The following is a 99203-nucleotide window of genomic DNA, read 5'->3' as shown; positions in this document are numbered from 1 at the left end:
GAGACGCTTCCGAAGTTCTACAAAACCTTCCTGCACGGCTGCGAGATGCTTCCGAAGTTCCACGAAACCTTCCTGCACGGCTGCAAGGACGTTTCAGGAATGTTTTATAATTCCCTATGATTCCACCTTTAGACCTTTGTTTCAATAAATAAACTATGGAAATGATGAAAACAATTAATCTTAAACATGCATTTTTACAGGTCTTTTAGTCTTTGTTATAGGTATTACTTTCTTTATTGGTTCTTACTATATACCACTACTTGAAAATCAAGCACTTCAATCCAGCCTTGTTTTAACAGTTGTGATAATTCCAGCAGCAATTTTAGGAGCTATATTTTACTATCGTAAAAGTAACCCTACTTATTGTTTGCTGCTCGGGTTGATACTCTTTCTAATAGCAGGTATTTTAGATACTTTAATTACAGTCCCCGTATTTATCATTCAAGAAAGCGGAAATCATTTTGATTTCTTTATAAACCTTTGGTTTTGGAGTATTGGTTTGAAATATGTGCTTTCGGTTTGGATATATAGCATATTGCGACCTAAACAAACTATAAGTATGTAATTGATTGCTTGCTTTTGTACTAAGTAAAGTTTCTGTATTACGAAAAACCTTATTGTGTATGTATGGTATTTGTTTTACATTTATGGAGAATAAGAGGAAATTGCTAAAATAAGTGTTCCTGTTATTTATTTAATTTAGTATTATAACGGGAATTCCTGTTATACATATGTTGTCTATAATGCTGAAAAACATCGTTCATTGAAAAAATATTCTCGAAAGAGATAAAAATCTTGATGCTCAAAGTTACTAAGTCTATTGACTTTACTATGCTCGTAATTAGAGTTAGTCTGTCGATAAATCCACAAAATTTATTAACATACACAAAAACGAAGATTATGAAAAAAATAGAACAGATTAACGGAATTCTGAAAAGAACAAAAATTATGAATTTTATAAAAAGTATAGTTTTAGGAGTCGCATTCGTGGAGAAGATGGTCTAACTTCTGATTATAAAGTATAGAAATAAATAGGTGCTTAGTGGCTATTCAAGACTGAATGCGTAGGCAGGTTCGATTCCTGCCTTCTCTACCATTCAAATATAAATTTTATGGAAATAGGACATTTCAAAATATCAGGACATTCAACAAAACGGAATTGGGCGGTTTACATTTTCGTGGCTACACCAAAAAATAAGTCTAAGAAAAACATTCTTTATGTAGGTAAAGTTGGCGATAATCGAGCTGGTAGCAATCCTGTAATTTCAAGAGTCGGAAATCATTTTTCTCATAATAAAATTCATTCTCAAATCCGAAACGCAATTCCCGATACAGAAAATTATGATTACGAATATTTTTACTGCCATTTTGACGAATACAATACAAAAAAAGACTTGTGGAAAAATGGTCGTGAAAAAACAAATGAACTTGAACGAGAATTAAACAGAGTTGTTCAAAAGAATATGAATAAAGCAACGTACGAATTATTAAATCCTTTTGGTGGAAAATCAGTTTCCAAAGCGGACAAAAAATATCGTGCGAAACTGCTATCGAAAGAAGAAAAGGAAATGTTGGAAAAACTATGTGCGAAAGCACTATAGACAACATTGTATATAAAAATAGCGCAAGTCATTGCTAACACTATGGTTTGGGCATTTTTGGAAAGTCGCCAAATTTTTAAATTTGACGATTTCCAATAGAAAAGATAAATAGTAAAATTTAAAAATTCGGCTTGTGTTTAACCCGAAAAGTAACAGCTTATTTTCAGCGCTACTTTTCATATACGGAGCCGTTATATACCATTATAAAACCAAACGAAATCAAAATAAAAAGAGGACAAGTACTTCAAAGAGCTGGAGAAATTAACACTAAGATTTACTTAGTCAAATCTGGCTTACTTCGGAGTTACATAATTGATTCAAAGGGGAAAGAACACATTTTTCTATTTGCCTCGGAAAATTGGATTATGACTGACAGTACGTCAAGAAATCTACCTTGCAAATTATTTATTGATGCTCTCGAAGATTCAGAGATAAAAATTTTTGAAAAAGGAAATGAGGAAAAAATAGAACTACAAAAAATTCTTAACCGATTAGAAGCCCTTCAGAACAGAGTTATAATGCTAATGAGTTCAACTGCTCTTGAACGTTATGAGCATTTTTTAAAAACCTATCCAGAAATTGTGCAGAGAGTGTCACAGCGAATGATTGCCTCTTATCTGGGTATTACACCAGAAGCACTTAGTAAAGTAAAAGGCAGGAAAGCTTAAAACCTTAATCTAGGTTAATGTTTTGATAGTTCAAATCCAATAAATTTGTGTCTTTAAACCTTAAGAAGATATAACACAAAATGAAAAAATGTATTTGGGCAACTAAACATAAACTTGAAGAAGAATATCACGACACAGAATGGGGAGTTCCTGTTTATGATGACAGGTTATTATTTGAATTTCTAATACTTGAAGGAGCTCAAGCAGGGTTGAGTTGGTTAACTATTTTAGTCAAAAGAGAGCATTATCGTAAAGTGTTTGACAATTTTGAAGCAGATAAAATTATAAAATACGACCAAAAAAAAATAGAAGGATTACTTAACGATAAGGGGATTATTAGAAATAAGTTAAAAGTTAATTCTGTAGTAACCAATGCTAAAGCCTTTCTAGAAATCCAAAAGGAATTTGGTAGTTTCTCTAAATTTATATGGGGATTTGTGAATGGAAAGCCTATTCAAAACAAATGGAGGAAATTTGAAGATATCCCTACTAAAACGGAAATATCTGACTTAATGAGCAAAACATTAAAGAAAAAAGGATTTAAGTTTATAGGAACCACTATTTGCTATGCTTTTATGCAAGCTGTAGGAATGGTAAATGACCACACAATTGACTGTTTCAGACATAACGAAATTAAAAATATAAAATGAATGTATTAGAAATTGTAAAATGGAAAGCGAAACCTAATGTTTCAGATAAACAAATGATTGATGCGATTAATGAAATGGTTCCTGATTTAAAAAATTTGGAAGGGTTTATCAATCAAACATTATATAAGGACGAAAATGACTATTGGATTGATATTTATTACTGGGATAACGCTGAAAATGCTCATTTATCAAATGAACGAATGTCAAAGAAAGAATCATTAAAAAACCTATTAGAATTAATTCAGACAGAATCTGTATCAATGAAAATATTAAAACCTTTACAAAGGGCTAATTTACCTACTTAAAGATGTTGATAAAACGCCATGCAACAGTGTGTAAAAAACATAGGGCGGTTTAGGCTTACTAATAGGGCTGTGCTTATTTGTTAAGTCATCAAATATAAAATTTGGCATTTTTCAACAAAGAAGATAAAAGCAAAATATTATATTTGGCTTAGTATCAATCCGAAACGTATCGCTTATCACCTGCCCTACGTTTCTTATACTGAACGTTGTATACAATAAGAGCGAAATGACAAAAAAAATAATAATTGGAATCAGCACGATAATTATTCTTCTTTTTTCAGGAACAATTATCTATCAAAATTATTTGATAGCACCTATTTCTGCATATCAATCTGAAAGTGTATGGAAAGAACACGAAAAGAAAATAAATTCCAAAAAAAGAATTGATTCAATAGCAAAATTTCCGAAACCAATAGGATATGTAAATGACTTTGAAAATATATTCACAACTGAACAACGAATAAAATTAGATAAAACAATTGGAAGTTTTGAAATAGAAACTACAAATGAAATTTCTATAGTTACAATTCAATCAATTGAGCCTTATAATAATATAAAAAAATACGCAACTGAATTGTCAAACGAATGGGGAATTGGGAAAGCGGAGAAAAATAATGGTCTTTTAATTCTTTTTAGTAAATCATTAGGAGAAATTCAAATTTCAACAGGAACAGGAACTGAAAAAATTTTGACTGACAAAATATGTAAAAAAGTAATTGACCAAATCATAATTCCTGAATTTAAAAAAGGAGAATTTCACAACGGAATTAAAAAAGGATTAGAAAAATTAATTACAGAATGGAAATAAAATTACTGTGTACAATAACGTGGCGGTAATTTCAGAAAAAAACAAACTGAGTGATGAAAAAACAGATTTTATGGATAGTAACAGGCTATAAAATTTGCTCTACAGATGGCTTTGGTGGATTAAAAATTGAACAGATTGCTAAGACTGTTGGAATCAGCAAATCATCCTTTTACCACTATTTTGCTAACATTGAATGTTTTATTGAAGACCTTTTAGACTATCATTTTGAGCAATGTGCTATACTAGCCAGTAAGGAGAACAACTGTAAACAAATACACCCAGATTTAATTAACATATTGGTGGAACATAAGACTGATTTATTATTCCATCGTCAACTTAGAGTTAACCGCATAAATGACCGAATCGGAAAAGCACTTGAGAAATCAAATCGCATACTGGGGAATTATGCAATGATGCTTTGGGCAAAAGATATAAACCATAACCTATCACAAAACCAGTTGGATGGATTATTTAAAATTGCCACAGATGATTTTTATATGCGGATTAATGAAAAGAACCTAAGTCATGAATATTTAAGTAATTACTTCAAAAATTTAGGGCAAACCACGAAACAACTTGTTGGGTAATTGTACGCTACCGACTAAACTTTCCAATTTCTCATTGCTAGCTTTGTTCAAAACAAAATATCAATGTTATGACAAAACAAATTCACAAGACATGGCTTAAGACTTCCGCTATTGCCGTATCAGCTTATGCATTACTTTTCTTTATTGGCTCAATTAAATCATTAAGAAAACCGATTGAAGTGGTTTTAGACCTTTCTGAATGGCCATTTGACGGGCTTCAGAATTATGATGCTCAAACTACTGTTCTTCTTTCGGCAATTTTAGGTGGGGTAATGTTTGGGTGGGCGATATTAATTTGGTTATTATCTAACATCTATGAAAGAGAATCCGAATCGATTAGAAAAGCTGTTGTCATTAGTTTAATGACTTGGTTCATAATCGATAGTTTAGGTTGTATTCTTTCAGGAAATGTTAGCAATTCAATAACCAATATCGCTCTCATACTTGTTTTGGTTGGGCCACTGTGGAAAAAAGCTAAATAAAGACTACCGCCAACAACGTTTATAAAACGTTAGCAAACATTGCTCATTCGGTTCAAAAAAAAGTGTAAATTTTTAAAAATCAAACTTGTGATTTTAATTTTTATTAAAAAAAATCCTACGTAAAATTTGCCTTCTAAAAGTCTTTTAATATAAAATACAACTCATTGAATCGATCAATTGGTTCAAATTAGTGTAATTCTAAACTACTGTAAAAAATTGACTTTCTAAACGAAATCTAAACACTAAAAGTTCAGAATATGGTAAGGTAAAACTCTTTAGATGCATTGACTTTTTGTACGATAAATTTAAACTTTGCGAATAAAAACAATAAAAACTATTTGGTATTTTGAGTTTGTTCAGACAATTTAAAAATCACCAAATGTAAGTATATCTGTACATATTTTACTATATTTACGTACGTTATTTTTAATATAAATTTCATGAAAAAACAGTTACTTTTTACTTTAATTTTTTTAAAAACAATCTTTATTGTTTCAGCGCAGTCAAATACATTAACTTTTACTGGTAATAATAGTACTGCAGTGACAGAAACTTTTCAATTTGGAACCAATGCAAATATTTATGCACTTTCAGGCACCGATTTTAGTAATCGTCCTTCGTTTATCAGATACAATACAGCGGTAGCTAGTGGAGCTCCAGTTAGTGAAACTATGGGATTTAATACTACTGGTAGTAATGTTAATGGAACTATAACATATAGGTATAGAAAAAGAGCTGCTAATACTGCAACAGTAACTATTATTATTCCAGGACAAACAGATGTGTCTTATGTTTTACCTGACACTTCTGTGGACGATGGTGATATTAATATTCTAACAGATAAAAATCTAGAATACACTACAATTATTCCTTTATCTTCTACTGTAACTAATGTAACATTTAGAATTGATGAAATGGCACAGAATGGATCTTCTGATATTCGTTTTAGACTTTACGATGTTAAAGTTAATGGACAAGCTACATTATCCATATAAGATGTTGATACTCAAGAAATAAAAATCATTGCTTATCCTAATCCTGTAACAAATAGCTTTCAAATAAGTTCTAATAACAGTATTGAAAATGTAAAATTATATAATATTACTGGCCGTTTATTAAAAACATTTAACGAAAGAGTTCATTATAACATTAGTGATTTAGTTGCAGGAATATACTTTGTTAATATTAAAACAGATTTAGGTTCTAAAGTATTTAGGCTTATAAAAAAGTAAAGCTAGTGGTTAAATAGATACTTCTAGTTAAATATATAAACGTTAGTTAACACCAAATATAATTTATTGTTAGTTCTAACCCACATCTGAAGTAACTAAAAAACAAAGTAACTACTCATAACCGAGACCGTTAATAAGCATTTGAGAAAAACATAAAATGGAGAAAGTTGAATTGTATAATCGGACTCTAAAAATTGACGGAAATGAATTTGAACTAGAATACAATATTAAACAAGTTCGAATAATAAATAATTTAGCAGTTGTGATTTATAAGTTTGACGAAAACGGACCAAAGCACGGACAATTTAAAAACTGTAAAGCTTTTGATGAAAATGGAAAATTGATTTGGATAGCTGAACATCCTACGAATACGTCAGCTGACTTTTATATTGAATTCAAGGAAGGAACTGAAAATCAGATTTGGAATTTTTGTGGTTTTCTTTGTACGCTCGACTTTGAAAATGGTAAATTGAAAAAATCTGAATTCACTAAGTAATCTAAAGTTTAGCCAATAGTAGAATAAGAATAGATATAGTGTCTTAGTAGATACTAATTTTATACATTTATACTATCAGTTTTACAGACATGTCATTCTACACATTAAAAATACAAGAGTTAAAGCATCGTTGTTTTTCCAATGAAAAGCAGATATCCACTGTGATTAGCATTAAAAACTATATGGATACGAATTATGAAACCAATGTAAATTTAGATGCTTTGTCTCAAACTAAATTTGTTTCTAAATACCATTTGTTGCGCTTGTTTAAAAAATATTATGGACAAACACCCAAACAATATTTGATTGATAAACGCCTTGAAAAATCGAAAGTGCAACTAAAAAATGGCGTTTCAGTTACAGAAACTTGCTTTGCCGTTGGTTTTGAAAGTGTCAGTTCTTTTAGTACCTTATTCAAAACTAGAACAGGAAAGTCGCCAAGTGTATATCAAAAAGAGCAACTTTCGAGAAGTGAATTCCATGAAGAATTCTGAACTTTGACCTCATCCTAAAGTATAGCACATATGAAAGTTACTCTCATTAGTATTCCAGTCTTAGATCAAGAAAAAGCCTTAAAATTCTACACAGAAAAACTGGGTTTTATCAAAAAGAAAGACATGCCATTAGATGGTGGCAACCGATGGATTACACTTGTTTCCAAAGAAGCACAAGATGGTCCTGAAATTTTATTAGAACCTGCTCCACTCCACTTTGAACCTTCTAAAGTATTTCAAGATGCATTGATGGAAGCTGGAATTCCATATACACAATTTGATGTGGAAAGTGTAGACGCTGAATATGAGCGTTTGACAAAACTTGGTGTAACATTTAGCGTACAACCAACTGTTATGGGCACCTTTAAATTTGCCGTTTTCAACGATACCGTTGGAAATAATATGCAGATCGTGGAAATGCAATAATCACAATAAATACTTCAATAGATGCAAAGAATCATTCCTATCCTCATTTTAGCGTTGCTTGCTATTAGTTGTCAAAATTCAAAAAACAATCTCAGTAACGATGAACTGGATACTTTACAGATACAACTTGATAGTTTACAACAGATATTTAACGAACAAGTGAATAGCCTACCGAAAGGACAAATTAAAACGTTTTTGACATTTCAAGATAATAATGCCGAAGAAGCCATGAACTTCTACATTGAATTGTTTGAAAACTCAAAAGTAACAAGTGTCCAAAAACATGGCAAAGAAGGAACGATTATGTTTGCTACATTTGAGCTAAATGGAAGTTTATTTGCTTGTAGTGATAGTTATATAAAACACGAATGGGATTTTACGCCTGGTGTTTCTATTTTCGTGGAATGTAAAACAGATGAAGAAATTGAAAAGTTAGCGACAAAACTAGCCGAAAACGGTAAAGTATTGATGCCTATAGCCAACTATGGATTCAGTACAAAGTTTACTTTCATTGAAGATCAATTTGGCGTAAGTTGGCAATTGAACTTAAATTGACACTTGCAGTTTCCACTCACTTTATGAAATAAAAAATCCTGCCATTACAGCAGGATTTTCGTTTGTTTGTATCAATGATGTATTTTATTCTTCAACTTTAAACGTTACTTTTTGATTTTCCGTATGTTTCGTTTTTTTGAATGCTGCTATTTTTTTTGCGAACTGTTTGTCATGAATAAAAGCGAGTTCAATTTCTTTAAAGTAGGTATTGATTTCTACAAATTCAGGTTGTAAGCAATTGAAAAACTGTTCATATGATTTTTGATCAATTCCTTTTTCTTTACATATCATCTTGATAGCATATATCATATTATTTTTTATGATAAAATACGTATCTATTCCTTCTATGAAGAAGACAAAATGTTTCTTTTCTAATTGTTCTTTGTACGCATATATGTCTGTAACCTCAGCAGGAAGTCCTGTTATTACTTGATTTGTATGAAGTAATAGCGTATTTTCAAAAAAACTAAATTCATCAAACTGTTCGTTCAAATTTATAGGCGTTTTATACACAGAATTCACTGTATGATTACTTAGCAATATATCTCCTGTATAGATGTTGATTACTTGATTTTCGTACTGATTTGTAAAATCTATAGCATCAATAATATTTGTAAGTGTTGCATAATCTATATTTTCTTTTTTTAAGCTAAATATAGGGCAAGAGTACATCGCTAATTGTGCTTTCTTATAATTGTAAGCAACAAGCGATTTTCCATACTTTTTTAAAACGCTGTCCGAAATTTTTGCTACTTCATCATATTTTTCATCAATATAATTTGAAGCATACTTTTGATAGTTTTTGAGTTGTATGGTAATCACTGTATTCGTTTTTTGTGCTGTACAGTTTGTAAAAAACAGTACAGCACAAATTACAATTATTTTATTTTTCATCATTTTCCAATACTAAACATTTGATAAACTTTGCTTACGCTTAATCTTTGAGGGCTAAAATAGTTAGGATCCATTATATACACACGGAATTTAGAGAAATCTGCCAAATATTTTATTTTGGTTACTAAACTTGCGTGTCCTCCAACACCATTATTAAATCCTACTTGTACTATTTTATTTGCTTTCATTTGGTTGTAAATCCAGTTTAAACTTGTTGGTTTGTTAGAGAAAGCCCCTGTAAAGCTAGTTGTTTTATACCCAGCTGACTTATAGAAACCTTCTAAGTTTCCTGATAGCATTTTTAATTTTTTCGTTCCCGAATTGGTCATACTTAACCATTTTGCATTAATTTTTTCTTGTCCTGTTGTACTAAAATATTTGTCTACAGACAATTTACAAGAATAAGTACATCCAAATTCTCCTGCTTGTTTTGTGTATGGAATTTTCATATCAAATTCATAATCCCATTTGACACCTGCATCAAATTCAGAGAACGAAGAGGTTTCTAAAGTAAATCCTGAACCTGTAGTGATTTCATGCCATTTTTGACCACTCCAAAATTCTCTACCATTTTTAACAGCTCTAATTCCGCCAGTGACGCCTCCAATAGCTCCGCCAAGCAAGCCACCAATAGCTCCTGCTTTTAAACCAGACATAATACCGGCACCAAAGCTAGCGCCATTCATCCAAGCATTACCAACTCCACCAACAAAACCACCAGCAAAGCCAGCTGCGGCACCAACTGCGGCTCCGCCCCAGAAACCAACAATACTAGATGCTGCATTTCCGAAAAAGCCTGTTGTGACGGTGGAACTTAAGGCGGAGTTGAGAAAGGAGCCCGCGACCAGATTTCCTACACCTGCTCCAATACCACCAGCAATACCTCCTATGAGAGCTCCTAAAAGTATATCGCCTAAATCACCACCTTGTATGGCTGCAGAAACACCTCCAATGATGGCTCCTATAGCTACGGCAAACCAAAAGAACTCTCCACTAGGATCTACAATAACTAATGGATTGTTCCATGCGTATCCATAACGATTGAAACTTTGTGTATTATATGGGTCCTGAATGAAGTTATCTGGCGATAGAAAACGTCCCAACTGCGCATCATACATTCGCCCATTCATATGGATGAGCGTTACTTCAAAAAAGTGTTCGTGTCCAGTAAAACCTCTACCTATTAATGATTCATGATCAAATTCAGTTGTAGCGTTTCCTTTTTTAAAAGCATCCGTGAGTCCCCAAGCACCAAATTGACGCTGTTCTCGTATACTAGTAGATGAATCAGAAATTGCAAGAATACTTCCCAGATAATCTCTATGTAGATACATATACTCATTAACATTACCACTTGGATCTCCATCTATTTTAATGTGAGTGATAGGAGCTGTATACGCATCACCACCTATATATGTAACAATTTTTGTACTTCCATTTACATTGTCAGACACCATTTCTACAGGGATGATACTTGAATATTGTTTGTGATATCTTCTATCCGTTTTATTTTCATCTAAACCACCATAAAACGAATGTGTACGATTCATCATAGGACCATATTCAAAACTTACGCGTCCTTTTTCTTCTTCAAAAATCTCAACAGGACTCTTGAAGGCATTGTAAGTGATTTGTTGTAAACTATGTTGTTGATAGTATAAGTCTCCTTGATTATTTAAATCGATATTTGCAAGTTGATACATATTAGCACTCGCATAGTTGTAATCTCCAACAAATGAATTGTTCGTAATTCTACCTCGGTTGTCATATGCTTTGGTATGCGCAGCTGGACCACTTATTTCCGTTAATCGATCTAAGTTATCATGTGTAAAGCTTTCATTCCAATTTGTAAAAGCATAATTTTTTCGACTGTTTAAAATACCACGTTGTGTATCAAAACTGTAATCCATTTTTAAAGCTTGAACGCCACCAGTTGTGTTTACTTTATCTGTGATATTAGTTAAGAAACCATATTGATCGTATTGCTTGGTTTTTGTAATGCCATTTCCTAATGTTATGTTTAAAATTTGACTTCTAGCATTTTCATCATTTACCTTCCAAAGTTGACTATTGGTATTGTAATCCCTTATTTCTGTTAGAATACCAGCAGCATCATAGAGACTTTTTGTTTTTACATTACTATTAGTTCCCGAACCTAAATGATTGGTAATATAGTTTTCACTTGCGACTCTTCCATAGGTATCAAATGTCATTCGTTTTTCATAACTTCCTGTCTCTGTAGTTTCTTTGATTTTATTTAAACGTTTATAACTATCATAGTAATAATTGTATGTGTAGTTAGCGTATGTACCACTTCTACTATTTGTACCATTAATAATATTTAATAGCTTAGTACTACCATCATATAAATAATTTAATGATAAGTTTGTCTGATCACCGTTTATTGTTTTTGTGTCTAAACGACCAAATGCATCATAGGCATATGTAGTAATCCCTTTTGGAGTTGTTTCTTCTATAATATCTCCTAAAATATTGTATTCGTATGTATAAGTTCCTGCGGAAGGGTCAGTTAATGATGCTTTTCGTCCCCATCCATCTATTGTTACAGAAACAGCATGACTACCGTAGTTTGCTGATTTCATCTCTCCATTCCCATGGTATTGATACGAAATAGTTCCTCCAGAATCCTGTACAGAAACTATATTACCCGAAGCATCTTTTGTTGTTGTGATTGTTTTAGTTCCATCATCAACGGTAACTGAGAGTCCATTATACGTTGTACTTATTTGTCTTCCAGTAAACGAGGTATTTGTTATTTGTCGCCCATATTGATCATAATAAACACGACTCCATTGTGTTGGATTACTTGTACTAAAATACGGTTCACTTTCTCTAGTTTTCCTTCCCGCTACATCGTATTCAAAACGCTTTTGTATCCATTTGTTGTTGAGACCTAATTTCTTTCTTTGTACCATCCAACTCAAGGCATTATAATATATTTTTTCATCTTGCCCTTGTGGATAATCTATTAATTTTGTTTGACACCAGCCTATTCCAGAAACATACTCTTTGTTATAAGTATACGTAGTCTCTTTATTTAAGTAATCTGTTTCTTTTGTTAAGCGTTGCCAACCATCAAATTCATAAGAAGTTGTCAGCCCGTAAGGTGATGACATAGACGTCATGTTACCTGTAGTATTATTATAGGTAAATGTAGTTTCTAAGCCCAGTGCATCTTTACTTATAGTCATAAAACGACCGCTTGCATCATATTCATATTCTTCTACTCTATTGGCTATGCCCGAACCACTTATGGTCTTTTTTGTCGTATTTCCAAATACATCATATAGGAAACTTTCCGTAAGCCAAGGTGTTCCATTCCCTTTCTTTTTATTTTGCGTAACAAGGTTATTACTATAGGTAAAATTAGCTTCGGCACTAAATGAATTTCCATTTAATACATTGACTTCAGTCTTTTTAGTAGGACGTCCAATATGGTAATACTGACTTGTGGAGCTAGGATTGTTAGAATAGAGGTAACTTATTGTTTTTGAACCTCCTGAAAATGTAGTATTAATAGACAGCGGATTTTTATACGTATCATATGTATAGGTTTCCGTAGAACTTATTCCTTGCAAGCCATCCTCATTTATTATTTGAGTTGGTACATTAATAAATACTTTATTTGAAAGTAGTTGTGTTGAATAAGTATAGGTTGTTTTACTTGCAAAACTAGACGGTACATAGCCTGAAGACGACGTAGAAACCCATCGTTGGGTTATTGCTGCTCTATTTTGCATATCGTGTTTGGTTACATTCCAAAGCTGTCCTACATCATCTCCAAACCAGTTGGTTTTTTTGAAATCTTGGAACCCTAAGAATCCGAGTCCTTCTGCATGAGAAACAGCTCCTTTATATTGAAACATTTGTCTTTTTGTATGTCCTGACCCTGTTTGCTTCGCTTCTTTAACCACTTTTAAAGATGGCGCCACATTGATATTGACAAAAGGGTAGTTTTCATTATAATCTGGATAATAGATATTTGTTGAATATGGTGATGAGGTACTTTCAACTCCAATACGTTCGTAGAAAATCTCTGTTGAAATGCCATTGTTATTAATTCTTTTAAGAGACGTATCTTTTTTACTATCTCTTCTAAACTCATATGTGTGTACATTATTCCCATCAATGTACGCATACTCTAAGTTACTATTTGTTGCCTTAGCTTCTAAAAATAATGGAATACCAAATTTGGTGACACCATTGTTTACTGCTAATGAATTTGTGGTTAGTTGAAAAGATGGTGTACTATCACTACTATTCTGTTTGTTTGTATATAATTGTAATCGATCACTAACTACACTATACGAAGAGTATGGTGATACTACTTCATGTTTTAAAATGTCCGATTTTCCATCGCCATTATAATCCTGTGCTATGTAATGATATTCATATAAAGGATTGCTCATTGAAACACCATTTACATTTTTTGATCCATTATGTACATAGTTTTCTTTGTATAAAATTCCAATACTTTTTGAATAGTAATAAATATTAGTCCCTCTGGATAAGTAAAAACGCCATGTAGAACTATTGTTTGCTGATGGCTGTGTGAAATCAGTTTTTCCATCTCCATTATAATCTCCAAGTAAGATAGGTTTGTCTTTATCTAGATAACTAGATGATAAGTATGCTATTTGAACCAATTGATTGGAAGAATTCATTGAATATACTCTAACCAATCCATCTCTAAAATGCATTAAATCAGTTTTCCCGTCTCCGTCAAAATCCATCCCAAATAGTTTGTCTGAACTGTCTTGAATACGATACGCTAACGAACCAATATTAACAGCACTGGAACTTGCCGTACGTTTTAAATCAACAAAATACACTTCAGAGTTTCCTTGAGAAACAGATTGATTTTCACATTCGCATTCATCATAGCCATAATCATCGTATGGATCATACACTTCGTAGCAAACTGTTCTGTAATACTTCTTAGGAATGGCTAAGACATCCGTTAATCCGTCTCCGTTAAAGTCTCCATTAATATATGCTTTTGGAATTTTTCGATCTTCATTCCCTACATTTCCTCCATAATCACAATAATCTATCGGACTAGGTCCTATTGGAAAGTTTACAAATTTATCATACTGTAAAACAGGTCCATATGCAGCCATCGCAAAGGTTCTAAAACGTACTGTAGCATTAGAACTATTGATTGTTTCTCGTGCTGTAGTTACTCCTTGTTGCGATAAAACTTTACCATTCCATGATAAGATCGTACTTGCAAAAACATCATCAAACTTTTCTGTATTTACAGCATATCCAAGTGAAATACCTGAACCATAATCATCAAAGATATCCATGAATACATTGAGTTTATTTCTGGAATTTTTATGGTACGTAATGAAGTCCATTTTTCCATCACCATTAAACTCTCCAACGGCAATTCTATCTGTATTGTAATTGATTCCTGGATAGATATCTAAATTATTTCCATCTCTTGTAACACCACTTGAAGAGTATTCATACGAAAATGTGATTGGTGCAAATGATTGATTTGAACCATTATATTCTCGAATAGAAGATATACGTTGGTATCCCAATGAAGTTGTATTGTGTGTAATTTGGTACTTTCTATATAACTGTCCAGCACTTTTTACTTCAATACGATCTAGAATATTTGATCGTTTAAATGTAATTCCTTGGATATAAGAAATCTCTGGGCGTGTTCTGGTTTTATAATAAAAATAAATATCATTTGGAGGTGTTGTTCCTGCTCTCGATCCATATCGTATTCTATTAATACGCAACAAGTTATTACTTTGAGAGTAGTTATATTCAATATAATTCCCTTGCGGGTCTTGACGTTTATATAACGCCCATTCCAGTCTTCCTCTAGAAGAACCTGCGTTTCCGTACCAAGCGCGTGTTCCATCAGGATAAAAAACTATAAAATAGGATGGTCCATATGAAGATCCGTACGAAGAAGTTCCGTAAGCTTTAATCTTCATATTTGAATACATTTCTGTTTGATATTCTGAACCACTTGCTCCGTAACTTCCCGACTTTAACATAAGTCGTTGCCCGTCTAAAGCAAATCTATCTTTATTATCAAAATCTACTCCATCAATAAATCCGTCATGGTATTTTGTAGATGGAATTCTTGTGATAGTTGACAAACCAGCAATGTTCCACCCCCAACCTGCAAGTCCGTTAGAAGCTTGACTACTAAATGAAATGGCTACATTGGGAGCAATATCTTTAATCCCAGGTGGTAAACTTAATGGCACACTATACGCAGCACCTCCTGTTAACGAAACCGCAAATTCGTCAGAAGTAGTTCCTGCTGATACAGTTGGTACTACAGGTGGATCTATTGGATCTATTGGATCTATTGGATCTATTGGATCGATAGGGTCTATTGGGTCTATGATATCTATACAATCTCCTGTAATTAGATCTATTATACACGGTTCATCATAAAGTCTATTCTGTAATGCATTGGTATTTTTCACCTTGTCATTTTTGGTCACTTTAATCTTTTCAAAATCCATTTTTACTGAATTGGATGGATCTTCCAGAAGTTTATCAGGAGTTTGTGCCAAACCAACAAATCCTATAAAAAGTAATACGAAGCTTATATAATATATTTTTAGTTTCATTGTTCTCGCTGTTTAGTTTTTGATAATTTGTTCGTTTGCTACTGCCCCATTGGTAAAGTGCATGTGAATAAAATAAATTCCTGACGGCATAGTGCTCAAATCTATTTGCATTTGATTGATCGGACTGCTAATGTTTATTTTCTTAACAAGAGCTCCATTTGCACTGTATATATTTATAGAATTGGTTAAGTTGAAGTCTTTCCCTGAAAGTTGAATGATTACCTTACCATCTGTAGGGTTTGGGAATATTGTATGTTTCACATCGCGTATATCGGCTTCAGCTTCCGTTTCTTCTCCTGGTAATTCAATACCAGTTTGCTCAGCAACCACTATTCCTTGCTCCTCTTCCATTTTAACACCTTTTTCTTCAATTGATCTATTAGAAGGTGCAACAGGAGAACAAAATCCATCTTCTTCACAATAAAAACGTTGTTTTTGATTCCCCGCAACATCATAACTAAAGATAAGCGTCGAATTTTCATTAAGATGCAATAATTCTTGAATTGAAGGTTCATTTCCTGTGATTGGGTCAATACGTGGTTCCCAGAAATATTGGCGATCAGTAGTATTGGTATCATAATAAAGATATGATCGATGCCTAAAAGAAGTAACTGTATTTTTTTGCTTGTAATCCGTTATAGTTGACACTTCTTCGCCAGTAACACCATCATAAATACGTCCCAAATTCACCGTTGAAGAATAACTACTCTTATGTAAATAACCTACAACTAAATACCATCTATTTAATTTCGGCAAATCTCCATACCAGAAATACGGATTTGAGTTATACGTACCATTGAGTTTTAACGAACCACTATTATTAGCATTAAAACCTAAATAAGAAGTACCGTTTGTAGAGTTTGTTTTTTTTAACCAAACACTAAATCGATAAGTTGTATTATGATTGGTACCACTGATCCAATCTGTATTCCAACCACCATCAGCATTGCTTGAACTATCATTTCCTCCTTTCCATAGTACGACTTCTTCTCCTATATGATTCCTTCCTAGCTCTCTACAATTTTCATCAGTTGTACCATTAGGCGCAAATCCTGATACAGCGCCACATCCAACTGCCCAAGATGATGTGTTTAAAAGATTTGTATCTGCTCCATCTAAACCAAGTAGACTTGTAATTGAAGGTTCTTCACCATCAACCATTTCCATACGTGGAGCATAAAAAAATTGCCTATCTGAAGTATTTGTATCATAGTATAAATATGCTCTATGTCTTAGTTTTGTTGTAGAAGCGGCAAACTTAAAGTCCGAGATATTTACAACTTTAGATCCTGTAACAGGATCGTATATTCCTCCATAACTTAAGTTTGAATTATAATTACGTCCATGTACATACGCAACAAGCATGTACCATTTATTAAGCTGTGGCAAATCGCCAACCCAGAAATAAGGATTAGCCCTAAGATTTCCGCTCAAATTCAAAATAGAATAATCATACATTGTTGTGTCAGAGCCACTTTGCCATTGTTGACAACCAAAGTAAGTACTTCCATCATTTGAGTTTGTTTTTTTTATCCAAACAACAAGTCGATAGGTTTCTGTATTATCTATTGGTACATAGCTAGCGTTCCATCCGCCGTCGGCATCGCTTGCACTATCATTCCCGCCTTTCCACAAAATTGAGGAACCACCGAAAGGATTGGTGCCAAATTCTCGGCTATTTTCGCTAGTAGCCCCATTCTGACTAAAACCTGAAACAGAACCGCTACCAACAGTCCAGGTTGAAGTATTTAATAAGTTTTGTGCTTTAGTTAAAGAGGTGCAAAACACAAAAACAAGTAGCATAATTAGTAGTCTTAGCTTCATATTTTTTTATTTAAACGTGGTATAGTTTTCATATCAAGTTAAATAAAATATATATACAATCTTTCGCTTTACTCCTCAAAAACAGAGAGTTTACAATAATTTAAAGATATTTATGGTTTTACCGTAACAGCAGTATAGGAAACATATTGTTGTGAAAATAGTATTGTTTCAAAATTTAAGATTCCTCCCACATTTTGTTAAATATTTATTCACTTACTAATTACAATTGATCCTATTTAATTCAAGTTTTATTTCTTTTTTAAATTATCTATATAGTTATCTTTCCTGTTAACACATATAGAATTTAAGCTATTGTTCAAATTGTATTAAGATTTCATAACAAACTACTTATAAGAGAAAAACAAACTAACATTTTATTATATGTACAGTGTATATAGCAATCAAAAATTTTATGTTGATTGCTACAGTATAAAAATTTCATATTTCAATATTCCGTAATGATTGCATTTTTGTTTCGACAGAACACTTGTGTAAAAAATCGTATTTTTAGAGAACAAAAATTGACTTAAGAAGAACATATGAAAAAGATATTTTTAGTTGCTGTAATTGGATTATTATTTAGTTGTAATTCATCTGCTCAAAAGAAAGAAGCCACTTCCAAAAAACAAGAAACATTTAAGGTTACAAAAACAGAAGCTGAATGGAAAAAAATACTAAGCCCTGAAGCTTTTTATGTACTGAGACAAGCTGGAACCGAACGCTCTTTTAGTAGTGAACTAAATAAAAACTACAAAAAAGGAACGTATCATTGTGCAGGTTGTAATACACCATTATTTAAAAGTAAAGACAAGTTTGATTCTGGAACAGGTTGGCCAAGTTTTGATCGTGAAATTGAAGGAAATGTATCTTTTTCTACAGATTATGACATCGGATATGCACGTACCGAAGAACATTGTGCTACTTGTGGTGGACATTTAGGTCATGTATTTAATGATGGACCAAGAAAAACAACAGGAAAAAGGCATTGTATTAATGGTGTTTCCTTAAAATTTGTTCCTGAGGAATAGATTATTAAACTGCTACGGCGTTTTCGCTTTTCGCAGTGATGTTAACGAAACATTTTTCAAACAAAAAAATATATGGAAAATTTATTAGATGAGATATTGGGTTGTACTATTTGTAAAGATCATTTGCCACTTGGTGTTAATCCTATTTTGTCTGCGCATGAATCGTCTAAAATTATTTTAATTGGACAAGCGCCTGGTTTGAAAGTACATCAGAATGGTATTCCATGGAATGACATGAGCGGGAAACGACTTAGAAAATGGTTAAATGTTTCTGACGATGTTTTTTATGATGCAAAGAATATTGCCTTAATTCCTATGGGATTTTGTTATCCTGGAAAGGGAAAATCGGGCGATTTGCCTCCTAGAAAAGAATGTGCTGAAGCTTGGCACAAACAATTACTAGCAAAGATGGAAAAAGCCAAATTGGTGTTACTAGTTGGGCAATATGCACAAAAATATTATCTACAAGAAAAAGCTAAGAAAACACTAACGGAAACCGTTTCAAATTACGAAAGTTATCTTCCAACATATTTTCCATTACCACATCCATCACCTAGGAATCGTTTTTGGTTGAGCAAAAATCCTTGGTTTGAAGAACAAGTGATTCCAAAGTTACAGACAGAAATTGCTAGATTATTAGGTAACTAGACTTTATGGATTGTTAACATATTAGTTTTCATTTAAAATTTAGAATTCAACATTTATAATTAAATACAAAATATATCTTTTCTGTATATTTACTACATGGAGAAACGCTATTTTGTTTTAAGAAAAGGCTATTTGAATATTAATGAAGAATTTTTCTATTTCAGTGATCATGGAAATTGGGAAACTTGTGAAATATTGGAAGAAACTGAAAATCCTAAGTTGACTTTTTCCTATATTTTTGATCACATTCTATATGTGACTGTTGCATTGGCTATATTAACCATAATCATGTATTTCTTAACGGGAAAATTGGAAATAATTTACAGTGGTTTATTGATCGGATCGGTAATTCACCTTTTTCAAAGACGTTATAAAATTTCACAATTTAAAATTCCTGTACACAAAATAGAGCGTATTCATGTTGTTTCTGACACAGTGGATATTACGTTTTCTAATAGTAAAAATGAGCAAGTTGTTCATACTCTTCAATTAGATGATACTGTAGAAACTGAAGATCTAAAAAGCTATTTGAAAGCCTATTTTAATCAAAAAATCTACGTCTCATGAGTTCTGTTTCTGAAAATTATTTAGAAAGTACACGCAAACAATTTGCCTATTATAAAAGTGTTGGTGATAAAACTTTTGCCCAATTACGGGAAGAAGATATTCATTGGCAACAAAATGAAGATAGCAACAGTATTGCTATAATTGTAAAACATATTGTTGGCAATATGTTGAGTCGTTGGACAAATTTCCTTACGGAAGATGGTGAAAAGGAATGGAGACATCGTGATACAGAGTTTGAAGCTACCTACAAAACGAAAGCCGAAATGATTACCGCTTGGGAAAAAGGTTGGAATTGTTTGTTTGATGCAATTAATCCATTACAACCTAAAGATGTTTCTCGTATTATTTATATTCGAAATCAAGGACATACTGTTTTGGAAGCTATCACACGTCAATTATGTCATTATCCGTATCATATTGGACAATTAGTCTATGTTGCTAAATTAATTCGTGGTGAACAATGGACATCGTTGTCTATTCCAAAAGGACAATCTTCAACCTATAATAAAGACAAGTTTAGTAAAGAAAAAGGTAAACGACATTTTACGGAAGATCTTTAAACTTTTATAATTGAGATTATAGAGAAAAGCGAACTTAAGCTCGCTTTTCCATAAAATTTATACTTGGAAACTAAATCCTCCTAATAACATCCTAAACAAGTTACTTGATCTGTTCGACTAAGTGGTTCTTGACATGAATTTGTTCTTTCCGGAGCAGGACAGCCACAGCGTGTCAATCCGCTAAGTCCTCCTCTAATTTCTATACTTTTAAAGTTTGAAATAAATTTCTTGTTTAGTTTAAGTGATTTTAAATTTCTTTTTTTCATCTTTTTATGTTTTGAATTAATACTTATTGAAAGTGTCTAAATTTGAATTCTCCTTGTAAGATTTTCACAAGTTCATTTAGTTTTTGCGCAAATACACTTTCTATTTCTGCTAACGAAGTACATACATTTTCATACACAATTCAACAAAAGAAATGTTCATTTCCGTGAATTGAACTAAAAGTTCTCCTTTGTTCAATTTATTATTTTACACGATATGGATATATTAGCATTACCAAAAAATCATATATGTTTTCGTATCGATATTTCTTGATCATTCTATGTTTTAGTTGCACTCTTTACGGACAACAAGCAACAGATTCACTCACACGTGCATCATTTAAAGAATTAGAAACACAAATTGCAGCAAATACGAAGAATCCTGAAATATATCAAACCTATACCAATGCTTTTTTTAATCGCGCGAAAGCGAAAAATGATAGTTTACGTATTGGAAAAGGGTTTTACTTTCTACGAAAAACGACTTCCGATTTCACAAAAAAAATTCAATATTTGGATAGTGCAATTTTGTATACCAAAAACTTAAAACATGAAGAATTTCCTGCACACTTCTATTTAGCAAAAGGAACACTATTTTATTATGAAAATGACTATGCTAAGGCTTTAGATAATTATTTACTTGCTGAAAAAACGCTAAAGAACAGACATAATGTTTTTTATTACGATGCCAAATACAATATTGGTTTTATGCAACGTACTATTGGTGATTATGAAAGCGCCGAGCAAACGTTTTTGGATTGTTTAGAATTTGAATCAACCAAAAATGTACGACATGATATTTTGTTTCAATTATCAAGCATATATTATGAAAGTGGTCAGCATGCAAAAGCAACAGCAATGAATACAGAAGGCATTGCATTAACGCTAAAAAACGAACAATTGCCTTTGTATTATCATTTTGTAGTGAATGAAGGTATTAATTTATCAATTAGTGGAAATCATCTTGCAGCTATAGATAGTATTGAAAAGGCATTGCCAAATTTGCACAAATTAGATCAACTTATTGGTGAATTTTATGTTGGAAAAAGTTATGATGCCATTGGTAAATCTGAAAAAGCTTTGTATTATTTTAGAAAGATTGATACTGCTTTTTCAAATGAATCGGATATTTTATTACCACTACGTGAATCGTATGAGTTTTTGATTAAAAATGCCAAGCAAAAAGATGATAAAACCCTGCAATTATATTATACAAATAGATTATTAAAACTTGACAGCATTCATCATTTACAATACAAAGAATTATCGCAAACTATTGTAAAAGAATATGATATTCCGCGATTGTTAGATGAGAAAGAAACCTTAATTGTAAACTTAACGGAAGATTCTAAACAAACCAATCAGAAACTTCGATGGAGCATTGGAATTGGTGCTTTTATTAGCATTTTAGGACTTTTAATTCTGTTTTATTATTATCGATTGCGAATACAATACCAAAAGCGTTTTGATGCAATTATTTCTCAGCAAGAACGCTACAAAATAGAACAAAAAGAAAATATTCCTGACACAAAAGATACTCTTGAAAATTCTGTTGAATTAGATGCTAGTACGACAGAAACCATTTTGGAACGATTGCGCATGTTTGAAGTTAAAAAACTGTATTTAACCAATCAAATTTCATTACATGAAGTTGCCAAAATTGCACAAACAAATTCTAAATATCTTTCCAAAATTATCAATTCACATAAGAATAAAACTTTTACCAATTACATCAACGATTTACGTGTAGATTATACTATTGATCGCATTCAGAATGACGAAATGTATAAAAAGTATACTATTAAAGCCATTGCTCAAGAAGCTGGTTTTACCAATTCTGGCGCTTTTTTGAGAGCATTTCAAAAGAAAACGGGTTTGAAACCTTCTTACTTTATTAAAAAAGTACGTGCTACTGAGGAAAAATAATGTTCAATTCACGGAATTGAACATTATTTTTCATTTATATTTTTAGTGAGTTAGCGAACAATCTGTAGTTTTAGTTATTGAATTTTTTAATTATACGTACTCATGAAAAAGCAACAACGAAAGTTACACTTGACCAAATCAAAAATTATACATTTTAAAACACTTCATCTCTTTGGAGGAACAGATATTACAACAAATCCATATAATAATGTTACTATTATTGAAACCGACTGTCCTAATACCTTACATATGAGTTGCTATGAAGCTACTTGCTCCACACATGGAAGACCGCGTACAAGAGAGGATTCTCCTTGCGGAAATACAACAGGTTATAGTTTACAATCTAATAATGATTGTGTTGTAGGCTCTGTTAATTCTAATTGTTAATCTTATTTAAAAGATGTAAAATACTAGAAAGTTTACATCTTTTAACCTTTTCATGTTTATCTAAGTATGATTTTGTCAATTTTACAGCTTTAGCACCACTTGGAATATAAGTTCCAAATATTAGTGGTGTTTCAAATCAGTTTGTAGTCAACAGAGCATTTACGATACTACTTCATGATATTCAAAGCAAGTATATTGAAGGACGTTTTGAGATTTCTACAGAACCGTTTTCAACTCTAGGAACTGGAAGTTATGACATAACAGCTAGTCCATATATAAATGCTTTTTTCGGATGCTTTTGACCTGTGATTTTTTGCATAGTTTAATTTAGAAATTCTTTTATTTAATTAGATCTTATACGCTTTATCCAAGTATAATCATATACACTTGCATCAATGAATTGCTTTTCACCAGTTTGTTTATGAATGATTTCATTGTAATCGTGATCTTTAAAGAATGGACTTTTAAATAGTTGATGTGTATCAAATCCTAAAAATTCTATCTTTCCAACAACATGTGTAAATTTGTATGTATTTGCTAGTTGTTTCTTTTCCAAAATGTAGTTTCCAATACTATTACATAAAGCTGCATAACCTACACAATGTGCTTTTTGCGTTTCAAAATTGATATTCGGATTGTTTGAAGTTTCTTCTAATTTAAACTTTAAATGTTTTGCCGTAAGCTTCAAACTACAATTAATAATAGCATCAATAGTTAGTTCTTTTCCTGCTATTTCTTTTTCAATGGTTTTGATAAGTTTTTGATTGGTAATTGCATAGTCTTTTCTTGTATCAGTTTTAGCATAATTCACTAGTTTTTGATATAAAAACCCCTTAAATACGAATAACAAAACAAAGGCGATTAAGATATTTTTACTGTATTTTTTGAATTTATCCATTCGTCTTTGAGATTTTTTTCCCAAAGAAAAAGCCTAAAAACAACATGACTGTAATTGCTATAGAAATGCTTAATCCAACATACGTACTTAATGAAGGATCATTATTAAACAAAAATGAAGTTATAGGATTTACAAGATACACTATAGCTCCTATAAGACTAGCAAGCAAAGCCATTATCGTTGTTAGATATTTAGGATTTGTGTACCGTGTAATTATAGAAAAAGTTATCACTACTATGTATATTTCTGCTAAACTGTAAAAGAATATTCCGCTGAATAAGTAAACTATATTTTCTTGAAAATTACCTATAGATATTTGAGAAAACTGAAATAGTGCCAGCGATCCAAAAAGAAATCCTAATGCAATTTTCAAAAATTGAGATCGATGAAATTTTAACCAAATACCGCCAAATATAATTAGTAGGGGAATTAAAAAAACAGCATCAATATAATCTAGTATTTCTTTTGAAAAATATGCGCTTAACTGACTCATAAAGCTTTCATCAGCTCCCAACATATACCTAGATGTTCCAGACATCTCATACAATGCCCAAAAAGCTACAGAAGTCACCATAGCAATTACAATATAGAGTATAGCATAACTTGAAGCACTTTGTTGATTGTATTGAAGTTTTTCATCTGTTTCAGATATTGCAAATGATACTAAAGCTGTTAGTAAATATAATACTCCTGCAAATCCAAATCCAACAAGGAATCCAAAGGAATCACTTATGTATGCAAATAGTAAAACACCAATGAAAGCACCTATATTTACAACTAAGTGATAAAGCGAAAAAGCTGTGTCTAAATATTGTTTATCATTGTAATATGTCTTTCCATACGCAGCTAACATATTAGGTTTTAAAAATCCAGAGCCCAATGTCAAAAATAGTATTCCTAAATACATCATATTGATGTTTGGGATACAAAAAAGTACACACCCTAAAACTGCTACTATTCCTCCAATTAGGATTGATTTTTTATTCTTTAATACAAAATCTCCAAAAATTCCTCCTAATAATTGTGAAAAGAGTAAGAAGATTAACATGTATTGGTAAATAGTGATTGCTTCATAATGTGCTATTTGAAGCGTTTCACCAATCATATATAATATCAACATTGAACGAACTCCATAATAACTAATGCGTTCTAATAAAACTGAAACTATGATCACAAATGTATTGTTAACTCTTTTTTGTTCTAAACAGTTTTTCATAAAATACCTTATTCGTACAATTCTCAAGATATAGTTTTTCTAAGTGTTGTGAAAATGAAATTTATATCCTTTTTTAAAATACTGTTTATGTACTAAAATATTGGTAGTATTTTTTTGTATTTCGTTTCAAAACAACTTCTTTTTCTTGAAAATGTTCTATAAAAAAGAAGCTGACTAAAAAGTTGAATTTTCGTCAAACCGAATTTGATCCAGAATGACGTTTTATATTACTTTTTAGAAAGCCTCCTTGTATTTTTTATGTTTACTTATTATTTCCGAACAAAACGAACATTCTGAATTCTTCCAGATGTCACACGTATTTCATTAATAGTGCCATTAGCATCTTTTTCAAATGAAAGGTTGTAATCGTCTACTAACATTTCGTTTGCATATACTAACAATCCGCTTTTCTTTTTCTTACCAAATTTCACCTCATATGCTTGATCTTTTACATACTTTATAGAAAAAGAAACATCTGTTTCTTCATTGTAAAATGTTCCACTTAAGGTTTTAAAATCAAACCTACTTAAATCACTTTCAATACGTGTTAGCGTAAAAGGTGCTACACTTGGGTAATACACTGTTACTTGCAACACTCCATTTTCGTTTTTTGTAAATTCTTGTTTAAAAGGTGCATCATTCCATTGATGAAATACATTGTCAGCTTCGCGTAGTAATTTCATATCATTTCTCCCTGAACGTAACATGTATAAATCCCCATCTCGCTCTTCAAACTTCATAATGTATCCACCTTTTGTTCTATAAATACCCAAAACATCTTCAATAGTAACCTTTGCTCCTATTTTCTCTGGTGTAATTCTGAACGTTTCTTTTTCGTTGGTTTTATTTAATAGAACTGTTGCCATTTCTAAAGTTTGTCCAGTTGGGTCAATTTTCCCACTATTTATAATTGTGATGATAGAAATTTTTTTAGAAGGAAAACGAGTTACATATGCCTTCCAAGCGCCTGTTGATCCAGCATGAAATGTGTATGGTACATTTCTAAATTCGCCAAATTCCAATCCATATCCATAATTTTCAATGTTTGTATTTTCAATTAGTCCCTGACTTTTCTCTAAGATAGCTTTCGAAAAAACAGTACTTTTTTTAGTTTGAATAATTTTCTCCCACTGTAATTGATCTTCCAATGTAGTAAACAAATTTCCATCTCCATGAATACTACAGGTCCAATTGTAAGTTGTCCATGTATTAAAATTAAAATATGGTTTTGCAATTGGTTCTTTAATGTTTGTATAATCTGAAACAAACGAAGTATTTGGCATTCCTAAAGATTTAAAAAGTGCATCTGTATAGCTAACAAAACTTTGTCCGGTCACTTTTTCTATGACTTGTGTTAGGATGATATAATTAGAATTACTGTATGAATGTTTGCTGCCTGGTTCAAAGTTTAAATCGTTTTGCTTTTCTAATAATTGCATCGCGTCAGCATTGTCAAACTTTTGTTTCCACCAAGTAACCCCTTGTAAACTCCATAAATCATATATATCACGAATTCCGCTAGAATGGTTTATTAAGTGTTCAATTTTAATTGGTTTTTTAATATTTTTATACAGATTCGGAAGGTATTTTCTAATATCATCTTTTAAGTTTAGTTTGCTTTTTTCTGCTAAGACTAAAACAGCAAACGCTGTAAATTGTTTTCCATTAGATGCAATGTTGAAACGTGTGCTTTTCCCAATACGAATACTGTCTTTCAAATTGGCAAAGCCTGCGTAGTTTTCATATGCAACATGACCATTTTGAATAATTCCAACGGCAATTCCTGGACCGCCTTTTGGAACATCTTTGATGGTAATTTCATCTAACTTGATCTGTTGTTCTTTGGTTATTCTCTGTCCAAAAGCAACTCCGAATATTAGCAAAAATGCTAAGCATAATACATTTGACTTCATGAAATACTGTTTTGCGTTTTTTGATGCTACAAATGTGTCAGTATTTATTATTAAAAGCGCGCCAAATCGTGATTTGACACGTCTTTTTTATACTTTTTTGCTAAAATATTCTTTAGGAGTTTGCTGTGTATGTTTTTTAAAAGCCCTGTTAAACGTTGATTTTGAGTTAAATCCAGAGTCCAATGCAATTCCTAATAAGGTTTTCAAATCATTTTCATCAGAAGTAACTTTTTTGATGACTTCTTCTGTTCTGTACGAATTCACAAAGTCGTTAAAGTTTACTTTAAAACCTTTATTAATGATATTTGATACTTTTTTCGGGTGCGTTTCAAGTAATTTGGCGACATCAAACAAGGTTAAATTTGGATTCTTAAAAATCATCTTTTCAATCATCAAATCTTCCAATTGGTTTTTCAGGTTTTCATCAACTCCCGTAATTTCAGCTTCCATCGTTTCCGTATTTGACGGTGTTATTTTTTCTTTTTCCGCTTCCGCTAGAAAATCCTCAGAAAAAGTTGTGGACAATCTTGGTTGAAAAGAAGCATGCATTTTTATAATATGAATATATCCACTAAGCGCGATGTAATAAAATAGAACTGAAAAACAGAGATAATACCAGTACTTTCTTCCAAAGTTTGCCCATTCAGGATTGAGAATAAAGAATAAAACTCGAATTAATAATAATCCTAAAAAAGCAATTAAAAATCGTTGAATCCATGCGTACAAAATAGTATCTGCATAACTTACCGTTTCGTAAGTTTCCTTTTTATAAGCTGTATACAGTTTTAGGCATTGAAATAGATAGAACACTAGCATGAAGAAACCTGAAATTTGATACCAAAGTGATAAATCTTTATCGCGTCCATCTGCATAAAAGTAAAATTCATCTAACACTAATACGTCTGTTATCCACACAATCAAACTATATAGTGCGTATAGTATAGCAGGAATAAAATGTACCCAATCTTTCTTCTGAAATCGAAACGAAATTGTAAGCGAACTTTTTACATAAAAATATAGTAAAGGTGGTATGAGAAATAACTGCTGAAATGGTATAAAAAATAATATTTCCCGATATGTATCTTTACCATACCAACCTGCATAACCCAACATAAAAGGCGCAATATATAGCGAACATAAAAAGATAAACGATGCTAGCCAAAAACTAGATTTGTTTTCGTTCCGAATACCTTTATACAGTAATAATAATGTAAATATCAGTCCATGAATAAAGAAAATTAATAAGGTTGAACTTTTGAAGTTAAAACTGAAATACATTGTATGAATTGTTTATGGTAATAGTATTTATTTTAGTTTTCTGAAATTATGATTTTCACACCATTGATATTATTGCCAGTTGTTAACTTTTTAATATATCCTACTTGTATATTTTTTGATTGGTTTTTGGTCAATAACAATTCATTTTCTTGCGTTCAACCTTTTATTTTATATGCCGACGGAATACGTCCTTCTGTCAAATTTTCATTTGCTTGATTATTTTTTACAACAGCCCAATATTCGTTTGTTTGTATATTTACAACAGCATCTAATTCGTTTTTTATTGCTTTGTCTTTATAATGAATATAGACATATGCATCATTTGGAGAAACAGAATCTGAAATAATCTTAAAACGCTGTTGATCTTCATTCAAAATATCATCTAATATATGCACTTCACTTTCTGTACTGTATACTTTTCCTCCTTTAAAATTTTCTTCACAACTCTGACAAAAAATAATGAAAATTAAAAGTATTGCATATCGTATTTTTTGATCGCTCACCGTTATTATGTTACAGGTATTCCTAAAGGTTTTCCATTTCATAATTGTTATCATAAATAGAAACTATTTTAAATGTTTACGAACATCTTTTATCCAGTAAAATATTAAAAATAAAATTGAAGGCGCTACAAAGAAAACAAAGATAACTGACGCTAAATTTTCTTTTGAATTGTGCGCTATAGCTGCAAATGTAGCTGCGATAATGTATATTATTTGACAGACAGTATACAGATACAAACCATTCATTTTTTTAAGCAACATCATAATTGCGCCAGCTATTGTTCCTATAGAAGCAAATACATAAATTCCAGCTCTTATCATGATGCCATCGTCATTAGCCATAGAACCTACCAATTCGTATAATACGGCACGTCCAATGGTAAATATTGAACCACAAATTGTTAAAATGGCAAGCACAATAATGATAACGACTGGTTTGTTTTCTGTTTCTTGATGCGTTGCGCGAACTTCTTCTTGTGTGTGTAATTGTGACTGTTTTGCTCCACAGTGTGGACAGAAGTTAACATCATCTGTTATTTGTTGGTAGCATGAAATACAGTTTCTCATAGGTAACTACAATTTATATCTAGCTAATATACATTAAAATATTTCAGGTAGATTGCGTTCAAAACGTGTAAAATAGTCTTTTCTATTTAAATTTAAAATTTCGATAAGTTCGTCTGGAGTTATTTTGACATACAATAAATCAAACGAATGTACGTCTCCATAAATGGTTCCAATTATGAGATTAAAAAAGCCTCTTTTCCCTCTTCTTTCCAAAATACGATAATCAACAATGTCATGCCAAAAAAATCGTTTTTCTTTATATGTAAAACCAAGTTCATCGGTAGTGATTCTATTTTTAGCTGGCGTATAATAATCGATTACTCCTCTTGCAATTGTAAAACATACTGCCACAAAAGCTAAAAACCCAAATAAGAATTTCAAACCACTTTCTGTTTGTAGAGCAAGCGTTGAAAACACAAATAATGCCAACATACCAATTCCAAATAAAACACTTGGTTGTAGAATTTCTTTAAATGTAAGATTGTGGGTGTTTTTCTTGTGATTGTATTTTTTTTGAATCGGATGATTGGGTTGTAAGTAGTCTTTTTTTCGAAGTCCATATAACCTAAAGTTGGTCTTTATATAATTCATGATTGTATTATGCACTTCAACTTGTTTGTCATCCAATACTTCAAAATCAATTTGTATAGAAGAGCATTCATTTTCAAAATCAGCAACTTTTTTGGTCAATGCACAGGTTATTCCAACTTCGGGTTCAAAATCTCTTAATTGACATATTTTACAGGAAGCAAGTTGATGTTTTCGTTTGTCTGAAATTGGCATAAATGGAATTAGATATAATTTAAATTCTTGTAATTAAGATATGGAATTCAATCCTATTAGTAATGAGGTTTGAAGAATTGTAACACATGACTCATATTTTTTTCTAAAGCTACCTCACTATCAATTTCAACGATTTCACACGAAAGTGAGTTTAACCAATCACGATGAATCTTGATAGAACGTCCTGTAAATTTGAAATCGTCATAACGTGTTGCCCACGCCAAAAATGCTTGTGAACGTTCTTGTATAATTGCATCCGTTTGTAGTTTGTCTCCGTAACGTTCAACTTCACGTTGTTTGAGTCGTTGCAATCGGATTTCTTTGTCTAAAGTGACAAACACTACTAAATCGAAAGCTGTTTGCCAATACGTTCCCCAACTTACCAACGAACCACTGACGATAACATTTTCATGTTTTTCAAACTCAACTTGTAGGTTTTTGGTACGAACTGCCATTTCTTCTTTCAATTGAAATGGTGGGTTTGTTACTTTCCAATAATAATCATCTACATCTAAGTGTGTAAAGTCTGTGGCTTTAGAAAGTGCTTTTCCAAGTGTTGTAGTTCCTGAGCCTGATGCGCCGATGATGAGGAGTTTCATATTTTGAAGGTATTAGGGATTAGTATTGGTTGTCTATTTGGGCTTTTGGGTTTGCATCTCGATAACTTCGTTAAGTATTTTTAATCAAAAAGTATTTTGATCTCAAATAATGCTCGATGTGACAGATTTTAAATTTAGCGTTTTACATTTTAAATTCGTTATTCGTTATTTAAATTTTCGTTTGATTCGCCTTAATAATTCTGGTAGGTCAAACGTGAAGTTTTTTATTTTTAACTCACCAACTCTCACTAAGCCACCTGCAAATTTTTCTTCGTTTTCTTTTTTAGTTTGATCTTTTTCTATAAGTAAACTTTGTTGATAGATTGTCATATTTAAACTCTTGATTGTTGCATCTTTTAATTGAATAGCTGAGTTTGCCATCATAAGTTGCGACTTTAAAAATAAAACCTGCGAAGCTAATTGTTGTGCGCCAACATCTAGAAACCCAGTAACTATACTCTCAAACTCTGGACTTTCAGGAAGTGACAAATACATTTGTAACGCTTCTTTAATGTTGTCTAATGCTTCTTCTCCATTTTCGGGAATTACTGTAAATAAAGTTTCATGTGCTTTAGATTCGATATTTGTTTCTGCATTGATGCCAATGTCTTTTAAAAACGTTGCAAAGTAAATTAAGTATTGTTCGCAGGAAGATTGGATTTCTGGTGGGAATGTGAAAGTGTTTGTTAGATTATTGCTTTTAATACTTTGTTCTTGGGTCAATCTTGATATTATTGATTCAATTTCTAATTTGAGTAAATTTATGACTTCATAATAAAGAATATTAATATCTTTTTGTTTATCTATAGATTTATATAGCAAAATTCCTTTAATAATTTTATTTTCATCAATTTGACCGTCATAAGCATATAAAAATCTTTGATTTTTTAGTAGAGACTGAAAAAAAGTATCAGTAAAAAGTTTTAAACTAAAATTAAAATTCCATTTTTTGGAGTCAGCCGAAAAAAATAATTCCAATCCATTCTCATAACCACGTTTTTTTAACATGACATAAGAATTCATGAATATATTATTAAAATAATTTTCTAATTCTTTTCTAGATGAAATAATAATAAATTGTATATGTTGGTCAAAAATGTTTGAAGTCTTTACACCTACAAAATTATCAATTTCATCTATTACAATAATATTATCGCTTCTGCGAGTGGAAATTTTTTGAAATCTCCAGTTATCTCTACCACTTAAATAAACCTCGCCTACAACCTCTCCGTTTAACAATAATTTGTTGTGTACTCTATCTATTACCAAATTCGGTTTTCCCATATCTTAACTCGTGTTTACAAAAAGTTAGTAGTCACAAGGTAGACAAATGTTACATTTCCTACAAAAAAGGTAAATTCAAAATGTAAAACACTAAATTTTAAATGTAAAAGTGTTTGCTAACTTCATTGAAAAACTCCAAATGTCACTTCTAGTGAATTTGTGAAACAAATTAGTATTGAGAAGTATTTTGAAGTTCTAAGCTGTTCTCGATACACCAAATCACAAATGCAATGCTAAGTATTCTCGACTGCGCTCGAATTGACAAACAAACAAATTAACGAATTGACAAATCAACACTTCGACAAGCTCAGTGTAAACTCAAAAATTCAACATCCAGTATTCAAAATTTAGTATTTAGTATTCTACCGAGTTAGCGATAGCAGTGGAAAGCCCACAGCGAGTTTGCGAGCGCGGACTTGTAGCGAATAGCGCGACCTGAAGCGATAGCGAAAGGGAACTCCCAAAATAAATGTATAAATAAATTTCTCTTAATTACTAGCTTACTAATATACAAAGAGCAAAGCGATACAAACATACCATGAGTGTTTACACTGAGCAGAGTCGAAGGTGAAGTAAAAACAGGTATAGAAAGTTTATTGTTACCTTAGAATTCCGTAAATTTGCATCTTGAAAATCAGACAACAAAATTTTAAGATATGAATACATACGATATCATCGTTTTAGGAAGTGGTCCTGGTGGATATGTAACTGCCATTAGAGCTTCTCAATTAGGGTTTAAAACTGCAGTAGTTGAGAAAGAAAGTTTAGGTGGCGTTTGCTTAAATTGGGGATGTATTCCAACGAAAGCCTTATTGAAATCAGCACAAGTTTTTGAGTATTTGAAACATGCTGGAGATTACGGATTATCAGTAACAGCATACGACAAGGATTTTGACGCTGTAGTACAACGTAGTCGTGGTGTTGCTGACGGAATGAGCAAAGGTGTTCAGTTCTTAATGAAAAAGAATAAGATTGATGTACTTAACGGTTTTGGAACTTTAAAAGCTGGAAAGAAGATTGATGTTAAAGATAAAGACGGAAAAGTTACCGAATATAGTGCACAACATATTGTAATAGCTACTGGAGCGCGCTCACGTGAGTTACCTAGTTTGCCACAAGATGGTAAGAAAGTTATTGGTTACAGAGAAGCAATGACCTTGCCAACGCAACCAAAGAAGATGATCGTAGTAGGATCGGGAGCTATTGGTGTAGAGTTTGCATACTTCTACAACTCTATGGGTACGGAAGTTACGATTGTAGAATATATGCCTAAGATTGTTCCTGTGGAAGATGCTGATGTGTCTAAACAGTTAGAACGTTCGTTTAAGAAAAGTGGTATTAAAATTATGACGTCTGCGGAAGTAACTTCGGTTGATACTTCTGGAGATGGTGTAAAAGCTACGGTAAAAACGAAGAAAGGTGAACAAGTATTAGAAGCTGATATTGTACTTTCGGCTGTTGGAATTAAAACGAATATTGAAAATATTGGTTTAGAAGCTGTCGGAATTGCTACAGATAGAGATAAAATATTAGTAAACGATTATTACCAAACTAATATCCCTGGATATTATGCTATTGGAGATGTTACACCTGGACAAGCTTTAGCACATGTTGCTTCTGCGGAAGGAATTCTATGTGTAGAGAAAATTGCAGGAATGCATGTTGAAGCCTTAGATTATGGAAATATTCCTGGTTGTACGTATTGTTCTCCTGAAATTGCATCTGTTGGTTTAACGGAAGCACAGGCAAAAGAACAAGGTTATGATATCAAAGTTGGAAACTTCCCATTCTCAGCATCTGGAAAAGCAAGTGCTGGTGGAACGAAAGAAGGTTTTGTAAAAGTAATTTTTGATGCAAAATATGGAGAATGGCTAGGTTGCCATATGATTGGTGCTGGAGTTACGGATATGATTGCCGAAGCTGTTTTAGGTAGAAAGTTAGAAACTACAGGGCACGAAGTGTTAAAAGCAGTACATCCGCATCCTACGATGAGTGAAGCAGTAATGGAAGCTGTTGCCGCCGCTTATGACGAAGTAATACATTTATAATATATATTTTAAAAAGCTGCTCGTTGAGCAGCTTTTTTTATGTTTTTTAATCCGAATTCGACCAATATTTCTAAATGCTTTGAATTCACATTTTCCTTAGTTATGGATACAACATTCACTCCTACTAAAAACACAAAACGATTTGGACAACTTGCTCTACTTGAAGGTATTTCGTTTTTAGCACTTTTTATTACAATGCCTTTAAAATATTTTATGGAAATGCCAATGCCAAATAAAATTGTTGGTACGGCACATGGGTTTTTGTTTATCGCCTATGTACTTTTTGCTTTCATTGTAGTTCGTGAGCAAAAATGGTCTATAAAGCGATTTGTTATTTTCTTTGTAGCTTCATTGATTCCGTTTGCTACTTTTTATATTGAAAAGAAGTATTTGAAATAATCTTTTTAAAACTATAATAAGTCTTAAATCATCCTATTTAAGTCAACTTACTTTTTAAGGTGATACTTTTCTTCATCATTTGGTATATGTTAAACCAAAATTTATACGATGAAAAAAACATTTTAAACTTAAAAGGTGTTCAAGAATTGGACAAAACTGCACAAGCAAAAATTAACGGAGGAAATACAGGTATGCAATGTTATCATCATAACGATTGTCAGATTCTTAAATCATTACCTAGTATGTAGTATGAAGAATTTTTCTGTTATTGAGGCTATTGCCAAATAGTATAAAGCACAAGCGAACTTCGGTTCGCTTTTTTCTTTCTCCCTTTTACTATTCGTACTATTTAACAAACTATTCTCTCTTTTGGGTAATGATTCTCTTATTTAAACCCATTTAAGTATAAAATCATAAAACTCTATATCATGAGAAAAAAGAATTTAAAAAGCTTAGAGCTTAACAAGAAATCAATTTCTAATATTAGTATTACTGGTGGAATATACCGTACAGCTAAATGTTATAGCGTTCAAATCTGTCATGTAGAACCAGATACTGAACACACTTTAGCACCTATTCCTTTACCAAATACTGATTACTCTATATGCATTTGCCATACAGATATTTTATGCTAATTAAAATTTAAAGCGAACTTCGGTTCGCTTTTTTTATATCATATACTAAAATCACAGCTTTTGGATGAATATTTACGATCCAAAAGCTACATATATAGTGTCCATCTGTATTTAATTCTACCTAGTTTATTTTTCTTTTTTGGGTAATGAATTGTGTATCTCAACCCATGAAGATAGAAACCTTAAAATTTTATACAATGAAAAAACAACAATTGAAATCATTAGCTTTAAACAAGAAAACAATTTCTGACATTAATGCCGTCCTATTAAAAGGTGGTTTAGCAAATTCAGGAGCAGCGGCAGCTACAGGGCAGACAGTATCCGGAGTAACTTTTACATTTAAAGTTTGTTCAACTCATAGAGAATATAGAACAAATTTTATTTTTTGTGGATAGTATATACTATGCATGCTATTTTGATAAATCGTACATTTTGTACGAATAGTTCCTTTCTATTTAAAGCTAGTTTTATCATAATTAATATTTAAACTTTTTATTATGAAAAAACAGAATTTAAAATTGTTAACACTAAACAAAAGAGCAATTTCAACATTGAAATTTGAAGAATTGAAAGGTGGTAAAAAAGCATTGCCAACTTTAATAGTTGAATCGTGTTTTGAACCTTGCGATACTTTCTTTTAAAAAAAGCGAACTTCGGTTCGTTTTTTTATACTCTTTAAATGTTAAATATGGTGATCCCGTAAATAGTTAACAATCTGGATATGTATCTTATTATTAATTGTTAAACCAAACAAAAGATACCATGAAGAAAAGAAATTTTAAAACATTACAACTAAACAAAACACCTATTTCTGTAATGAATCAAAACTTGATTAAAGGTGGCGGAAGTGAATTATCTGCTTGTTGTCAAGTTCAATCTTATGGAACTTGCGATAAAGAGAAACAACTAACTCCTGGATGCGATCATAATTAGTAGTTTGCGAACTACTATAGTTGTGAATAACCTCAATTATTGCAAGAAATTACTAAATGTAAGCGAACTTCGGTTCGCTTTTCTTTTACCTGTATTTTCACACTGCTTTTTTTATACTGATGTTTTATAAAATGTCATTTACTTTCCTTTTACATTCTTGCTTTTTATTGTTATTTGTAAGTGATTTCATTCATTAAAATGAAATTAAGATTACACCTAACTATGGCGAAATCCTGAAAAGCCAATTTTTAAATAGAGTAAGGAAAACAAAATTCTAATAACCATGAAAACATTAACTTTTAACCTAACTAAACTAAAAAAAAACACCTTGAGTGTATTTGCTATTTTTTTATTAGTCTCAACCTTTTTAACAAGCTGTAATAAAGGGGAAATCCCAGAAGAAACCGATTCTATTTCAGCAAAAACTGATTACGAATTTAGTAAAGATTTTGAATTATCTTCATTACATGGAGATACTGCAACTATAAGAGTTTACGCAAATGATCTTGAACTGTTAAATCTTTACTCTGAAGATAATTTCACTTTATCCGAAACTAACTACGATGAAATATTATCAAATAATAAAGACGAAACAGAAGAAAATAATGATGTTGGCACTCTTGACGATGAGAAAAGCCCATTAGCTTTTGAGTTAATGAATGTCAAAAAGAATGATTCTTCGACAGCATTATCAGTTACCTTTAATCACCCTAAATCTAAAGGTAATTTAGCAAAATCAGGATGGAATTATTATACGCATTATAGCTCATCAACTGGTATACATTACAGTGCTAGAATAATAAGAGGAAATACTTTAAAAAGAGTCTATTTTGGATTGAAATACAGAACTTCTGGCTACAGTAATACTTGGTATACAAAAGTAAGCGAATGGAAGTCACTTTCAAGAAATGAAACTTATCACCAAGCACAACCTGGAGTTTGGCAATTTAAAATGAGAGTAAAGACAAAAAGTAGATCTGCATATTCGGTAGCTTTCTTTATTCCTCTATAAGTAAAAGCTTGATATATGAAATGTTGAGCATTATTATAAATGCAAAAAACCATCATAAAAATAAACTTTCGCGAAGTAATACTTTAACGAAATACGTTTTCAAGTTTTAATCATATATGAATGAGACGAGTGTTGAAGTATTAAACCGAGTATAAAATAAAAAGTCATTCAATTACTTGAATGACTTTTTCCTCAACCAACCTAATAACTGATATCCCACCTTCAGCTATGAAAAAATTGCGCGAAATCATTGTCTGATTTCTGAATCAAATATAGGAAGGGTTTGTCTTAATTTGTTCTTAACTGATTCTTAAAACTTGATTAAAGTTTTCACAGAGAAACGTTAATTTTTAAGAACTTTCTGTTATTTTGGAATTAAATCACAGTACCAAAAAGCTCGATCCCAAGCAGAATCGTCTGTACCACAGCTATCTTCATCTTTTTTAGAAGGCGAATATGTTTTTAACACTTTCTCCCCAATTGTAAAGTCGATTGGTGAAGAAAATATAGGTCCATCAAATACAAAAGTGTGAAATTCTCCATTTTCACCACAAGGATCTACAGTATCTGGTAAATCGTTGAGAAAGTCTTCATCTAAAACTCTTCCCACAAAAGATTCATCTAATAGTTTTGCATTTACACATACTGTAATTGCTTTAAAACCTAAAACAAGTAATTCTTTTAATAAAGCCTTGGTATCTTGTTTCCATAAAGGAAATACACCTGTGATACCAACTTCTTTGAGTTTTTCTTCACGATAATTTCGTAAATCTTCTAAAAAGATATCTCCAAAGATTCCGTATTGATATCCTTCATAAATAAGTTTTTTTGTGGCTTCTTTCATCGTTGCATCATAACTAGACATTGAAACTTCGGCAGGAAAGTATATTTTTTGTAATGGTAATTGCAAACGTTCTACTTGTGCATCTAACAATGCTTCACGCAATCCGTGCATAGAAACACGTTCATAGTCTTTATTTACTGTTGTAACTAATTGTGTTACGTTGTATTCTTTATTTTTTAAGATATGATATAAAGCCAGCGAAGAATCTTTTCCTGTGCTCCAATTGAAGTATGCTTTCTTCATTTACGATAAAAAACTTTGAATTGCCAATTGATAGCTTTGCATTCCGAAACCTAAGATTACACCTTTTGCATGCGCCGAAATGTACGATTGATGCCTGAATGCTTCTCTACCAAATGTATTAGAAATATGCACTTCTACTACAGCCGTAGTTATCGCTTTTATAGCATCTCCAATCCCAATAGATGTATGTGTATATGCTCCAGCATTTAAAATAATACCATCATATTCAAAACCAACTTCTTGAATCTTATTAATCAACTCACCTTCTACATTTGATTGGTAGTAACTTAGATTTATAGTTGAATATTGCTTTTGTAATTCTTCAAAATAGTCTTCAAACGTAGCGCTTCCGTAAATTTCTGGTTCACGCTTTCCAAGTAGATTCAAGTTTGGTCCATTAATAATAATGATGTTCATGGCAATTATTTTGGTAAAAATAGGCAATTTTTAAGCATAAAAAAAGGAAGCCAAATTAGCTTCCTTTTCACAAAATATTTTCTATTTCTTAGAATCCGTATTCAACTCCTAATCCAATAGTATCCCAAGTGTTTCCATCTCTAGCTATTCCTGTATAAGAAAGGTTTAAAGAAAACTTCTCAGTAAGGTTATAACCAATTTTTGGTCTGTAGTATAAACCTCCGTCATTTCCATCATTGATTCCAACAGCATATCCTAAATCTGCTCCAAAAAAGAAATCTTCAGAAACATTGTAACGAGCGGCACCTGCAATTGGTAAAAACTGTACATCATCAACAGATACTTTGTTCCCTAAAACAGTAATATCTTTCGTGAAAGCAGTTGTAAACCCTGAAGCAACACCTACATCGAATGACTCTCCAACATTCCATAAGTAAGCTAAATCTAAACCAATACTAAAGTCTGCAACATCTCCTGCATCTCCGATTGGTAAAGCTCCATTGATTCCCGCTTTGAATTCTTGTGCGTTCATTGTAAACCCAAATAAGGCAACAACTGCAACTAAAATAATTTTTTTCATCTTAAATAGTTTTTTAATTAATTCTGGTACAAAAGAACTACTTTTTGTAATTTCACAATCATTTCTTAACTAATTATTAACACATTCTGACGCAACCCTTTTTTTAACAAACTGATTATCAATTGTTTATTTTTTAACAAATTTCCCCAATTTTGAAAGAATTTTCACATGAAATGGACACATTCGCTTAAAGATTTTCAACATTTTTTGAGAATCGAACGTGGTTTATCTGACAATACTATTGTGAATTACACGCATGATATAGAGAAATTGATTCATTATCTTACTGAAAATAACATCAACTCTTCTCCCTTGTCTATTGACGAAGAAACAGTACAACAGTTTATTTATGAAGTTGCCAAAATTTTAAATGCACGTTCGCAAACACGAATTATTTCTGGTCTGAAAAGTTTTTTTAATTATTTAGTTTTTGAAGATTATCGAAAAGATAATCCTATGGAACTAATTGAAGCACCAAAGATTGGCAGAAAATTACCTGATACTTTGGCGATAGAAGACATTGAAAAGCTTCTTGCTTGCATTGATCTATCCAAAAATGAAGGACACAGAAATAAAGCAATTATAGAAACCTTATATGGTTGTGGTTTACGTGTTAGTGAATTGGTTGGTTTAAAGCTTTCTGATTTGTTTTTTGATGAAGGCTTTATTAGAGTTACAGGAAAAGGAGATAAACAGCGTTTTGTTCCTATAAGTAGTTTTACACAGAAACATATTAATTTCTATGTAAATGGACAACGCAATCATACCAAACATGTACCTGAGTTTAGTGATACAGTTTTTTTGAATAGACGCGGAAAACAACTAACACGCGTTATGATTTTTACAATTATTAAGCGCTTAACAGAAAAATCAGGGTTAAAAAAGAAAATATCTCCACATACATTTCGTCATTCATTTGCAACACATTTATTAGAGAATGGAGCTGATTTGCGTGCTATTCAATTAATGTTAGGTCATGAAAGTATTACAACTACAGAAATTTACATGCATGTAGATAGAAGTCATTTGGCTATGGTAATGGAGAAATATCATCCTAGGACATAAAAAAACAGAAACCGTTATCCAATTTCTGTTTTTTCACTTTTCAGTGGTTCTGTTATTTAGCAGGTTTTCCAACAATCTTGAACAGATTTTTTTTCACCTATATATATATTATTACAATAACACATAAATGATGTAGCTAAGGTAGGAACAATTTTGCCTCCTTGAGTTTCAATTTGTTCTATTTTTGAAAGTGCGTCTACTCCTGCGAGATTTAAAATTTTCTTTAACATAACAGGTCTTATTTAGGTTATACTAAAGATATCGATAAATAACAGCTATTCGTCAATGTTTTGCCATAAAGAAGAAACGTGATTACCGTAAGTTAAAGAACTTGGATAATCACGTTTTGTGAATTTATATATAAAATTTAGAAACTATTTCGCAATGTTTACGGCTCTCGTTTCTCTAATTACAGTAATTTTTACTTGTCCTGGATAGGTCATATCCGTTTGAATTTTTTGTGAGATGTTGAATGATAATTCTGCTGCTTTCGCATCATCTACTTTTTCACTTTCAACAATTACACGAAGTTCACGACCTGCTTGAATTGCATATGCTTTCTTTACTCCTGGGAAACCAAAAGCAATGTCCTCTAAGTCCTTTAAACGTTGAATATAACTGTCTAATACTTGACGACGTGCACCTGGTCTTGCTCCAGAAATTGCATCACATACTTGTACGATTGGTGATAATAATGAAACCATTTCTATTTCATCATGATGGGCTCCAATAGCGTTACAAACTTCTGCTTTTTCACCATATTTCTCAGCCCATTGCATTCCTAAGATTGCGTGCGGTACTTCTGTTTCTGTATCTGGTACTTTTCCAATATCATGTAACAACCCTGCTCTTTTGGCTAGTTTTGGATTCAATCCTAGCTCAGCAGCCATTACACCACAAAGTTTTGCTACTTCACGCGAATGTTGTAATAAGTTTTGTCCGTATGAAGAACGATACTTCATTCGTCCAACAGTTTTTATTAATTCTGGATGTAATCCGTGAATTCCTAAATCGATTACTGTACGCTTTCCAACTTCAATAATTTCTTCATCAATTTGTTTACGTGTTTTCTTTACAACTTCTTCAATACGTGCTGGGTGAATTCGTCCATCAGTTACCAATCTATGAAGTGATAAACGTGCAATTTCTCTTCGTACCGAATCAAAGCAAGAAAGAATAATAGCTTCTGGCGTATCATCTACAATAATTTCTACACCTGTAGCTGCTTCTAAAGCTCTAATATTTCGTCCTTCTCTACCAATAATACGTCCTTTTACATCATCAGATTCAATATTAAAAACAGATACACAGTTTTCAACTGCTTCTTCCGTTCCTATACGTTGGATTGTATTAATGATTACTTTCTTTGCTTCTTGTTGTGCTGTAAGTTTTGCTTCTTCAAGTTTTGCTTGAATATAGCTCATAGCATCTGTTTTTGCTTCTTCTTTTAGTGAAGCTACTAATTGATCTTTTGCTTCATCGGCAGACAATCCTGAAATTACCTCTAATTGTTCTACTTGACTTTTATGTAAACGCTCAACTTCCGATTTTTTCTTCTCTACAAAATCTAAACGATAGTTATAATCTTTTAGTTTTGATTCTATTTCTTGGTTTAATTTTTTGTTCTTTGATAATTCGCTAGAAATTTGAGATTCCTTGTCACGCGTGCGTTTTTCGGCTTCTGCCATTTTTTTATCTTTTGATAAGATAAATTTTTCGTGCTCAGCTTTTAATTCTAAAAACTTTTCTTTTGCTTGAAGAATTTTATCTTTCTTCACACTTTCAGCATCTTTTTTAGCTCCTTTTAATAAAGAAGAAGCTTCTTTTTTAGCATCTTGAATAATTTTTGAAGCTTGTTTTTTCTCCAAGCTTTTGGCTATCAAGAAGCCTACAATTATGCTGATGACGCCAACGGCGACTGCGATTATAATTGTTGTTGTACTATCCATCATCTGTCGATCTTAATTATATAATTAATTTAATGTATGGTATGAAACTCCAAGGAAATTCTGTGTATAAAAATTGAGTTACAAACCTAAATTACTGTTTTTCAACAGTATTAGTTTAGCTTACATTTTGTATGTTCCTACATATGGTCTTCTTTAAAACTAAGTTGCACTAACTAAAAAAGCCTACATTGATTAGAGTTTTGTATAAACTCCAAAAAAACAAGTTTAGAGCTAACAGATTGATCAAGGATCCGTCTAAATACTAAACGAGTTTAGTATTGACAGCTTGCTTTTACAACCATGACTCACTCTTTTTAATTATATTAACGTTGAGTTTATCAAAAATAAAAACCAATGTAGGCAGTAACCTATTTATATTTTACAGAACTTATGAACTAAGCTGCGCCTTCAATAATTCGTCAAGCGCTTTTAATTTATCTTCTAATGCGGTTTGATTTGCATCTTTATCTATAGCTTTTTGCTCTACTTGTGCAGCAAACTGTAAGGCACACATTGCCAATACATCTTGCTTATCTCTCACAGCATAGCTTTGCTCAAATTGTTTTATCATAGCTTCTATTTTCTTAGCTGCTTTGCGCAATCCTTCTTCTTGACTTGCTGCAATAGTAAGTGGATATACTCTATCCGCAATAGAAAGCTTTATTTTGAGCTTATTTTCCATAGTGTAAAGAACTATCTTTTATTCGGCTAATTGTGCAATACAATGATCAATTTCCCGAATTAGTGTATTTATTTTAAGCTTAGCTTCTTTTTTGTTGTTATCACTGCCAAGCATTGAATTTGCAATTTTTAACGCTTGAAACTTTTCTTCCCATGTTGAGATTTCTTGTTGTAAACGTTCTGTATTTTGAGTGGCTGTTGCTAATTCTTGACTTAGTTTTTGGTTTTTTTGCTCCAACACTGCAAGCTTGTGGAGCATTTTACTCACTCTATTTTCAAGAGAATCAACAATTTTCAAAGTACTACTCATTACATTTCTATTCAATGCATATAATTACAAATTTAACATTCATAAAATTAGTTCGCAAGGGTTTTTACTATTATTTAAAGTATTACTTTAAGTTTTGTACTTTTTTGGTGCAGTTTTTGAATTTAAAGATTCCGAATTAACTAAGTATTAGCTATTTTAGCTTTTCAAACGCATTTTTGATTTATGTACAGACTTTTTTTTATTTTTTTATTTTTCTTTTCTATTGCCTTTTCTCAACAAAAAACTCCTCAAAACGACTTTAGGTCACCGTTGGATATTCCTATTATTTTATCAGGAACTTTTGGAGAATTAAGAAGTAATCACTTTCACTCCGGAATTGATATCAAGACAAAACAAAAAGAAGGTTTTGAAGTATTTGCTATTGGCGACGGACATGTTTCTCGTATTAAGATTCAACATTGGGGATTTGGAAAAGCCTTGTACGTAACACACACAAATGGGTATACTTCTGTGTATGCACATTTGAAAAAGTTAGCACCAAAACTAGAAGCCTATTTAAAGAAACAACAATACAGCAAAGAACGATATGAAATTCAGTTATATCCGAAAGCAGATGAATTGGTGATTAAAAAAGGGGAAGTTATTGCCTATTCTGGAAATAGCGGATCTTCTGGTGGGCCACATTTACATTTTGAAATTCGTGATGCTGCTTCTAAACCAATGAATCCAATGCTGTTTGGTATAAATGTAAAAGATTCACACAATCCTACTGTGAATGGTGTATTTGGATATGCTTTGTCAGATTCTGCTCAAATTAATTCTTCTAATAAAATTGTACAATTACAATTAAAGAAAGGAAAAGAGAAAAATAGTTTTACAGCTACGAAAGTATATGCTTCAGGCGAAATTGGTTTTGGAGTAAATTCATATGACCGACAAGATTTAGCGTTTAATAAAAATGGAATCTACCAATTGGAAAGTTATGTAAACGGTGTAAAAAACTTTAGTTACGACTTTAAAAAGTTCTCTTTTGGTGAATCGAGATATATTAATACATTAATTGATTATCCACGTTTTAAGAAAATGAAACAACGTGTACAACGCTGTTTTGTAACACCTGCAAACAAATTGAGCATTTATAAAGATGTTGTCAATGATGGGAAAATTCAAATTGAAGAAGGAAAAGAATATACAGTTGTATTAAAAGTGAAAGATTTTAAAAATAATACAACAACTATTACAATTCCTGTTGTTGGTAAAAAACAAAAGATTACGCAAAAAAAGAAAGAAACTGTTACCAATCATTTAATTACACGAAATACTGAACACTCTATTAAGGAAGGTGATGTAAGTATATATATTCCGAAAAATACGTTTTATGAAGATTTTTATTTCGATTTATCGAAAGATAAAAAAGGACGTTATAAAATACATAACGATAGAGTAGCTGCACATAAAAATTTTGTCATTACGTTTGATGTTTCAAAATATACCGAAGCTGAACGCAAAAAGTTATTTATTGCCAGTTTAAACCGAAAAAAGAAACCATCATACAGTAGTACCAAAAAAAATGGCATAAAGTTTACGACAAGCACTAAAAATTTAGGAACCTACTTTTTAGCAAAAGACACGATTCCACCTAAAGTGAAACCCGTAAATTTTGCCAAAAACAAATGGATTTCCAGTAAAAAATATTTAAAGATAAAAGTTACAGACAATCTTTCTGCGGTACGAAGTTATCGTGGAACAATTAATGGAAAATGGATTTTATTTGAATATGACGCCAAAAAAGGCATGTTATCTTACGATTTTAGCGATCTTATTTTTACAGAAGCAAAACATAATTTAAAGTTGATCGTTACTGATAATGTTGGAAATAGTACTACTTTTACAAGCACGTTTTTTAGAAAAAATTAAAACTAATTATATTGAAACCAATACGAAGCATTCTTTTCTTGGGTTTTTTCCTGTTTGCAAACTTCATTATTGCACAAACAGCAACCGTTAGAGGAGTTATTTTAGATAAGAACAATCAGCCTATTGAAGATGTAAATATCAGTTCTTCGGTTGATACAGGAACACAAACGAATAAAAATGGATTTTTTAAAATCGTTATTCCTGCTAATCAAAAAATCACACTTACATTTTCACATATTTCTCATAAAAACATCACCATTACAATTGAATTGAAAGATGGCGAAGATTATGAGTTACATCCTGTAATGAACACAAGTACGGAGGAAATTGGCGTTGTTGTAGTTGATTCGCGTGGACGAAAAGCAGTGCAAGGAATTCAATCGGTTTCAGCCGAGACTGTACGTTTGATTCCTGGTGCAAATCCTGGTGTAGAAAATTTATTGATGTCGTTTCCTGGTTTTAATAATAATAATGAACTAAGTACACAATATTCAGTTCGTGGTGGAAACTACGATGAAAATTTAGTGTATGTAAACGAAATTGAAGTATATCGCCCATTTTTAATTCGATCTGGACAACAAGAAGGATTGAGTTTTGTGAATTCTGATTTGGTTCAGAATATTGATTTCTCTGCTGGAGGATTTCAAGCAAAATATGGAGACAAACTCTCTTCTGTGTTAGATATCACCTATAAAAGACCAGTTCGCTTTGGCGGAAGAGTTAATTTAAGCTTACTTGGTGGAAGTGCTTCTGTTGAAACTGTAAGTAATGACAGTAAGTTTTCAACCATTTCAGGAATTCGTTACCGTGACAATAGTTTATTAGTAAATAGCAAACAAACAGAAACGAACTTTAAACCTCGATTTACAGATTTTCAAACATATTTAACATATAAGTTTTCAGATAAGTTCGATTTGAACTTCTTAGGAAATGTTTCTTTCAATGATTACGATTATGAACCGTTAACACGCCAGACAAACTTTGGGACATTACAAGATCCGATTGCTTTATTAGTTTTTTATCAAGGACGAGAAGAAGATCGTTACCGAACGTATTTTGGTGCATTGAAAGCAAATTATTATCTCAATGATGACGTTACATTAAAATTTATCGCGTCTGCCTATCATACAACCGAACAAGAACATTTTGACATTTTAGCAGAATATCGTTTAGGAGAAGTAAATACAAATATTGGCGATCAAGATTTAGGAAATGTAGAATTTAGTGAAGGAATTGGTTCGCAATTAAATCATGGTAGAAACGACTTAGACGCCTTGATTTTCAATGTTGAACACAAAGGGAATTATAAAATTAATAACGAAGAAAATCAAATTGATTGGGGAGTTAAATACACACGTGAAGATATTCGTGATCGATTGATTGAATGGGAAGTAATAGACTCGGCAGGATTTTCAATTCGTCCTCCTTTTCCTCAATTCTCAAATAATCAACCTTATACACCGTATGAAGGACCTATAGAACCTTTCCAAACGGTACGCGCAAGAAATAATACGCAAATTGATCGTGTTTCTGGATATGCACAATGGAGTAAACAATCAACACTTGGAGAACATGATGTTTGGACAAATATTGGTGTTCGTGCACATAGTTGGACAGTAAATGGTGATGGAATTAAAAGTAAGACACAAGCCGTTTTTAGCCCAAGAGCACAAGTTGCTATCAAGCCAAAGTGGGAAAAAGATATGTTGTTCCGTTTGTCTGGAGGATTTTACCACCAACCACCTTTTTATAGAGAATTACGTGGTGCGGATGGTGTTGTAAATCCAAATGTAAAAGCACAACAATCAATTCATGTTGTATTAGGAAATGATTATAGTTTCAAACTTTGGGATCGTCCATTTAAATTAACAACAGAAGCATACTACAAAAGTCTTTCTGATGTAAATGCCTATACGATTGAAAATGTACGAATTCGTTACAGAGCCGATAATGTAGCTGATGCATATGCTTATGGTTTAGATATGCGCTTGAATGGTGAATTTGTTCCTGGCACAGAAAGCTGGGTCAGTTTTGGATATTTAAAAACAGAAGAAAACATCAACAATCGTGGATACATTAGCAGACCTACAGATCAACGTTTGAAGTTTGCTGTGTTGTTTCAAGATTATATGCGAAAGATTCCAAACTTAAAATTATATTTAAACTTAACATATAATACAGGGTTGCCTAGTGGATCACCAAGTTATTCTGATCCGTATTTATTCCAAAGCGAATTACCTGATTATAAACGTGCAGATGTTGGTTTCTCTTATGTTTTAGTAGACAAAGACAAACAATTTGATCGTGGTTGGAAATCTGTGTTTAAAGAATTGAATGTTGGGTTTGAAATTTTCAACATCTTTGATGTACAAAACTCAATCACCAATACTTGGGTTCGTGATGTATATACAAAACGTCAGTTTGGAATTCCAAATTTCTTAACCGGTCGTGTATTTAATGTAAAAATGGGAATGCGATTTTAGGTCTTGTGTGTTTGATAAAATTAAATAATGAATAGATTGCTTTGAGTAATTTTTCTTAAAAAGTTATTTAGAGAAGTACTTTTCAGAATGAAAATTATAATGAAGAAGTTAATTGTCCTTTTACTATTATTTGTTGGAATACAACAAAGTACTGCACAGAAAAAAATATATGTAAGTGATAAGTTTGAAGAACTTTCAAAAGATCATCAAACTATTGCAATTCTTCCGTTTCAGACCAAACTGAATTTAAAATCTGATCAAGGAAACTATAGTGAAGCACAAATAAAAAAGTTTGAACAACAAGAAGGTATTGCTGTACAAGAAGCCTTGGAAAGTTATTTCTTAAACAGAAAACGTAAGAAGAAACTTAAAATTGATTTTCAAGATATTAATACAACCAATCGTAGTCTGAAAAAAGCTGGAATTACGGATGAAAATATTGATATTTACACACCACAAGAATTGTGTAAAATACTAAAAGTTGACGCCATTATTAGTGGTTCGTTAACTTCGCGTTTGTTACTCTCTAAAGAAGTAGACACTTCTTTTGACTTGATTACCTTCTTAAAAGGAAAGTCCGATTATGGAAAAATCATTATTAAGTTAAGTGATAAAAATACAGGAAAACTGTTATGGCGTTATGAAAAAACAATCAATCGTAAATCTGGAAAAAACACTTCCGTAATTATTGCAAAGATGATGCGAAAAGCCAGTAGAAAGTTCCCGTATGAAGAAAAACAATAGTTATCTTCGAACTATGTAAAAGCAAAACAACAGAAACTTAGGAATGCTTGAGTAAAATAGATTATCAAGATTACAACATAAAAAAAAGCGAGTTCTAAATATTGAACTCGCTTTTTGTATATTAAATTTTTACTTCCATTATGAATTTGCGTATTCGTGTAACACTTGAATTAAATAATCTATTTCTTCTTTGGTATTGAATTTTGAGAAAGAGAAACGTAATGATGGTTTTTCTAAATCTTCATTACTTAAAATAGCGCGCAATACATGCGAACCTTTACTACTTCCTGATTGGCAAGCACTTCCTTTAGAACATGCAATTCCTTTTAAATCCATATGAAATAAAAGCATTAACGCCTTTTGTTGGTCAAATGGTAAACATACATTTACTAAGGTATACGTACTTTTAGTCGTTTCGTGACAGTTTCCGTTGAATTTTACGTCTGGCATTACTCTTTTCAATTCTGCCATAAAGTAGGTTTTCAAACCTTCTACATACGTTTTTTCTTCTTCTAAATTATCATAAGCAAGTTTGAAAGCTTCTTCCAAACCAACAACATTGTGTACAGCTTCGGTTCCTGCTCTAAATCCTCGTTCTTGCGATCCTCCAAAAATTAGCGGTTTTAAACCAGAATCTTTTCTGATAAAAGCAAAACCAATTCCTTTTGGTCCATGAAATTTATGTGCCGCAGCTGCTAAGAAATCAACAGGTGTCTTTTGCAAATCCCAATCGAAATGCCCAATAGATTGCACTGTATCAGAATGAAACAACGCTCCATATTCTTTGCAAAGCGCTCCTACTCTATCAGCATCTAAAATATTTCCGATTTCGTTATTTACATGCATTAAGCTGACTAATTTTTTAGAATTATCAGCTTTTAGCAACGCTTCTAAATCATCATAATCTGGCGTTCCGCACGATTGTAGTTTTACATATGTAACTTTAATATCACTTTCTACGCGCAATTGTTCCACCGTATGTAAAACGGCGTGATGCTCAATGGGCGATGTAATTATGGTGGTAACACCTAAATCACGTACCGAACAACGCAATGCCATATTATCTGCTTCAGTTCCTCCTGAAGTAAAAATAATTTCTTGAGGAGAAGCATTTAAATACCTAGCAATGGTTTTGCGTGCAGTTTCTATTAATGTTTTTGAAGAGCGACCGTAACTATGTGTTGAAGACGGATTTCCGTAATTCTCTTCTAAGGCTATCTTAATGCGATCTACAACTTCTGGTCGAATTTGTGTTGTAGCTGCACTATCAAAATATACATTCTTCATTCGTTATGTTTAATAAATAGGGTTGGTTGAAATAAAGATGAACAAAAATAGTTTAAATAAAATTATTTACAATAAGTTTCGTTATAAATAGAGTTTTCTTATACTTTTGCCTTTATATTTATACAAATTTTTATAATAGTACTTTTCATGAAAAATTTATGGTTCCTTTTTGCCCTAGTATTTGTTTTTGGTTGTGATGATGGAGATTTACCTTTGGAAGAAATCGACTTTGAAAGTACTGCCAGTGTTGCTGGTTGTACTCCAGTACCTGCTGGTGTTACATTATTATTTAGAATAGATGGTGCTGAAGCGTTGATTTTAGAAGTACCAAATACACTTTTTATCAATACAGTTACTGATGAAGGTATTCCAAGAGAACTCGATTTGTCTGTAAGTGGAAGTGCATATTATAGAGGATTTAACACAACTATATCTAGTGATTATTTTTGTAGTGAATTGCCACCTTCAGATATTCAAGTAAATTTAGAGTATACAGCGAATAATGGAATCGTTAAAGTAGTTACTACTGAAGTACCTGATACTGTTGATCCAACTATTATAGTAAGTTATCAGCATGTTATTACCTTTGAGAATATTGTATTTTCAAATAATGAAGGAAATAGCATCACTTATGATACATTTGATTACGGTTCTATTACAACAGTTGCTGAGTAATTGATTTTAAGGAAAATAACCGATCCTAAATTACTGACGTAGAATTATAGAATCAATTTTTCGGGTTTTGATAAATGTAAACTTCTGTTGCACCTAATCCGTATTTCTGATAATTAGCATCATAATATTTTACATTGTCGTATCTTCTGAACAAATAGGCTAATTCTTCTTTCAATACACCAGCTCCAACTCCGTGAATAAAAACTACTTTAGGAATTCGTTTACGAATGGCAAATTCTAATTGACGCTTAGCAGTATCTGTTTGTAGGGTAAGCATATCAAAATTACTCATGCCTTTAGCTGACTTTGTCAATTGATGAATATGTAAGTCTACTTCTAAAATTATTTCAGAGCGTTCTTTTCTTGACGACTTTTCTAGAATGCGTTTTGGCTTTTTTGCAGCCTCTTTTTCTTGAATAGCAGTATGAATTTTTTGGTATGATAAATCACGGCTAATTTCATCAATATTTACTTTTACCAATTCAGACGCTTCAAATGTAATAGGAAAACCTTCATTTGTTTCCACCATAATTATCTTCCCACTAATGGATTTTACAACTCCACTAATGACATCATCAATTGCCTCTACCTTATCTCCTACTTCAAAATTCATGATTATTGTATGCTACTATTATTACTTACTCTTCTTCTTCTTCTTCTTCTTCTTGCTGAGAATATTTTTCTCTATTAAAGTATTCTTCGTTATCGTACTTTTTTTGCTTGTTAGATGTTTGCATCGAAGTTACTTTGTACAATCCAAACATTGTCATCACTAATGCAATAATTGTAAGCACAAGTTGTGTTTCTCCTTGAATTGCGTCTATAAAAAGTAAGATCCCAACTCCGAAAAAGACAAGAAAAAAATAAACAGCTGTTTTATATTTAGAATTCACTCCATGCAATTTTTAGACTCCAAAAATAATATTTTCTTTTCAAGCAACGCTTTCATTTTGGGAATGATACACAAAATCGCATTCAAATTTTAGACTTTTTTTCAAAAAAAACATCTTTTTCCGTAACGTTCTATAAAAAATCAATACTGATGATACATTAAATATAGAATAAAGTATTTTCTATATTTGTAAAAACCAACCATTAAAATGCATAGCGCACTCATTTTTTTAATACAACTTGATGATTATATGCTTCCATGTGTTTCTAAAAAATATTTAGGAATTGATTGCTTTGGTTGTGGCTTACAACGTTCATTATCATTAATTACACAAGGAGAGTTTATTGAAGCTTTCAAAATGTATCCAGCAATTTATACGCTTATTTTATTTTTCGCTCTTGTTGGTATCAATATCTTTTATAAATTTAGGAATTCTCAAAAACTGATTAACTTTTTAGGAATTACAACTGTCATTATTATCATAATTAATTTCTTTGTCAAAAAATTATATTAAATTTAAATAATCAAACTACAATCACATGAAAAAACAACTCAATCCAACATTAGTATATGTCCTATCTGTAATTGGATTTCTTTGCTGCTGCTTTAGCGGACTTGGATTTCTACTTTCTGGACCAGCTTATTTTATAGCTGATAATAAAATAAAAGGTGCTACTGCAAATCCAGATGAATACGAAGGAAATTTAAACAACATGAATACTGCTAAAATTATAGCTTTAGTAGTTACTATCATTAACGTTTTATATTTCTTATACGCTATTTACATTTTGTCAACTGGTGGATGGGAACTACAACAACAGCAATGGCAAGAATTAATGGAACAAATAAACAATCAATAAGAATTAGATTCTTCTATATACAAAAAGCGGATGTACATTGTACATCCGCTTTTTTAGTATGTTTATTTTTAATAGTATTTAGATTCCTGCTGCTCCTGCTATAATTGCAAAAACAAAAACTAAAGCATACAATCCTACTAGTGATAATACTAGAATTCCTATGAATTTGTAATGTGATTTTAAGCTTGAAAAAGCTCTTGTTAAACCATCTGTACTTTTTTCTAACAATGCTGATTTCATTCTTCGTGAAAAACGATATAAATACATTACTGGAAAAAAATACAATACTGCCAGCACAAAGTATACAATAGCAACAAATTCTACAGACATTCCGCTCGCTACTAGAGGGCTTACATTTTCGTTCAATGCAGCATACATCACAATAAAGAAAATAGCGATTAATAAAAATAATCCTATAAGAATAAATCCTAGAATTGATAAAATAAACGTCCATTTTGCAGTTTCGCGTAAAAACTTTTTGGACTGTTCATTTAATCGTAATTCAAAATTATCAAATACTGAACTATCTTCTTTTTTTAATGGCACTATTCAAATTCTTTAAGTGTTTTTATAATAATTGCTACACAATCTAATAATTGCTCTTCAGTCATTACTAATGGTGGTGCAAAACGAATAATGTTTCCATGTGTTGGTTTTGCTAATAACCCATTATTCTTTAGCGCCATACAAATATTCCAAGCTGTATCACTTTCTTCATCGTCATTGATCACAATTGCGTTCAACAATCCTTTTCCTCTGACAAGGTTTACGATACCACTTGTTTCAATATATTTGTTTAATTCGCTTCTAAAAAGTTTTCCTAATCTTTCAGCATTTTCAGCCAATCCTTCTTCTTTAACAACTTCCAAAGCTGCCATTGCAACTGCTGCTGCAACAGGGTTTCCTCCAAAAGTTGATCCGTGATTTCCTGGGCGAATTACACCCATAATATGATCATCTGCTAATACTGCTGATACAGGATATGCACCTCCAGATATTGCTTTTCCTAAGATTAAGATATCTGGTTTTACATTTTCATGATCAACCGCTAATAATTTTCCAGTACGTGCAATTCCTGTTTGTACTTCGTCAGCAATAAACAATACATTGTGTTTTTCACATAATGCTTTCGCTTTCGCTAGATATCCTTCAGATGGAACATATACTCCAGCTTCTCCTTGAATAGGTTCTGCCATAAATCCGGCTACGTTTGGATTACTTTTTAACGTTTCTTCTAACGCTTCAAGATTATCATACGCGATTTTGATAAATCCGCTTGTGTATGGGCCAAAGTTTTTACGTGCTACAGGATCATTTGAAAATGAAATAATCGTCGTAGTTCTTCCATGAAAGTTGTTTTCGCAAACGACAATTTCAGCTTCGTTTTCTGCGATTCCTTTTTTCTCGTATGCCCATTTTCTACAGATTTTCAAGGCTGTTTCTACAGCTTCCGCTCCTGTATTCATTGGTAATAATTTATCGAAATTGAAATATTCCGATGCAAATTTCTCATAACGACCCAAGATGTCATTATAAAACGCACGAGACGTTAATGTAAGTGTTTGTGCTTGAGACACCATCGCATTTACAATTTTTGGATGACAATGTCCTTGGTTTACAGCTGAGTATGCAGAAAGAAAATCGTAATACTTTACGCCTTCTACGTCCCAAACATGTACGCCTTCTCCTCTATTCAAAACCACTGGAAGTGGATGATAGTTGTGCGCTCCATACTTGTCTTCTAATTCAATTGCTTGCTGAGATGTTAATTGTTCTAAAACAGCCATTTTAATAAAGTTTTAAATGATACATAAAATAACCATTCCTACTCTACCTTTATCCTTTCGAGGAATCGAAAATTCAGCGTGGGAGAGAAATCATCCCTAGAGAGTTGCAAATTACTAAAATATTAGCTTTAATTTAACATCTTATTCAGATATTTTAGAAGCTAAAGAGGATATTTGTAACTCCAAGCGTTTCATTTCTCGTAAAATTGCACGTTTGTCCATTTGCATCCATGCATATATTTTTATCATCGCATTTATCATTAAACAGATAACAATTCCCATGCCCCATTTTAGCATTTCATTGGTTTCTTCTACACTAAAAAATTGTACCAAACAATAAATGAATACGCCAAAGGCTATTAAATTTACAATATTCATTATCACAGCTAACCAACCTAATTTTCCTTGAAAAATACTTTTAAACATTCCCCACAAACCTTGCTCATCTAATTCGTCATAAAACTTTGACTCTTCTTCTGTTAATGTTTCTTTTATTAACTTATCTATGTCTTCCATTGTGCTCATAATTTCTATTTTTTTAATTGCTTTTTTAATTGTTCTCTTGCGTGATACAAGCGTGATTTTACAGTTCCGACTGATATTCCTAAAATGCTTGAAATCTTTTTTAAAGAATAATCGTCTACATAAAACAAGCGTATTATTTGTTGTTGACTTATAGATAATTGTATAATTGCTTGTTTTAATTGTTGCTTTGTCAAATTTGTATCTATTGACGGAAGATCACGAATAGATTTTGTAACTGTATAATCGTTTTGCTGTTGTTGTTTCTTTGCTATTGCCCGTGTCCAATCAATTGATTTTCTGTGAACAATTCGTAATGCCCAACTTTTAAAACGCTCAGGGTTTTGTAAACTTTCCACTTTATCTATAATGAGTTTCCAACTATCTTGTGCAATATCTTTGGCAACTTCTGCATCTTTTACAATCCAATAAGCGTGATTACAGAATATTTTGTGAAAACGCTTTACCAATATTGCGAATGCTTTTTTATCACCTGCTTTGTATTGACCAACAAGAATTCCATCTGATATGTGATTTTTTTCATGCATAAAAACTTCCGTCTATACTACAGACGTGAGAAAATTGAAAAGGTTCATTTTATTAGAAAATTTTATCCTTTTTTAAAGATACGAGAATGTATTTTAGATTTACGAGTTATGATTTTTTGATTCTATTTTTTTCTAGAAACACAACCATACACCTATATTAATCAATATAATAACATGTAAACACTCAACATAATAAAACACAAAAAACCGCTTCACTATGACAAATGAAACGGTTTTTTTTCGAAAAAATTAAATAATTAATATCTCATCATATCACGAGATTTAATTCAACTAACAATTTTGAATGCGTACTGCGTACTTTTCAAAACTAAGTTTTATTAAAACTGAGCTACTTCAGTACTATCTTTCATAGCAACTGTACTTGATGCGCCTGCCGTCACTGTGTTTTGAACTGCATCAAAGTAGGTTGTCCCAACAAAACCTTGATGTTTTACAGCGTTAAAACCATCTTTTTGTAATGCAAATTCGCGTTCTTGTAATTCAGAATACCCAGCCATTCCTCTTTCTTTATATGCTTTTGACAATTCAAACATACTTGTGTTTAACGCATGAAAACCTGCTAACGTAATGAATTGAAATTTATAACCCATAGCTGCTAATTCTTCTCTAAAAGTTTCCATTTCGGCCACGCTTAATTTTGCTGCCCAATTGAATGAAGGTGAACAGTTATACGCTAACATTTTCCCTGGATATTGTGCATGAATTGCTTCTGCAAATTCACGTGCATAATCTAAATCAGGGTTTGAAGTTTCCATCCAAACTAAGTCAGCATATGGAGCATAACTTAATCCACGTGCAATTCCTTGCTTGATTCCGTTGTTTACATGAAAGAAACCTTCATGTGTACGCTCACCTGTTATAAATTCGGCATCTCTTGCATCAATATCACTTGTCAATAAGTTAGCTGCATCTGCATCTGTACGAGCAATGATTAAGGTTGGAACACCCATAACATCAGTTGCCAAACGCGCTGCTACTAATTTATTGATCGCTTCTTGCGTTGGCACTAAGACTTTCCCTCCTAAATGTCCACATTTTTTTGCTGAACTCAATTGATCTTCAAAATGGACTCCTGATGCGCCAGCTTCAATCATAGCTTTCATTAATTCAAATGCATTTAAATTTCCTCCAAAACCAGCTTCTGCATCCGCAACAATCGGCACTAAATAATCAAGTTTGTTTTCAGCTTCGTTTACACACTGAATTTGATCGCGACGCAATAATGCATTGTTGATACGCTTTACCACTTGCGGAACACTATTCGCAGGATATAACGACTGATCAGGATACATTTCTCCTGCCAAATTTGCATCAGCAGCTACTTGCCATCCACTTAAATAAATAGCGCCCAAACCAGCTTCTACTTCTTGTACTGCTTGATTTCCTGTTAAAGCGCCCAAACCAGCAACAAAATCTTGATTGTTTAGTTTTCTCCATAGTTTTTCTGCGCCTAAACGTGCAATGCTATGATCTAATTTGTAAGAACCTTGCAATTTTACAACTTCGGCAGCTGTGTAAGGTCGTTCAATTCCTTTCCAACGTGCATTTGTTGTCCATTCTGTAATTAATGCTTGAATTCTGTCTTGAGTTTTCATAATTTTGTGATACGTTATTTTTATTAATAATTAGATCCTGTTGATTGTTGCCGCAATCGCAGGATTGTTTTTTATATGTGCAAATATGCAGGAAGCGTTAAGAACTCTTCAAATTCGGTTGCTGTAACTAACTTTTCAAAAAGTGATATTGCCAGTTTGAATTTAGTTTTAGGTAATTTGTCTTCACCAACTTCTGTGATGATTTTTTCAATTTCATCATCAAAAATTTCTCTAAACAATGCTTCTTTAAATTGTCGTCCATCTTCTAAAAACACTTCATTTTTTAACCATTGCCACACTTGCGTGCGTGATATTTCTGCAGTAGCGGCATCTTCCATTAAGTTATATAAAGCCACAGCTCCAAACCCACGTAACCATGCTTCAATGTATAAGATACCGACATTTATATTTTTACGAATTCCTTTTTCGGTAACCGTTCCATTTGGTAATGCTAACAAATCTTTTTCTGTGATTTGCACATCGTCTCTAGTGACATGTAATTGATTTGACGTAGGCATATGTTTATTGAATTCATTCATAGCAACTTCAACCAACGCTGGATGTGCTACCCAAGTGCCGTCGTGTCCATTTTTGACTTCGCGCTCTTTGTCTTTTCTAACTTTTTCTAATGCTTGTGCATTCGCGAAAGCGTTATTTTTAATAGGAATTTGTGCTGCCATTCCACCTATTGCTAAAATTCCACGTTTGTGGCAACGTTGAATTACCAATTTTGAATACGCGTCCATAAATGGTGTTGTCATTGTTACTTGATCTCTATTTGGAACTACAAAATTTTGATGATTTCTAAATTTCTTTATGTATGAGAAAATGTAATCCCAACGACCACAATTAAGACCAACAATATGATCTTTCAACTCAAAAATAATTTCGTCTAATTGAAAACTTGCTGTAATAGTTTCTACCAAAACTGTTGCTTTAAATGTTCCGTTTGGAACTCCTAAATACGCTTGTGCAAATTCGAATACTTCATTCCACCAACGTGCTTCTAAATAGTGTTCTAATTTTGGTAGATAGAAATAAGGTGCTGTATTATTTACCAACATTACTGTTGTGTTGTGCAATACATATAATCCAAAATCGACTAAACTTCCTGAAGTTTCTTCTCCTTCTATCAAAATGTGTCTCTCATTTAAATGCAAACCTCTTGGACGTACTAATAACACAGCTGTTTCATCTTCTAACTCGTATAATTTGTTCCTTTTTGTATCGTGAAGAGAAATCGTTTTTTGATTTGTATCTTTAAGATTTTGTTGTCCTTCAATCGTATTTTTCCAACTTGGCGAATTACTATCTTCCAAGTCTGCCATAAACGTTTTTGCGCCAGAATTCAATGCATTTATTATCATTTTGCGATCTACAGGACCTGTAATTTCCACACGTCTGTCTTGTAAATCATGAGGGATTTCACTCACTTTCCAATCACTTTCTCGTATATCTTTCGTCTCTCTTGGAAACTCTGGAAATTTACCTTTATCAAAAATGGTCTGTTGCATTTCTCGCCTTTCTAATAATTCTAATCGTTTGGCATTAAACTTTTCATGTAAAGCAATAATAAAGGTTAATGCTTCATCAGTTAAAATTTCTGGATAGTAATTTTTCACTTCGTTAGCGAACTGAACTTTAGACTGTTTTAAAACGATTTCTTCCATGATGTATAATTTTATGCAGCAATATTAAAACATTTTTTTCAATTTAGCGAACGTTCGCTAAATAAATTTTATTCGCTAAAAATGTTAAGTTCGCAAATTATGTTATATTTGTTGTTATGGAAGAAGAATACGTTAAACTTATTTTTGGTTTAAAACTCAAGCAAATACGTACAGAAAGGAAATTATCCTTATTCGGTTTGTCTAAATTATCTGGCTTGTCTAAATCATATTTGAACGAAATAGAGAAAGGAAAGAAATTTCCAAAAACAGATAAAATTGTATTGCTTTCAGAAAAGTTAGATGTTCCTTATGATCATTTGGTTTCTTTGAAACTGGATAAGAATTTGGCGCCTATTGGCGAAATTTTACAATCTAAAATACTAAAAGAGATTCCACTAGAACTATTTGGTATTCAAGAAAGTACTCTTATTGACATTGTTACCAATGCGCCTGTAAAAGTGAATGCTTTTATTAGTACAATTATTGAGATTGCACAACATTATAGCTTTAGCAGAGAGAGTTTTTATTTGGCTTCCGTACGTTCATTCCAAGAGGCGAATAATAATTATTTTGATGAGTTAGAACAAAGTGTTTTAGCCTTCTCAAAAACCTATCAAGTCGATTTAACAAAGAAAGTTTCTTCACAAGAACTCGAAGAAATTTTAATTGAAGAATTTTTATATACAATTAATGATGAAGAGCTGACAAAACATCAAGAGTTAGGAAATTTACGTTCTATTTTTGTTCCGAAAACGAAAACATTATTGCTCGCCAAGCATATTGATGATGCACAACGCACCTTTATTTATGCAAAAGAATTAGCCTATAATTTTCTAGATATTAAAGATCGATTGTATACATTTTCATGGATCAAGTTTGATAATTTTGATCAAGTTTTGAATAATTTTTATGCTTCGTATTTTGCTGGTGCGTTAATGATTCCGAGAGCTTCTTTGACAACTCAGTTAACCGAATTGTTTCAACAAAAAACTTTTCAAAAAGAAATTTATTTACAATTAATAGATAGTTTTAATGCTTCTCCTGAATCGTTTTATCAGCGTTTAACTAATATTCTTCCCAAAGATTTTAATATTCAGAATTTATTCTTTTTACGATTTACGCATAAAGCCACAACAGATAAGTTTCATTTGAAAAAAGAGTTGCATTTATCACATCAACATTCGCCACATGCCAATGAAATGAACGAACATTATTGCAGACGCTGGGTTTCGTTAAATGTGTTAGAAACAATTGCAAAAAGTGATCAAGGCCATGTGTTTGACATGCAGATTTCACATTATGTGGAAGATAATATGCGTTATTTGGTATTATCCTCTGCAACGAAAGACCCGTTTAAAAAGAATCATTACAGAAGTATTAGCGTTGGACTGCTTATAAATAAACAATTGAAACGAAAGATTTCTTTTTTAGAAGATTCTGCTATTCAAACCAAAGAAGTTGGTGTGACATGTGAACGTTGCGCTATTGCTGATTGTAGCGTTCGAAAAGCTTCTTCAAGCATTTTAGATAAACAAAATCGTTATAAAAATACGGAAACTGTTGTGGAAGATTTAATGCAGAAGTTTAGTTGATTTATCTCCACTACGCTCAATATGACAACTATTTATTATTTAATTAGTAGACGATGAATTAGGCTTTCTTTACAAGAACAATTAATAATTATTAAATTTTTGTTTGTACATCATAAGTTCAATCAGCACAAAGCTGAAAAAGACTCCTATAAAGATTAATATTGTTAAAAAATCTTCTGTAAATCTACTTGTTCTAACGAATTCTGATATATTTATAATTAAAGCTAAGCCTAAAAAAATTAACGCCATGAGTGAAAAGAAACCAAGTTTTACATGAAACTTTAGACTCTTTTCTATTTCAGGAAATGTTATAATTAATTTTGGTAAAAATCGTAACAAGGAAATTCTACGAATGCGCGTGATTGCAATTGTATCTTTTTCATATTTTCCATAAAAATCCTTGTCATTGGAAGTCATGTTAACCGTATTCATAATGCTTAACATTTTTGATGTTTTTAAAGTTTTGGCTTCCAAAGTAGTTTTGAATACTGCTGGTTTTTTAGTGGAATGAATTTCGCTTTTGAAGATAGTGATCATTGAAAAATCTTTATCGCATTATATTTCTTTAAAAATAGTCCAAAGATTGTTTTCATGCAATGATTTTATAAAACAATCATTCGGGCATCTATAATAAATGGTGAAAATTAGTCTTTTGTATTATTTCATTGAGTAAACACCTAAGATTTAATAACCATTCACAAAAACTTTTCACACTTTTTTAAATATTGCCCACATAAATTATATATATATTTACCGCTATTGTTATTTTTGCCGCATGGGAAGAAAGAATCGTAAGAAAGTGTTTGAACAAGTTGAAGTGGTAGATACTGCTACAAAAGGGAAAACAGTCGCTAAAACTGAAGATGGAAATGTGATATTTTTACCAAATGCCGTTCCCGGTGATGTGGTAGATATTCAAACATATAAAAAACGAAAAGCGTTTTACGAAGGGAAAGTTATACACTTTCATTCGTATTCTGATAAACGTACCGAACCTGTTTGTGAACATTTTGGAACTTGTGGTGGTTGCAAGTGGCAACATATGGAATATAAACACCAATTGTTTTACAAGCAGAAAGAAGTGTTGAATAATTTAACACGTATTGGGAAAGTTGAATTACCTGAGTTAACACCAATTTTAGGAAGTGCCGAACAGTATTTTTACAGAAATAAAATGGAGTTCTCGTTTTCGGATAGTCGTTGGTTAACACAAGAAGAAGTAGATTCTGGTGAAGATTTAGGTGATAGAAATGCACTAGGATTTCATATCCCAGGCATGTGGGACAAGATTTTAGATGTAAAGAAATGTCACTTACAAGCTGATCCATCAAATGCAATCAGAAATGCAATTAAAGAATTTGCTACAACATACGACATTGCTTTCTTTAATACAAGAAACCAAAGAGGATTATTACGAACATTGATGATTCGTACGTCTTCTATCGGTGAAGTAATGGTATTGGTACAATTCTACAAAGAAGACATTGCAAAGCGTGAGTTACTTTTAAATTATATAAAAGAAACATTCCCTGAAATTACAGCGTTATTGTATGTAATTAATGGAAAAGGAAATGACACTATTTACGATCAGGAAGTAATCTGTTTTAACGGGCGTGATCATATTTTTGAAGAAATGGAAGGTTTGAAGTTTAAGATTAATGCCAAATCATTCTATCAAACAAATTCTGATCAAGCACATGAATTGTATAAAATCACGCGTGACTTTGCTGGTTTAGTTGGTGATGAATTGGTATATGATTTGTATACAGGAACAGGTACTATTGCACAATTTGTATCGAAAAAAGCGAAAAAAGTAGTGGGTGTAGAATCGGTTCCTGAAGCTATTGAAGCTGCTAAAGAAAATGCTGCATTTAATAATATTACAAATACAGAATTCTTTGTTGGAGATATGAAAAAGGTTTTTAATACTGAATTCATTGAAGCTCATGGAACACCAGATATTATTATTACTGATCCACCACGTGACGGAATGCATGCAGATGTAGTGCAACAAATTTTAAACATTGCACCTAAAAAAGTAGTCTACGTAAGTTGCAACAGTGCTACACAAGCGCGCGATTTAGCTTTGATGGACGAAACATATAAAGTAACCAAAGTACAAGCCGTTGATATGTTTCCACAAACACATCATATTGAAAATGTTGTACTTTTAGAAAAGAGAAATTAAATAATATGAAAAAACTATCGTATATAGGAGTTATCTGCTTAGTTATTGCAACAGCTGTTTTCTCCTTTTCATGTGAGAAAGATGATATTTGTGCAGAAGGAACGCTTACGACTCCAAGATTAGTGATTGATTTTTTTGATGCAGATATTATGATCGCTACAGGAGAAGATGTTGCAAAAAATGTAACGAACTTATTTGTAGAAGCATTAAATCCAAACTTAGATCCCAATACTGCATCTCCAATTCAGGATAATGCTGATACTGTAAATACGATATCTATTCCATTACATACACAAGAAAACACTACAGTATATCGTTTCTTCTCTGGATATGAAACAGATAGTGACGGAAATATTACTGCTGGAAATTCAGACCTCATCACATTTAACTATGAAACTTCTGAAATTTTTCTTTCTAGAGCTTGTGGTTATGCTACAAATTATAGATTAGATGATGCTGGAACTGGCGTTGTTGTTACCACTGATTCAGACAATTGGATCAATACAACAACAGGAATAGCCATTACACAATTTACTATTCAAAATGAAACTATAGCGCATGTTAAAATATATCACTAGTATACTCGCATTCTTGGTATTTAGCATAAGCTTTGCACAAGAAAACTCAGAAGAAACAACTACTGAAAAAGAAGCTACAGAAGTTGTAAAAGATACTCTATCTCCCAATAAAGATAATTACGGATTACGTATTGGATTAGATTTAAGTAGACCAATTCGAGTGTTACTTGAAAAAGATTACCAAGGTTTTGAAGTCGTAGGAGATTTTAGAATTACCAAAAAGTTTTATTTAGCTGCCGAATTAGGGAATGAAAAGAAAACAGTTGATGAAGATCAACTAAACTTTACTACAGAAGGAAGCTATTTAAAAGTAGGATTCGATTTTAATGCCTATGAAAACTGGTTTGGAATGGAAAATTCCATCTTTGTTGGTTTGCGTTATGGATACAGTACACATAAGCAAACTTTAAACAGCTATCGTATCTACATAAACGATACACATTTAGAAAATCCTGACAATTTAGAATTTGCACCAGGCACAGAGTTTTCTAGCTTAAATGCACATTGGATTGAAGCTGTTGCTGGAATAAAAGTAGAATTATATAAAAACATATATTTAGGGTTTAGCGTTCGTTTAAATCGACTCTTAAGTACGAAAGAACCTGATAACTTTCAAAACTTATTCATTCCTGGATTTAACAAAGTAACAACCGACAGTAATGTTGGTGCTGGTTTTAATTATACCATAAGTTACTCCATTCCTATCTACAAAAAAGCAAAGAAAAAGAAAGAAGAAGTTGAAGATTCTGAGCAAGAATAAGTCAATATGCTAGATCCCTGCTATTAAAACATTCAAAATAAACACCTAAGAAATATTAAAAAGTCATCTTTAAACAAGATGACTTTTTTAGTATTTATTTAACATATATCTAGCATTTATAAAGCATTGTCACACTAGTATTTTTAGTATCTTCAACTTCTATTTCTGAACTCAATCAAAAAATTAACCATTTACATACCAATGAAACCTTTCCAACCAACCACCAACTTCCTTTTAGGAATTTTATTTCTATTCTTTACAAGTACAATTACTGCTCAGAATGTAAAAGACACACGCTTAATGTCCAATCCTGCCATTAGTAAAAACAAAATTGCTTTTATCTATGCAGAGGATTTATGGGTTGCCAACAGAGATGGTTCTAACCCTATCAGACTTACTATTGACGAAGGCATAGAATCAAATCCTATCTTCTCACCTGACGGATCTAAAATTGCTTTCAGTGCAGAATATGATGGAAATATAGATGTGTTTATTATAGATGTAAATGGCGGTGTTCCAAAACGCCTTACTTGGCATCCATATGCAGATTTAGTGAGAAGCTTTGACGAAACCGGAAAAAATATTCTCTTCGCTTCTAGAAGACACAGTCATGTATATCATTACAGACAATTGTACACCATAAGTATTGATGGTGGACCAGTTACAAAGTTACCTCTACCTACCGCACATAGCGCATCGTATTCGCCAGATGCGAAATATATAGCATATACACCTTTTGGAAGTGCGCATACGCAATGGAAAAACTATCGTGGTGGACGACAAGGAAAGATTTGGATTTATGATGTAAAAACACATGAAGTAGACGAAATTCCAAAACCAGCTACAGGAAGTAACGATACAAATCCGCAATGGATTAGAAACACAGTATACTTCCGATCGGATCGTAATGGAGAATTCAATATCTATTCGTACGATATGGATTCTAAACAAGTAACACAACATACATTTTATAAAGACTTTCCTGTATTGGCAATTTCATCAGATAATAACGAATTAATCTATGAACAAGCAGGATATTTACATACGTATAATCCTGCTGTAAAGCAGAAAACAAAACTTACTATCGGTATTGCAACTGATTTACTAGAATTACGTCCACGTTTTGTTTCTGGAAATCAATACATACGATCGGTCGGTATTTCTCCTTCTGGAAAACGACTTGTAATGGATTTTAGAGGTGAAATTGTTACGGTTCCTGTAAAAAAAGGAGATGTTAATAATATTTCACAAACAGCTGGCGTACACGAAAAAGACCCACAATGGTCTCCTAATGGGAAACATATTGCTTATTTTTCAGATGCTTCTGGAGAATATGAATTACATATAAAAAACATACAAGACAATAGCGTTGAAAAAATTTCAATCAAAGGAAATGGCTTTTACGCACATATAAATTGGTCGCCTGATAGTAAAAAAATATGCTATACAGATAATAGTAAAAGCATTTACATAGTAGATGTTGCATCTAAAAAAAGCACTAAAATAGCTTCTGATGTTTTATACGGAATTGGTGCATTTAGAGACATTTTTGGTTCTTGGTCGCACGATTCAAAATGGGTTACATATACGCAAATCACAGAAACATACTATCAAAAAGCGTTTGTATATTCAGTAGATGAAAACAAATCATTTGCTATTTCTGATGGATTATCTAATATCTCCGAAGTTGTTTTTGATCCAAGTGGAAAATACATTTACTTAACCGCTTCAACGGATGCAGGTCCATTATTAAATTGGTTTGACCTTTCTAGTCAAGATATGGAATCTTCCAATACAATTTACCTCATTACCCTACAAAAAGAGACCATTTCGCCATTAGCGAAAAAGAATGACGAAGAAGTAATTGAAGTTGCAGAAAAAAAGGATTCATCAGCTAAAGAAGAAGAAGAAACTGCGTTAAAAATTGATTGGGATGGAATTGAGCATAGAATCATAGCACTTCCTATTCGCTCAGGAAACTATTCCAACTTACAAATTGCCAACGAAGGTGAACTATTTTACTTATCAAGAAATCCGAATTCAAGTTTCTTTGCTGCGCAACCTATTTATAAATTTAGCTTAAAAGATCAAAAAGCAGAAGAAATTACACAAGCGAGTAGTTTTGAATTTTCTAGTGACGGAAAACAAATGTTGTATTATAAAAACGGTGATTATGGTGTAACTGCCATAGGTTCAAAAACTGACAATTCGGTAAATACCACTTCCATTCAGGTAAAAATTGATCCTGTAAAAGAATGGAATAACATTTTTGAAGAAGCTTGGCGCGTAAATCGTGATTACTTCTACGATCCTGGGATGCACGGAATCAACTGGAAATCGATGAAAAAGAAATACAAACCATTTCTTGCCCATGTAACTAACAGAAGTGATTTATACAGAATGATGCAATGGATGTTTAGTGAACTTGGTGTTGGACATCATCGATTTGCAGATACAGGAGACCGACTAAACTCTGCTCCATATATTGGTGGTGGTTTGCTTGGCGCAGATTATAAAGTAAATAATAATCGTTATCAATTTTCAAAAATATATGGAGGCCTTAACTGGAATCCAAACTTACGCTCTCCGTTAACAGAACCTGGAGTAAATGTTACTGTTGGTGATTATTTACTTTCTGTAAATGGTAAAAACGTAACTGCTAATCAAAACTTATATGCTTTCTTTGAAAATACTGCTGGTAAAATTGTTACGCTTGAAGTTAGCGCTAAAGCAGATGGTACAAATCGTAGAACTGTGAAAGTTGTGCCTATTTATGGAGAAATACAACTTAGAAATCGTGCTTGGGTAGAAAACAATATCAAAAAAGTAGATGAAGCTACTAATGGGCAAGTTGCATATGTATACGTTCCTAATACTGCTGGACAAGGTCATGAATATTTCAAACGTTACTTCTTCCCACAGACAAATAAAAAAGCAGTCATTATTGACGAACGTTTTAATGGTGGAGGATTACTAGCAGATTATTATTTAGATATTTTACAAAGATCAAAAATGTCTGGTTGGAACTTTAGATATGGTAAAGATTTACGAACGCCTAGCGCTTCTATTGACGGACCAAAAGTAATGCTCGTAAATGAAGGTGCTGGTTCTGGCGGCGATTATCTTCCTTGGGCTTTTAAAAGGCAAAACATGGGAACTATTGTTGGAAAACGTACTTGGGGCGGATTGGTCGGTATTTTAGGATATCCAGAATTCATAGATGGTGGCGTTGTAACTGCTCCAAATATTGCCTTTTGGGATGAAAATGGATATACTGTAGAAAACGAAGGTGTCGCACCAGATGTTGAAGTAGATCAATTGCCTAAATTAGTTATTCAAGGACGCGATCCACAATTAGAGAAAGCAATTGAAATTGCTTTAAAGCAACTAAAGGAAAATCCAAAAGTATATCCTAAACGACCAGCGTATCCTATAAGAGCACGTAAAGAACAAAATAAATTCTAATCGCAGAAAAACATATTTATTTATGACGATTCACGAAAAAGCACGTGTATACGCTTCAGAAAAACATCGCGATGCAAATCATATGTATGATCAATATCCGTATGAATTTCATTTGCAAATGGTTGTCAATGCTGCAAATCAATTTCTATATTTAATTCCAGAAGAAGCACAGCAAAATGTGTTAGCAGGTTGTTGGGTTCACGATGTTATTGAAGATGCACGTGAAACTTATAATGATGTAAAAAAAGCATTAAATGAAGATATTGCAGAGTTAGCTTATGCATTAACCAATGACAAAGGAAAAACACGAAGTGAACGCGCTGGGGACAAATACTATGAAGGTATCAGAAATACACCTTACGCTATCTTTATAAAACTATGCGATCGTATTGCCAATGTAACACATTCTAAAAATACAAGTAGTAGAATGTTAGCTGTATACAGAAAAGAAAATCCTGCGTTTGTTGAAAAGTTACATGATGATAAGTATATGGATGTAATTCAATATTTGGAAAATTTATTAAAAGAATGAATCTGATCGATTTTATCATTGGTGCTTTAATTGCGAATGCAATACCTCATCTAATTTTTGGACTTACTAAAACTCATTTCCTCGGAATGTTTGGCTATACTTCAAAAGGAAATATAAGTTATGCTGTGCTGCAATTTATAATAGCGATAAGTATATTTTGTTATAATTATGAATATTCAAAATTCTTAGAAAATGGTTATTTAATAGGCGCAGTTACGGTACTAGTGTTGTATTTCATTTTTGGAAATATTTTAGTTAAGTTTTACGGAAAAAGAGATAAAACAACAAACAATTAATATTTGAATAAAGATAAAAACATTGATTGAGGAAATAGAAAGTATTGACTTTTCAAGAAGCAGCAAAAATCTTACTAAAGGATTGAATACTGCATTTGATATCATTTCCTCAAAAACGGAACAAAATCATACGTTATTACTTAAAGATGATTTTGAATTATTCAAATCCAAAGGAAAATATCATGTTCTAAAAACATTTGCTGGAGGAATTATTTTTCTTAGAGAACCTGAAATAATTGTAGGTATTAAAATTAATTTTAAAACCAATACTAATACTGCTTTAGTTAAGGTTGAATATGGTGCTACAAACAGGAATAGCAGAAATATTAAATATAAACCTAATACAGGTAAGTTTGAAAGTATACAATGGAATTTATTTAGAGTATTCCCAAACTTCAACAAGTATAATAAAGAAGTAAAGATCGCATTAATAGCACTTATAAGTAGATATGTAAAAACAATCTGCGAAGACCTAAATCAAAATAGTTGGTTCATGAAATATGAAAAAGATTTTTATTTAGAATGTTTTCTGGATACTGAATTAGAAATTAAATTACTCATAAAGAAAAAACTACAAATCCCTCTAAAATAAACTAAACATGTAACATTCCAGTTTCTATGTACACTCATATAAAGACAATCATTCATTTGTACATATAACTAAACTAGTCACATGAAAAATAGCAAAAAATACAGTTTTATTATAGGAATTATTGCAGTATTCATATTTGGATATTTTATTGCTGATCATTTTTTATATAATGGTGTTAAAGCAAAAGCTATACATAAAAATGGTTTTCAAGGAAACTATTATGCTAAAAATGATACGCAATCGCAACCAACAGTTATACTAATTGGTGGTGGACAATGGGGCGATTATTGGGCAGAACAAATTTCAAAAAAAGGGTATGCAAGCCTATCATTACCCTATACACGAAGAGAAGGTTTACCCAAATTAGCTGAAGAAATCAATCTTGAATATTTTGAAAAAGCATTCAAATGGCTTTCAAAACAATCAGCTGTAAATTCGGACAAAATTGTAGTAATGGGCGCTTCAAGAAATGCAGAATTAGCGTTGGTACTTGCTACTACATTTCCGGAATATATTCATGGTGTTGTAGCATATGCACCAAGTGCTGTAAGTTGGTCAAATACCGTGCTCCCGTACAGTGCTAATACAATAAAACCAAGTTGGAAATACAAAGGAATAGCTATTCCCTATGTACCAATGAATAAAATTCAGGGAAACAATACTGCAAAAATTCAAACATTACCATATTGGGAAAATGGTTTAACTAAAACAAACAAAGTAGCAAAAGCAATTATTAAGATTGAAAATAGTAAAGGTCCCATTTTGTTGTTTTCTGGTTTAGATGATCAAGTTTGGCCAGCGGCAACCATGGCTGATATGTTAGCTGAAAGAATTAAAACAGCTAATTTTAAGTATGACTTTAAAAACATACAATATGATAATGCAGGTCATTTAATTTCTACACATCCTGATATCAATTCAAGTATCACAACTGGAAACATGACTATTGATGGAAAGACTTACGAATTTGAATTTGGCGGAACCATAGAAGGTGATACCAAAGCAAAAAAAGATGCAAGAGATCAGTTGTTTTTGTTTTTAGAAAAATTAAAATAGCATTTATAAATATATACTACCTCACCATGGAACTATTGGCACAAAAGAACAAAGAACATACGTAGTTACACGCATTGTAAATATGTAAATTTTATCTTAATTTTAGAAAAGCTAATTAATAGCTTAAAATTGCCCAAAATCTAAAAAGGAAAAACATGAATACTTATGCTGGTCAACAACAACAACATAAAAATCAATCAGTTGCCAATACTGTTTCTCAAAAAAAGAGTGGAACGTCTCCTTTTCAGTTAATTGATAATAGACCTGAAGCTACAGTTCAAAGAAAACAACAAAAAATGGCTAACAACAGCCGTCACTCTAAGCATGTTGCTCAATTACATGCAACGGCATATGGATCAAGTAATTCTATTATAGGAGGAAATACAGTTATACAACTTGGCAAGAAAAAGGAGAAAACAAAAGAAGAGCGCGAAAAAGAGATGTTGGATAGATTAGATCGTGCTACAAAGAGACAAAAAGCACGAAAAAAGGGAACTAAGAGAGGACACGATGAAGCTAGAATTGATTATACCAATAGAAAAAAAGGAAAGAAAAGTCATGTAGATAATAGGGTAATTCATAAAACACCATTTGGTTCGATCAGGTTAGGAAGAGGAATGTACAGCACACAACCATATGCGAATTTGGATAAGAAAGAATGGCCCAACAGAAAGGCGTTACCAAAAACAAATTATGATGACATACATAAAAACATAACAAGCAGTGGAAAAGAGAAAGAAATCTTAGACGAAACAGGAACATATATGTCTAATGTACAACCTGTAAAACCTTCGAGCCTGAAACTATCTACAAAATCAAAAGCATCTGCATCTTTATTTAGCGGGCTGTTAACAGCTGCTGAGCCTCACAATGAACGAAATCCTGTGGGAGGAAAACCTGAAAGAGCCGCAATAAGATATGCGAAAAGAAAAGGAATGAAAAAGACCTTTAATCGGAAAAATGGAGCTTATGTTCCTACTTGGGCAAAAGATGGAGGCGCAAAAATGGGTGGAACTGGTGCCTGGAAGAAAATGCGCGCAAGGAAAATGACTATGCCGTTATCAACTATAGAAATGTTAGAAGATATGTCTGATTCAAGTGATGATGATACTGCACAATCGTCTAAGATGGTAAAACGAAAAATAAGGAAATCGACAAGAAAGAGAAGAAAAGTAAAAAGATATAACGGACTTAACAACCTAACAAAATAACGATTACCGCTATTTAAAAGACAACTAAAAATACTAGAAAACTGAAGTTTAAAACATCATAATTGGAGGCTTATAAATTACAATGTGTTATTTAAAACGAAGTAACCTCAACCATTGGAACTTTTATAGTATTCACACTATTCATATCTTTTTCAAATACAAGCAACTTTTTTACAGTGTCTATTGATTTTATAGTAATACCATATCTAAGTGTTTCATAATATCTTTTTGGCAAAATAAGCCCACTACTAGAAGAAGTATAATTGTATGTATATTTTTTTCTTGTGGATAAATCGCAGATAAAAAGTTTCTTTCTAGACAAAGTATTAAAATCTGAACTTGATTGTAACTCGTTTGAACTCACTTCAGAAATGATCAAGTATTTGCCTCTTGCATCTTTAAAATAATCTACTAAATAAGAATACTTTTTATCGAATTGATCTAGATCAACAATAACAGTTTCATTATATATAACTTGAGTTTCAGATACCGTAAATTCTTTTATCTTACCAAACTCTTCTTCTATATGATGTTGTTTTAGAAACTTCGCATTATGACATATAAACATTGGGAGAAATTCATATGTAGCTGATTCATGATGAGTCACCTGTGAAGAAATGCTTGTTTTTGTTGACACACAAGATATCAAAAGAAAACATGCACTTAAAAAAGCAAGATATATTTTACGAAACATCATACCTCTCTCCCATCACCAAATAAACTTTTCATCATTACTTTTTCTTTTCCTCCATTGTTTACGACTGCAAACTTAGGAGCAAGTACACTTGCAATTACTGCACAAAGTAAAGACAACCATAATCCACTTATCGGAATAATATATCCTAAAGTAAAACGAAATACTAAAAAGAGCGCCATAAACGCTACAAAATTAAATAGCAATGCTTTTGTTTTTGGTTTCATCTGTTGTCTATTTTAATCGTCTGTATTTTTCTTTTGAAACTTTGCTTTCTTACTTCCTGCGTACATTTCGTATTTTACCAAACGTGATTCTAACTTACCGTTAAATACTTTTATTTTACGTGATGGACGTAATCCTACAAATTTTAAGGCTTCTAAATTTGAAGTAATAAACCATGCATTTGTATTGGAATATCCTTGTTTTAAAGTGTCACCTATTTCAGCGTAAAATTGTTCCATATCAATATGTAAACGTTCACCGTATGGCGGATTGAACAAAATATGTAACTTTTCATCACCTTCTTTTTTTGTTTCAAAGAAGTTTTGCTGACGAATCTTTATATAATCACTCAAATTTGCGTTTCTAACATTGTCTTTTGCTTTCTGAACTGCAGATGGCGCCTTATCATATCCGTAAATATCATGGTGAAATTCGCGAATCTTTTTTAGTGCTGATTCTTCTATTTTTTCAAACAAATCAACATCCCAATCTTGCCACTTTTCAAAACCAAATTCTTTTCTATTGATATTTGGAGGAATGTTACATGCAATCATTGCTGCTTCAATAGCAATTGTTCCACTTCCGCACATAGGATCGAGCAAATCAGATTGTCCGTCCCAACCAGATAACATCACTAAACCTGCTGCTAGTACTTCATTAATTGGTGCAATATTCGTTGCCGTTTTATATCCACGTTTGTGTAGTGAACCACCAGAACTATCTAATGAAATACTACAATCATTGTTTTGAATGTGTACATGAATACGTAATGTTGGGAATTTAATATCTACATTCGGTCTTCTTCCTTCTGTATTACGAAACTTATCCGCAATTGCATCTTTTGTTTTTAAAGCAATAAATTGTGAATGTGTAAACTGTTCTGAAGCAACTGTAGCATCAATCGCAAAAGTATCATTATGCGTTAAATACTTATCCCAATGCATGTTATATACCTGATCGTATAAATCTTGTTCATTTTTAATTTTAAAATAGCGAATTGGTTTTAAAATCTTAATTGCCGTACGTAAGCATAAGTTTGCTTTGTACATAAACCCTTTGTCTCCTCTAAACGTAACGTTACGCGTTCCTTTTCGGATGTCCATCGCGCCTAATCTTTTTAGTTCGTCTTCGAGTAAATCTTCAAAACCATGTAAGGTTTTGGCAACCATTTTAAAATTATCTTGTCTCATTGTCTTCTAATCTGATTGCAAAAGTACGTTAATTTGATAATGTAGCAATAGAAGCGATTTGAAGATTTGATAATTGATCAATTTAAAAATATATTAATTCTCAAAAAAAAACAGCATGCTACATTACAACAAATAGTCATCTTATATTTTGTTTTCATCCAAGTTTATTATAGTTTTAAAAACTACGAAACCGATTCACATACATGCAGGATTTCAACTATTTATTTACGATTGTAAACATTTCAATATTCATCTCTTTATTTTTAGCGGTATTCCTCATTACTATATCTTCAAAAAATAAGCTTAGCAATTGTATTTAAAATCGGGAGATTCTATGAGACAATCGTCTATGCTATGTTATAATAGGGCAAAAAATTGGAGAATTATTATTTTATTAAATCATAGGAATTCAAAATTACGTAATGAAATGCTGAATGTTATCTATGATGTACTATTGAAGTAATATATGTTGTGTTATTTTACGAAACTAACAAAGCAAGCTTCGTTTTATATCATTAAAATAAATGTACAAATAGCTTCTTGAAGATGACAGCTAAAACTAAAAAAACAAGAAACACCAACGCTGCTATAATTTGAAAACGAGTATAATCACTCACAAAAGAAGTGAATGACTCCATAAAGCCTGAAAATTTATTTTTTCTTTTCATAGTGCATATTCTTATGAAATATAAGTGTTGAGAAAATTAGAAACGTTACAGGAATACTATTCAAAATACAATATTTAACTATATGGGCATTGTATCTGTGATAACAATAGGTTCGTACTTTTCTTTTTTGACAATATGAGTAAACTCTTGTAAAATACTTTGGAGTTGCTGAACAGACTGTATAGTTTCATTTTTAGTATTTATTTTTTTTGTGAATGAACTCGGGCTAAATTCAATATTACTATACTCATAATCCATTGCTTTTTGTACATATTCTTTCGTAGTTAAATGACTTGTACGTCCGTAAATAGTAAAGGTTGCTATTTTTGGCTTATTAATTTCTACATCAAATACTATTTGACATTCATTGATTTCGGCAATATGTGCATAATCTACTAAGCTATTATGATTAGATTTTATTACTTTATGTGTAAAACCAATTGTTTCTAGTGCAGAAAAAGGTTTTTTAGCTAATATTCTTTTTTTGTATCTCCTTTTGCGAAACCAATCAAAACTCCAAACAGAAATTATAAATAAAGGCAATATAATTAAAGTGAAACTATATATAATAAGCATCCACTTGCTCGTAATTTCAGCATAAAAGAAATATACATACAGAGAAAATAATCCAGAAAGAATACCGCTAATCCAAAAGAAGGCTTTTGTTAAAAATGATTTGTTTAGGGCTAAGAGTTCGTTCATACAGTTTCTTTGTATATATGTACTCAGAAGGTTTTGAATGTTACAATTTATTAATGACTTTGAATAGTTACTTTACAGTTTAGTTAAGTCTAATTTGAACTCTTCAATGTCTTTATAAATATTTTTAATGACGCTTTTACTTTTTCCCCAATCAAAAAGTTGTCCTTTTATCTTTGCGTCAACACGTACTTCAATTTCCTCTTCATTTTCTTTTAAAGAAACTACAACTTCTCCGCCAAAGGTTTTCATATCTGAAGGAATTTCTCCAATGAGTATCATTCCATTAACGGCTTGTTTGGCTTCAATTAAAGGATAATTGTTCTTTGCTAACGAACAAAGTATTTTTAGTAACATTTTCTGTATTACATCTGTGTAATGTACTGTTTTAGATTTCCCCGTTTTTACACCAAGTCTTTTATATATTGGAAGTGATACTTCTGCTACTTTTTTCAAGGAAACTCCAGTTAAAGGAGAAAATATAGTATCCATTTTATGAAGAAAATCATCTGCAGAAATACTTTTTTTAGATTGTGCTAAATAATGTTTAATGACATCTTGAACTTCCGAATTTTCTACCACTCGTTTCAAATCTTTTTCTTCCCACCAATTCTTAACAATTAATCCATCAATTTCACTTTTATGAAGTCCTTTAGTACCACACTCCGAACAGTATTTCCCTTTTATTTCTTCTTTGCATGCTGGGCAGTATACATCTTCCATAAAAAAACAGTTTTAAATTAGCCACAACGGGTTGGGTCAAAATTACTAAAAGAAAGTAAATCAAAAGGAGCTTATATGATTTGTTTTTATTTAATGCAAAAAGCGGGACATCTATATAAGAAATCCCGCTTTTAACATCTTTTATTAAATACTTACTATGTATCCCTATTAATTTGTTTGCTCAAGCCATGCCGTACCTGAAACATCACTAGTAACACCATCTAGTGTTACTGTGCCTGTTACAGATCCTACACCTTCGTATACGCCTCCGTCAAACACTTGATCAGGGAATAAAGTTTTCACTACAAATGAACCAAGACCTTCAACTTCAACAGATACTTCTGTAAAATACTCCTTACCTTCTATAGTTGTAGATTTGGTTGGTTTCAATTTTGTTGGAACAAAGAACGATCCACCTTCTGCACTTACTTGAACAGTAGCTACTCCTGAACTAGTTTCGTGTAGTACTGGTGTTTTCATTGAATAACTAGAAATCGTAATTCCGTTGTCCAATTGCATATCTTGTAAAATCCACTTCACTCCTTTTCCATGATTACCAAATTTTCCCCATTCGTGATCCATCCAAGTTACGCCCGTTACATTATGTATTTCTGGAGTCCCATTTTCAGGAGTAATTGTAATAGTACCATTTGCTTGTATACGCGTTAACGAAAAGTAGAAATTGTTATCGTACTTTATTGGTTTTGGCGGATTTGGCGCTTCTCCAGTTCCCCAAACAAAAAATGGTTTTCCTTCTTGAGAAAGTGTCAAATCAAACGATACTGTTGCTTTGGTAGCAGCATCATCTAACGATGCCTTAACTTTCATATTCTTTGTTGGCTCTGTTGCTTCAGGAGCACTCATTGATACATCTTCTAAGTTTACTTTCCAAGGTTTTGACGGATCACTTTCTGCCCAATCTTTTGATACTGAAAATGTTGATTTGGTTTCGTGATAGTGAACTCCATTTTTTACATCTGTAAGCATTACTTCTGTAAAACCTAATGGATAAAATGCAGCCGCATTAATTTCAAATCCAAAAACTCTACCTGTAGCTGTCTTTAATGTTCCAATATGCCACCACCACTCTGTAGAACATCCATTTGGATTAGCTGTATCATACGTTGGCGTATGTAAATACATATCATTTGGTAGTGAAACTTTTGGAGCTGGTAATTCAACTTTGTGTTCAGGAACATTTTGTATATGACTGCGATTATGCCCTCTTAATGGTCTTTTTTGTTGTGCTGTTGTACTCATAACTTTTAGTTTTTGGTTTTCCTACTCTATTATTATTGACTTTTCGGATTCCGTCGTTGTTGTAACAAAGGTGCGTTGAATACGAAATTTTGAATAGAGAGAAATTGCCTACTTTGCAAAAAAGGATAGAATTAACCATTACTACGTACTTGTACGCACTAAGTACTCCAAGGATTTTATATAATAATCTCCGTTGTCATTATTATACTTTTTTTGAAATTCTTGTAATGACGCTACTAAATCATTGGTTAATATAAAGAAGTACAAATAGTTTTTAATGTTCATTTCGGTTTCAAAACTGTGCTTGTATTTGGCAAGTTCTTGCTTTATTTCTTTTAATTCGGCTACCAATTCTTTGTTTAATTGCTGTTGTGTTGTCATATGATCTATTAAAAAGCGTTAAATATTTAGTATTACTATAATAATTACACTTCAAATATAAATATTACTTTTATTTAATTCAAGTTAAACTATAATTTTCACTAAATTTATTTAGTATCTCTATAATTTTAATACTTTTACATGAAACTATAATTTTTGATAGATTTATATACGTATCTCTATAATTTCCGTAGTTTTACCTTAATTATTACAGATTATAACGCATGAATATTTTACGACTGAAAGAAGTTTTAAAAGAAAAAGAGATTACCGGGAAAGATTTAGCCGAAAAAGTTGGCGTTACGCCTGCAAGTATTTCTAATATTGTTCAAGGGAATAGTTTTCCAAAACCTGAGTTATTAGTAAAGATTGCCAAAACACTAGATGTAGATATTCGCGATTTGTTTTACCCAACAAAAGAAGAAGAAAACCCAACCGAAGCTTTACAAAAAGTGATTGATGAGCTGGAGAGGATTAAGGGGAAGTTGTAAGATTGTTTTGACTGTGAAGCACTCGTTACAAACGAGCGCTAGAATCGCTTATGTTTACTTTTTAAATTTACAAGCATTATTCTTCAATTATTCTACGAAATACATTTTCAAAATAGCTTTCTTTTATAATATTATGAACGTTTAATTAGTTTCTAGTTTTTTACGTGCAGTTAACGTTGTTGTATATGGTTTGTTGCGTGTTTTAAGCACTAAAGTTAGCAAATAAATCACAGATAGAAAGTCCGCGAGGATTTTCGTAAGTAGGCGAGAACTAGCAATAAATTATATACGGTGTTACCCAACGTAATTTATTTCAGTTTCTTTGTTTTATCAATTGGTTTTACTTGAGAATAACCGTTTTTTTCAGTCCACACGGAGTTATTTTTCAAATCGATGGCACCAGATTTTTTAATTCTAGAATGAATTGAAGAATTTGAAAAAGGGTTTGAAAGTTCCCCTCTAGTCAAATTTTTATTAGGATTATATGTTGTTTTATTTACTTTCATTGAATAAAACTAGACTACAAATTTACGAAATTAATATGACTTCAGTATTTTCTTCAGTTCTGTTGTGGCTTTTTGAATTGTTAAATTAGTTCTAAAATCTCCGTTTACTCTTGTTCTATTTCCAGAACTTTTCATAGTCTTGTATGTCTCGATATTAAAAGAACCATTATTATTTATTAACGAAATATCGTATGTTTTATTATCCATATCTAATTCCCATTTATTACCATTAGGAATTGTACTTAATTGCCAATCCAAATTCTCTTGAATTTTTGAAAGTTCATTTAAAAGTTCAATTAGATTGTTATGTCTATCAGATGGATTAACAGAGAGAGCTTTTCTTATCACATTTCTCAATTTTTGAGGAATATGAGGTAAGAAGAAATTTCTATCAGGAAAACTACCTGATGTGATTAAATTATCCAATTCTGCTTTCGATGTTATGCCAGCAAGTTGATTTTTAAAAATATTAGAACCGTTACAAATTCTATACAAAGTTAAACCAGCGTGATAAATATCTACTTGAATGGTAAATTGATTAGTTACAAGACATTCAGGTGCTGTATGTAAACTGTAAAATTTATCTTGTTCGGCAACTCTGTGGATATTTGTAAATTTTGCTAAACCAAAATCAGTAACCAATGCTTCATTAGAATCAGATATTAAAATATTAGTTGGCTTTATGTCAAAATGTATTAGTCCTTTTGTGTGAATATGATTTAAACCAGATAAAAAATCTATAGAATATTTAAGAATTTCTCTAACTGTTAAAAATCTTGTTTTCGTTAAAGATTCTAAAGAACCTTTACCATAATGTGGCATTGCAATATATATATGGTCATCATCTTCGCAAGAATAATTTACTGTAACGATATTTTGATGCTTTGAAGTATATAAACACTTAGCCTCTTTGTAATAATCGTTTGGCGAATTAAAATCTGCTTTAGGTATTCTTTTTATTACAATATCTGCATCAAATTGCTTATCGTGTGCTATGAAAACATCAGAGTTTTTCCCTTCTGCACCGATGTTATTTTTTAATTCAAAATTTAGGGTAGCTTCTCTTAGTCCTATGTTCATTTTATAAATTTAATGCAGCAAGTGCTGATAATACTGATTCTCTTTGTGTTTCATTATTTTCTTGAAGAAATTCTAAATTGTATGGAATACTTTCTCCTTTTATAATTTTCTTTAAATCTCCATTGTTTGAAAGTCCCAATAATCTCGAAATTTTTGAAATATTACCTCCGAAATATTTTTGGACAGAACAACTTGAAAATAATTCTTGGATTATAGCTTCTATGGATATTCTTTCAATGCTTAACCTTTGAGCGTTGCCCTCTGTAACTTTTATTCCAGCTTTTGTAACGTCATATTGATTTATAATATCAATTATGGTTTTCCTAACAAAGTTAAGTCTATCAGGTATTTCTAATGATAGAGGTAAAATCAGTTTATCTATGGTTATAACATTGTTCTCCTCTACATTCTGCTCAACAATCGCAAAATATATTTCTTTTGGTGTTGCTCTAATTCCTATTGATTTCATTTTTTTGAGTATGGTTGGTCTTATGTTGGGTAACGTTCTGTGCATGGACAGTAGGGCAGATTCGAAGCACTTCACTTTCGGTTTACCACTAAGCCAAAACAAATGTTTTTACTTTTAATTTTCTTTTTTGTTAAACGTCAAAACTTTGTTTTGGCGTTGCCTGCTCAAAAGAACAGGACTTTCAATTTATCTCTAAATGCCTTATTGGCTATACACCTTGTTGGCAAGTCGTTTTTTATTCTCTACTAAATATTTCTGCTCCACCAGAGCCAAAGATTCCAAAGTGTTTTTCGTTTGGTGAAAATCCATATGTCAATGTGAAATTTTCCAATCTTTCTAATTTTATTAAATCAAAGTTCTTCCAATATTGAGGTTCATTTTTTCTGTCTCTGAAATTTCGAAGCCCAACAATTTGTTCTCCAATTCCAAGGTGAAATGAATCCAGATTCCATTGGTCTGAGGTTATGTGATTTCCGTTTCCGCCTCTTAATCCAAACACCTTTATGGTTTGATTTAATTCATCAATTGTAAATTCAAGATTGTCTTTGGAGAACTTTGACATTGCTGTGTTTTCTTCATCTCGATTCCTTATTTCTCTTTCTCCTGTTAAGGGATTAGAAATAGAGTATCCATCAGAGGATAGAAGAAATATTTTGTTATCAATTGTCCATCCACCAGCTATTATTCCAGCCGCAGAAATCACTGTACGGTTTCCCCAAGGTTTTTGAGGCTCTGTCAAGTGGTCAAATAGATTGCTTTTTGTTTTCTTGAATATCATTTTTTATGCTTGCCAACGTGTGTATAATGAACATATGTTCATTATATGACATATGATTTTCTTACAAATCTAAGAGATTCTTAATAAGTTGAAGAATTTACATAAAAAGAAACTACTGTTTTTAATAGTCTTATTACTTATACAGGCTTTTTATAGATGAAATCATATTATTCAAATTACTTTAATAATAATTATTATAATTGGAATTATAACAATCATTATTGTATACCAACCATAAATTCCCCAATTATATTTCCTTTTAATTTTTTTTATTTCAGAAGTAGCAATTGTATCAAAATAATCTAAATTACTCACTCTAAACATATTATAGTCGATCGAAGAATGATTTTGATAATTTTTAAGAACAATTTGATATCTTTCAGATAATTTTTTACTAAAGACATAAGCTTCGTAATCAGTTGGTTTTTTCTTTAATGTTTTAAAAATCCGTAATTCATTATACAATTCAGATAATTCAAGTCCACAATCATGAAAAATTCTTGCATTCAATTTATACTCCTGAGAGTTTTCAAATTGACTTACCACTAAGAGTAATATTGAAAGAGCTGTAATAGCATAATTAATCAAATTTTCATTACTATTATTATCAATACTATAAACAGATATTAAACTAGCGATAATTAGATAAGCTGATATTATTGCTAAAGTAATGTTTGATAGTTTTGCTTTAGCTCTCAACCTTTTATCTGCTTTAAATCTTGCGCCTTTTGTTGACCATATTTTGTAATTCAATTCTTCTAAAAAACTCTTTTCTAAATATTTTTTAGGTCCAGTAAATTGATTTTTCTCTTTACTCATTTTTTAGCTATTTTAAATATATTTAATGAATAGTATTTTACATATCTTCATATTACTAAACTTTATAAACTGCTTCAATTATATAAACATCGAAACTACCTAATACCAAACTCTACACCTTACGGAAAACCGTAACTAACCATATATTTTCAATAAAAGATTTAAGAAAGATTACAGATACTAAGGCATCTCGACTGCGCTCGATGTGACAATTTCATGCCTTCTCGCATACCCTATAAACACTGGGCTTTGAGAAGCCCTGAAAAATGTCTTGATAAAATAAAATTTTGTCTTGACATTTTGTACAAAACATCAAGACAAAAAAAAATTCTATCTTGGTAAAATCTGTAAAAGATTTAGATAGAATTTTTAATCAATAAAAACAAGGAGTCGGTTTCCTCCTATTTTGAGTCTTTTTTTAAACCTGCAATTTGCAATGTTTACGTAGTAGACTCTCCTACTTTTTCATAGCGCAATGCTTTTAGCATATTCTTTAAATTTGCACTAGGTCTAAAAATTATTTTTCCCTTCTCTATGCTTGTTGCCGTTACTTCTGCAGCCGTATCTTTTCCTGTACTGGATACATTGATGGAAAAACTTCCTAAATCGCCCAAACGAACCATGTTTCCTAACTCTAATTGCTTTTTGGCTACATCTACTAAGCCTATTAGTACGGCATATACATCATTACGACGTACGGTAGATCCGTCGCCAACTAAGTCGGCTAATTCGTTTAAGTCCAATACACTTCCTGTTACAGAGCTTGGATAATACTTTTCTGGTGCTGATAAATCCCTTGGATTTTTACGCGTAATAGTTTTAAATTTGATAGACATATGTTTACTTCTTTAAATTAATATTAGCGATGTTCTGTGCAGATCGCTTCTTTTGTCTGGTACGAATATCTAATAGTTATTTTGAATTTGCATACTGTTTTGCATAAGCGTAGTAAATACTTCATAAACGTCGTGTTTTTAATTTTTTACAACTAAGAAGAAACTTTGTAATGCTGTTGAAGTGATTACAGAAAAGTATAAGAAGGAAGTAGTTGTGCTCATAAAAAAAGCAGTTTATTAAAAAATAATAAACTGCTTGCGTTTGGAATATGTTATACGTATTAACCTAGTTTTATTCATTACCGTGCTTTAACAATAATGAAACGTACAAACTCCAAATCGGAAATCACACCAACTATATCTAGTATTTTTTATATTCTTCCGTAGGTAGTATGTATATGATTGTTGTTTTTCATGACTACTACTTATAGAACAATTAAAAAAGTGAAATTCCCATATACATATTGTGTACAACGTAGTTTTAACATTATGTAGCGTATGTATTTGATAAAAAACACATTCTCCTACTATGTACCACACTGATAACCAGTGTTTTTATGTTATAAAACTAACCCTCTAAATAAAAAAGTTATGCCACATCATCCATAAGGAACAAAAGGTTGAACCAAGTTAAACGGATATCAAGCTGTTTGGAACCCAAAAGTAGATTTAGGGAAGTTCTATTTTATTGATTTTAGAAATAAACGTAAAGAAACTCCATATATGAAGGAAGAGAATTTTGCATGCGTGATTGATATTTTACGTAATGAAAGTCCTGTATACGGAAACGCTAGTACAGGTTTAGTTACTACAGCAAAAGAAGATGTTGGAAAAGAAGAAAGCTAAACACTTTTCTTAATATATGTAAAAGAAGAGCTTGTCTAATAGGTTAAAAAAAATAGTTAAGTCAAAACTTATTCTGCATCTTACAACAGCTGATTGTTCGTTAGGTAAGATTCTGAATCAGGTACAGATTGACGTTTTTAACTACTTTTTGGACAGCTTTTTTTTATGTGTTATACAACTTGCTTTTCAAATGCTATGAAATGTGTAGTTTCATTGTTGTATAATGGTATAATGTTTACTTCACAGGTATACGGTGTTTTGTCCTTTTTGTGATTTATGATGATTTCTTTGAAAGGCTTGTTTTGCTTAATTTTTTGTCGAATTCTGTTTTTAGTTTCTTGAGAGGTTTGCTCACCTTGTAAAAAGTTAGGTGTTTTGTTTAAAGCAAATTTTTGAGAATATCCCGTCATGGTAGAAAACCCTTCATTAACCCATATAATGTTTTGGTTAACGTCTGTAATGATTACTGCTTCATAGTCATGCTCAGAAAATACCAAGTTTAAATCGTTTTGCCAATTGTATTTTTTAGCTAAGTTAGTTACTTGCTTTAGTTCTACATTCTTCTTGGCTCCTTGCAACATTTTATGGTAGTTTTCCATATAAATATCCCAACTCATTAATGGCATAGTTTTGTAATTTATAGATTGAATTTCCGATGTTTTTTGAGCATCTTTTTCATTAGCTATATTGGATAAGTATATATCCAAACCTGCCATATTGTTGAGATTGTCTTTCATAGTATTTTTTGAGTAATGTGAGCAATTTTCTTTTTCCGTTGCTAAAACTATAGGAATATTAGCTGAAATCAAAGCTATAGGAGATGATTATTTGTTTTTTCTATACAGTAAACACGTTATATGTTCGCTATTTTTGAAATTATTTCACCGTTGTCACGACTACAAAAGCGCAAAATATGTTAATTTTGCAATCTATTAAATGTATTGTTTAGTAGAAAACTGGGTTAAGGATAGAAACAGCATCCTTTTTAGAACATTGAGCGAAGCTAAGATGTACTAAAAAGATAACGTTGAAAGCCTGACCTTTGCTACACTGAACGCAGTAGAAGTGTACAAAGGAAACCCTAAATTAATAGTATGCAAAAAGAAGAAACAACTTGGTACGCATCGTGGTTTGACACACCGTACTACCATATTTTATATAAAGATAGAGGCTATGACGAGGCAGAAGCTTTTATGAAACACCTGGTAGAGTTTTTAAACTTGCCAGAAAATGGTACTATTTTAGACCTTGCCTGTGGAAAGGGAAGACATTCTGTGTTTTTAAATAAAATGGGGTATGATGTTACGGGTGTAGATTTGTCGCCCAATAGTATTGAGTTTGCTTCGCAGTTTGCCAATGATTCTTTGCAGTTTGAAGTGCATGATATGTGTAAACCGTATCCAAAGCAGTTTGACGCGGTGTTTAATTTGTTTACAAGTTTTGGCTATTTTGAGCACGAAGAAGACAATTTGCGCACTATAAAATCTATTAAAACCGAGTTGAATGAACAAGGTTTTGGTGTGATTGACTTTTTGAATGCTGATTTTATTATTGATAATTTAGTAGAAGAAGAGATTAAAGAGGTAGATGATATTATTTTTCGCCTGCATCGTTATGTAAAAGATGGTTTTATTTATAAAGATATTCGTTTTGAAGCCAACGGCCGCAACCATCATTATACCGAAAAAGTGAAGGCTTTGACACTTAAAGATTTTGAATCGTATTTTACGACGGCTGGTATTGATTTATTAGCTATTTTTGGAGATTATAGTTTAGGAAAGTTTAATAGAAAAACTTCCAATAGACTTATTATGATTTTTAAATGATGCATTACATACTTCCTATTTTAGCCGTTGTTCTCGGTTTTGTTTTTGTAACTATTTTTCGCCCTAGTGAAAAGAAACACATGAAGTTACTACTTGCTTTTAGTGGTGCTTTTTTATTGGCAATTACTATTTTTAATTTGTTGCCTTCAGTGTTCAGTGAATATAAAAGTAGTTATGGTATTTTTGTAATGGCAGGAATTTTGTTGCAAATTTTCCTAGAGTTTTTCTCTAAAGGTGCCGAACATGGACATGTACATATTCATAAAGATAATAGTAAGTTTCCGTGGTTGTTATTCTTTAGTTTGAGTATTCATGCCATTTTAGAAGGTTTCCCTATGCATCATCACGATCATTTGGTGTATGGAATTGTAGTGCACAAAATACCTATTGCTATTATTTTAACGACCTTTTTTTATAAATCGAAAATATCTAAAACACTTATATTCGCTTTCTTGTTTTTGTTTGCCTTAATGACGCCGCTTGGTAGTTTATTGTCTGAACAATTGACTTTTTTAGAAGTGTATGAAAATCAAATTACGTCGTTAGTTATTGGTATCTTTTTACATATATCTACTACGATATTGTTTGAAAGCTCAGAAGGTCATAAGTTTAATTTGACAAAGTTATTAGTCATTATTGCTGCAACAGCTATTGCGTTTTTTGTGTAATACATTTGTCTATTTTTGAATGATAGACTTGAAGTTTTGAAGATCTTCTAACTCGCCTCCGATGACATAGAAATACGTTTTATTTTCATCAAAATTCAACGCTTCTTCTATGTATACAAAGTACGATTCTAGTTGTTTTTCTACTGCTTGCTTAGGAAGTTTTTCTTTTTCAAATGTAATAGCAACAGCAGTTCGGTAAGTAGAAAATCCTTCAACATCATTTAAATCATTATAAATTCCGTCTTCAATTAGTTGATAATTTGAAGAGTTTTGAAACTTTTTAAATGGTATGATGTTGAAATTTTTCATTTTATTGAGTTCATAACTAATCCTGATAAACCTATAGTATTATATAGGTTTTTTGGCATGTACTACACAACATTTATCTTCTTGACATTGACAATATTTCTTATTGTATAGATGAAGAAATACTAAACCTATAGCAGGAAGATAAATAGCATACTCAGGAATAGAAAACCATCCTAGTTTTTCATTTATAATAATAATGCACAAACACAGCCATGTGATCCACAAAGCGGATTTCATCCATTGTTTGCTAGTAGTCCTACTTGACCAATAGATAGCAATAAACGAAATAATGAGAAAGACAAAGTCTAATGTTTTCCACCAAAACGGCGCGGAGACATCATGGCTAATTGCGTGTGTCTGTACTAGAAATAGGAACGGTGTACATACACAATGTAGTAAACAAAGACTACTTGTAAACGCTCCTATAACATCTGGATTACTTTTATTTAAAATCATACTTAATGCAACTTGGTTGCAAAAGTAATTAATATTTTTGTTAATGCAACTATGTTGTCTTAAATTTGTGTTATGGGAGTTATAAGAAAAACAAAATCGGTAGAAACTTTATTAGCTATTTTTGAAAACAATAAAGATGCAGTTTCTGCTGTACAGCTAATTGATCTTTTGAAAGAAAAGATGAATAAGACGACCATTTATAGAATTTTGGAACGTTTACAAAATGATGGTATTGTACACTCTTTTATGGATAAGGACGGACTAAAATGGTATGCAACCTGTCACGGTTGTTCCGCTAAACAACATATTGATATACACCCACATTTTCAATGTCAAAATTGTGGAAAGGTTGATTGTTTGTCTGTTGATATTAAGATTCCTATGATTCCGAATAGGCAAATAAATTTTTCTCAAGTATTACTTATTGGGAAATGCGAAAGCTGTCTTTAATTACTGCACTTGTATCCGTTTTTTAGATTTTTTAATACAGTACGCTTCTTGTGTATTATTTACAAAAAAGAAAGTTATTTTTGCGTACAAATAAATTCTGCATTGCACTTTGATAAATTCAGTGTATAGTGTGGAATGAAAATAATACTTAATGATAGATTCCGTGCTAAACACGGAATAAAAAATTTTATTTTTTATGTTTAGTAAAGCAGAATCAAGAAAGTTACGAGAAGATTTTTGGATTTCTTTTGGAAAGTCATTTCCACGCAAGTGGATTTTGTATAATACAAAGATTCGCGATTTTTCATTTAAGTTTTATTTTGATAAGAGAAAAGCAATGGTTTCGCTTGATATTGAAGATCAGAATATTGAAAATCGTATTAAGTATTGGGATAAGATGATTTCATTGAAAACCATTTTTACAGACGAGTTTCTTCCGGATGCTATTTTTGCTGAAGATTATGTATTGGATAACGGAAAAGAAATTTCAAGGATTTATATAGAAAAACACAAGGTATCTATTCATAATAAGAATACTTGGCAAGAAACGATGGTGTTCTTGTATGAGAACATGCAAAAGTTTGAAGCCTTTTATTATGAGTATGAAGATTTTATTAAAGCGTAATTCCGTCGCTGCTCAATCTATTTTGTTTTCAACTTCACTTCTACTAAACTCAGCGTAAACGCCTATAGTACTTTAAATGATTAGATTTCTTAGAAATACTTTGCTGTAAAATTGCAAGTTGGCTTAAATTATTTGATGTATATTGAAGTATTATTTGCTGTTGAATCTCCTAATTATTGCTATGCTAAAGAAACTCGTTACACTTACTATTTTTATTTTTTGTGTCCATACTATTCATGCACAAGCATTTTATAGAACGAAAACTGGGAAGAAAACTTATACAAAAGCAGCCTTAGATAAACGTATTGAAAGTTTGAATATTGCTACAAATTCGAAAAGTAGTACTATGACCGCTACTACGAGTTATAAGATTATCAACACAATTAAAAAAAAGGATTCTGTTATTCATATTATTAAATATGAAATTGATGCTAAACCTAGTAGAAATGAACGTTTATATAAATTAGAACATAAACCGTTTCCTGATTTTAAACTCCGAAATGTAAACGGTAAAAAAGTTACAGAAGAAGATTTAAAAGGTAAGATAACCTTTATTAATCTTTGGTTTGTAAATTGTGTTCCGTGCAGACGCGAAATGCCACTCTTGAATGTATTGCATAAAAAATATAAAGACAAAGTTGATTTTAGATCAATTACTTTTGACTCTAAAGAAAAAGTAACTCAGTTTTTAAAAACTACTACCTATACTTTTGATCATTTGGTAAATGCAAAATCTTTTTTAAAGAAAGATTTAGGAGTACAAGCCTATCCAAAGATTATTATTGTAGATAAAGATGGCGTTATTCATTATATCGGCGCAGGAATTCCTCCTACTTTTGACAAAAAGACGAAGAAAGTACAAGATTTTACTGAAAGTGATCTTGTTTATTTAGAAACGCTTCTTGATGAATTACTTAAAAAATAATCTTTTAAATTAAGAATAGGTAGTTAGCTTTACATTACGCTATAACTTTACGAATTATTATTTTCTAAATCTTTAATCAAGCTTACTATTTCTTTTTTGTTAGCATCCATGTTTCTTTTATTTATAATGTAAGCAATGACAAAAAGAATAATGGTTGCTAGGTGATAGTAAATTCTATTTTTATCAGTAATCTCAAAATTAAAAATTGTTCCCTTTTCATACAATCCAAGTAAAGCTATATTTAAGGCTAGTATCATGATAAACATATATAGTAATAAATGTTTTGTTTTGAAATTCATCTTTTGGGTTAATTTTTTAATGAAGTCATGATTATTAAAGCCCGATTCATCAGTAATCATTCTATAATTAGTTTTGTATAACGGAATTAATTTTACAGCAATACCTATTGTTATTAATATATAAGATAGTAAGTAGAATGTATTTGCTAATAATTCGGATAGTAATAATGTAGAAGCTACTGCAAGTACTAGTAAAGCAGTAATGAGTTTTACTCTTTGAAATTTCGCCTTTTTCTCAATTTTATTTAATCGTTCTATTAATTCATTTGTGTTTAATGAGTTTACTTTTTGTTCTTTCCACATACTTTTCCATTTTAAAATTTGTTCTTCCATTTTCTTATATTTTCTTAGCTAATGCTTTTTTAATTCTATTAATTCTTACGCCAACATTAGAAACACTAATTCCCGTTATATCAGCAATTTCTTTATAACTAATATCTTCTAATACTAAACTCATGATAATTCGGTCAATTTCCTTTAAGGAAGAAATTGCTTTGTATAATTTTTTAATTTGTTCTTGCCCAAAAAGAGAAGCCTCTTCGTTGTTTTCTATTTTTAAGTTTTCAGGAATTAAGTTGGTATGCTTCTTTTTTAGTTTGTTAATTTTACTTCTTGATAATAGCGCTGTATTTGTGGTAATTCTATACACCCAAGTATTGATAGTGCTATCACCTCTAAAACTATCTAAACTGTTCCAAATTTTGATTAAGACTTCTTGAAACAAATCGTCTGCATCAGCATTGTTTCCCATAAAACCTAAACAAAGACGATAGATTTTATCTTTTAAACCTTCATAAATTTCTTTAAAATATTGCTCTTTAGTATTCATACACAACTGTATTCATTTTGGTATATTTAATACATTCTATTTTCAATTTCATATGTGTAATTATTGTTGATTTATTCTTTAGAGTCTTAATTGAATTATTTATTACACTTTTGCACAACTTTTTTATTACTGCCTATTTCTTACGATACTTAAAATTTGAAAGAAACCTTATACATCTTTTTAAACAACTCATTAAGTTAGTATTATTCCTACATATTGTTGTTTTTTTTAATTAACTTCATTGCATATTAATACCATATTATTTAACTACCAAAAAACTAAAATCATGAATGAAAATGAATTTTCTTCAACAATGACCTTTTTACGAAAAACCGATAAAAATGGTGGTGAACTTGAAATGTATACTACTAATTGGGATAAATCACAAATTCTAGAACGAAAAAGTGGCTCCTCACTTATTGCAGATACAATAGGCGAAGGAGAAGAAGTTGTAGTGCTTGGAGCTGGCGTAGCAGGATTGTCTATAGCGTATGAATTATTGAAACACACAAAGTATAAAGTAACCGTTTTAGAAGCATTAAATAGAGTTGGCGGACGCAGTCTTACCGTTAGACCTGGCGATAGTTTTACAGAGAATCCTGAAAATAAACCCGGAACAAGCTATACACAAACCTGCAATTTTACTGTAGAAGATATGTACAATTTGCCATATTTAAATTGTGGTCCAGGACGTATTCCTTCTGCACACAGAGATGTTTTAAACTATTGTAAAACATTAGGTGTAAAGCTAGAGGTGTATGTAATGCAAAGCAGATCGAATGTAGTATACGATGGAAAAGCATTTACAGACGGAAAAGGAAACCCTAAAACGATTGTGAATCGTAGGCTAGCAAATGATCCAAGAGGATATTTTTCTCAGTTTTTATATGCGTTGCCTGAATTGTTAAAGGTGATTGAAGAAAGTAAAGATGCTACGAAATACGAAAAGTTTTTAAGTTTTATAAAGCCATTAACGGATGCTTTAGAGAAAGAAGAAGGCAATGAAGCTAAGTTTAAAGATTGGTTGAAGAAGTTTGGCGATTTAAGCGAAAGCGGAATCTTTGAGAAAACATCACGATCTGGCTATACAGAACTACCTGGAAAAACCATGTTGGGTGAAGAAGAGAATATTATTCCTAAACTTGATTTTACAAAGATGTTAGATTCAGCGTTCTGGAATTTGAGCTTTTATCAACCCGATGATTTTCTGTGGCAACAAACTTCGTTTCAACCTGTTGGTGGCATGGACATGATTGTTAGAGCGTTGGCTGTTGAAGTTCAAAAGTTAGGCGGAACTATTATATTGAACGCACCAGTAACTAAGATTATTAGAAAAGAAGAACAATATATTGTGAGCTATGCACAAGGAGATGCCAATGCTACGATTACTGCTAATAAATGCTTTAGTAACATGCCTATTCCATTGTTACAAGATAAGATTACGACTGGCTTGTTTACAAATCCTGATTTTGAGAAAGCCTTGCATATTGTTTTTGATCATAAAGATTTTTTACGTCCGACAGTAAAAGTAGGTTGGCAAAGCAAACGAAAGTACTGGCAAGATCCTGAAGATAAGAATACAGTTCCTATTTTTGGAGGAATTTCTTGGACGAAAAATCCAATGGTACAAATGTGGTATCCATCAAATGATTATCATCAAAATTTAGGAATTTTGACTGGCGCTTATAATTTTTCAGATAATGCTATTAAATGGGGAAATCAAGAACCACAATGGCGATTGGATGCAGCAAGAGATGGTGCAGAACAATTACACGGACCGGCATTTGCAAATCAATTAGATCATGGATTAACAGTAGCTTGGCAAAATATTAAAACACAACGCGGCGGCTGGGTTGATTGGACAAAGATTGACGATCAAACAAAAGATCCAAATTTGAATTATCATGATATTCTTCGTATTCGTAAGCGTAGCATTTTAAAACGTACAGAACACGCACCGCATGAATCTGCAGAATGGGTTTATAATACATTACAAGAAGGTGATCGTGGTTTTTATATTGTAGGAGATCAACTTTCCTCGTTACCCGGTTGGCAAGAAGGCGCTATTGCATCTGCCTTGGTGGCTTTTGGACTTTGTGTAAAAATGAAAGGCTTTGAAGCACCAAAATTACGTCAGGTTCCATTTACCGCTCAGTTAGTGGAAGGAAGGTAGTGTATGAGTTAGCATATAAAGCGTTTCCAAATTTTATATTGTGAAATGTAAGAAATCACTTTTGAAACTAATATAAATCTTAGGCTTTCAAAAGTGATTTTTTATTAGTTTCTCTTTTACTTTTTTATAATTTTCTTTACAGTACTTCCTTGATTAGAATTTATATTTAAGAAGTAAAGTCCGTCTTTCAATGTTGCTATAGAGAGTTCAATCCTTGTATTTATTGTTGTTGGTTGGTATGTTTTTATAATTCTTCCATTTATATCTGTAATGGATATATTTTTTATTGGGAATTGAGAGTTTACATATACAACATCATTTGAAGGATTTGGATATATTTGAAAAATTGCTGCTTCGAAATCTTCTGTAGATAGTGATATCACAATTTCAGTAGTTACAGTATTTGTTATAATTGGCAGATTGAAATCGAAAAATATGGAAGCTGAATTTCTAAAGATAGTTCCAACACTCGAATTTGGTCTTGGCTTTATTTTATATGCAATATATCCGTGAGATTCAGGCTCGTTGATTGTACTACTTGCTAAGTTGATGTTTTCAAATGTAAATACTGTTTGTATACCATCTAAAATGTCTATACGTCCATTATGACTCATTGATTCTACTTGTAAGGTAGTTAAATCTAATCCTTGATCAATGATATTTTCTACACGTACATTAATTGCTGAAGCTGTTCCAACATTTTGAAAACGAATAATATAATGTAAATAATCATCTGCCTGATCTACTGTAATTTCATCACCTTCCAATACTACAATATCATTAGGATCGTATGATCCTATGAGAGTTTGGACTAATTCAAATGTATTGTTGTCAGGTGTAGCATCACTAGTTGTCGGGTTTATAGAAACTGTCGTAGTTAACAATTCTCCAATATTAGTTGTTGGAGGAGGCAATATATTTGTGTTGATGGTAATTGTTCTTGTTTCAAAAGGTAATAAGTCAGAAAAATTAAATGTCAATGTATCACCTGTTTGCGTATCTGGTGAAGTTGACGCCATTATAAAGTTCATCATTGCAGCATCAAAAACTAGTGTTACTGTTCCGCTTGCAGGCTGAGTTCCTATATTTGAATATACCAATTCATAAGAAGTATCAAATCCGGGACGTGTTTCACTTAACGGATAGAGTACTACATTTAAATCATCGGCTTGATTGGTTGCTGTTATACAAAAGTTAGCCGTATCATCTGTATTACTAGAACCATTAAATGAAGTAGTATGAGTAACAGGTGTTGCTACAAAATAATCAGGAAGTCCTATTGAAGCAGTAGTTGATACATTTCCTTCACTTACTGCTATCTCAAATGTTCCGTTGGCATCTGTAAATGTGGTAAAGAAAGCGTTATTCACTGATGAGTTTACAAGTAGGTTTGTAACGGGATAATCATTTATATCACATCCATCATTATTGTAATCATAGGTTACGGTACCACTAATATGATTTTCTAATACACCTAAATTTGCCAGCCAAGCTATTTTCCCTTCTCCAGTACTAGGATGATTTTCTGAAAATAAAATATCCATTGTACCATTGCCATCGAAATCGCCCGTAGTGATATCACTTAAAGTCATCTGATCCGCTATAAGATTTGGAAATGTAAATGTTCCGTTATAATTTTTAAAAATTCGTACTTCTTCCTGATTAACTCCAGACAGGAAAGACCCTACAATGTCCATATCATTATCACCGTCAATATCAATTACTTCTAAGCTTCTGGTTAAAGGAGCTTCAACAATAACTTCCATCTCTGAAAATGTTCCTTGTCCGTCTGTATTTTCATATTTTCTAATAATCCCATTAGAGTTTGCCCCTACAAGATCTATGTCCGAGTCTCCTTCAAAATCTAAAGCTACTATGTATTTCATAGGATTATTTGGAACAATTATTTGTGGTGTACTAAAAGCGCCTTGTCCATCGTTTTCATACCAAGAAAATGGTGAATTGATTATAATATCTGCGTCTCCATCAGTATCAATATCTGCTACTATCATTACATAAACATTATTAAGTCCATCGGAGATAATTTGTGCAGCTGAAAAACTTCCTAAACCATTTATATTTTCATACCAAACAATACGTTTATTTATAATATCTACCGCAACTAGATCAGTATCCATATCTCCATCAAGATCAGCACTTTTTAGTATTCTTGTATTGTTAGAAACATCAGAAACAATTTGTTCTGTAGAGAAGTTTCCTGAGCCATCATTTTGGTACCAAGCAATTTTATCATCAAACGAAGATGCGGATACAATGTCCATATCAGTATCTCCATCAATATCAACAGCGATTAGAGATTTAATACCATTTGATGAAGCAGAAATGATTCGTTTTTCTCCAAAGTTCCCCAATCCGTCTGTGTTTTCATACCAAGCAATTTGATCATAATCATTAGAAGCAAATACTATATCATCATCGTTATCGCCATCAATATCTACAGAAAGGACTTCTTCTATATCTTCGATATCATTTATAACTCCTTGAGCATTTCCATAGGTTCCTGAGCTTACTTCATATGGATTCCAACTAAGTTCATAGCCATCTACTCCAGTGAATACCAAGTCAGGATAGTTATCTCCATTAAAGTCATTATAATTAAAACGAAAATCTCCCCCAGAAAAGCGTATAAAGCCAAGTGTTTGCTCAATTGCATATGTTCCTTGCCCGTCTGTGTTTTCGTACCAAATAATTGCACCTCTATTGGAATTAATAGCAGAAGCAGGTTCAAAATCACGTATTACGACTACCATATCTAAATCGGAATCATTATCTACGTCATAAGCACTTGCAACTCCTGCAAAATCCATTATTGAATTGGCAATAGTTTGTCCAAAACTGAAATTTCCTGAACCGTCATTTTTAAAAGAAACTATTCCGTCAAAAGTATTTTGTCCATATATATCCTGATCGCCATCAGCATCTAAATCTGCTGCTTTGACATAAAGTAATCCTCCAAATATATCAGAAACTAATTGCTCAGTACCGAATGTTCCTTGTCCGTCTGTATTTTCTAACCAATATATATTAGAATCAGGGCTTCCGTTTGTATTGTACAGTATATCTACATCTGTATCTCCATCAAGATCAACTGCCACAACTCCTATAAATGCTGTGGTACTTGAGAAAGAAGCATTTGTTATGAGTTGTTCTGTTCCGAAAGTTCCTAGACCATCTGTGTTTTCATACCAAACTATTTTTCCGCTTACTGCTGCTGTTACAATGTCCAAATCAGTATCTCCATCAAGGTCTTCCATGACAATTGACGATTCTTTACTAAGTCCAGATCCAATCAATTGTCTTGCGCCAAAATTTCCCTGTCCGTCTGTATTTTCATACCAAGCTACTAAATAATCCATGCTTTCATAACCAATCAAAACTATATCCAAATCAGTGTCGCCATCAACATCTTTCATTTGTATATCTTTTACTCTGCTTATTGTATTATCAATTGGGTGCTGTGTGGTAAAAGAGCCATTACCATCTGTATTTTCTAACCAAAATAATGGTTGAGATTTAGGTAATAAATCAATATCTCCATCACCATCAAAATCTGCAGCATATGAAGAATTGAGCATATATTCATTAGTAAAAAATGTAGTTGAAATATAAATGTTGTTGGTTTCATCAACCGTATTTTCTTGAAATGTGATTTGTGAGATTACTTTGGAGGTAAAACATGTAAGTAATAGAAGTAAGAGGTAACTTTTTTTCATAAAATCGGTAATATTAATTAAGTAATACTATAAATATAATACGAAAAATCACTACGTTCTATATATCTAACCTTTAATTCACAGAATCATCATATTTTTAACTTTTTAGATCCTTGAAAGTTTTTTAATACTCTTTATACTTTTTTAATGACGTAGGTTACAATTCCCCAAATAAGCAATTGCTTATCTTTTGTTACTTTAATAGGTTTATAATTATCATTTGCAGGCATTAGATAAATGCATTCTTTTGTTATTTTAAGTCTTTTTACTGTAAATTCTCCATCTACATAGCAAACCGCAATTTTTCCATCCTTTGCAGGAATACTTTTGTCTATGACTAATAAATCATTATTGTCCAATCCTGCATTAATCATTGATTCACCACTTACACGTGCATAATAGGTTGTATTTACATCATTAATAAGTTCTTCATCTAAACTGATGCGTTTATTTTTGAAATCGTCTGCTGGTGATGGAAACCCTGCCGAGATTCCTTCTGATACAAATTCAAGTTTTATTTTTCCTTGGATAGATTTGTAAAACGTCAATGTTTCGTTTTGCTTTTCCCTTTTCATCTTCTTTCGTATTAAATTGTTTTACAGTTTAATGTAATGATATCACTAAATTTTGTTGTGTATTCTGGTGATAAATGTGCTTGTCGCATTTTCCAAGTCCGTTGCAGATCTTGATTTCCTAGTTTTATTTTTCGACCATGATATTTTTCATTTAGCGCGTCCATTGTTGCCATAAGTTGTTTATGTTTTGGATCTTCATTTTTGAATAAATCGAGTTGTAATGCATTTGTTTTTATTAATCCCATTAGTATTACTCCTGCTCGTTTGTACTTAATGCCTGGTTTGTAGATATCTTTTAACGCTTTTTGTGCATATTGATTGATTACTAATGTGGAATTAGTGGCATGTGGCAAGGTTAGTAATCTTTTAGCACTATAGTGTGAATCTGCTCGTTTGTTTCGATCACTTCTTAAGTACACCAAAACGATATTGCATGAAGAGTTTTGCATTCGCAGTTTTTCTGCGCAACGAGAAGCAAAGGTTGCAATGCGTTCTTTCATGTTTTCTTTGTCTGAAAATGTAAATTCAAAACTTCGTGTTGTTGCAATTGCTTTTTTGTTTTGTAATTCATCTTCTAACAGAATCGTAGGTTCGCCTTCTAAATCTTTTTTTAATCGCAAACCAACTATAGACATGTTTCGTTTGACCCAATCATCCGTGAGTTTCGTGAATTCATAGGCAGTTTGTGCGCCTTTCAGTTGTAGACGTTTGGTATTTCCAAATCCAATTCCCCAAATATCTTTTACAGGAAGCCATTTCAATAGTTTGATTCGTTTTGTATCTGTATCTATTACATAGTAACCATCTGTTTTTTTTGGAAATTTCTTTGCAATATTGTTTGCTGCTTTTGATAGTGCTTTTGTGGGTGCAATTCCGACACTTACAGGAATTCCAGTACATTGATAGATATAGTTTTTTATAGAAAAACCTATTTTTTGATAATCATCAGATTCTGGTAATTTCAAGAATGCTTCGTCTATACTATAGATTTCTACTTCTGGGGAAAAGTTTTCGAGTAGTTTCATTACACGTTCACTCATATCACCATATAAAGAATAGTTAGACGATCTAATTTGAATATTTTTTTGCGTAATGATTTCTTTGTACTTGAAAAGCGGTGCGCCCATAGGAATTCCTAACGCTTTTGCCTCTCTACTTCGAGAGATTACGCAACCGTCATTATTAGATAGTATTGCCAAAGGCTTGTCTATCAACTCAGGATCAAAAGCTCTTTCGCACGAAGCAAAAAAACTATTACAGTCAATTATTGCATACATATATTAAGGGGAAAATGTATATAAAATTAAGTGTATTTATAATCTTTCTGAAAAGAATATAATAGTTATTCCTGTCTTTGCAGTATAAAAAAAGCAGCTCGAAAGCTGCTTTTTATAATGTATGTGAGAAATATATTATTTAGGATCTAAAATCGCATCTATACGTTCTACAATATCTCTTAAGTGTATTTTACTCATTTGATCACTTGTACGAGAAACGGCACTTCTGGCATTTCTTTTCAATGTGTTCAATTCTGCTCTTACTACAGCACGTAAATCTGATTGACTTGTATTAAGTGGTGTAAATTTCACATAATCACTACTACGTCTTGGTCCTCTTGGGCTATCAGCAGTCATTAAATAAGCTAACCTATCAACGTACGCTCTTTGTAAGTTACGACGATATGCATCAATATTTTTACCTGAACGTAATTCTGTCCAAACACCATTACGTAGATCACGCATCATTTCTAAGATAGAATATGCATTATTGCCGTTTAATGTTTCATTTTCCATAACACGCGCTAGTCTACCTAAACTTAAAATTCTGTTTAAAGTACGTACTTGTGTTCCTCTAATTCTTTCTGTAGTTCCTGAATATTGTGTTTTACTGAAAATTTCTTTGTCCAATAACCATTGTTGAGTTTGGAATAAGTTTTCATTGATAAACTTCAAAGCTCTCTTTTGATCTGCTTTGTTTACATGTGTATATACAGCTCCTTCTTGATCGTATGTTTTGTAATGTTCGTAAACTCCTCCAATATTTGAAGAAACATGTCCCATGTAACGGTTATACTGCCCAAGAACTTGTCCATACATTGTATTTAAATCGTCATATGTTTTACCATCTTTGGCAGTCCATTTGATTAAGTTAGGAACAATTCTTTTTAAGTTTTTGATTCCATAATCACTAGCTTTCATAGCATCATCTCCTAAATCCTCAGTTTGAGAACTTGGATCTACTACATCTCCAGCTTGCTGATGTCCAAATCTGTACATTGGATCACCTGCTTTGTCTAGAATCCATTTATCAAGTGTTTTCTTTTCGTCATTAGCTGTTTTTGCGTCTAATATTGGACGATATCCCCAACTAATTGAATATTTATCATATGGTCCGATATTTGGCATTAATGCAACACCTTCATCTCCTGGTTGTGCTACATAGTTGAAACGTGCGTAATCCATAATAGATGGTGCTGTACCATATTTTTTAGTGAATTCAGCACTTCTTAAGTTTTCAACAGAATATGCAACACTACTTCCCATATTATGAGGTAAACCTAATGTATGACCTACTTCATGAGAAGATACAAAACGAATTAAACGTCCCATAACTTCATCTTTAAATTCTAATGTTTGTGCATCTGGGTTGATTGCTGCTGTTTGAATAAAGAACCAGTTTTTTAATAAACTCATTACATTGTGATACCAGTTAATATCACTTTCCAAAATCTCTCCACTTCTTGGGTCACTTACGTGTGGTCCATTTGCATTGGGAATTGGAGAAGCTAAGTAACGTACAACAGAATAACGTACATCTTCTGGGCTCCAATCTGGGTCTTCTTCAACTGATGGTGGATCTTTAGCAATGATTGCATTTTTGAATCCTGCTGCTTCAAAAGCAATTTGCCAATCTTCAATTCCCTGCTTAATATATGGCTTCCATTGTTCTGGCGTTGCTCTATCTACATAATAAACAATCTGTTTCTTAGGCTCAACAAGTTCTCCTCTTTTGAATTTTTCAATATCTTCATCTTTAACTTCTAGTCTCCAACGATCTAAAAATGTAACGCGCTTACTTTTTTGTGCATTTAATCCATAATCTACTTGCCCACGAGCAAACCAACCTACACGTTCATCAAAATAACGTCTTTTCATTGGTTTCTTTGGTAGTAAAATCATAGAATTACTCATTTCAACAGAAATAGATCCCACACTTCCATTTGATGGTGGAGCTCCTGCATTATAAGTTTTTACATGTCTTGTTTCAATATTTAAAGGATAACTCTTTAATTTATCAACATATGATCTAGAAGCATCTAATCTTGAAATTTTGTATTGTCTTCTTCTAAACTGAGGAATACCTAAAGCTTTTACATCTTTTGAAAATAAAGGCGTAACTTCAATTACTGTATTTAGTGAATCCTTACTAAATGCTTTAATAGGGAAGGAATATAGAATAGGTTCGAAGTTAGAATTGACTACAGCTTCATGAACAGGTAAAGAATCAGCTGCCACTACATCATGTGAAACTACTCTTAACAAAACTTGTTTTCTATTCTTTTCCCAACGAAGTACTTGTGTGTTTTGCTTTCCTCCTCCGAAACCAAGCCCTGAAGCTGTTTTTGCTATTCTTGTAACCATTAACATTTCTCTATTAAAAAGAGAATCTGGAATTTCATAGTAGAATTTATCATCTAACTCATGAACGGTAAATAAACCTGGATCACTTTTAGCATTTTTTGTAATTACCTTACTATAAGGTTGGATTCCTCCTTTTTTAGGTCTTTTCTTAGGTTTAGCTGATGCTACTGCTCCTTTTTTACTTGCCGAAGCTTTTTTAGCTGTAGAGCAAGAAGTCACAGAAATTAACAGTATTCCCAATAGAAATAGTGGTATTTTTCTTAACATAGTTTGGATTAATTAGTTCGACTGTGAAATTAATAATAAGCCTAGACTAATAAGCTATTAAGACACTATTTTAAGATATCTTTAACTAGAATTTATGATTATTGTAACTGATTCAAAATATCATTTGTTATATTTTATGTAATTATTTAAGATTTCGTTATAATGTACTTTTACAGAAGATTATAATACTCAGGAAGTAGGTACTAACTTGTTAGAAGATAAAAATCGTTTAGTTCATTTTCCACAAAAGAAGCAACCTATAAACTTTCAGAGTTTATAGTAGTCCTTACAAGTACATCCCTTTCTTTGCTTTTTATCCAAAAACAAAACTATGACATACAA

Annotated in this window: 104 protein-coding genes, 1 tRNA gene and 1 other RNA gene; 54 read left to right on the top strand and 52 right to left on the bottom strand. The window is 31.9% G+C overall.

Going from position 1 to position 99203, the window contains the following annotated elements:
- The first annotated feature begins 190 nt into the window (after window positions 1-190).
- From Q0828_RS24570 to Q0828_RS23470, 15 genes are all read left to right on the top strand, one after another.
- Window positions 191-565 (top strand): DUF5367 family protein, encoded by a 375-nt coding sequence (locus Q0828_RS24570; protein ID WP_366523627.1) that lies wholly within the window; start codon window positions 191-193, stop codon window positions 563-565.
- Between the two features lie 424 nt (window positions 566-989).
- Window positions 990-1096, top strand: a tRNA-OTHER gene (locus tag Q0828_RS23530).
- A gap of 16 nt (window positions 1097-1112) precedes the next feature.
- A complete protein-coding gene (locus Q0828_RS23525) occupies window positions 1113-1601 on the top strand; it encodes a hypothetical protein (protein WP_298427612.1) in 489 nt (162 codons plus the stop codon).
- Between the two features lie 131 nt (window positions 1602-1732).
- Entirely contained in the window at window positions 1733-2269 is a 537-nt protein-coding gene (locus tag Q0828_RS23520; RefSeq protein WP_298427609.1) for a Crp/Fnr family transcriptional regulator, read from the top strand.
- An 80-nt stretch (window positions 2270-2349) separates the two neighbouring features.
- Window positions 2350-2919: a DNA-3-methyladenine glycosylase I gene (locus tag Q0828_RS23515; protein ID WP_298427606.1), complete on the top strand. Its 570-nt coding sequence runs from the start codon at window positions 2350-2352 to the stop codon at window positions 2917-2919.
- Window positions 2916-3224 (top strand): hypothetical protein, encoded by a 309-nt coding sequence (locus Q0828_RS23510; RefSeq protein WP_298427603.1) that lies wholly within the window; start codon window positions 2916-2918, stop codon window positions 3222-3224. Before Q0828_RS23515 ends, Q0828_RS23510 begins: the two co-directional genes overlap by 4 nt.
- A gap of 226 nt (window positions 3225-3450) precedes the next feature.
- Window positions 3451-4032 carry a YgcG family protein gene (locus Q0828_RS23505; protein ID WP_298427600.1) on the top strand — a complete coding sequence of 194 codons (582 nt, stop codon included), beginning with the start codon at window positions 3451-3453 and terminating at the stop codon, window positions 4030-4032.
- A 53-nt stretch (window positions 4033-4085) separates the two neighbouring features.
- Window positions 4086-4619 carry a TetR/AcrR family transcriptional regulator gene (locus Q0828_RS23500; RefSeq protein WP_298427597.1) on the top strand — a complete coding sequence of 178 codons (534 nt, stop codon included), beginning with the start codon at window positions 4086-4088 and terminating at the stop codon, window positions 4617-4619.
- Between the two features lie 68 nt (window positions 4620-4687).
- Window positions 4688-5101: a hypothetical protein gene (locus Q0828_RS23495; protein ID WP_298427594.1), complete on the top strand. Its 414-nt coding sequence runs from the start codon at window positions 4688-4690 to the stop codon at window positions 5099-5101.
- 542 nt (window positions 5102-5643) lie between these two features.
- Window positions 5644-6096: a hypothetical protein gene (locus Q0828_RS23490; RefSeq protein ID WP_298427591.1), complete on the top strand. Its 453-nt coding sequence runs from the start codon at window positions 5644-5646 to the stop codon at window positions 6094-6096.
- Between the two features lie 18 nt (window positions 6097-6114).
- A complete protein-coding gene (locus Q0828_RS24565; protein ID WP_366523626.1) occupies window positions 6115-6333 on the top strand; it encodes a T9SS type A sorting domain-containing protein in 219 nt (72 codons plus the stop codon).
- 157 nt (window positions 6334-6490) lie between these two features.
- Window positions 6491-6829 (top strand): hypothetical protein, encoded by a 339-nt coding sequence (locus Q0828_RS23485; protein ID WP_298427588.1) that lies wholly within the window; start codon window positions 6491-6493, stop codon window positions 6827-6829.
- A gap of 182 nt (window positions 6830-7011) precedes the next feature.
- Complete coding sequence (locus Q0828_RS23480; protein WP_298427585.1) at window positions 7012-7323, top strand: AraC family transcriptional regulator; 312 nt, start codon at window positions 7012-7014, stop codon at window positions 7321-7323.
- 30 nt (window positions 7324-7353) lie between these two features.
- Window positions 7354-7749 (top strand): VOC family protein, encoded by a 396-nt coding sequence (locus Q0828_RS23475; RefSeq protein WP_298427582.1) that lies wholly within the window; start codon window positions 7354-7356, stop codon window positions 7747-7749.
- A gap of 21 nt (window positions 7750-7770) precedes the next feature.
- Window positions 7771-8304, top strand: coding sequence for a VOC family protein (locus Q0828_RS23470; RefSeq protein WP_298427578.1), 534 nt, complete (start codon window positions 7771-7773; stop codon window positions 8302-8304).
- A gap of 84 nt (window positions 8305-8388) precedes the next feature.
- On the opposite strand, the gene Q0828_RS23465 is transcribed toward Q0828_RS23470, so the two are convergent.
- The 3 genes from Q0828_RS23465 to Q0828_RS23455 are packed head-to-tail and all read right to left on the bottom strand — an operon-like array spanning window position 8389 to window position 17651.
- Complete coding sequence (locus Q0828_RS23465; RefSeq protein WP_298427575.1) at window positions 8389-9198, bottom strand: hypothetical protein; 810 nt, start codon at window positions 9196-9198, stop codon at window positions 8389-8391.
- Window positions 9198-15827: an RHS repeat-associated core domain-containing protein gene (locus tag Q0828_RS23460; RefSeq protein WP_298427572.1), complete on the bottom strand. Its 6630-nt coding sequence runs from the start codon at window positions 15825-15827 to the stop codon at window positions 9198-9200. Before Q0828_RS23460 ends, Q0828_RS23465 begins: the two co-directional genes overlap by 1 nt.
- A 12-nt stretch (window positions 15828-15839) precedes the next feature.
- Window positions 15840-17651, bottom strand: a complete 1812-nt coding sequence (locus tag Q0828_RS23455) for a T9SS type A sorting domain-containing protein (protein WP_298427570.1) — start codon at window positions 17649-17651, stop codon at window positions 15840-15842.
- Between the two features lie 539 nt (window positions 17652-18190).
- Here Q0828_RS23455 and msrB point away from each other — a divergent pair.
- The 4 genes from msrB to Q0828_RS23435 all read left to right on the top strand — a co-directional run bounded on the left by msrB (window position 18191) and on the right by Q0828_RS23435 (window position 20454).
- Complete coding sequence (gene msrB / locus Q0828_RS23450; RefSeq protein ID WP_298427565.1) at window positions 18191-18679, top strand: peptide-methionine (R)-S-oxide reductase MsrB; 489 nt, start codon at window positions 18191-18193, stop codon at window positions 18677-18679.
- A gap of 72 nt (window positions 18680-18751) precedes the next feature.
- Window positions 18752-19327, top strand: a complete 576-nt coding sequence (locus tag Q0828_RS23445) for a uracil-DNA glycosylase family protein (protein WP_298427562.1) — start codon at window positions 18752-18754, stop codon at window positions 19325-19327.
- A gap of 96 nt (window positions 19328-19423) precedes the next feature.
- Entirely contained in the window at window positions 19424-19894 is a 471-nt protein-coding gene (locus Q0828_RS23440; protein WP_298427559.1) for a hypothetical protein, read from the top strand.
- The gene (locus Q0828_RS23435) at window positions 19891-20454 is read left to right on the top strand and encodes a DUF1572 domain-containing protein (protein WP_298427556.1); all 564 of its coding nucleotides are present in this window, start codon (window positions 19891-19893) and stop codon (window positions 20452-20454) included. The genes Q0828_RS23440 and Q0828_RS23435 overlap by 4 nt, the downstream gene beginning before the upstream one ends.
- 80 nt (window positions 20455-20534) lie before the next feature.
- Here Q0828_RS23435 and Q0828_RS23430 read toward each other — a convergent pair whose 3' ends face one another.
- Window positions 20535-20720, bottom strand: coding sequence for a hypothetical protein (locus tag Q0828_RS23430; protein WP_298427553.1), 186 nt, complete (start codon window positions 20718-20720; stop codon window positions 20535-20537).
- Between the two features lie 246 nt (window positions 20721-20966).
- On the opposite strand from Q0828_RS23430, the gene Q0828_RS23425 reads away from it, so the two are divergent.
- Window positions 20967-22643 (top strand): helix-turn-helix domain-containing protein, encoded by a 1677-nt coding sequence (locus Q0828_RS23425; RefSeq protein ID WP_298427550.1) that lies wholly within the window; start codon window positions 20967-20969, stop codon window positions 22641-22643.
- 102 nt (window positions 22644-22745) lie between these two features.
- Window positions 22746-23030: a hypothetical protein gene (locus Q0828_RS23420; RefSeq protein WP_298427547.1), complete on the top strand. Its 285-nt coding sequence runs from the start codon at window positions 22746-22748 to the stop codon at window positions 23028-23030.
- Between the two features lie 343 nt (window positions 23031-23373).
- Here the strand turns inward: Q0828_RS23420 and Q0828_RS23415 are convergent, their stop codons facing one another.
- The 9 genes from Q0828_RS23415 to Q0828_RS23375 all read right to left on the bottom strand — a co-directional run bounded on the left by Q0828_RS23415 (window position 23374) and on the right by Q0828_RS23375 (window position 32071).
- On the bottom strand, window positions 23374-23928 hold the full coding sequence (locus Q0828_RS23415) for a hypothetical protein (protein ID WP_298427544.1): 555 nt from the start codon (window positions 23926-23928) through the stop codon (window positions 23374-23376).
- A complete protein-coding gene (locus Q0828_RS23410; RefSeq protein ID WP_298427541.1) occupies window positions 23921-25144 on the bottom strand; it encodes an MFS transporter in 1224 nt (407 codons plus the stop codon). Before Q0828_RS23410 ends, Q0828_RS23415 begins: the two co-directional genes overlap by 8 nt.
- Before the next feature lie 269 nt (window positions 25145-25413).
- Window positions 25414-27057, bottom strand: coding sequence for a serine hydrolase domain-containing protein (locus Q0828_RS23405; RefSeq protein ID WP_298427538.1), 1644 nt, complete (start codon window positions 27055-27057; stop codon window positions 25414-25416).
- An 87-nt stretch (window positions 27058-27144) separates the two neighbouring features.
- Complete coding sequence (locus Q0828_RS23400) at window positions 27145-28335, bottom strand: helix-turn-helix domain-containing protein (protein WP_298427534.1); 1191 nt, start codon at window positions 28333-28335, stop codon at window positions 27145-27147.
- Between the two features lie 155 nt (window positions 28336-28490).
- On the bottom strand, window positions 28491-28880 hold the full coding sequence (locus tag Q0828_RS23395; RefSeq protein WP_298427530.1) for a hypothetical protein: 390 nt from the start codon (window positions 28878-28880) through the stop codon (window positions 28491-28493).
- Window positions 28881-28901: 21 nt separating this feature from the next.
- On the bottom strand, window positions 28902-29405 hold the full coding sequence (locus Q0828_RS23390) for a hypothetical protein (RefSeq protein WP_298427528.1): 504 nt from the start codon (window positions 29403-29405) through the stop codon (window positions 28902-28904).
- Between the two features lie 33 nt (window positions 29406-29438).
- Window positions 29439-30188 carry a hypothetical protein gene (locus tag Q0828_RS23385; protein WP_298427525.1) on the bottom strand — a complete coding sequence of 250 codons (750 nt, stop codon included), beginning with the start codon at window positions 30186-30188 and terminating at the stop codon, window positions 29439-29441.
- Between the two features lie 56 nt (window positions 30189-30244).
- A complete protein-coding gene (locus Q0828_RS23380; RefSeq protein WP_298427522.1) occupies window positions 30245-30787 on the bottom strand; it encodes an AAA family ATPase in 543 nt (180 codons plus the stop codon).
- A 165-nt stretch (window positions 30788-30952) separates the two neighbouring features.
- Window positions 30953-32071: a hypothetical protein gene (locus Q0828_RS23375; protein ID WP_298427519.1), complete on the bottom strand. Its 1119-nt coding sequence runs from the start codon at window positions 32069-32071 to the stop codon at window positions 30953-30955.
- 656 nt (window positions 32072-32727) lie between these two features.
- Here Q0828_RS23375 and lpdA point away from each other — a divergent pair.
- From lpdA to Q0828_RS23335, 8 genes are all read left to right on the top strand, one after another.
- Complete coding sequence (lpdA, locus tag Q0828_RS23370) at window positions 32728-34119, top strand: dihydrolipoyl dehydrogenase (RefSeq protein ID WP_298427516.1); 1392 nt, start codon at window positions 32728-32730, stop codon at window positions 34117-34119.
- A 102-nt stretch (window positions 34120-34221) separates the two neighbouring features.
- Entirely contained in the window at window positions 34222-34518 is a 297-nt protein-coding gene (locus tag Q0828_RS23365; protein WP_298427512.1) for a DUF3817 domain-containing protein, read from the top strand.
- Window positions 34519-34604: 86 nt separating this feature from the next.
- Complete coding sequence (locus tag Q0828_RS23360; protein WP_298427510.1) at window positions 34605-34766, top strand: hypothetical protein; 162 nt, start codon at window positions 34605-34607, stop codon at window positions 34764-34766.
- Between the two features lie 180 nt (window positions 34767-34946).
- Entirely contained in the window at window positions 34947-35153 is a 207-nt protein-coding gene (locus Q0828_RS23355) for a hypothetical protein (RefSeq protein WP_298427509.1), read from the top strand.
- Window positions 35154-35350: 197 nt separating this feature from the next.
- Window positions 35351-35548, top strand: coding sequence for a hypothetical protein (locus Q0828_RS23350; RefSeq protein WP_298427507.1), 198 nt, complete (start codon window positions 35351-35353; stop codon window positions 35546-35548).
- A gap of 102 nt (window positions 35549-35650) precedes the next feature.
- A complete protein-coding gene (locus tag Q0828_RS23345) occupies window positions 35651-35794 on the top strand; it encodes a hypothetical protein (protein WP_298427504.1) in 144 nt (47 codons plus the stop codon).
- A gap of 121 nt (window positions 35795-35915) precedes the next feature.
- Complete coding sequence (locus Q0828_RS23340; protein WP_298427501.1) at window positions 35916-36086, top strand: hypothetical protein; 171 nt, start codon at window positions 35916-35918, stop codon at window positions 36084-36086.
- Between the two features lie 283 nt (window positions 36087-36369).
- Entirely contained in the window at window positions 36370-37098 is a 729-nt protein-coding gene (locus tag Q0828_RS23335) for a hypothetical protein (RefSeq protein ID WP_298427497.1), read from the top strand.
- 364 nt (window positions 37099-37462) lie between these two features.
- Here Q0828_RS23335 and Q0828_RS23330 read toward each other — a convergent pair whose 3' ends face one another.
- The 3 genes from Q0828_RS23330 to Q0828_RS23320 all read right to left on the bottom strand — a co-directional run bounded on the left by Q0828_RS23330 (window position 37463) and on the right by Q0828_RS23320 (window position 39182).
- On the bottom strand, window positions 37463-38185 hold the full coding sequence (locus Q0828_RS23330; RefSeq protein WP_298427494.1) for a diphthine--ammonia ligase: 723 nt from the start codon (window positions 38183-38185) through the stop codon (window positions 37463-37465).
- The gene (aroQ, locus tag Q0828_RS23325) at window positions 38186-38602 is read right to left on the bottom strand and encodes a type II 3-dehydroquinate dehydratase (RefSeq protein WP_298427491.1); all 417 of its coding nucleotides are present in this window, start codon (window positions 38600-38602) and stop codon (window positions 38186-38188) included. It lies immediately after the preceding gene.
- 88 nt (window positions 38603-38690) lie between these two features.
- Window positions 38691-39182, bottom strand: a complete 492-nt coding sequence (locus Q0828_RS23320) for a hypothetical protein (RefSeq protein WP_298427488.1) — start codon at window positions 39180-39182, stop codon at window positions 38691-38693.
- A gap of 168 nt (window positions 39183-39350) precedes the next feature.
- Between Q0828_RS23320 and xerD the strand changes: the two genes are divergently transcribed.
- A complete protein-coding gene (gene xerD, locus Q0828_RS23315) occupies window positions 39351-40247 on the top strand; it encodes a site-specific tyrosine recombinase XerD (RefSeq protein WP_298427485.1) in 897 nt (298 codons plus the stop codon).
- A 56-nt stretch (window positions 40248-40303) separates the two neighbouring features.
- On the opposite strand, the gene Q0828_RS23310 is transcribed toward xerD, so the two are convergent.
- From Q0828_RS23310 to Q0828_RS23290, 5 genes are all read right to left on the bottom strand, one after another.
- Complete coding sequence (locus tag Q0828_RS23310; protein WP_298427482.1) at window positions 40304-40477, bottom strand: hypothetical protein; 174 nt, start codon at window positions 40475-40477, stop codon at window positions 40304-40306.
- A gap of 144 nt (window positions 40478-40621) precedes the next feature.
- Window positions 40622-42196 (bottom strand): ribonuclease Y, encoded by a 1575-nt coding sequence (gene rny / locus Q0828_RS23305; protein WP_298427618.1) that lies wholly within the window; start codon window positions 42194-42196, stop codon window positions 40622-40624.
- 206 nt (window positions 42197-42402) lie between these two features.
- Window positions 42403-42531, bottom strand: a non-coding RNA gene (ssrS, locus tag Q0828_RS23300) — 6S RNA.
- 53 nt (window positions 42532-42584) lie between these two features.
- Window positions 42585-42878: a cell division protein ZapA gene (locus Q0828_RS23295; RefSeq protein WP_298427479.1), complete on the bottom strand. Its 294-nt coding sequence runs from the start codon at window positions 42876-42878 to the stop codon at window positions 42585-42587.
- Window positions 42879-42896: 18 nt separating this feature from the next.
- The gene (locus Q0828_RS23290) at window positions 42897-43187 is read right to left on the bottom strand and encodes a hypothetical protein (protein ID WP_298427476.1); all 291 of its coding nucleotides are present in this window, start codon (window positions 43185-43187) and stop codon (window positions 42897-42899) included.
- Window positions 43188-43370: 183 nt separating this feature from the next.
- Here Q0828_RS23290 and Q0828_RS23285 point away from each other — a divergent pair, with 183 nt between their 5' ends.
- The 3 genes from Q0828_RS23285 (at window position 43371) to Q0828_RS23275 (ending at window position 48292) form a co-directional block, all read left to right on the top strand.
- On the top strand, window positions 43371-45065 hold the full coding sequence (locus tag Q0828_RS23285; protein WP_298427473.1) for a M23 family metallopeptidase: 1695 nt from the start codon (window positions 43371-43373) through the stop codon (window positions 45063-45065).
- An 11-nt stretch (window positions 45066-45076) separates the two neighbouring features.
- Window positions 45077-47548, top strand: a complete 2472-nt coding sequence (locus Q0828_RS23280) for a TonB-dependent receptor (RefSeq protein WP_298427470.1) — start codon at window positions 45077-45079, stop codon at window positions 47546-47548.
- Window positions 47549-47647: 99 nt separating this feature from the next.
- Window positions 47648-48292 carry a hypothetical protein gene (locus Q0828_RS23275; RefSeq protein ID WP_298427467.1) on the top strand — a complete coding sequence of 215 codons (645 nt, stop codon included), beginning with the start codon at window positions 47648-47650 and terminating at the stop codon, window positions 48290-48292.
- A gap of 138 nt (window positions 48293-48430) precedes the next feature.
- On the opposite strand, the gene Q0828_RS23270 is transcribed toward Q0828_RS23275, so the two are convergent.
- Window positions 48431-49579: a cysteine desulfurase family protein gene (locus Q0828_RS23270; RefSeq protein ID WP_298427464.1), complete on the bottom strand. Its 1149-nt coding sequence runs from the start codon at window positions 49577-49579 to the stop codon at window positions 48431-48433.
- Window positions 49580-49726: 147 nt separating this feature from the next.
- Here Q0828_RS23270 and Q0828_RS23265 point away from each other — a divergent pair, with 147 nt between their 5' ends.
- Entirely contained in the window at window positions 49727-50254 is a 528-nt protein-coding gene (locus Q0828_RS23265) for a hypothetical protein (protein ID WP_298427462.1), read from the top strand.
- Window positions 50255-50306: 52 nt separating this feature from the next.
- Here the strand turns inward: Q0828_RS23265 and Q0828_RS23260 are convergent, their stop codons facing one another.
- Both Q0828_RS23260 and Q0828_RS23255 read right to left on the bottom strand, forming a co-directional pair.
- On the bottom strand, window positions 50307-50867 hold the full coding sequence (locus Q0828_RS23260) for a Smr/MutS family protein (RefSeq protein ID WP_298427459.1): 561 nt from the start codon (window positions 50865-50867) through the stop codon (window positions 50307-50309).
- 25 nt (window positions 50868-50892) lie between these two features.
- Complete coding sequence (locus Q0828_RS23255; RefSeq protein ID WP_298427456.1) at window positions 50893-51147, bottom strand: hypothetical protein; 255 nt, start codon at window positions 51145-51147, stop codon at window positions 50893-50895.
- A gap of 207 nt (window positions 51148-51354) precedes the next feature.
- Between Q0828_RS23255 and Q0828_RS23250 the strand changes: the two genes are divergently transcribed.
- Both Q0828_RS23250 and Q0828_RS23245 read left to right on the top strand, forming a co-directional pair.
- A complete protein-coding gene (locus Q0828_RS23250; protein WP_298427454.1) occupies window positions 51355-51660 on the top strand; it encodes a DUF2752 domain-containing protein in 306 nt (101 codons plus the stop codon).
- A gap of 25 nt (window positions 51661-51685) precedes the next feature.
- Window positions 51686-52006: a CCC motif membrane protein gene (locus Q0828_RS23245; protein WP_298427451.1), complete on the top strand. Its 321-nt coding sequence runs from the start codon at window positions 51686-51688 to the stop codon at window positions 52004-52006.
- A gap of 78 nt (window positions 52007-52084) precedes the next feature.
- On the opposite strand, the gene Q0828_RS23240 is transcribed toward Q0828_RS23245, so the two are convergent.
- From Q0828_RS23240 to aceB, 6 genes are all read right to left on the bottom strand, one after another.
- Window positions 52085-52552 carry a hypothetical protein gene (locus tag Q0828_RS23240; RefSeq protein ID WP_298427449.1) on the bottom strand — a complete coding sequence of 156 codons (468 nt, stop codon included), beginning with the start codon at window positions 52550-52552 and terminating at the stop codon, window positions 52085-52087.
- The gene (gene rocD, locus Q0828_RS23235; RefSeq protein ID WP_298427446.1) at window positions 52552-53793 is read right to left on the bottom strand and encodes an ornithine--oxo-acid transaminase; all 1242 of its coding nucleotides are present in this window, start codon (window positions 53791-53793) and stop codon (window positions 52552-52554) included. The genes Q0828_RS23240 and rocD overlap by 1 nt, the downstream gene beginning before the upstream one ends.
- Before the next feature lie 141 nt (window positions 53794-53934).
- Complete coding sequence (locus Q0828_RS23230; protein ID WP_366523625.1) at window positions 53935-54318, bottom strand: DUF6768 family protein; 384 nt, start codon at window positions 54316-54318, stop codon at window positions 53935-53937.
- 5 nt (window positions 54319-54323) lie between these two features.
- Window positions 54324-54863, bottom strand: coding sequence for an RNA polymerase sigma factor (locus tag Q0828_RS23225; protein ID WP_298427444.1), 540 nt, complete (start codon window positions 54861-54863; stop codon window positions 54324-54326).
- Between the two features lie 338 nt (window positions 54864-55201).
- Window positions 55202-56479 carry an isocitrate lyase gene (aceA, locus tag Q0828_RS23220; RefSeq protein WP_298427441.1) on the bottom strand — a complete coding sequence of 426 codons (1278 nt, stop codon included), beginning with the start codon at window positions 56477-56479 and terminating at the stop codon, window positions 55202-55204.
- Between the two features lie 71 nt (window positions 56480-56550).
- Window positions 56551-58149 carry a malate synthase A gene (aceB, locus tag Q0828_RS23215; protein WP_298427438.1) on the bottom strand — a complete coding sequence of 533 codons (1599 nt, stop codon included), beginning with the start codon at window positions 58147-58149 and terminating at the stop codon, window positions 56551-56553.
- A 116-nt stretch (window positions 58150-58265) separates the two neighbouring features.
- On the opposite strand from aceB, the gene Q0828_RS23210 reads away from it, so the two are divergent.
- Window positions 58266-59741 carry an XRE family transcriptional regulator gene (locus Q0828_RS23210; RefSeq protein ID WP_298427435.1) on the top strand — a complete coding sequence of 492 codons (1476 nt, stop codon included), beginning with the start codon at window positions 58266-58268 and terminating at the stop codon, window positions 59739-59741.
- Between the two features lie 81 nt (window positions 59742-59822).
- On the opposite strand, the gene Q0828_RS23205 is transcribed toward Q0828_RS23210, so the two are convergent.
- Window positions 59823-60278, bottom strand: coding sequence for a hypothetical protein (locus Q0828_RS23205; RefSeq protein WP_298427432.1), 456 nt, complete (start codon window positions 60276-60278; stop codon window positions 59823-59825).
- 238 nt (window positions 60279-60516) lie between these two features.
- On the opposite strand from Q0828_RS23205, the gene rlmD reads away from it, so the two are divergent.
- The 9 genes from rlmD (at window position 60517) to Q0828_RS23160 (ending at window position 70419) form a co-directional block, all read left to right on the top strand.
- Entirely contained in the window at window positions 60517-61929 is a 1413-nt protein-coding gene (gene rlmD / locus Q0828_RS23200; protein WP_298427429.1) for a 23S rRNA (uracil(1939)-C(5))-methyltransferase RlmD, read from the top strand.
- 5 nt (window positions 61930-61934) lie between these two features.
- A complete protein-coding gene (locus Q0828_RS23195; RefSeq protein ID WP_298427426.1) occupies window positions 61935-62507 on the top strand; it encodes a DUF6452 family protein in 573 nt (190 codons plus the stop codon).
- Window positions 62488-63267, top strand: coding sequence for a DUF6048 family protein (locus Q0828_RS23190; RefSeq protein WP_298427423.1), 780 nt, complete (start codon window positions 62488-62490; stop codon window positions 63265-63267). The genes Q0828_RS23195 and Q0828_RS23190 overlap by 20 nt, the downstream gene beginning before the upstream one ends.
- A gap of 201 nt (window positions 63268-63468) precedes the next feature.
- The gene (locus Q0828_RS23185; protein ID WP_298427420.1) at window positions 63469-66732 is read left to right on the top strand and encodes a S41 family peptidase; all 3264 of its coding nucleotides are present in this window, start codon (window positions 63469-63471) and stop codon (window positions 66730-66732) included.
- Between the two features lie 22 nt (window positions 66733-66754).
- Window positions 66755-67264, top strand: a complete 510-nt coding sequence (locus Q0828_RS23180; RefSeq protein ID WP_298427416.1) for a phosphohydrolase — start codon at window positions 66755-66757, stop codon at window positions 67262-67264.
- Window positions 67261-67560, top strand: a complete 300-nt coding sequence (locus Q0828_RS23175; RefSeq protein WP_298427413.1) for a hypothetical protein — start codon at window positions 67261-67263, stop codon at window positions 67558-67560. The genes Q0828_RS23180 and Q0828_RS23175 overlap by 4 nt, the downstream gene beginning before the upstream one ends.
- A 22-nt stretch (window positions 67561-67582) precedes the next feature.
- Complete coding sequence (locus tag Q0828_RS23170) at window positions 67583-68152, top strand: hypothetical protein (RefSeq protein ID WP_298427410.1); 570 nt, start codon at window positions 67583-67585, stop codon at window positions 68150-68152.
- Between the two features lie 81 nt (window positions 68153-68233).
- Window positions 68234-69208, top strand: a complete 975-nt coding sequence (locus Q0828_RS23165) for an acyl-CoA thioester hydrolase/BAAT C-terminal domain-containing protein (protein ID WP_298427408.1) — start codon at window positions 68234-68236, stop codon at window positions 69206-69208.
- A 155-nt stretch (window positions 69209-69363) separates the two neighbouring features.
- Window positions 69364-70419, top strand: coding sequence for a hypothetical protein (locus tag Q0828_RS23160; protein WP_298427405.1), 1056 nt, complete (start codon window positions 69364-69366; stop codon window positions 70417-70419).
- 91 nt (window positions 70420-70510) lie between these two features.
- Here the strand turns inward: Q0828_RS23160 and Q0828_RS23155 are convergent, their stop codons facing one another.
- From Q0828_RS23155 to Q0828_RS23125, 7 genes are all read right to left on the bottom strand, one after another.
- Entirely contained in the window at window positions 70511-70987 is a 477-nt protein-coding gene (locus Q0828_RS23155) for a hypothetical protein (protein ID WP_298427403.1), read from the bottom strand.
- Between the two features lie 125 nt (window positions 70988-71112).
- Window positions 71113-71340: a hypothetical protein gene (locus Q0828_RS23150; RefSeq protein ID WP_298427400.1), complete on the bottom strand. Its 228-nt coding sequence runs from the start codon at window positions 71338-71340 to the stop codon at window positions 71113-71115.
- A 12-nt stretch (window positions 71341-71352) separates the two neighbouring features.
- Window positions 71353-72528 carry a class I SAM-dependent RNA methyltransferase gene (locus tag Q0828_RS23145; RefSeq protein WP_298427397.1) on the bottom strand — a complete coding sequence of 392 codons (1176 nt, stop codon included), beginning with the start codon at window positions 72526-72528 and terminating at the stop codon, window positions 71353-71355.
- 746 nt (window positions 72529-73274) lie between these two features.
- Window positions 73275-73898 (bottom strand): hypothetical protein, encoded by a 624-nt coding sequence (locus Q0828_RS23140; protein ID WP_298427395.1) that lies wholly within the window; start codon window positions 73896-73898, stop codon window positions 73275-73277.
- Between the two features lie 72 nt (window positions 73899-73970).
- Window positions 73971-74618, bottom strand: a complete 648-nt coding sequence (locus Q0828_RS23135; RefSeq protein WP_298427390.1) for a hypothetical protein — start codon at window positions 74616-74618, stop codon at window positions 73971-73973.
- A 168-nt stretch (window positions 74619-74786) separates the two neighbouring features.
- Window positions 74787-75878, bottom strand: coding sequence for a lipocalin-like domain-containing protein (locus tag Q0828_RS23130; RefSeq protein ID WP_298427388.1), 1092 nt, complete (start codon window positions 75876-75878; stop codon window positions 74787-74789).
- Between the two features lie 141 nt (window positions 75879-76019).
- Complete coding sequence (locus tag Q0828_RS23125) at window positions 76020-76259, bottom strand: hypothetical protein (protein WP_298427385.1); 240 nt, start codon at window positions 76257-76259, stop codon at window positions 76020-76022.
- 224 nt (window positions 76260-76483) lie between these two features.
- Between Q0828_RS23125 and Q0828_RS23120 the strand changes: the two genes are divergently transcribed.
- Window positions 76484-76750 (top strand): helix-turn-helix transcriptional regulator, encoded by a 267-nt coding sequence (locus tag Q0828_RS23120; RefSeq protein ID WP_298427382.1) that lies wholly within the window; start codon window positions 76484-76486, stop codon window positions 76748-76750.
- A gap of 536 nt (window positions 76751-77286) precedes the next feature.
- Here Q0828_RS23120 and Q0828_RS23115 read toward each other — a convergent pair.
- The 5 genes from Q0828_RS23115 to Q0828_RS23095 form a co-directional block, all read right to left on the bottom strand.
- On the bottom strand, window positions 77287-78336 hold the full coding sequence (locus Q0828_RS23115; protein WP_298427379.1) for a serine/threonine-protein kinase: 1050 nt from the start codon (window positions 78334-78336) through the stop codon (window positions 77287-77289).
- Window position 78337: 1 nt separating this feature from the next.
- Window positions 78338-78805 (bottom strand): hypothetical protein, encoded by a 468-nt coding sequence (locus tag Q0828_RS23110; protein ID WP_298427376.1) that lies wholly within the window; start codon window positions 78803-78805, stop codon window positions 78338-78340.
- Between the two features lie 235 nt (window positions 78806-79040).
- On the bottom strand, window positions 79041-79583 hold the full coding sequence (locus Q0828_RS23105; RefSeq protein ID WP_298427373.1) for a hypothetical protein: 543 nt from the start codon (window positions 79581-79583) through the stop codon (window positions 79041-79043).
- 171 nt (window positions 79584-79754) lie between these two features.
- The gene (locus Q0828_RS23100; protein ID WP_298427370.1) at window positions 79755-80402 is read right to left on the bottom strand and encodes an SLATT domain-containing protein; all 648 of its coding nucleotides are present in this window, start codon (window positions 80400-80402) and stop codon (window positions 79755-79757) included.
- Window positions 80403-80842: 440 nt separating this feature from the next.
- Window positions 80843-81238 carry an HU family DNA-binding protein gene (locus Q0828_RS23095; RefSeq protein ID WP_298427367.1) on the bottom strand — a complete coding sequence of 132 codons (396 nt, stop codon included), beginning with the start codon at window positions 81236-81238 and terminating at the stop codon, window positions 80843-80845.
- A 723-nt stretch (window positions 81239-81961) separates the two neighbouring features.
- On the opposite strand from Q0828_RS23095, the gene Q0828_RS23090 reads away from it, so the two are divergent.
- Window positions 81962-82084, top strand: coding sequence for a hypothetical protein (locus tag Q0828_RS23090; RefSeq protein WP_298427364.1), 123 nt, complete (start codon window positions 81962-81964; stop codon window positions 82082-82084).
- Between the two features lie 170 nt (window positions 82085-82254).
- Here Q0828_RS23090 and Q0828_RS23085 read toward each other — a convergent pair whose 3' ends face one another.
- On the bottom strand, window positions 82255-82821 hold the full coding sequence (locus tag Q0828_RS23085; protein WP_298427361.1) for a PAS domain-containing protein: 567 nt from the start codon (window positions 82819-82821) through the stop codon (window positions 82255-82257).
- 357 nt (window positions 82822-83178) lie between these two features.
- On the opposite strand from Q0828_RS23085, the gene Q0828_RS23080 reads away from it, so the two are divergent.
- Both Q0828_RS23080 and Q0828_RS23075 read left to right on the top strand, forming a co-directional pair.
- Window positions 83179-83910: a class I SAM-dependent methyltransferase gene (locus tag Q0828_RS23080; protein WP_298427358.1), complete on the top strand. Its 732-nt coding sequence runs from the start codon at window positions 83179-83181 to the stop codon at window positions 83908-83910.
- Window positions 83907-84578 carry a ZIP family metal transporter gene (locus Q0828_RS23075; protein ID WP_298427355.1) on the top strand — a complete coding sequence of 224 codons (672 nt, stop codon included), beginning with the start codon at window positions 83907-83909 and terminating at the stop codon, window positions 84576-84578. The genes Q0828_RS23080 and Q0828_RS23075 overlap by 4 nt, the downstream gene beginning before the upstream one ends.
- Window positions 84579-84587: 9 nt before the next feature.
- On the opposite strand, the gene Q0828_RS23070 is transcribed toward Q0828_RS23075, so the two are convergent.
- Both Q0828_RS23070 and Q0828_RS23065 read right to left on the bottom strand, forming a co-directional pair.
- Window positions 84588-84887 (bottom strand): hypothetical protein, encoded by a 300-nt coding sequence (locus tag Q0828_RS23070; protein ID WP_298427351.1) that lies wholly within the window; start codon window positions 84885-84887, stop codon window positions 84588-84590.
- A gap of 39 nt (window positions 84888-84926) precedes the next feature.
- The gene (locus Q0828_RS23065) at window positions 84927-85343 is read right to left on the bottom strand and encodes a MerC domain-containing protein (protein WP_298427348.1); all 417 of its coding nucleotides are present in this window, start codon (window positions 85341-85343) and stop codon (window positions 84927-84929) included.
- A gap of 72 nt (window positions 85344-85415) precedes the next feature.
- Between Q0828_RS23065 and Q0828_RS23060 the strand changes: the two genes are divergently transcribed.
- From Q0828_RS23060 to Q0828_RS23050, 3 genes are all read left to right on the top strand, one after another.
- Window positions 85416-85793: a transcriptional repressor gene (locus tag Q0828_RS23060; protein ID WP_298427345.1), complete on the top strand. Its 378-nt coding sequence runs from the start codon at window positions 85416-85418 to the stop codon at window positions 85791-85793.
- Window positions 85794-85989: 196 nt separating this feature from the next.
- Window positions 85990-86418, top strand: coding sequence for a DUF4268 domain-containing protein (locus tag Q0828_RS23055; RefSeq protein WP_298427342.1), 429 nt, complete (start codon window positions 85990-85992; stop codon window positions 86416-86418).
- A 181-nt stretch (window positions 86419-86599) separates the two neighbouring features.
- Window positions 86600-87343: a TlpA disulfide reductase family protein gene (locus tag Q0828_RS23050; protein ID WP_298427340.1), complete on the top strand. Its 744-nt coding sequence runs from the start codon at window positions 86600-86602 to the stop codon at window positions 87341-87343.
- A 47-nt stretch (window positions 87344-87390) separates the two neighbouring features.
- Here Q0828_RS23050 and Q0828_RS23045 read toward each other — a convergent pair whose 3' ends face one another.
- Both Q0828_RS23045 and Q0828_RS23040 read right to left on the bottom strand, forming a co-directional pair.
- Complete coding sequence (locus Q0828_RS23045) at window positions 87391-87975, bottom strand: hypothetical protein (protein WP_298427337.1); 585 nt, start codon at window positions 87973-87975, stop codon at window positions 87391-87393.
- A gap of 4 nt (window positions 87976-87979) precedes the next feature.
- Window positions 87980-88471: an RNA polymerase sigma factor gene (locus tag Q0828_RS23040; RefSeq protein WP_298427334.1), complete on the bottom strand. Its 492-nt coding sequence runs from the start codon at window positions 88469-88471 to the stop codon at window positions 87980-87982.
- 286 nt (window positions 88472-88757) lie between these two features.
- On the opposite strand from Q0828_RS23040, the gene Q0828_RS23035 reads away from it, so the two are divergent.
- Window positions 88758-90644 (top strand): FAD-dependent oxidoreductase, encoded by a 1887-nt coding sequence (locus tag Q0828_RS23035; RefSeq protein WP_298427331.1) that lies wholly within the window; start codon window positions 88758-88760, stop codon window positions 90642-90644.
- 116 nt (window positions 90645-90760) lie between these two features.
- Here Q0828_RS23035 and Q0828_RS23030 read toward each other — a convergent pair whose 3' ends face one another.
- From Q0828_RS23030 to Q0828_RS23015, 4 genes are all read right to left on the bottom strand, one after another.
- Window positions 90761-94378: a T9SS type A sorting domain-containing protein gene (locus tag Q0828_RS23030; protein ID WP_298427328.1), complete on the bottom strand. Its 3618-nt coding sequence runs from the start codon at window positions 94376-94378 to the stop codon at window positions 90761-90763.
- Window positions 94379-94512: 134 nt separating this feature from the next.
- Window positions 94513-94953, bottom strand: coding sequence for a translesion error-prone DNA polymerase V autoproteolytic subunit (gene umuD, locus Q0828_RS23025; RefSeq protein WP_298427325.1), 441 nt, complete (start codon window positions 94951-94953; stop codon window positions 94513-94515).
- Between the two features lie 11 nt (window positions 94954-94964).
- A complete protein-coding gene (locus Q0828_RS23020) occupies window positions 94965-96230 on the bottom strand; it encodes a Y-family DNA polymerase (RefSeq protein ID WP_298427322.1) in 1266 nt (421 codons plus the stop codon).
- A gap of 135 nt (window positions 96231-96365) precedes the next feature.
- Window positions 96366-98861 (bottom strand): zinc-dependent metalloprotease, encoded by a 2496-nt coding sequence (locus tag Q0828_RS23015; protein WP_298427319.1) that lies wholly within the window; start codon window positions 98859-98861, stop codon window positions 96366-96368.
- Window positions 98862-99203 lie beyond the last annotated feature (342 nt).

This window comes from uncultured Kordia sp. (assembly GCF_947496985.1).
Lineage (GTDB): Bacteria > Bacteroidota > Bacteroidia > Flavobacteriales > Flavobacteriaceae > Kordia.
The sequence above is the reverse complement of the archived record's forward strand: the minus strand, read 5'-3'. Positions and strand labels throughout refer to the sequence as shown.

Excerpts from the sequence above, each read along its gene's own strand:
- Q0828_RS23070 (WP_298427351.1), bottom strand. The coding sequence starts at position 84,887 with ATGAAAAATTTCAACATCATACCATTTAAAAAGTTTCAAAACTCTTCA.
- Q0828_RS23120 (WP_298427382.1), top strand. The coding sequence starts at position 76,484 with ATGAATATTTTACGACTGAAAGAAGTTTTAAAAGAAAAAGAGATTACC.
- Q0828_RS23150 (WP_298427400.1), bottom strand. The coding sequence starts at position 71,340 with ATGAAACCAAAAACAAAAGCATTGCTATTTAATTTTGTAGCGTTTATG.
- Q0828_RS23455 (WP_298427570.1), bottom strand. The coding sequence starts at position 17,651 with ATGAAGCTAAGACTACTAATTATGCTACTTGTTTTTGTGTTTTGCACC.
- Q0828_RS23055 (WP_298427342.1), top strand. The coding sequence starts at position 85,990 with ATGTTTAGTAAAGCAGAATCAAGAAAGTTACGAGAAGATTTTTGGATT.
- Q0828_RS23260 (WP_298427459.1), bottom strand. The coding sequence starts at position 50,867 with ATGAATTTTGAAGTAGGAGATAAGGTAGAGGCAATTGATGATGTCATT.
- Q0828_RS23295 (WP_298427479.1), bottom strand. The coding sequence starts at position 42,878 with ATGGAAAATAAGCTCAAAATAAAGCTTTCTATTGCGGATAGAGTATAT.
- Q0828_RS23400 (WP_298427534.1), bottom strand. The coding sequence starts at position 28,335 with ATGTATTTCAGTTTTAACTTCAAAAGTTCAACCTTATTAATTTTCTTT.
- Q0828_RS23160 (WP_298427405.1), top strand. The coding sequence starts at position 69,364 with ATGAATACTTATGCTGGTCAACAACAACAACATAAAAATCAATCAGTT.
- Q0828_RS23195 (WP_298427426.1), top strand. The coding sequence starts at position 61,935 with ATGAAAAAACTATCGTATATAGGAGTTATCTGCTTAGTTATTGCAACA.
- Q0828_RS23510 (WP_298427603.1), top strand. The coding sequence starts at position 2,916 with ATGAATGTATTAGAAATTGTAAAATGGAAAGCGAAACCTAATGTTTCA.
- Q0828_RS23505 (WP_298427600.1), top strand. The coding sequence starts at position 3,451 with ATGACAAAAAAAATAATAATTGGAATCAGCACGATAATTATTCTTCTT.
- Q0828_RS23485 (WP_298427588.1), top strand. The coding sequence starts at position 6,491 with ATGGAGAAAGTTGAATTGTATAATCGGACTCTAAAAATTGACGGAAAT.
- Q0828_RS23335 (WP_298427497.1), top strand. The coding sequence starts at position 36,370 with ATGAAAACATTAACTTTTAACCTAACTAAACTAAAAAAAAACACCTTG.
- Q0828_RS23290 (WP_298427476.1), bottom strand. The coding sequence starts at position 43,187 with ATGAGTAGTACTTTGAAAATTGTTGATTCTCTTGAAAATAGAGTGAGT.
- Q0828_RS23475 (WP_298427582.1), top strand. The coding sequence starts at position 7,354 with ATGAAAGTTACTCTCATTAGTATTCCAGTCTTAGATCAAGAAAAAGCC.
- Q0828_RS23405 (WP_298427538.1), bottom strand. The coding sequence starts at position 27,057 with ATGAAGTCAAATGTATTATGCTTAGCATTTTTGCTAATATTCGGAGTT.
- Q0828_RS23310 (WP_298427482.1), bottom strand. The coding sequence starts at position 40,477 with ATGTTAAAGAAAATTTTAAATCTCGCAGGAGTAGACGCACTTTCAAAA.
- Q0828_RS23015 (WP_298427319.1), bottom strand. The coding sequence starts at position 98,861 with ATGTTAAGAAAAATACCACTATTTCTATTGGGAATACTGTTAATTTCT.
- lpdA (WP_298427516.1), top strand. The coding sequence starts at position 32,728 with ATGAATACATACGATATCATCGTTTTAGGAAGTGGTCCTGGTGGATAT.
- Q0828_RS23415 (WP_298427544.1), bottom strand. The coding sequence starts at position 23,928 with ATGGATAAATTCAAAAAATACAGTAAAAATATCTTAATCGCCTTTGTT.
- Q0828_RS23470 (WP_298427578.1), top strand. The coding sequence starts at position 7,771 with ATGCAAAGAATCATTCCTATCCTCATTTTAGCGTTGCTTGCTATTAGT.
- Q0828_RS23385 (WP_298427525.1), bottom strand. The coding sequence starts at position 30,188 with ATGCCAATTTCAGACAAACGAAAACATCAACTTGCTTCCTGTAAAATA.
- Q0828_RS23420 (WP_298427547.1), top strand. The coding sequence starts at position 22,746 with ATGAAAAAGCAACAACGAAAGTTACACTTGACCAAATCAAAAATTATA.
- rlmD (WP_298427429.1), top strand. The coding sequence starts at position 60,517 with ATGGGAAGAAAGAATCGTAAGAAAGTGTTTGAACAAGTTGAAGTGGTA.
- Q0828_RS23035 (WP_298427331.1), top strand. The coding sequence starts at position 88,758 with ATGAATGAAAATGAATTTTCTTCAACAATGACCTTTTTACGAAAAACC.
- Q0828_RS23075 (WP_298427355.1), top strand. The coding sequence starts at position 83,907 with ATGATGCATTACATACTTCCTATTTTAGCCGTTGTTCTCGGTTTTGTT.
- Q0828_RS23080 (WP_298427358.1), top strand. The coding sequence starts at position 83,179 with ATGCAAAAAGAAGAAACAACTTGGTACGCATCGTGGTTTGACACACCG.
- aceA (WP_298427441.1), bottom strand. The coding sequence starts at position 56,479 with ATGAAAACTCAAGACAGAATTCAAGCATTAATTACAGAATGGACAACA.
- Q0828_RS23105 (WP_298427373.1), bottom strand. The coding sequence starts at position 79,583 with ATGATATTCAAGAAAACAAAAAGCAATCTATTTGACCACTTGACAGAG.
- Q0828_RS23190 (WP_298427423.1), top strand. The coding sequence starts at position 62,488 with ATGTTAAAATATATCACTAGTATACTCGCATTCTTGGTATTTAGCATA.
- aroQ (WP_298427491.1), bottom strand. The coding sequence starts at position 38,602 with ATGAACATCATTATTATTAATGGACCAAACTTGAATCTACTTGGAAAG.
- Q0828_RS23030 (WP_298427328.1), bottom strand. The coding sequence starts at position 94,378 with ATGAAAAAAAGTTACCTCTTACTTCTATTACTTACATGTTTTACCTCC.
- Q0828_RS23140 (WP_298427395.1), bottom strand. The coding sequence starts at position 73,898 with ATGAACGAACTCTTAGCCCTAAACAAATCATTTTTAACAAAAGCCTTC.
- Q0828_RS23245 (WP_298427451.1), top strand. The coding sequence starts at position 51,686 with ATGAAAAAACAACTCAATCCAACATTAGTATATGTCCTATCTGTAATT.
- Q0828_RS23320 (WP_298427488.1), bottom strand. The coding sequence starts at position 39,182 with ATGAAAAAAATTATTTTAGTTGCAGTTGTTGCCTTATTTGGGTTTACA.
- Q0828_RS23465 (WP_298427575.1), bottom strand. The coding sequence starts at position 9,198 with ATGAAAAATAAAATAATTGTAATTTGTGCTGTACTGTTTTTTACAAAC.
- Q0828_RS23110 (WP_298427376.1), bottom strand. The coding sequence starts at position 78,805 with ATGAAATCAATAGGAATTAGAGCAACACCAAAAGAAATATATTTTGCG.
- Q0828_RS23040 (WP_298427334.1), bottom strand. The coding sequence starts at position 88,471 with ATGAATACTAAAGAGCAATATTTTAAAGAAATTTATGAAGGTTTAAAA.
- Q0828_RS23445 (WP_298427562.1), top strand. The coding sequence starts at position 18,752 with ATGGAAAATTTATTAGATGAGATATTGGGTTGTACTATTTGTAAAGAT.
- Q0828_RS23425 (WP_298427550.1), top strand. The coding sequence starts at position 20,967 with ATGTTTTCGTATCGATATTTCTTGATCATTCTATGTTTTAGTTGCACT.
- xerD (WP_298427485.1), top strand. The coding sequence starts at position 39,351 with ATGAAATGGACACATTCGCTTAAAGATTTTCAACATTTTTTGAGAATC.
- Q0828_RS23330 (WP_298427494.1), bottom strand. The coding sequence starts at position 38,185 with ATGAAGAAAGCATACTTCAATTGGAGCACAGGAAAAGATTCTTCGCTG.
- Q0828_RS23345 (WP_298427504.1), top strand. The coding sequence starts at position 35,651 with ATGAAAAAACAGAATTTAAAATTGTTAACACTAAACAAAAGAGCAATT.
- Q0828_RS23275 (WP_298427467.1), top strand. The coding sequence starts at position 47,648 with ATGAAGAAGTTAATTGTCCTTTTACTATTATTTGTTGGAATACAACAA.
- Q0828_RS23090 (WP_298427364.1), top strand. The coding sequence starts at position 81,962 with ATGAAGGAAGAGAATTTTGCATGCGTGATTGATATTTTACGTAATGAA.
- Q0828_RS23515 (WP_298427606.1), top strand. The coding sequence starts at position 2,350 with ATGAAAAAATGTATTTGGGCAACTAAACATAAACTTGAAGAAGAATAT.
- Q0828_RS23250 (WP_298427454.1), top strand. The coding sequence starts at position 51,355 with ATGCATAGCGCACTCATTTTTTTAATACAACTTGATGATTATATGCTT.
- Q0828_RS23115 (WP_298427379.1), bottom strand. The coding sequence starts at position 78,336 with ATGAACATAGGACTAAGAGAAGCTACCCTAAATTTTGAATTAAAAAAT.
- Q0828_RS23205 (WP_298427432.1), bottom strand. The coding sequence starts at position 60,278 with ATGATCACTATCTTCAAAAGCGAAATTCATTCCACTAAAAAACCAGCA.
- Q0828_RS23100 (WP_298427370.1), bottom strand. The coding sequence starts at position 80,402 with ATGAGTAAAGAGAAAAATCAATTTACTGGACCTAAAAAATATTTAGAA.
- Q0828_RS23265 (WP_298427462.1), top strand. The coding sequence starts at position 49,727 with ATGAAAAATTTATGGTTCCTTTTTGCCCTAGTATTTGTTTTTGGTTGT.
- Q0828_RS23155 (WP_298427403.1), bottom strand. The coding sequence starts at position 70,987 with ATGTTTATATGTCATAATGCGAAGTTTCTAAAACAACATCATATAGAA.
- Q0828_RS23390 (WP_298427528.1), bottom strand. The coding sequence starts at position 29,405 with ATGAGAAACTGTATTTCATGCTACCAACAAATAACAGATGATGTTAAC.
- Q0828_RS23395 (WP_298427530.1), bottom strand. The coding sequence starts at position 28,880 with ATGAAATGGAAAACCTTTAGGAATACCTGTAACATAATAACGGTGAGC.
- Q0828_RS23435 (WP_298427556.1), top strand. The coding sequence starts at position 19,891 with ATGAGTTCTGTTTCTGAAAATTATTTAGAAAGTACACGCAAACAATTT.
- Q0828_RS23410 (WP_298427541.1), bottom strand. The coding sequence starts at position 25,144 with ATGAAAAACTGTTTAGAACAAAAAAGAGTTAACAATACATTTGTGATC.
- Q0828_RS23340 (WP_298427501.1), top strand. The coding sequence starts at position 35,916 with ATGAAGAAAAGAAATTTTAAAACATTACAACTAAACAAAACACCTATT.
- Q0828_RS23440 (WP_298427559.1), top strand. The coding sequence starts at position 19,424 with ATGGAGAAACGCTATTTTGTTTTAAGAAAAGGCTATTTGAATATTAAT.
- Q0828_RS23085 (WP_298427361.1), bottom strand. The coding sequence starts at position 82,821 with ATGAAAGACAATCTCAACAATATGGCAGGTTTGGATATATACTTATCC.
- Q0828_RS23355 (WP_298427509.1), top strand. The coding sequence starts at position 34,947 with ATGAGAAAAAAGAATTTAAAAAGCTTAGAGCTTAACAAGAAATCAATT.
- Q0828_RS23065 (WP_298427348.1), bottom strand. The coding sequence starts at position 85,343 with ATGATTTTAAATAAAAGTAATCCAGATGTTATAGGAGCGTTTACAAGT.
- Q0828_RS23095 (WP_298427367.1), bottom strand. The coding sequence starts at position 81,238 with ATGTCTATCAAATTTAAAACTATTACGCGTAAAAATCCAAGGGATTTA.
- Q0828_RS23130 (WP_298427388.1), bottom strand. The coding sequence starts at position 75,878 with ATGAGTACAACAGCACAACAAAAAAGACCATTAAGAGGGCATAATCGC.
- rny (WP_298427618.1), bottom strand. The coding sequence starts at position 42,196 with ATGGATAGTACAACAACAATTATAATCGCAGTCGCCGTTGGCGTCATC.
- Q0828_RS23125 (WP_298427385.1), bottom strand. The coding sequence starts at position 76,259 with ATGACAACACAACAGCAATTAAACAAAGAATTGGTAGCCGAATTAAAA.
- Q0828_RS23500 (WP_298427597.1), top strand. The coding sequence starts at position 4,086 with ATGAAAAAACAGATTTTATGGATAGTAACAGGCTATAAAATTTGCTCT.
- Q0828_RS23430 (WP_298427553.1), bottom strand. The coding sequence starts at position 20,720 with ATGAAAAAAAGAAATTTAAAATCACTTAAACTAAACAAGAAATTTATT.
- Q0828_RS23045 (WP_298427337.1), bottom strand. The coding sequence starts at position 87,975 with ATGGAAGAACAAATTTTAAAATGGAAAAGTATGTGGAAAGAACAAAAA.
- Q0828_RS23135 (WP_298427390.1), bottom strand. The coding sequence starts at position 74,618 with ATGGAAGATGTATACTGCCCAGCATGCAAAGAAGAAATAAAAGGGAAA.
- Q0828_RS23020 (WP_298427322.1), bottom strand. The coding sequence starts at position 96,230 with ATGTATGCAATAATTGACTGTAATAGTTTTTTTGCTTCGTGCGAAAGA.
- Q0828_RS23480 (WP_298427585.1), top strand. The coding sequence starts at position 7,012 with ATGGATACGAATTATGAAACCAATGTAAATTTAGATGCTTTGTCTCAA.
- Q0828_RS23230 (WP_366523625.1), bottom strand. The coding sequence starts at position 54,318 with ATGAGCACAATGGAAGACATAGATAAGTTAATAAAAGAAACATTAACA.
- Q0828_RS23460 (WP_298427572.1), bottom strand. The coding sequence starts at position 15,827 with ATGAAACTAAAAATATATTATATAAGCTTCGTATTACTTTTTATAGGA.
- Q0828_RS23270 (WP_298427464.1), bottom strand. The coding sequence starts at position 49,579 with ATGAAGAATGTATATTTTGATAGTGCAGCTACAACACAAATTCGACCA.
- Q0828_RS23350 (WP_298427507.1), top strand. The coding sequence starts at position 35,351 with ATGAAAAAACAACAATTGAAATCATTAGCTTTAAACAAGAAAACAATT.
- Q0828_RS23060 (WP_298427345.1), top strand. The coding sequence starts at position 85,416 with ATGGGAGTTATAAGAAAAACAAAATCGGTAGAAACTTTATTAGCTATT.
- Q0828_RS23375 (WP_298427519.1), bottom strand. The coding sequence starts at position 32,071 with ATGGGAAAACCGAATTTGGTAATAGATAGAGTACACAACAAATTATTG.
- Q0828_RS23050 (WP_298427340.1), top strand. The coding sequence starts at position 86,600 with ATGCTAAAGAAACTCGTTACACTTACTATTTTTATTTTTTGTGTCCAT.
- Q0828_RS23180 (WP_298427416.1), top strand. The coding sequence starts at position 66,755 with ATGACGATTCACGAAAAAGCACGTGTATACGCTTCAGAAAAACATCGC.
- umuD (WP_298427325.1), bottom strand. The coding sequence starts at position 94,953 with ATGAAAAGGGAAAAGCAAAACGAAACATTGACGTTTTACAAATCTATC.
- Q0828_RS23380 (WP_298427522.1), bottom strand. The coding sequence starts at position 30,787 with ATGAAACTCCTCATCATCGGCGCATCAGGCTCAGGAACTACAACACTT.
- Q0828_RS23285 (WP_298427473.1), top strand. The coding sequence starts at position 43,371 with ATGTACAGACTTTTTTTTATTTTTTTATTTTTCTTTTCTATTGCCTTT.
- aceB (WP_298427438.1), bottom strand. The coding sequence starts at position 58,149 with ATGGAAGAAATCGTTTTAAAACAGTCTAAAGTTCAGTTCGCTAACGAA.
- msrB (WP_298427565.1), top strand. The coding sequence starts at position 18,191 with ATGAAAAAGATATTTTTAGTTGCTGTAATTGGATTATTATTTAGTTGT.
- Q0828_RS23175 (WP_298427413.1), top strand. The coding sequence starts at position 67,261 with ATGAATCTGATCGATTTTATCATTGGTGCTTTAATTGCGAATGCAATA.
- Q0828_RS23495 (WP_298427594.1), top strand. The coding sequence starts at position 4,688 with ATGACAAAACAAATTCACAAGACATGGCTTAAGACTTCCGCTATTGCC.
- rocD (WP_298427446.1), bottom strand. The coding sequence starts at position 53,793 with ATGGCTGTTTTAGAACAATTAACATCTCAGCAAGCAATTGAATTAGAA.
- Q0828_RS23225 (WP_298427444.1), bottom strand. The coding sequence starts at position 54,863 with ATGCATGAAAAAAATCACATATCAGATGGAATTCTTGTTGGTCAATAC.
- Q0828_RS23165 (WP_298427408.1), top strand. The coding sequence starts at position 68,234 with ATGAAAAATAGCAAAAAATACAGTTTTATTATAGGAATTATTGCAGTA.
- Q0828_RS23360 (WP_298427510.1), top strand. The coding sequence starts at position 34,605 with ATGTTAAACCAAAATTTATACGATGAAAAAAACATTTTAAACTTAAAA.
- Q0828_RS23185 (WP_298427420.1), top strand. The coding sequence starts at position 63,469 with ATGAAACCTTTCCAACCAACCACCAACTTCCTTTTAGGAATTTTATTT.
- Q0828_RS23525 (WP_298427612.1), top strand. The coding sequence starts at position 1,113 with ATGGAAATAGGACATTTCAAAATATCAGGACATTCAACAAAACGGAAT.
- Q0828_RS23145 (WP_298427397.1), bottom strand. The coding sequence starts at position 72,528 with ATGAGACAAGATAATTTTAAAATGGTTGCCAAAACCTTACATGGTTTT.
- Q0828_RS23365 (WP_298427512.1), top strand. The coding sequence starts at position 34,222 with ATGGATACAACATTCACTCCTACTAAAAACACAAAACGATTTGGACAA.
- Q0828_RS23210 (WP_298427435.1), top strand. The coding sequence starts at position 58,266 with ATGGAAGAAGAATACGTTAAACTTATTTTTGGTTTAAAACTCAAGCAA.